The organism is Paludisphaera borealis (assembly GCF_001956985.1).
GTDB lineage: Bacteria > Planctomycetota > Planctomycetia > Isosphaerales > Isosphaeraceae > Paludisphaera > Paludisphaera borealis.
In genome coordinates this window covers 2,994,105-3,109,447 of record NZ_CP019082.1, presented here as the reverse complement: position 1 = coordinate 3,109,447, position 115,343 = coordinate 2,994,105, and the positions used below count along the sequence as shown (strand labels likewise).

Sequence of the window (115,343 nt, the reverse complement as noted above, 5' to 3'; positions counted from 1 at the left end):
ATAGCCGCACAAGTCGGTCGCGAACCTCCCACCACGTCTGAACGGCGCATGCGGTACTTGGCGAGCAGGGGGGCGTCTCCCCTGCCTTCGCCTGCGGTTTCGTGAACGGGGAGCCTCCGCTCCCCGTTCTTATTTCACGATCTCGGTCGTCGAGCATCGCGCCAAGACGCAGGGCGCTTCGCACTCGCCGCCCTCCCAGGCGTCGCGTCAAGTCGTCGATAGCCACGACGCCTGTGGGATCGGAATCGAAGCCGCCACGTGCCATGCGCTTGGTACGCGATTTGCTGGTGATTCATCGCCGCGTCCCGGAAGTCGACACCAGCAACGGTGCTGGAGCCCGGGCTCCCACCACTTCCGCGGGCACACCATCCTCGGGGTTATTTTCCATGCGCGTCTGGCCTGGCCGACCTTTCCCACTTGGAGCGACCTGGGACGGAGCCGGAGTGAATTTCAGTCTGTTCGCGGAGAACGCGACTCGGGTCGAACTCTGCTTGTTCGACGGTCCCGACGACGTGAAGGAGTCGGCGACCTTTCCGTTGCAGGAGCAGACTTCCCGGGTCTGGCACAGCTACTTTCCGGACATCATCCCCGGCCAGCTCTATGGTTACCGGGTGCATGGTCCTTATGAGCCGCAGAACGGACATCGGTTCAATCCGCACAAGATTCTTCTCGATCCCTACGCCAAGGCGATCGGCCGCGACGTGAAGTGGGACGATTCGCTGTTCGGCTACCAGCTCCAGAGTCCCGACGCCGACCTGAGCTTCGACGACCGCGACAGCGCGGCGTTCGCACCTCTGGCCGCCGTGGCTGACACCTCGTTCACCTGGGGCGACGACCGGCCCCCCTTGACTCCCTGGCACAAGACGTTCATCTACGAACTGCACGTCAAGGGGTTCACAAAGCTCATGCCGGAGGTCCCGGAGAAGCTTCGCGGGACGTACGCCGGCATCGCCTCCGAGGCGGCGATCCAGCATCTGCTCAGTCTCGGGGTCACGGCCGTCGAGCTGCTGCCCATCCATTATTATATCGACGATCGATTCCTGATCGATCGCGGCCAGGTGAATTACTGGGGATACAACACGCTGGGCTTCTTCGCGCCCGAACCGAGGTACGCGACGACTCCCGATCCGCAGACGGCGGTGCGCGACTTCAAGATGATGGTGAGGTCGCTGCACGCGGCGGGGATCGAAGTGATTCTCGACGTCGTCTACAACCACACGGCCGAGGGCAATCAACTCGGCCCCACGCTCTCGTTCCGCGGCATCGACGACGTGAGCTATTATCGGCTCGCCCCCGACCCGCGGTATTACATGGATTTCACCGGCTGCGGCAATACGTTCAACATGAGCCATCCGCAGGTTCTGCAATTGATCATGGACAGCCTGCGGTACTGGGTGGTCGACATGCACGTCGACGGCTTTCGGTTCGACCTCGCCAGCACGCTGGCCCGCGAGCTGTACGAGGTCGATCGCCTGGGCGCCTTCTTCGACATCATCCATCAAGACCCGATCCTATCGCAGGTCAAGCTGATCGCCGAACCCTGGGACGTGGGGCCCGGCGGCTATCAGGTCGGCTACTTCCCGGTTCTATGGACCGAGTGGAACGGCAAGTACCGCGACAACGTCCGCCGATTCTGGAAGGGAGACGGCGGCACGGTCTCGGAGTTCGCCTCCCGGCTGGCGGGGTCGAGCGACCTGTATCAGCAGACCGGCCGCGCGCCGTACGCGAGCATAAATTTCATCACCTGCCACGACGGCTTCTCGCTCGAGGACCTCGTCTCCTACAACGAGAAGCACAACGAGGCCAACGGCGAGGAGAACCGCGACGGCGCGGGCAACAACGACAGTTGGAACGGCGGCGTCGAGGGACCGACCGACGATCCCGGAATTCTGGCCCTTCGCAGCCGCCAGAAGCGGAACTTCCTGACCACGCTGATGCTCTCGCAGGGCGTCCCCATGCTACTCGCCGGCGACGAGATCGGCCACACTCAGCACGGTAACAACAACACCTACTGTCAGGACAACGAACTGACCTGGCTCAACTGGGAACTGAACGACGCGCAGCGCGACTTCCTCGGATTCACCCAGACCCTCTCCCAACTCTGGCGTGAACATCCCGTCTTTCAGCGTCGCAAGTTCTTCCAGGGTCGGGCCCTTCGAGGCTCTGACATCAAGGACATCTCGTTCCTGGAGCCGACGGGAACCGAGATGACCGACGACGACTGGAACCGCGGCTACGTCAAGTGCCTGGGCGTGCGACTGGCCGGCGACATCATCGACGACGTCGACGAGCGCGGCGAGCCGATCGTCGACGACACCGCGCTGATCTTACTCAACGCCCATCACGAAGCCATCCCGTTCACCTTGCCCGAGACCAAGCCCGATCAAATCTGGGAGCGTTCGATCGACACTTACGACGACGTACAGGAAACGGTCGCTTGCAAGGGGGGCGCGGTGTACAATCTGCGCGATCGATCGATGGTTGTTTTCCTGACGAGAGATACGACGGAGACTCAGCCGCTTGTCTCGCGATCGCAAGCCGAGGCGCTGCGCCGCGAGGCGAGGAAGCCGTCGCCGCCGGTGCCGTCGTCGCAGCGGACGCCGTCCCGCGAAGTCTGATGGCCTTCGCGCTGGCGCGTTCTACGATTCGATTCGCCCGCGACCGGACGACCCAAATGAATTGGGAGTAAAAATATGGAAACGCCAGCAGGCGCCCCCGCCTCGGCGGCCGCGCCGAGCATGACGCTCGACGAGTCCGCGAACCGCGACGCTCAGGTCGGCTACGTCAAGGAATTGCTCACCGCCGCGCTCGACGAGATCGGCCGGCGGCGGGTCGTGCCCACGGCCACTTATCGCTTCCAGTTCCACGCCGGTTTCAAGTTCCGCGACGCGCAGGCCGTTGTCCCTTACCTCGCGAAGCTGGGGATCACCGAATGTTACGCCTCACCCTATCTGAAAGCCGCGCCCGGGAGCACCCACGGCTACGACATCACCGATCATAGCCAGCTCAATCCCGAGATCGGGACCGAGGCCGAGCACGCCGAACTTCTGGAGACCCTGCGCGCGCACGGCCTCGGCCTGATCCTCGACGTGGTGCCCAACCACATGGGGATACTCGGCAACGAGAATCCCTGGTGGAACGACGTGCTGGAAAACGGCCAGGCGTCGATCTTCGCCGGGCGGTTTGACATCGACTGGGCTGCTCCGACCCGTCCCGAGAATCGAGGACGCGTGCTGCTGCCGTTCCTCGGCGGCCTCTACGGCGAGGTTCTCGAACAGGGTGAGCTGCGGCTCGGTCAGGACGCCGGCGCATTCCATATCCAGTATCATGAGCATCGGTTTCCGCTCGATCCCCACAGCTATCAGGCGATTCTCGAGCCCGCGATCGAGCCGATCACCTCGGCTCTCGGCGTCGACGATCCCGGCGCGCTGGAGTTCCAGAGCATCCTCACGGCCTCGCGCAACTTGCCGGCTCACAATGAGACTGATCCGGCCCGAGTCGCCGAGCGGAACCGCGAGAAGGAGATCGTCAAGCGACGGCTCTCGGCCCTCCTGAACGAGCAGCCGGCGATCGCCGAGGCCGTATCGGCGGTCCTCGAAACGCTCAACGGCGCGCCCGGCGATCCGCGCAGCTTCGACGCGCTCGACGCGCTGCTTGAAGCGCAGCCGTACCGACTCGCTTACTGGCGTGTAGCCTCTGACGAGATCAACTACCGGCGGTTCTTCGACATCAACGCCCTGGTCGCCCTCCGCGCCGACCGTTACGAAGTCGTCCGCGCGACCCATCAGTTCGTGCTCGAGATCGTGGCGAGCCACGGCGCGATCGGCCTGCGGATCGACCATCCCGATGGTCTGCTCGACCCGCTCACCTATCTCCAGCGGCTTCAGGAGACGTTCGTCCTGCTTACCGCCCGGCGCCGACACGAAGAGGGCCCGAGCCCCGAGAGTCCGCCGTGGGCCGAGGTCGAGCCGCTGCTTCGCGAGCTGACGGCCGCGTCGGCGCCGGGGCCCGGATGGCCCCCTTGGTTGTATGTGGTCGTCGAGAAGATCCTCGGCTTCGACGAGTCGCTCCCCGAAGACTGGCCGACGCACGGAACGTCCGGCTACGACGCGCTCAACCGGATCAACGGCCTCTTCGTCGATACGTCGAACGCCAGCCGGTTCACGCGACAGTACCACGAGCTGATCGGCGACGACACGACCTACAAGGACCTCGTCTACGCCAAGAAGGAACTCATCATGGAGGCTTCGCTCTCCAGCGAGCTTCACGTGCTGGCGTACCATCTTGAACGGATCGCGCTGCGCGATCGCCGGGCCCGCGATTTCACTCACAACGCGCTGCGGACCGCGCTGCGCGAGGTGATCGCGGCGTTCCCGGTCTATCGCAGCTACATCACGCGGACTCATGTCGGCGAACGCGACCGCGAGCTGGTGGGACGCGCTGTCCGCACGGCCATCCGGCGCAATCCGCTCATCAGCCGCTCGGTCTTCGAATTCCAGCGTCGGGTGCTGCTCGACCGGTCGGAAACTCCTGAGGTCTTGACGGAGAACGAACCTGAACAGGTCGATTTCGCCGGCAAGTTTCAGCAGGTCACCGCGCCGGTCACGGCCAAGGGGATCGAGGATACGACGTTTTATATCTACAATCGCCTGACCTCGCTCAACGAGGTCGGGGGCGAACCCGACCGCTTTGGCGCATCGCCGGCCTCGCTCCACAAATGGAACGCGTGGCGGGCTCGTCGCTTTCCGTACGCGCTCTCCGCCCTGTCGACGCACGACACCAAGCGGAGCGAAGACGTCCGCGCTCGGATCAACGTGCTTTCGGAGATCCCCGACGCCTGGTTCGACGCCTTCGTGAGGTGGTCGGAGCTGAACATCCGCCATCGCGCCCAGGTCGACGACGCGGGCGTCCCCGAGCACAACGAGGAGTACCTGCTCTATCAAACACTACTGGGCGCCTGGCCCACCGACGAAATGGACGCCGCCGCGTTCGACGACTTCCGCGACCGCATTCGGGCGTACATGGCCAAGGCGATCCATGAGGCGAAGGTTCACACGAGCTGGCAGAACCCGAACGAGGAGTACGACGCGGCCGTCGACAAGTTCATCGTCGCGATCCTAGACCGATCGAAGAACGCCGCGTTTTTCAAGGACTTCCTCCCGTTCCAGCGGATGATCAGTCGCCACGGCCGGATCAACGGACTCGCGCAGACCCTGCTGAAGCTCACCATGCCCGGCGTGCCCGACACGTATCAAGGAACCGAGATCTGGGACTTCAGCCTCGTCGATCCGGACAACCGGCGCCCCGTCGACTACGCCCGAAGGGCCGAGATGCTCGACGAACTTTCCCGCCGCCACGACGCCGCGGGCGACGATCGCGCCGGGCTGGCCCGCGAGCTTTCGGCCGGGCCCGCCGACGGCCGAGCCAAGCTCTACGTCAACTGGCGCGCCCTTCACGCCCGCAAGCGGTCGCCCGAGTTGTTCGCGATCGGTGAATATCGCGCCCTGGCGGCCGTCGGTCGTTGCGAGGCCTCGCTGTTCGCGTTCCATCGCAGCCACGGCTCGGAGTCGGCGATCATCGCCGCGCCTCGGCTGAGCACCCGCCTCGCCTTCGACGGCGACCTCCCCGTGGGGCCAGAGGTCTGGGGCGATTCGACTCTGCAACTGCCAGGAATCGAACCGGGAATTCGATATCAGGATGCGTTTACGGGATCGATCGTCACAAGCTCCGTCCGCGATGGGACGACCGTGCTGGCCGCCGGTGAAGTCTTCGCCCACTTCCCGGTCGCGTTGCTGGTGGAGACCTGACTCGGCCCTTGTATAATCGGCGGACTCCTGTCGCCGCGAGTCCATCCGAGATCGAGGTACGCGCTGATGATCCAGATTCCGCCCGGCGTCCGCCGCTCGTTGATTCTCGCCCTGGCCGTGCTTTCGCCCGCACTCTCGGCGGTTGCGAACGAGCCCGGACGACGCCCCAATATTCTGTTCATCTTCTCGGACGATCATGCGTATCAGGCGGTAAGCGCTTACAGCGATCCTCGCGCGCTGTTGAACACGCCGAACATCGATCGGCTGGCGAAGGAAGGGGTACGGTTCGACCGCTGCCTCGTTCCGAACTCGATCTGCGGGCCGAGCCGGGCCTCGGTGCTCACTGGCCAGTACAGCCACATCAACGGCTTCTACAACAACACCAACAGCCGGTTCGACGGCGGCCGGACGACGTTCCCGAAGCTGCTGAAGGGGGCGGGATACCAGACGGCCGTCGTCGGCAAATGGCATCTCGGATCGGACCCGACGGGCTTCGACTACTGGTGCATCCTGCCGGGGCAGGGGATCTACTACGATCCGCCGATGATCGAGCAGGGCAAGACCGCCCGCCGCGACGGTTACGTCACCGACGTCATCACCGACGTCTCGCTTGACTGGCTGAAGAACCGCGACCGCTCGAAGCCGTTCTTGCTGATGTGTCAGCACAAGGCGCCGCATCGCCGGTGGTCGCCCGCCGTGCGGCATCTGGGGCATGACCGCGACCGTCGCTATCCCGAGCCGCCGACGTTGTTCGACGACTATTCGGGCCGCGGACTCGCGGAGCGCGACCAGGACATGACGATCGCCCAGACGATGAACGACGACGATCTCAAGCTCGTCGATAGCCCCGAGCGGCTCACGCCCGACGAGCGCAAAGCTTGGGATGCGTACTACAAGCCGCGCAACGAGGCGTTTCGCAAGGCCGACCTCAAGGGCGCCGACCTGATTCGATGGAAGTACAACCGATATCTGCATGACTATCTGGGGTGCGTCAAGGGCGTCGACGAGAGCGTCGGACGGATGTTGAAATACCTTGACGACGAGGGCCTGGCCGACGACACGATTGTGGTCTATGCCTCCGATCAGGGGTTCTACCTGGGCGAACACGGGTGGTTCGACAAGCGCTGGATCTTCGAGGAATCGCTCAAGACGCCGTTCCTGGTGCGCTGGCCGGGGGTCGTCGCGGCGGGCCGCGTCGACGCGCATCTCGTCTCGATCATCGACCTCGCGCCGACTCTCCTCGAAGCCGCCGGGGTCGCCGCGCCCGCCGACGTCCAGGGGAAAAGCCTTGTCCCGATCCTCCGAGGCGAGGCCCCGACCGACTGGCGGAAGAGCTTCTATTACGAGTATTTCGAGTACCCCGAGCCGCATCACGTGCGCCCCCATCACGGGGTCGTCACCGACCGCTACAAGCTGGTAAGATTCTCGACGCCCGACCTCGACGCCTGGGAGCTGTTCGACCTTCAGAACGATCCGCGCGAGCTGCGCAACGTCTACGACGACCCCGCGAACTCCGGCGTCGTGACGGAGCTGAAGCGGGAGCTGGAACGACTTCGACGTGATCTCAAGGTCCCGGCGCAGCCTCCCCGCGCCGCGTTCGGCGACAGGCCGCTCGACGCGGCGACCAAGAAGCCGTGAAATCGACGCCGCGAGGTCTCATTCGCTTCGACGACGCGCACGAAGCGCCGGGTGGATGTCGTAGTCCTCGATCGCCGCGGTTCCCATGCCGGGGTCGTCGGGGCGGCTGGGGGCGGGGCTCGGCTTCAGGACGACGGCCGAGTGTCCGGCGATGCGCCAGGGTTGGCCGGATTCGAGCGGGGGGATGCCCGAACCGCCGTACCGGGGATGTTCGCTGAACCAGAGCACCGACCAGTCCATGCCGGGCGGCGGGGCGAGGAGCGGCTCGGTGTTGGCGGTCGGGTACAGGTCGCGGCCGAGGTTGATCACGATCAGCCGACTGTCGTCCGCGTCGCCGAAATATCGCAGCACGAACGCTTCGGGACCTATCACCGCGCCCTGGATGGACTCGGACTTCTGGGCGCGGAAGATCGGATCGTCGCGTCGTAGTTGGAGGAGGTCTTGGATGAGCAGGAATTCCGGAACGCGTCGGTAATCGGCGGGTTCTTCCAGCTTCGTCGCCAAGAAGGTCGACTCGGCGCCCGGATCGGCCAGGTAGTCGAGAAGCTCGGGATGGGTCGTGCTCCGGAACCCCGCAAGCTCCTCGCGACGCCCCTCGCAGACGGCCTTCGCTAGCTCGTCGTGGTGGTCGCTGAAGTAGAGAAACGGCCGGCGGGAGCCGAGTTCCTGCCCCTGGAAGAGCAGGGGGGTCTGCGGCGACAACAGGCAGAGGCCCATGAGCGCCCGGTATCGACCTGGACTGGTGAGGTTTATGAGCCGTAGCCCTCGCGCCGAGTTGGCTACCTGGTCATGGTTTTCGAGATAGACCAGGAAGTGCGCCGCAGGGACGCCGAACGTTGGGGTGCCCCGCCGCTTCTGCTGCCATTTCACCGTCTGGCCCTGGAACAAGAAGCCCCACTTCACGGCCGAGATCAGCTCTTGGGGCGTGCCGAGGTAGTCGCCGTAGTACGCTTCGGCTCGGCCCGTGAGCGCGACCCGGGAGGCGTGATGGAAATCGTCGTTCCAGAGGCAGTCGAGGCCGAAGCCCCCCACGCTCTCGGGGCGGATCTGCCGCACGTTCTGCGGCTCGTTCTCGGCGAAGATCAGGATCGACCTCGCGCCGGCCGCCTCGCGAGCCCGCCGGCTAATCGCGGTGATGATATGATCGGACGATGAATCGTGGATCGCTTGCGTCGCGTCGAGTCTCAGGCCGTCGAAATGGAATTCGTCGATCCAATAGCCGGCGTTGGCGATGAAGAACGCGCGCGTCGGCGTCGAGCCGGGGCCGTCGAAATTCAAGGCGTCGCCCCAACCGCTGGCTCGATCGACGTGGAGATAATCGTCGGAAAAGGCCCTGTGATAGCAGCCGTCCGGGCCGAAGTGGTTGTAGACCACGTCGAGGATCACCCCCAGGCCCAGCGCGTGGGCTCGGTCGACGAACCGCCGCGCGTCGTCCGGCTCGCCGTAAAAATGGTAGGGGGCGAACAGGTCGACCCCGTCGTACCCCCAGCCGAACGCTCCGGCGAACTCGGCCACCGGCATGAGTTCGATCGTCGTGACGCCCAGCTCGCGCAACCTGGGCAGTCGCTCGATCGCGGCGGTCCACGTCCCCTCGCGCGTGAACGAGCCGACGTGCATTTCGTAGAGCACCTGGCCCGTGAGGGTCAGTCCTTTCCAGCTCGCGTCGGTCCAGGCGAACGACGAGGGATCGACGACCTGCGACGGTCCGTGCGGCCCTTCAGGTTGGAACCGTGACGCCGGGTCAGGGAAACGGTTCTCGCCGTCCAGCCGGTAGCGATACCGCGAGCCGACGCCCGCGATCCGACTGAAGCCGGAAAAATAGCCGTCGGCTTCCGGGCTCAGCTCGAAGGTTTGCTTCGGCTCGACGATCACCTCGACTCGCCGCCGCAACGGCGCCCAGACCCGAAAGTGGACGCCGCCCCCGGGCTGAACCTCGGCTCCGACCGGCAGCCGCCGGGAAAAGCCGTGGTGGTCGGATGATCGATCAGGCGTCGTCGATCTGTCTCTGGAACTCATGACGGGCGACTCTCGAACGTCTTGATAGTCGGGCTGGATCGTGACGCCGGGGCGGCGCCCATCACTGTGCAAGTCTCGTTCCAGGGCGGCCGCTTGGCAAGAGCGCGGGCCTGGTGCGAGAATCGGGGTGGGAACCGTTCTCATCTCGCGCGGCGTTCGTCAGGGGCACGGGTCTTCGATGCATTGGAGGTCGCCATGTGTCGTTTCACCATGCGGGCCGTTCTGGTCGTCGGGTCGATGATTCTGGCCTCTGGATGTGGCGGTCCCGCGTTCGTTCAGGTCGAGACCGTGATCCGATCGGATGGATCATGCGACCGTCTGATCTGGCAGCCGAAGGGAGAGATGCTCCCCGACGACGCCCTCGCGCCGGCCTGGAACGCGCGCTGGAAAGGCGTGTCGGACGTCCTCATCCCCCCGGCGTTCTCGGCGGGAAATCAGCAGCCCGGCGACCGTGCGTATTTCCACGCGCACGGCGGTTTTCGCAGCCCGGCCGACATCCCCGCGCACTTCCTCAAGCGCGAGGCGTCGTATCCCGACGTCGGGGCCAGCGAACTGAGCCGATCGTACGAACGGAAGGATCTGGGGTTCGTCGTCGAGCATCGCTGGCGCGAGACGATCACGAACATCGTCACCCGCGAGAGCTTCCTCAAGGCGCGCGGCGAGTTTCTGGAGGTCGGCATCCCGATGCTCTGCGAGGGGATTGAACAGGTCTACGGCGATCGTTACGACGTCGCCAAAGTCGTCGCCGACGTCCGGACTCGAGGCCGTCGGTTCCTCGACGACGCGACCCTCGCCTATTACGAGATGCTGGCGAAGCACGAGGCCGAGCCCGAAAAAGAGCGCGAGATGAAGGTTCGGTTCGCGGGGGTCCTTCAGCGCCTGGGCGTCGATCTGTTCGATGAGAAGGGGAGTCTGGTCGAAAGTGACGAGGGGATGCGGCGGATCAAGGCGTTCGCGCGCGGCGTGATCAGCCAGAACTTCAAGCGTCGCGACGGCCAGCCGCTTTCCGAAGACGAGGTGCAAGCAATTCTCGAGAGCGCCTGGTCGCCTCCGCACTACGACGCCTGGGCGACGTTCACGAAGGCCCATGAAAAGGAAATCAAAACCAAGCTCGGGCCGCTCCTCTTGCGGATGACCGGTCTGTATGGTTTCCCGGGAATTTTCGCGCCGCCGGGCCCTGTATTCGCATTCACGGTCCGTCTCCCCGGCAAGATCGTCGAAGCCGAGACCAACGGCGCGATCGCCGACTCCGGCCAGGTCCGCTGGGACTTCGACGGCGCCCGGATCTTCCCAGACGGGTACGAGATGAAGGCCGTCAGCGTCGACTTCGACGAAGAGACGCAGCGCCGTTTGCTCGGTCGGGTCGTGATCGCCGATCTCGCGTCGGCCCGAGCGTATCGCGAGCTGGTGGGAGAAGAAGGAACCCTGCTCGACCTCGTCCGCCGGGCGTGTCGCGAAGGCGATATTCGGATCATCCGCGAAGCCCGGGGCGATGACGAACTGAAACGGGCGGAGCTAGCCGAGCTCAAGCAGTTCCTTCAGCTCGCTCCCTGAATCATCCGGTCGCGTCGCGATCGTCGTTTGCGCACCGGCCCATCGATCAACGCCGACAGGCGCCTCGGACTTCGGATGTCCGCGGCGCCTGGGCTCCCACCATGGCTCTTTCTATCCAGATCTCTGGAGATCACAAAGCGTCGATTCTTCTTAGGTGCAATCCACATCGAGTTTGAGAGCCGATCGGAGTCATCGACTCGGCTTCAGGCGTCGCGGCGACGACGACGAGCCACGGCCAGTCCGATGACCGAGGCGGCACCGCCCATCAACAAGGCCGAGGGTTCGGGAACGCTGTGGATGCTGTGGTTGTCCGACTCGAAGCCGGTGGCGTTCGAGTTGCTGAAGACGATCGTGTCGAAGGTCGTGCCGGCCGTGCCGAAGAAATTGACGTATGCGTAAGGCTCGCCCGTGTTGCGGTCCGCGGGCGGGTTCGGATTACCGAAGTAACCGGCGCTGAAAGCAGGAAGATCGGCACTCGTGTAGGTGCCCAGGAGAGTCCCGCCGACGCCGCCGCTGTAAAGCTGGAGCTTGTTCTGGGAGTCCACCGCCGACCACCACAGGCCGAAATAATCGGCGGGTCCGTTCAGGCTCAGGACCATCGAGCCGCCAGGTCCTCCGGCCTGTGAGCCAACCGAGATGTACTGGGTGCCGTTGGCGCCGCCGTACTGATCAGCAGAGAGGATGATAGACGAGTCGGCGGTCGCGGTGTAGGTTCCGATCGACGTCACCAAAGGCGCGTTGAGCACCCCGGTAGCCTGTGAGTTAAACGTCTCAGTGATAATGTTGGCCTGCTGCGACGACTGAACGCCGGCGGCTTCGATCGTCACGTCGATGCCGGCGAACGCCGACTGCGAACTCAGGACGGTTCCGGCGACGATGGCGGCGACGCGCAAGACGGGGGCGAAGTGCAATTTCATCTAAGAGATCCCCTATGTTGGTGCATGACTGACGAACATGAGTGGTCTGCTCACTGCACCAACTTGTATAGCTTGAGCCCCGATCTTGTGAGTCGCCGTGGCACGGTTTCATCCAAACGTGGGAGCATGTGTCGCGGAGGCATCGGCGGCGTCGCCAGGACTCCCCGTGATGGGGCGATCGCGATGATCCAGAGCCACGAACGGCGTCGTGACCAAAAGCCGTGTCCCAACCAGACTGGATCGTCGTAAGCTCGACTTCTCGGGTTTCGGGAGCGTGACGTGAACTTTGTCGCGAGGATGGGGACGCGATATGCCGCGATGGAGCGATGACGATGAGGGCGGGTGGGACCCGGCTGACGAGGTCGAGGAGGCTCCTGGTGACGACGAGGACGTCACGACGCCCTGCCCGTACTGCCGACGGCCGATCTACGATGATTCGGAACGGTGCCCCGCGTGCGCGGCATTCCTGTCCAGGGAGGACGAGCCGTATCGGAAGCCGTGGTGGCTGCTCGTCGGCGTGGCGGTCTGCCTGTACGCCGTCTATCGCTGGGTCGTCCGGTTCTGAGCGCGCCGACGCGGGAAGCGCGGACTCAGTGACCGGTCCGGCAGGCGCGGAAGAGGGGCCAGAGCGAGACCGAGGCGGCGGGCTCGGCGGGGGGCTCGCCAGCGGGATGCGAGGTCGACCAGGCGTCCCACGCGGCGATCGTCTCGGGTGGTAGGAAGGATTCGACCGCCAGTCGACGGTCGCGACGGACCATCCAGGTCAGGTGCCGAATGACCACCGCCGGATCGAGGCCGCGGATCGCCGACGCTTCGTCGATGTTGAACCCACGGTCGAGCAGCCGCCAGGTCCACTCCTCGGTCGAGACGTGCTCCGAAGCCGGCGCTTGCGTGGGCGCGACAGTTGGCGTCGGCGTCGGCGCGGGAGCCGGCCGGGGCGGCGGTTCCGGAGGCGCGATCGTGGCGGCGGCCGGGGGGGCTTCGGACTTTTCGAGGTCGCGCGGGGCGACGGTCACGGACCGGGGATTGGTCGTGATCGGCGACGTGACCGGATGGCCGGCGATCGCCTCCAGCAGGGGGGCGCCGTAGCGTTCGATGCGGGCGCGGCCGAGCCCCTTGACGTCGGCGAGATCGGCGGGCGAGGTCGGCCGCTGGCGGACCAGGGCCTCCATCGTTTGATTCGAGAAGATGCAATAGGCGGGCTGCTTCAGCTCGCGGGCCCACTGCTGACGAAGCGACTTGAGGCGCTCCCAGAGCGGATCGCCGGCGAGATCGTCGGTTTCGGACGCGCTGCTCGGCGTGGACGTATCGCGGCGACGGAGCTTATGCGCGACCTCGGCCGGAAGTCCTAGGACGAGGCCGGGCGCTTCGCGGTCGCGGAGCCATTCCCAGCCTGCTTCGCTGAGCGCGATCACCGGCTTGAAGCGGTCGACGGCCTGGCTCTCGATCAGACCGACGGCGCTCAGCGCTTCGACGACGTCGGCGATCTCCTTGTGGGTGAGGCCGCTGTGTTTGAGGATGCCGAAAGTGCTCAGTTGGTGGAGGCCGCCGCGCGTCATCCGCTCGGAGTCGGAGCCGGCGAGCATCTGGGCGACGGTCGTCTTGCCGAACCGTCCTTTCGCCCGGGCGACGCCCGAGAGGATCTTCTGGATCACCTCGCGGCTCTCTTGCGTGTCGATGGGCGTTGCGGACGACCGGGAGGACGAGCCATCGAGGTCGGCGTTGCAGTTGTCGCAGCCGTCGCAACGTTCCGACAGGCTGGCCTTCTCGCCGAAGTAGCTGAGGATCAGCGATCGCCGGCAGATGGTGCTGAGCGCGTACTGGGTCATCCGGTCGAGCTTGTCGTACTCGTGCCGCTTTCGCTTTTCGAGCTTCGTAAAGTCGATTTCGACGTTGCGGGCCTTGCGGGCCCGGTCGACGACGCGGATCGCCGTGCCGCGGAACGGCGGGATGTAGTCGATCGGCAGCTCGGCGACCAGCGACTTGATCGCCCGGTTCAATGCGGTTCGATCCAGGCCCAGGGCGGTGGCGATCTCGTCGGGCCGGAAGTAGCAGGGCTCTCCCACGCGACCTCGGCTCATCGCCTCCAGGCCCGCGAGGACGGCCCGGCGCACATGCGCCTGGGGGCCGAGCTGATCGGCCAGGCCGGCGAGATTCTCTTCGGAATCGACGTTGAACCGGACGATCGCCATGTTCTCGCGCGGGGCGAACTTTTCGATCGCGCCGCTGGCGTCGAGGATCTTGAGGATCGCGCCCACGGCCGACTCGTTGAGGTTGACGCCCGACTCCTCGCGGATCTCGGCGTGGGTCATCTGGATCGGGTCGTCGTCGCGGCGGCGGAGGAATTCATAGACCTGGTGGACCGCCGAGATCGGCGGATACTCATTGTCGATGAACATTTCCTGAAGCCGCCGATCACCGGCCGAGAACAGCAGCACGCAGGTCGAAGGCAGGCCGTCGCGGCCCGCGCGGCCGGCCTCCTGGTAGTAGGCCTCAAGGGTGCCGGGCATGTTGAAGTGGACGACCGAGCGGATGTCGGCCTTGTCCACGCCCATGCCGAAGGCGTTGGTGGCGACGACGACGTCGGCGTCGCCGTGCATGAACGATTCCTGCGAGCTGTTCCTCGCCTCGCGTTCGAGGCCCGCGTGGTAGACGACCACCTCGCGGCGCAACTGCTTGGCGACGTAGTCGGCCACCATCTCGCAGCGGGCGCGGCTTGACGCGTAGATGACCGAGGGTCCTGGATTGCGTTCGAGGACCCGGCGCAGCTCTTCGAGCTTCGCCTCGTCGCGCGCGGTCTTGGCGACGGCGTATCGCAGGTTGGGACGGTCGAACCCGGTGATGAAGAACCCGGGGTCGCGGAGGTCGAGCTGGGCGGCGATGTCGCGGCGGACGTTGTCGGTGGCGGTGGCCGTCAAGGCGATGCAAGGGGGTGAACCGAGCTGGCGGCGGGCCTCGCCCAGCCGCGCGTAGTCGGGCCGGAAATCGTGCCCCCACTGGCTGATGCAATGCGCCTCGTCGATGGCCATGAGCGCGGGCTGGAGCCGGGCCATCATGGACGTGAATCGCGAACTGCGGAACCGCTCGGGCGCGACGTACACCAGGTCGTAGATCCCGGCCTCGATCTCGGCCATGCGCTGCCGCTGTTCGCCAAGGTCGAGCGTGCTGTTGAGCAGCGTGGCGTGGATGCCGCGCTGGTTGAGCGCGTCGACCTGATCCTTCATCAGGGCGATGAGCGGGCTGACGACCAGGGTCACGCCGGGCGACACCACGGCCGGCAGTTGATAGCAGAGGCTCTTGCCTCCTCCGGTGGGCATGACGCAGAGGACGTCGCGACCGCCCAAGACCTGCTCGATCACCTCGCGCTGGCCGGGCCGGAATTGCTGGAGCCCGAAGCGCTCATGGAGGGCTGCCTCAAGACCGACCGGGTCGTTGACGAGACTCATGGACAAGGCACCCCGCCGCGCTGGCCCGCTGGAAACACACCTGCCTCCATTATACGGATGAACCCCTCCACGCGGCAGGCCCTTGCCGGGAAGCCACTCGAGGTCGCCGCGACGCCGCGTCTCGGATCATGCGAAAACATTGGAGATGGGCCGAAACTTCATGGTCTTTTTAATTGACAAGTGCATTTTGAGCTAGTAGCCTGTGAAATGTCGTTGCTCGTCCACGACAGGCTGGGTAACGCATCGGCTATGGCAGCCCTGCTCGGACCCCTGGAGTCCGATCGGGGCTTTTTGTTTTTTTACCAGACTTCGATTGCAGGCGGACGCGGACGGTCGATTTTGGGCACAATCTTTGCTGAAGGCTGATACGCCTTCCAATGGGTTTTCCGAAGAACGAGCCGGTCTTCCTCTCATGTCGCGGATTCAAGTGGTTTTCCGTCTGGATTTATGACAATGACCTTCGACAGCAAAGCTCTCGCCCTCAATGTTGCCAAGACAAAGATGGAAATCTTGCTTTTTCGCGAAGCAAGGAGGTGCAGCGATGCTTGTGTCACGCCGCCGAATCGACCCCTTTTCGCAAACTGTTGACCCCACTCGCTACTTCGCTTCGCACTGAGGCAAGGCCGCTCACATCACTTTCGACGCATGTCGAGTTCTGCTCAATAGCCAGGACCTGCTGCATCGAGATTATGCAAACGATGGTTCATTCTCCTCCCCGAAACGTCGAATGAACGATTTCCCATCGAATTTCTGAACACAAGGTCGTTTTCTCTTTCGACCGACTCTCACCGAATCTCGTGATTCATGGCTTGGTCGGGAAGTCTCTTCCCCACATGGGATGTGAACCACGGCATGACGAGTTCGGCTTCCCCAGAGAGCCCTGGACGAGACTCAGCAACGCGGGTCAAGCTTATGAATCCTACTTCGATCGTTCGCACGGACGTCGCCGCAACGCGATCCGTCCTACAGCGCCTGGATCAGCTCGAGGCCCAGATGTGGGACCGGGCTCGAATGAACCTGGTGCTTCTCTACAACGGCAGCCGGATTGCCGGAACCACGTCGCAGGCCGTCGCGCCTGCCGCCCTCGTCGGCCCACTCGCCGTGGCGAATCCGGAAATCTGATCGTGGATGGTCCCGGTCGAGCGTCCTTGCACGCACCCTCTACAATGAGTGAATAAGTGACGTTTCGGCTTTGTAAAGATGACTGTTGCCGACCTTTCCGATGGGGCGGACCGCGCCCGAAAGGCGTAAGCAATAAGCGACCCGCTGCGCGAACGGAAGCGGTCTGGCCAGCTTTCTAGCCAGATCGCGCGTCGTGAACGGCTCCGAGTCGGGCAAGCCGGCCGGAAGTAGTTCCCAGAGATCGTCCGGTTCGTTCAGTCGCAGCGTCTCCAGGATGCAATCGAGTCGACGATCGACTACGCGGTAGCCCGGTCGTCGCCGCCGCGTCACCCGCACTTCCTCGATCGACACCCCCAGCAATTCGACGCTCAGGTTCTTGTCTGGCAGGAACGAGGCGACGCCGACGAGATCGTCGAAGACGTCGACCAGCGAGCCGCGCTTCGGGCTCTGACGGATCGACCGCTCCGGGCCGTCCACGCGGTCGCAGCGGACCAGCTTTCTGCGCACCACGACCGGTTTGACGACGCAGACCCGATGGTCTGGTAAAAGCTTGCGCAGCTTGGACTTGAGAGCGCCGAGGGGGCCTGATTGGACCTCGATAAGCGTCCCGCCTTCGTCCACGGCGTCAATGCGGTAGCCGGCCACCGCGACTTCGCAACGACCTCCGCGGCCGAGGCCGTAGTGGTCCTTAAGCCCTCGATGCAGGCTGGTTTCCATCGTTTGATCATCCTTGATCCAATTCCGGCGCGTCAGGCGGGGCCGAGCGGTTCGACGCCCAGGTCGCGAATCGTGAGCAGGCTGTGGAATTCAAGGCCCCGAGCAGCGAAGTTCTCGGCCGCGCCTTCAAGTCGATCGAGCACGGCGATCACGACGGCCACCTTGCAGCCAAGCGCCTCGACGGCGTCGACGGCCAAGAGCGAGGAGCCTCCGGTCGTGGCCACGTCGTCAACGACGGCGACGGTCGAACCGGGTTCCAGGGGGCCTTCGACCAGGTTGCCCGTCCCGTGTCCTTTCGTCTGCTTCCGGACCAGGAATCCGCGAAGCTCGCCGCGCCCGTGCTCCGGCGCTAGGGCCAGGGCGGCACCGACGATCGGGTCGGCTCCCATCGTCAGGCCGCCGACCGCCACGACGTCGCGATGAGCTGCGAGCAGTCCCAACACGCCTTGGCCGATCAGCCGCGCCCCTTCCGCTCCAAGCGTGACCTTGCGTCCGTCGATGTAATAGTGCGAGCTTCGGCCGCTCGCCAGTGTGAACTGGCCAAGCCGCAGGGCGTCGCGCTGGAGCAGACGGATCAGCCGTCCCTTATGGTCGGCGCTTAATGCTTCGGACATTCCCGTAGACCCTTTCGATCGCCGCCGCGCCGTCGAGCTAGGCCTCGCGCATCCGGCCCCGAAGTCCCGATCGCCGGCCGAGCGGCTCGATTCTCTTTCACTGGCTCACAGGCTAACACTCCGCGAATTCGCTTCCAAGAGTGCAATCCGCATGACCAACGCTGACTGGCACGGGGGTGGTCGGAAATCGGTCACGACGATTTATGAATTCGTCCATGGCGTTGTGGTTGTAGAGATTCGACAGTTTATGGAATACGTTGTGTAATATGGGGTTCGGGAATGCGTTTAGGGTTTCCTGAGGGCTTGGCTCTTTCTTTTTGTGGACGGATTTCTACAATGAAATCGTCCAAGCCGTTTCTCTACCGGAGTCTCTTTATGAAGCCGCTCGATTCTCTTTTGCGTACACACGAGGTCGCGGAGCGGCTCCAGGTCAGCGTAAGCACGGTGAAGCGTTGGGTCGATTCGGGAACACTCCAGGCTGTGAGGACCCAAGGGGGGCATCGGCAGGTCGCCATTTCCGAGGTGGATCGAATGGCCCGACGGCTGGCTCGCGGCGGCGAGGCCGGCGTTCGAGCTGTGTCGTCGAGAGTTGACGAGCGGTCGTGCGAATTGCTTGTGAAGTTGTTACGTCAGGGCGAAAGTCGAGCAGCTCAGGATTTGGTGAAGACTTTGAGTCTCCAGGGGTGTCCTGCTGAGACGTTGGCCGACGACTTGGTCCGACCCGTCATGGAGCAGATCGGCCACGGCTGGCTGATCGGGGCTATCGATGTCTTTGAGGAGCACCAAGCTTCTCAATCCATGGCCGGTGCGTTGCACGAACTGATCGCGGTGCAGGCGGGGCGGCCGGCGTCGGGGCCGCTGGCCATCGGAGCGACACCTGAAGGCGATCCCTATGTGCTCTCGTGCTTGCTGGCGGAGCTTCTGCTGCGCGAGCAGGGCTGGCAGGTCCGGAACCTGGGCGCCAATCTTCCCCTGCGATCGCTGGCGAACGCGGCGATCGCGTATCGGCCGAAGATCGTCTATCTCTCCATCAACTTCGTCATGGATGAAACGCTCTTCGCCCGCGACTTCGTCCGTTTTCACGAAGCTGCGGTCGCCGTGGGCGCGGCGGTGATCGTAGGCGGGCGGGCACTCGGCGCCGTTTTGCGGTCGAAGCTGCCCTACGCCGCCTACGCCGAGCGGATGGCCCACCTCCTCGAGTTTGCTCGAAGCCATTGGTCGGAAGCGGCTTTGGAACGGACGCGAGACGAGGCCTGAGTGCTCGACTTGCACGACTTTGAGGAGGCTTTGAAATGCACACCCGTAGTCGATCGATCGATGTCGTCAGCCTCGCTAGCGCGGACACGGTTGTACTGACCGAGCACGATGAGCGCGCGCTCTTGCAAGAGCTAACGACTTGCAAGCTGAAGCTGGCTGCCGCCCTGGCTTCGATTCAAGGCTTCGATGCCCCTGCCGCCGCCGCCGACCCCCAAGCCCAGGCCCAGTTCATCGCGCGGGCCTATGCCGGGAACGGTCGGAACGAGGCGAGGCTGGGGGCCGTGCATCATCGCTATGCGGAGCTGCGCGACACGTTGGCAATGGCCAACGTGCGGCTGGTCGCCCACGTCGCAAAACAGTTCCGCGATCGCGGCATCCCCTATGCCGACCTGGTCCAGGAAGGGTTCTGCGGGTTGCTCGCGGCCATCGACCGCTTCGACATGACGCACCAGACGAAGCTTGCGACCTACGCGACCTGGTGGATTCGCCAGTCGATGCAGAGCGCCGTGGCTTCCGGCGCTTATCCCGTACGATTGACCCCCAGGCACCTGCGGCAGCTCGCGCAGAGTCAGGAACAACTCGACCTTCCTCGCGGAGCCGGCGACACTGTCGCCGAACCGCCGAACAGCAGCGATACGCTCCAACGCATCCATTCGGCGACTCGCCCGACGGTCTCTTTGGACGCCTCGTTCGACCACGATTCAACCTTCAATTTGATGCAGATCCTCGGCACCGCCGACTCTGGCGCTGATCAAACCGACGACGAGGGAATCAGGAAGCTGATGGACGGCCTTCGCCCTCGCGAGCAGCAGGTTCTCTCACTTCGCTTCGGGCTAGGGGGCGGAGAGCGACTCTCCCTCAGTCAGGTCGGCAGAATCCTGGAAGTGTCCAAGGAACGCGTCCGCCAGATCCAGGAGTCCGCCCTGAAGAAACTGCGCGAACTGGTCGAGAAAGAGAATCTGGTGGAAGGCTGGAGTCGGGGTCTCTAAGCTCCGCCGAGGCGACGCGACGATTCGTTCTTGAAGTCGGCTCCCCCGCCTGCCGATCTTCGTAAGGAAGGCGGCGATAGAATTCGAGCCGTTCTCGAACGGGTTCTCCTGCGTTTTCTTGGGGCTCATGTCAAAGGCCGATTACCGACCGCGACGGAATCAGGACCCGGTGGGGCCGTTTCTGCACTATCTCATGGCGGAGTGCGGATCGTCGCCGCACACGCTGGCGGCGTATCGATCGGACCTGATGAGGTTCCTTGGCTGGCGCAAGACCCATGCGCCGGGGCCTCTCGGCGACATCCAGATCGGGGTGTTGAGCGGATTCGTCGACGAACTGGTTTCGTCCGGCCTCGCGCCGAGCAGCGTGGCGCGGCACCTGGCGAGCTTGTCGACGTTCTTCCGCTACCTCGTGCTCGAAGGCAAGCTGACCGACAACACGGCCAAGCTGCTGGTCGCGCCCGCGCTGTGGGACCGGTTGCCGGTCGTGCTTGGCCCTACCGCCGTCGAGCGGCTTCTGAGCGCGCCAAGCGAGAGCACGAGGCTGGGGCGTCGCGATCGCGCGGCGCTGGAGACGCTCTATGCGACCGGGTGCCGGGCGTCGGAAGTGGTCGGCCTGCGGCCGGGCGACGTCGATCTGCGGGGCGGCCTGGCGCGCTGCGTCGGCAAGGGGAACAAGGAGCGATGGGTGCCGATCGGGTCGCGGGCCCAGCAGGCTCTCGCGACGTACCTTCAATCCGATCGACCGGCCATGATCGCCCGCCATCCCGACACATCGACCGTCTTCGTCACGAGGGGGGGCCGTCCGTTGTCGCGAATCGGTCTGTGGCGGATCGTCAAGCAGCATGCGCTCGCCGCCGGCCTGCACGGCGACGTGAGCCCGCACACCTTGCGGCACAGCTTCGCCACGCATCTTCTGGCCGGGGGCGCCGACCTTCGCGCGGTTCAGGAGATGCTCGGGCATACGTCGATCGCCACGACGCAGATTTACACGCGCGTGGAACTGAGTCGGCTGCGCGAGGTCCACGCCCGGTTTCATCCCAGGTCGCTTCCCGAGCCCCCCGCGTCTTCTTGACGGTCGGTTTCGCCGAAGCGCTCGACGAGCTTGCCCCGGACGACCGAGCGATATCCCATCGGGTCGACCCCCTTGGGGCTGGCGACGCCGATCCCCTGGCACTCCTGCACGGGCATGAGCCGGACGATCTTGCGGTCCTGGTCGGCCAGGAGCGCGACGCGGGTGTCGCCGAGCTGCGCAGTGTCGTCCCAGTGGCAACGGTAGGCGGAGCCGTCGGGCAGGTAGAGCATGACTTCGGGCATCCCGGCGTCCCGAAGGGCCATCCAGACCTGCGTGATAAGATCGGTCATTCGGTGAGCTTCGGGGGTTCGAGTTGCGAGGAAGGGTCGTTGACGACGCGGTTCTCGACCGTCGCGAGCCTTCGGAGATTGCGGAGGCGGACGCGATAGGCTTCCTCGACGGAGGCGGACACGGGATTACCGCTCGACCTGGCGAGACCGAGCCACTTTTCCAGGGCCAGTTTGGCTTCCCGAGAATCGGACTGGGCGGGCTGTTCCATGCCGAGGCGGCATCGGATCTCGCCCCGGGCCAGCAAGGTCTCGGCCCGAAAGCCGAAATAATACTGCCTTTGAAAGTCGGCGACGGAGCGGGCGCAGAGATCCAGGTCGGAGACGGCCTCGTCGGCGAGGTCCAGGGCTTGTCGGCGATCGCGGTCGCAGTCCAAGACGATCAGGTCCTTGGCGCGAAGCGTCGCCACCCGCGACCGTTGCAGCCGCCAGGTGGAAAGTTCGGCTGGGAGGACGTCGCTGTTCTGCTTCTGAGAGAGTGCCAGCAGTTCGGTGAGTCGCCTGTGCGCAGTCTCGTAGTCTTTCTTGTACTCGGCGACCGTCGCCAGGCCTTGGATCGTCTCCTTGGACGTCGGATCGGCCTCCAACGCGTTGCGGAGGGCGTGGTCCACCAGTTCGAAGATGTGGTGGATCGTCTTTTCCATGGACTGTCCGTCCGCGGGGGCCGGCTCGCCGTCGGGCGGACGCGTGACGTTGACGAGTTCCCGGGTCTTCTCCAGGCTGTTCGTGCCGAACCAGCGGAGATGCTCGATGAATGGGGGATGTTCGTGGGCCCACGACTTCAACTCAGCCTCGGCGTCGGGCAAGGCCATGGCGTGCCCGTACGAGACGAGCGCCGGATCTTCGGGGAGCCGGTTCGCATGGGAGAAGGCGATGCCCAGGTAGACGCGGGGAAGAGGCGCCCTGGGATACTCTTCGACGAGCTTCAAGAGCAACTCGACGGCGCGGTGGTAGTCGCGCCGGTCGACGGCGTCGACGGCCTGCTGAAACTCGGGACGCTGCTTCAAGGCCGGCTGGAACCAGCGGGAGGCCTGCTGCGCGAGCAACTGCACGAGCAACGGCGAGAGCAGCCCGAGAACGCCAAGGTAAAACGCGTTGGCGATCAGCACGCGACGATTGCGGGCCGCCCAGTCGAACCACTGCTCGGTCCGCGATGGATTCTCGGCGTGGCGGAGAGGCCGGCGCTGGAGGAAGTCCTCCAGGTCCTCGGCGAGCATCTTGCCGCTGGCGTAGCGATCTTTGGGATCAAGGCGTAGGCATTTCTTGACGATGGCTTCGAGGGCGTAGGGGACGCGGGCGTTGTGGCGGCGGACGTCGGTCGACAGGGTGGCGCGGCGGTCGAGCAAGTCGCGCATGGCGCGGCCGGGGGGCAATGCGGCGTTGGGCAGCTCGGGGGGCTGGCCCGTGAGCAGCTCGTGAAGCACCAGGCCGAGCGAGTAGACGTCGGCGAGCGCCCCGACGTCGCCCCACAGCTCGGGAACGAGAAACGCCTCGATCTGCTCGGGGGCCATGTACGGGAGCGTGCCGCCGAGGGTCGCCGCCGCCTCTTGGGGCGAATGCGGAGACTGCGCCAGGTTGAAGTCCAGCAGTTGCGGGCCGTGCTGGAGGGTGAGCAAGACGTTGCCCGGCTTGACGTCGCGGTGGTAGGTGTGGCGGCCGTGGGCGTAGTCGAGGGCGCTGGCCAGGATCAGGCCGATCCACGCCACCCCCTGGGCGTACGAACCGAGGACCGGAAACCCTCGCCAGCCGTCGCCGGACGGCCCGGCGAGATCGTCCTTCGAGACCTCGAACAAGTCGCGGTCGATCCCCTGAGCCAGCGCGTCCCACAGGTCGCGGGCGGAGCGAGGCTGACGGCCCCCTTCGCGGATGCGGCGGATCACGTCGTCCAGCGGCAATCCCGGTCGCAACGGCATGGAGAGGCCGCGCAGCCCGTTGTCCGGCTGGAAGACGACGGCGTTGACCGGGACGATGTGCGGGTGATCGAGAGCGCCCTGGGTCTCGGCCTCTTGCCCGCGGTCGACAGAGACCTTGAGAACGACCCGCTTGCCGCCGAGCGAGAGGTCGTTGGCGACGAACACCCGCGAGTATCCCCCCTTACCGATTTGGGCCCCGAGGGCGAACTCTTCGAAGTGCTCGCCGGCCTCGGGGAATCGAGGCTTCGGCGCGGGGAGACCGGCGGCCTTGCTGAGCAGGTGATGGTACTGGAGCTGGGACGCGAGCGAATCCTTCCAGTCGGGGTAACGATTGCAGAACGAGTCGACGTCGACGACGTCGCCGTGTTCCTCCCGGAGACAATACTCCTCGTAAATCAGGCTGAGCATCCGGCTGTCCGCCTGGTGCAGCTGCGGGAACGCGTCGAGATAGCTGGCGACCGCCGGGGTCTCGCCGCGTTCGAAACGACGTCGCAGATCGGACTTGATCAGGCCGCTGAGGCAATCCAACGCCAGCTCGTCGTCGAGCGGTTCCCGGCGCGTTCGATCGGCCCAGTAACGCTTCAGGTCGATGTCGCCCTGACGTTGAAACTGCTGTTCGTACAGGCGGACCGCCTGATCGACCCGATTGTTCCCCTCGTCGGGCGGGTCGCTGCGAAGAGGAACCGTCATGTTCAGCTTCCCGATCCGATCACGGAATCGTGGAGGTCTTTCAAGAACCGTTGCACTTTCCGAATGTTCCAGCCGGTCTGATCGGCGATGGCGCCGTTGTCGTGACCTTCCCGGCGCAGCCGGATGATGGCTTTCTCGGTCTCGCTCTGGCGATCGAGCAGTAGCTCCTCGGTCTCGTTCGCCTGCGCGAGTTGGCTGGCCGTGGGCTCGTCGGATGCGATCTGGACCGGCGCCGCGTCGGCTTCGACGCCGAACATGGGACGCTCACGCGTCACGTCCCGCTTCAAGGTGTGGCGGCGACGGTGCTCGTCGATCACCTTCTGCTCCGCCACGTGAATCAGAAACGCGATCAAATGTTCGACTGTCGGAAAGTTGAGTTGGTTCAGATTCGCGGCCAGGCTCTTCATCACGTCGCTCGCGAAATCCGTGGAATCGTAGAGCGACCTCATCGATCGGTCGAGTTTGCGTCGCACGACCCGACGCACCTTGGGATAACATTCCCGAAACAGCGTCTCCCAAGCCGTTTCATCGCCCTCTTGCGCTTTCTCCAACGCCCTCGTGAGATCGTCGCCGATCTCACGATCCGACAGCGTCATCATGGCCTGTTCCCTCCCGCTTCAGCGTGGGGAAATGTCGGGTGGTCGCCTAAGAGAGGATCACCTTTGATGGGTTTCGACCTGCCTGACGCTCCCATCGCTTTCCGGGATATTGTATCGGGGAAGGCGGCTGACGAAAACAACATCCACTCTAAATTGATGGGAGGTTTCTGCCGAGATCCTCTTTCTTGTTAGTTTGGGGTGTCTGTGCTGTGTTTGACGACGGTTTTCCCCGGTCTGGCGCAGAGCATCTCCGTTCCCGATGCAGGGGTCGTCCTTTTATGACGACGCGCGTCCCGGGTGTCGCTAATTATAAGGTTGCGGGTTGTGTCTATATATGGCGTATTATGTCCACGGCGGCTGTGGTCGGCGGGAGTCAGACGGTAAGGTCGGGCGTCGATCCGACGGGCACGCTGACGTCGGGTCCCGTGTACGGGTTCTCCGGCGAAGTGGGCGGGACGGGAACAGTGACCGGCGCGACGGGATTGATGTAGGTGGGGGGCGGAGTGGACGGGACAGTGACCGGCGCGACGGGATTGATGAAGGTTCCGGGCAGGGCGAGGGTGGGCATGGATTCCAGGGCGGGGCGGAAAGCTCGGCGCGTACGCATAGCGTACCTCCTTTGAAAAAGGTGTGAAGGAATGAGAATGAAGAAACGGTCAGGTATGTGAGATCAGTGTAGAACGTCGATACGTAAGTGCGCCTGCTCCCGGGGAAGCTCGGGAGTTGGGGAAGGCTGGACGGGTCCCTTCGCGGCCTGGAATCAGGGCCGGGGGAGGTCGAGCTTCGCGATCGAACTGGTGTTTCTATGTCGGCGGATGCGGATGCGGACGATCAATTCATCGAAGTCGCGGCGACGGATCGCCGAATCTTACTCGGGAGGCGGGAGGAATCCGGGTCGATGCGATTAGTTGAGTGAGGCGCTCATGGTGCGAACGACGGCGTTCGCCTTTAGCTCGGTGTTCGACAGCGTCTCATCCACCGGATACTGCTCGGCCGGCAGGAACGCGAGACAGGCGGAACGATAGAGCGGGCAACTGCGATGCTGAGCAAAGACGTCGGTCTCGAACTGGGCGGCCAGGTCCAGGCGGACGGCTCGCCTCGCAACGATATAACGCCCCAAGGGCGAAAGCCGAGCGTCACGGTCGCAGAGGACTCCGCGGACCGGACGCCCGTTCCGAATCAACCGCTCGGCGTGATCGATCTCGCGCCTCAGCTCGCGTTCCAGTTGCCGAACGATCCCGCGAACGCGCTTCCGATAGGCGTCGGCGGCCGCCGGGCTGGCAAGATCGCTCCAGGCGTCGACGACGCCCGAGTCGAAGGATTGAGCTGCGACGAACAGTTCCGGGTCCATCGGGACCTCGGGGTGATCCCTGTGGACTTGCGACAGCACCAGGGCCGCGGCCGTCCACACTCGCGCCGTCGAGCATCCGTCGTTCCAATTCATGCCGCGGGCGCGGTATGCGTGTCGAATCCGCTTCGCCAGACCGTCTATCTCTCGTTGCGAGGTCAGGGCCACTTTCAATCCTCGGCTCTAGGTCTTGCGTTTGCGGCGGGTCGGTTCGGTCGGCTTGTCGCCTTGTTCTCGCCGTCAGACTCAGGAACCGGATTCCAGACGGCGACGCGTCAAGAAATCTGGAAAAAAATGAAGAGATTCGGTCATTGGTGCACGCATTGATGCGTGCGCGTGGCTGATGGGGTGCTCCGAGGTGCGGGTGCCGCTGGCGGCTGTTTCCTTGAACCCCGAACCAAAGGCCTTTGCTTGCGGCGCGGGGGGTATGGTATCGATGAGCGTGGGGATCGGCGTCGACGACCCGGTTCGCCCTTCTTGATTCCTTTGGGGCGACCGTCGTTGATTGGCGCCGCAATCGCCTGCAAGAGATGTGCGGGCGCGGATTTTCTGCACGAGATGAGCACGAGAGCCGGCTCTCCGGGTCACCTCCCATGGACGACTTCCGTTTGGAATCCGATTGGAGCGAGATCAAGGACGGTCTCTCGCGACGCGTCCGTGAGGTCCGGGTCGAGCTTTACGGCGAGCATGGGGGCCCGCTTCTGGCCGCCGCGCTCGAGATGCCGTTCCGGACCTGGATGAGCTACGAAATGGGCGTGAGCATGCCCGCGCAGTCGATCCTGCGTTTCATCGAGGTCACGCGAACCAACCCGCACTGGCTGCTCACCGGAGAGGGGCAGAGGTTCCTGTCGCGTCGAGATTCGGCGTCGTGACGTTCCGGCCCGAATCCCTCGACGGTCGTTCGAGAAGTTGCAGCGGCCTCCCCGGCCAGAGGTCGGTCCAGGTCTGGACTTCTCCCCATGGCCACGCGACCTCCAGGACGTCGACGCGCGCCGCTCCGCCGATCCCCAGGAAGATTCGCGACGGCGAGCACGAGAGGTAGCTGCCGCCGCTGGCGACGTCCTGGACCAGAACTCGGTCGCCGATCGTGGCCCGCACGCGCGCTCCGACGGCTGGCCGGCCGTGCCGATTGATCAGATCAAGCCGCACGACGCCGCCGGACTTCGAGCGGTTGAGGAGTAGGGCGGCCGGAGCGTCGAGCGAGGTGGCGACGAGATCGAGCCGGCCGTCGTCGTCGAGGTCGCCCACGGCCAGTCCGCGTCCCAGGATCGGTCGCGAGAACCAGCCCCCCGCACTATGCGACGCGTCTTCGAAGCCTCCCTGACGGCCGTGGAGCACGATCGACCTCATGGCGAACGGGACGCCGAGCCGTTCGCGGTCGAGGACGTGGCCGTTGACCTGAACGATGTCCGAGCGGCCGTCGGCGTCGAAGTCGGCGACCACCGCCCCGAAGCCCAGCGCGCGCCGGGTGGCCGCCGCGACTCCCAGCCGGTTGCCCTCGTCACGGTAGAGGCCCGGATGGTCCGGCTGAGCCCGAAACACGACGGTCGAGCGCTCAAAGAAATTCGTGACCAGCAGATCGAGCCGGCCGTCGCCGTCAAGGTCGCCGAGGGCCGTCCCCATCCCCGCCAGCGCCTTGCCGTCGTCGTCGCGAGCCACGCCGGCGGCTTCACCGACTTCGTCGAACCGGAGGCCGCCGCGATTGGCCAGCAGCCAGCAACGGCCGCCATCGTTGGCGACGTAGACGTCGGGCATCCGGTCCCCGGTCAATTCGCCGATCAGGACGCCGAGCCCGCGCTCTTCGCGGCGAGGGATGCCGGCGGCTCGTGAGACGTCGGTGAAGCGGCCGGCGCCGTCGTTGCGATAGAGGCGGTCGGACTGGGGGTCGAAATCCTCGGGGCCGCAATAGTCGCGCTTGCCGTCTGGCGCGGCGCAATAAGGGGCTGCGTCGGGGTCGTAGTTCACATACCTCGCGACGTAAAGATCCAGATCGCCGTCGTCGTCGAGGTCGGCCCAGGCGGCGCCGGTGCTCCAGGCCGAGGAGGTCAGGCCGGCCCGGACTGTGACGTCCTCGAAGCGGCATCCACCGAGGTTGCGGTAAAGCCGTTGATCGCGCCAGCCGGTGACGAACAGATCGGTGCGGCCGTCGCCGTCGAAATCGCCTGCGGCGGCCCCCATGGCGTAATTGGGACCGGGGGCACCGCAGGTCGCCGTCCAATCCTCGAAGCGGAGCCCTCCCCGGTTCCGGAAGAATCGGCACGGCGGGTCGTCGACGACGGTTCCGGGCGTCGCTCCGATCGGTCCGCCGTTGCAGAAATAGAGGTCCGGCAGGCCGTCGCCGTCAGCGTCGAAGAGGGCGACGCCGCCCCCCATGATCTCGGGAAGATCGTGGCGGCCGCGCGAACCGGCGTCGAACTGGAAGGCGACGCCCGAAGCGGCCGCGACGTCCTCGAAGGAGAGCGACTGGGCGACGCAAGAGGACCAAGAGAGCGCCGCGACGGCGGCCGAGACGAGACGGCGGAGCGGCTTCGTGTGCGCGCGAGTCACGGATCACCCTCGGAGGAGGCCCCAGCCGGAGCCGTATGACGCAAACGGGCGTGAAGGGCCCGCGTGTGGCTTCGGGAGTTCCTAGCGCCGGGGGGCGGTTTCGGCTTGTCCGCGCGGGCCGGTTCGTCTTTCGCCTCGCGTCAACCGGCCGGCGGACGGCGGTCCGGGTCCTTCTTCGGGACGTCGGGCGTTCCAGAGGAAGACCTCGCCGCTGTGGCTGCACGACGCCAGGGTGTACCCGTCGGGCGAGAAGGTCACGGAGTTGATTCGCGCGTGATGCCCGTCGAGAATGAGGACGACCTGGTTCGTCTCCTGGTCGCAGAGCCGGATCTTGCCGTCATCGCAGCCCGTGGCGACCGTCTGGCCGTCGGTCGAGAAGGCGATCGAGCGGACGGCGTCGGGATGGCCGATGATGTCGTCCAGGGGATTGCGGTTGGTCGTATCCCACGAGGCGATGAGGCGGGGTTGGCCGCTGGTGGCGAGGCGATGTCCCGATGGCGAATACGCGAGCGCCATGAGCGCGCCGTTCGTCTGACTGGTGGCGATGCGGTCGCCGGAGTCCATGTCCCAGATCTTGATCTCGGCGTCGCACGACGCGGAAGCCAGTTGCCTGGGATTCGTGGGTGAGTAGGCCAGCGCGGTGATCATCTTTCGATGGGCGTTCTTGATCTTGTGCAGCGGCTCCCGGCTGGCCGCGTCCCATACGTGGATCTCGGGATCGAGCCCGGAGGCGGCGAGCAGCGACCCGTTGGACGAATACGCCACGCATCGAAGCTGGCTCTGTTTGGGTTCGCGAAGCACCTGGGAGAGCTTGAGCGTCGCGGCGGCGGGCTTGGAAGAGTCGCGCGAGAGCGACCAGAGCTTCACCGCGCCGTCGAGGCCCACGCTGGCGAGTTCATCGCTGACCGGCGAGAACGCGAGGCCGGCGACGGTCGCCGAATGCGCGGCGACGGCCGCCAGTTCGTCGCCCGTGGCGACGTCCCAGAGCTTGATCATCAGGTCGTCGGCGCCCGACGCCAGGATTTTTCCGTCCCGCGAGAAGGCGACCGCCCAAGCTTCCTTCGAGTGCCCCGCGAGCTTACGCCACGGATGCGGCGCCTTGGCCATCCGCCAGACGCGGATCAACGGATCGTGAAAGGTCATGAACAAGAATTGGCCGTCGGGACTGAAGATCAGGCGCTTGGCGCCTGGGAGCTTGCCGAGCGACTGAGGATCATCGGAGGCCGCCTCGAGGTTCCAGAGCGAAACCGGTTCCTCGTCGCCGCCGACCGCGAGCCGATCGCCCCGTCGAGAGAGCGCGATCGCCGCCGACCCACGAGTCGGCAGCACGCGCCGGGCCGAGGGGGATCGCAGGCTGTGGACCGCCAGCGTCGTGTCGCCCTCGGAGACGACCAGGCTCTTGTCGCCGTTGCAGAAACCGAGGAATTTCGGCGGGCCGTCGGGGGTGTTCAGTTCGGCGGTCACTCGCCTTGACGCGAGGTCCCAGACCACGATGGAGCGGTCTTCGCATCCGGCGGCGATTCGCGTCCGATCGCTGGAGAACGCCAGCGCGACGGGACGGGTCGACTTCGGGGCCGAAAAGACGTCGCCGCGATTCGCGTCGAGGTCGATCACGACGACGGTCCCGCTCTCGGTTCCCAGCGCCAGGAGGTTCGCTCCGGGCGCGAAGCGTTGGCTCGTCACGCCTTGGCGCGTGGCCGCGGCGTCCTCGCTCCATTCTTGATCGGCGAACTTGTAGAACCGGGTCTCCCAGGTCGACTCGGGGGCCGGCCGGCATCGCAGCGCGAGCAGTTTCCCGTCGAGCGAGAAGGCGAGCTCCGCCGTATCCTCGAGGCGATCGCGGAAGGTCCATGGGCTGCTGGGCTTCGATTCGTCCCAGATCGACAGCGTGGACGTCTTGTCCTCGCCGAGGCTCACGGCGGCGATCGCGACGGCCTTTCCCGTCGCGTCGGACGCCAGGGCGACCTCGCGGATCGGGTAGCGGCCGCCTTCGACCATGTAAGGCGTCGAAGCCTGCGAGGGGACGTCCCAGAGGAACACCCGCCCGTTGCGGTCGCCGGACGCGACGGTTCGACCGTCGCCCGAGACCGTCGCGCAGTCGACGGCCCCCCTGCGGCCCGGCCCTCCGCTCAGCAAGAACTCCGAGCGATGAATCAGGGAGTCGACATAGCCGAACTCGAATCCCGTATTCTCGGGGAGGTTCTGCTTGAGGACGTCGAAGATCTCGATCGCGACCTCGGGCTCGTTCCGTTGCTCATGGTCGTAGGCGCGGCTCAATTGCGCGTCGTAGCGTTGCCGCTTGGCCTCCTTGTCGTCGCGGTCGGCCTTCGCCTTGGCCTGGCGACTCATCCACCCATGGGAATAGATGTTCTCCATTTGCTTTTGGAGTTCGCCGCGCGTCTCGTGAAGGTAGATGCTGTAGCCTCCCGCGACGACCAGCAGCGTCAACAGGAGCAGGAAGCTGAGGCCCAGAAAACCCGCGGCGAGCGGCTCGCGGCGGGCCCACTGGGCGGCCCGGCGCAGCCGCGGGGTGCGCCGCGCCCGGATGGCCTCGCGATTCTGGAACCGCCGCAGATCCTCGGCGAGTTCCTCGGCGTCGTCGTACCTTTGGCCGGGGCTGCGGGCCAGGCATTTCAGGCAGATCGTCTCGATGTCGATGGGCAGGCCGTGGCGGAGTCGCGACGGCGGCACGACCTCGCCCTCCATCACCTGGCAGAGGGTTTCCATCGGCGTCAGGCCGCGGAACGGCGGGGCGCCGGTGAGCATCTCGTAGAGCATGACGCCGATCGCGTAGACGTCGGTGCCCGGACCGACCTCCTTGCCGCCGGAAACCTGTTCCGGGGCCATGTACGGGGGAGTGCCCAGGAGCATGCCGTTCTGGGACAGGCCCGCGTCGGAGAGCAGGAACTTGGCCAGCCCGAAGTCGGTGATCTTGGGGATCCCGTCGGTGGTCATCAAGATGTTGCTGGGGTTGAGATCGCGATGGACGATCCCCCGTTCGTGGGCGACGTGGATGGCGCGGGCCAGCGTTTCGGTGAGCCGGGCCGCCCACCGGATCGGCTGGGGCATCGACCGCAACATCCGGGTCAGGTTGCCGCCGCTGACGAACTCCATCTCCAGATACGGCATCCCCTCGTGCTCGCCGATGTCGAAGATCTTCACGATGTTGGGATGGTCGAGCGTCGCGGTGGCCTCGGCCTCCTTTCGCAGCCGCCCCCGCTCGTGCCGGTCGGCGTGCTCTCCGGTCAGAATCATCTTGAGGGCGACGATCCGGTTGAGGTTCGTCTGGCGGGCCTTGTAGACGATCCCCATCCCGCCTCGGCCGATCTCCTCAAGGATCTGATACTTGCCGATCCGCGTCATCGGAGTGTGGCCGTCGCGGTCGAGGGCGCCCTCCGCGCCCGAGGACTCCGAGAGCGTCACCATCTCCGAGACGAGCAGGTTCTGGATGGAAATTCGCCGCTCGGCGTCGGGGATTAGCAGGGAGATGCGATGCTCCCATTCATCGACCGAGGGCTTCTCGCCTAGCTCGCTTCGGGTCGCCACCTCAGCGAGGATGAGTTCCAGCACGGCGTTGTGGTCGCCGGCGAGGTTTGGATTGCCCGCGAGGAGGTCCTCGACACGGGCCGGCTCTCCCGAGCGGAGCCTTCCCTTCAGCTCCACGCACGCGTCGCGGTAGCCAGCCGAGTGTCCGTCTGGTCGTGAGATCGTATTCATCGACGCATCGAATCCCGGTAGTTCGGCGACCAGGGGCGAATGAGGCCGAGGCGCATGCAGTAGTGTAGCAGCAGCAGGCCGGTTTCGACAGCCAAACCCAAAACCCGCCCGCCGCACGACGACGAACGAATTCGTGTGGGGCGGTTAGGCTTCGGGCGGTCGCAACCGTCAGATGGATTCGGGTTCGTCGTTCGCATCCTCGAACGGCTCGGGGCGGGCGTCGACCACGTTGGTCTCCTCGGCGGGAGCGTCGAGTCCGGGGTCGAACCAGCGGTAGGTCGCCGGGATCACGAGCAGCTTCAGTCCCGTGCTGGTGATGAGGCCGCCGATGACCACCGTGGCCAGCGGGCGCTGGACGTCGGCTCCCGAGCCGACCGAGAACGCCATCGGGATGAATCCCAGGCTGGCGACGAGCGCGGTCATGAGCACCGGGCGAAGTCGGTTCATGGCGGCGTCTGAGACGGCCTCGCGGACCGGCATGCCGGCCTCGACGCGCTGGCGGATCGCGGCGACGACCACCAGGCCGTCGAGCACGGCGACGCCCGAGAGAGCGATGAACCCGACCCCCGCCGAGATGCTCAGGTTCATGTCGCGCAGCCAGAGGGCCAAGATGCCTCCCATCGCGCCCAGCGGGACCGACAGGAAGATCAGCATGCCCAGCTTCACCGAGTGGAAGGTGCTGTAGAGCAGGAGGAAGATGAGCACGAGGGCGACCGGGACGACGATCGTCAGTCGCCTGGTCGCGGACTGAAGATTCTCGAACGTCCCTCCCCATTCCAGGTAGTAGCCCTTGGGCATGTCGACCTGTTGCTTGACCCGCTGTTCGGCCTCGGCCACGAACGTCGCGAGGTCGCGGCCGCGGACGTTCGCCTGCACCATCGCACGCCGCTGGCGGTCCTTCCGCCAGACCTCGTAGGCGCCGTCTTCGAGCTTGAAGTCCACCAGCTCCGAGATCGGGATCATGCGGCCCGTGGGGTCGGCGATCTTGAGGCGGCGGATCTCGTCGACGTCGTCGCGCGCGGTCGGGTCGAACCGGACCTGAAGGTCGAACGTCCGCTGGCCCTCGATCACTTGACCAACGATCTTGCCGCCAAGCGCCGAGACGACGTCGAGGATGTCGGACGCGTTGATGCCATGGCGCGAGATCCGCTCGCGGTCGATCTGCACCCGCAGGAACGGCAGGCCGCTGAGCACCTGCGCCCGGACGTCGGCCGCGCCGGGGACCGCTTCGACCGCGGCGGCGACGGCGTTGACCTTCTCCTGGAGCACTTCCAGGTCCTCGCCGTAGACGCCGATGCCGATGTCCGCGCGGACGCCGGCGAGCATCTCGTTGAATCGCAGGTCGATCGGCTGGGCGAAGTTGAAGAAGGCGCCCGGAAGCTCGCGACGGAAGACGGCCTCCATCCGTTGGATCAGCTCGCTTTTCGATTCCTCGTGTTTCGTCTCGAACAGCGCCAGGATCGGGTGGAGCGGCTTCATCGCCAGGTCCAGGAGCGTATCCTTCTCCTTCTTCAAGAAGATGAACACGTCCGTCTGGTTGACGCCTGCTGGGTCGATGCCGATCTCGGGACGGCCGGTCTTGCTGACGACCGACTCGATCACCTCGGGAAACGCTTCCAGGAGGGCCTTTTCGAGCCGCGTGGTGTCTTCAATGCTTTCGGTGAGCGAGGCGCTGGGAGGGCGCGCCACGACGACGACCAGATCGCCCTCGTCGAGCTTGGGGATGAACTCGCCCCCCAGGCTCAGGGCGACGGGCATGGTCACCGCGAACATCGCCAGCGAGACCAGGACCACCGCGATCGGATGTTGGATGGCGCCCTTCAGGAACGGCTTGTAGATCCACTTGGCGAGCCGGATCGGCGGGGTCTCGTTCTCCGCCGCGCCGGGCTTGAGGATGAAGGAGGCCAGCACGGGGGTCGCGGTCAGGCTGAGCAACAGCGAGCCGGTCAGCGCGAAGACGACGGTCAGGGCCATAGGCCGGAACATCTTGCCCTCGACCCCCTCGAGCGCCAGCAGCGGCAGGTGGACGATGGTGATGATCGCCACGCCGAAGACGACCGGCTTACGGACTTCGAGCGCCGCCTCGCGGACCACGTCGACCGCGCTGCGGCGTTTGTCGGCGTGCGCCAGGTGGCCGACGCAGTTTTCCATCATGATGACGCTGGAATCGACGATCAGACCGAAGTCGATCGCGCCCAGGCTCATCAGACTGCCGGCGATCCCGTAGTAGACCATCAAACTGCCGGCGAAGAGCATCGACAGGGGGATCGTGAGTGCGACGACCAGGCCCGCTTTCAGGTTGCCCAGGAGCGCGAGCAGGACGGCCACGACGAGGATGCCCCCCTCGGCCAGGTTCGACGCCACGGTCGTGATCGTCCGGGTGATGAGCACGGCGCGGTCGTAATAGGGTTCGACCACGATCCCCTCGGGGAGCCTCGGTCGGATTTCGTCGAGCTTTGCCTTGAGCCGCTCGACGACGGCGCGCGAGTTCTCGCCGGCGAGCATCATGGCCGTCGCGGTGACGGCCTCGCCCTTGCCGTCGCGGGTGACGGCCCCGTTGCGGATCAAGGGGGAGAACCGGACCTCGGCGACGTCGCGGATGTACACGGGCGTGCCGGTCGGCGTGGTGTCGAGGACGATCTCGGAGAGGTCCTCCAGACTGCTGACCAGGCCGACGGCCCGGATCACGCGCTGCTCTCCCAGACGTTCGATGTAGCCGCCGCCGGCGTTGCTGTTGTTGAGCCGGATGGCCTGGAAGACCCGGTTGACCGAGACCCCTCGGGCCACCAGCCGTTCCGGGTCGAGCCGCACCTCGTAGGTTTTCAGCTCGCCGCCGAACGCGTTGACCTCGACCACGCCGGGGACGCTCTTGAGCGGCCGCGCGACGTCCCAATCGAGGATCGTCCGCAATTCCATCAATGTCTTGGGACGGGGCGAGTCGGGGGCGTTCTTGACCTCGAACTGGAGGATTTCGCCGAGACCCGTGGCGATCGGCCCCATCTCGGGCTGGCCGAACTCCGCCGGGATCGACGACCGGACGACGGCGAGCCGTTCGCCGACCTGCTGGCGCGCCCAGTAAATGTCGGTCCCCTCGTCGAAGACGATCGTCACGCCCGACAGGCCGAACTGCGAGAACGACCGCACCTCCTGGATTCGGGGGATGCCGTTCATCGCGTTCTCAACCGGGATCGTGATGAACTGCTCCACCTCCTCAGGCCCCAGCGCCGGGGCGCTGGTCAAGGCCATCACCTGGACGTTGGTGATGTCGGGCACCGCGTCGATCGGCAGCCGGACGAGCGAGTACGCGCCGGCGACGACGAGGCCGACGAGCATGAGCAGGATCAGCGGTCGGTTTCGAAGCGACCAATCGATGAGGCGGTCGAACATGGCGAAATCAACCGGGGTTCGGGGAGAATTGAGGGGCGGAAAGCGGGGCCGTCGCGAGCGCGGTCGCGATCACGACGGCGAGTCGGACGACGCCATCCGAATCAACTCGGCCTTGAGTTTGAACGCTCCGTGCGTTACGACGTCCTCGCCGGGGTTGAGCCCGGAGAACACCGCCGCGCGGGCCTCGCCGGGGCCGCGCGTCTTGACGTCGCGCAGCTCGAACTCCTCCGGGCCGATGCGCACGAAGGCGATCCAGCGGTCGTCGTCGGAGAGCAGGGCGTTGCTCGGCACCGAGGGCACCTTGTGGTCGGAGTGGACGGCCACGGTGACGTCGATGTACATGCCCGGCTTGAGCAGGTGCTCGGGGTTCTCGGCGCGGGCCAACATAGTGACCGTCTGCGTCTTCTCGATCACCATGTCGCCGGAGTAGAGAACCTTGGCCTCGAACTCCTGCTCGGGGTAGGCGTCCGAGGTGAATCGGACGTCGACGTGGCGGTCGTTTCGGAGGTGGACGAGGTTGCTTGGGTTGATGTTCGCCTCGATCCAGACGTGATCCAGGTTCGCCAGCGTGAAGATCCGGTTCGCGATTTCGACGGCGACGCCGGGCACGACCAGTTCGCGGTCGAGGATCGTGCCGGCGAACGGCGCTTTCAGCTTGTAGAGGCTGGCGGGCACCTTCGACGAGGGTCTCCGAACCTGGGTCGGAGCGGCGGCCAGCGCGGCGGCGGTCTGCGCCTGGAGTCCGGCCGATTCGGCGGCGGCCGGAACCGGCTGCATGAGGCCCTTGGGGAGGTAGTCGTCGTCGTCGGGGTCGACGCCCAGCACCTGGAGCTTCTCGCGGGCGACGAGCACCGCGGTCTCGGCCTGCCGCAACGCCTGCTGGGCGCGGATGTTCGCCAGTCCGGTCTCATAGCCCGTCTGGTCCAGGAGCGTCTGATAGGCGGCCAGGTCCGAGTCGAACCGGGCCTTCGTCTCCTCAAGCTGCTGGCCCCGGATGATCTCCTGGTCGAACAGGTCGCTCTTCCGCCCCAGATTCGCCTTCGCCAGGCGATGCGCGGTGTAAGCGGTCAGCAAGAGTCCGCGATTGATCCCCACCGGCTTGTCGGCGAACTTCTGGTGGATCTGCTCGGGGGTGTCCTCGGCCTTGAGCCGCTCGATCAGCTCATTGGTGTTGCGGAGGATCATCTCCTGCCAGCGGGCCTGCGCCAGCGCCACGTCGTACGCCTGGAGGTTCGTGAGCAGGTCGAGGCGGGCCTGGCCGACCAGCGAACTCTCGATCGTGGCCAGCACGTCGCCGGCCTTGACGTCCTGACCGATCCGCACCGAGACGCTGTGGACGATCCCCGGGGCGCGCGGGGTGATGAACGCGAACCGGGTCTCGTCCGGCGCGATCCGGCCGGGGACGCGGACCAGGATCGTCTCGGGCTCGAGTCGCACGGGCTCGACCTCGACGCCGATGACCTTCTGCTGCTCGGCCGTGATCCGGACGATCCGGTCGGCCGCCGCGCTGCGCTTCACAGGCGCCGGCCCGGTCTCGGGAATCGAGGCCGGCGACCCGGACGAGGGAAGCCTGCCGATCCACACCCAAGCCGCCGCGAGCCCGATCGCAGTCGCCAATCCGCCGATCAACCAACGGTTGCTGGAAAGAATACGAATTCGTACATGTGGTGGCATTTTACCTCGATGCGGAGCGTTGAAATCCGCGGAGTCCACGGAAGTTCGCGCCGTAGTGAGCGAATCCAACGAGGCGGCGCGAGCGATGGAATTGTTCGACCAGACACGTTGTTGGTCAAGTCGCGAGGTTCGCGGCCGCTATCGGCGGCGAGGTTGAGTGGGAGGTCGACGCAGTGGGAGTCGATTCGTCCCGACGGCTGATCCAGCTCGGCTCCGAGGCCGTGCGCCGTCCGTTGTTCCAGCAGGCAAACCGCCTGATCATCATATTGATAATATCCTTGAATTCAATGAGTGACGTCCAGCCGAAACCCGGCTTCTGAGAAGGATTTAATTTGGTGCTTTAATTAGTTTTAAGATAGGAAGGCCGGTTTCGTCGTCGTCCGCGCGCCGTGCCGCGAGGCGAAGCTGCACTGGTCAACAAGGGGGGTTATGCCGTAGATAGTTCGATTCGCGACCCGCGCGCAACGAGCGGGAGCAGTCCGCGAGGTCGCGGAATGCGGATGCCCCCAGCTTGATTCAGAGACTCGAAGAGGACCCGGCGATGAGCGTTCAGCGGCACGAGACGCGCGCGGAAGACGGTGAAACCGGGCTCTGGTCGCGCCTGTTGGCGAGTCTCGGCTTGAACCGGCCGGAACTGCGGGCCTGGGCGATGTACGACTGGGCCAACTCGGCGATGGTCTGCACGATCATCACGGCCGTCTTCCCGATCTATTATTCGACCGTGGCGTGCAAGGGCCTCGAACCCAGTGTCGCGTCGGGGCGGCTGGCGGTGGCGACGACCATCGGCATGATCCTGATCGCGGTCGTCTCGCCGATCCTCGGCGCTTACGCCGATCACACGGCGCGGAAGAAGAAGCTGCTGGGGATATTCCTGGCGATCGGCCTGACGGCGGTCGCGGCGATGTACTTCATCCACACCGGCGACTGGCTGCTTGCCTCGGTCTTGTTCATCCTCGCCAATATCGGCGCCAACGGCAGCTTCGTGTTCTACGACGCCCTGCTGCCGCACATCGCGCGGCCCGACGAGATCGACCGGGTCTCGACGGCCGGCTATGCGCTGGGGTACGTCGGCGGCGGCTTGCTACTCGCGCTGAACCTGGCCTGGATCCTGAACCCGCAATGGTTCGGGCTCCCGTCCGGCAAGGGGCTGACCGACGCTCAGACCACGCTCCCGACTCGACTGGCCTTCGTGTCGGTCGCCGTCTGGTGGTTCATATTCTCGATCCCGCTGTTCCGTCGGGTCTCCGAGCCGACCCTTGGCGCCGACGCCGACCGCTGGGCCGATCTGCATCCGCAGCGGGCCACGATGCTCCGACTCAAGGAGACGGGTCGCGACCTCCGGCGGTGTCGGCAGGGGTTCTTGATGCTCCTGGCGTTCCTGATCTACAACGACGGCATCGGCACGATCATCCGCATGGCGACGGTCTACGGCGCTGAGCTGAAAATCAAGCCGACGGCCATGATCGCCTCGATTCTGATCGTCCAGTTCGTCGGCATCCCGTTCTCGTTCCTCTTCGGCGCGCTGGCGGGAAAGCTGGGGGTGAAGCGGTCGATCATGCTCGGGCTGGGCGTCTACACGCTGATCTGCATCGTCGGTTATTTCATGAAGACGGAACGCGACTTCTTGATCCTGGCCGTGCTCGTGGGGACGGTGCAGGGGGGGACGCAGGGGCTTTCGCGGTCGCTGTTCGCGAGCTTGATCCCACGCAGCAAGTCGGGCGAGTTCTTCGGCTTCTTCGCGGTCGTGGAGAAGTTCGCGGGGATCTTCGGCCCGGCCATGTTCGCGGTCATCAACATGCTGTCGGGGTCGAGCCGTGGAGCGATCCTCGGCGTCATCGGCTTCTTCGCCGTGGGAGGGCTGTTGCTCGCCCTGGTCGACGTCGAGGAAGGCCAGCGCGAGGCGAGGGCCGAGGATCTCGACGCCCTCACGCTGGGGACCGATGCTCGGGTCGCGACCAGTCTCGGATCGTGATGTACCACGAGGTGCCCATGTAGAAGGCCGGGTAGATCAACGAGACCAGGGCCAGGGTCGTCGTCCCGGCGTCGATCGTACCTTGCGCCGAGGTCGGCAGCCGCCAGGCCAGCCAGGCGACCAGAACGCCCCAGACGCTCCCCGTGATCGTCGCGAACCGGTTCAACCGCCCGGGTTGCGACGGATACAGGTGCTTGACGGGCACGAACGTGAGGAAGGCCAGCAGCAGCACCACGCCGAGCGCGCCCCATTGGGGGATCGTCAGGGCGTAGAGATACAGCGCGACGATGTTCCAGAGCGAGGGGAAGCCCAGGAAGTAGCCGTCGTGCGTCTTCACGTCCACCTGGCAGAAACCGTAGGCGCTCGCCAGCAAGGGGGCGATCAGCCAGGCTTCATAGCCGGCGGGTATTAGCCCGGCCCGCCAGATCAGCATCAAGGGCAAGAACGTGTAGGTGAGGAAGTCGGTGATGTCGTCGAGCCGGCGGCCGTCGAAGCTGGGCACCGCCTCCTTGATCCGCACGGCGCGGGCGAAGGTGCCGTCGGTGGCGTCGACGATCGTGGCCGTGAACATCAGCAGGAACGACCAGCGGAAGGCGTCGAGCCCCCCCTCGACCAGGAGCGCGAGGATCACCGCCGCGATCGCCAGGCCCGACGCCGTGTACGTGTGGACGCACCAGCCGAGGGCGCGGCGCAGGGGGCTCGGCGGCGCGAGCTCGCGCGATTCGGGCGCGGGGCGAGGCTTCCGGCGCTTGAGGACTTCGACCATGGTGTGGGTTCCTTGACTCGTTCAGGAGGACTCGCCGGGCGCGAGCTGGCCTATCATACCCGACGCCGAGCCGGAGAAGTCGAGTTCGGTCTCGACCGGGATCTCGGCGGCGTGTTCGGGCAAGACGCCGGCCCGCAGCCGACCGACCGAGAGAAAATACAAGGCCCCGACGCCGAGCAGAACGGCCGTCGCCAGGACCGCCGCGTACCGGCCTACCGGGTCGTCGCCGTAGACCTGGGGGCGAGGCCAGCTCATATTGACGATCAGCCCGACGCCCCAGAGCACGGCCGCAATGTTCACGGGCAAAGCCAGCCGTCCCAGGCTGAACCGTTTGTCGGGCGTGGGGGCGTCGTCGTCGCTCGCTCCGAACCGGTCGGGCCAGGCTCGCAGCCGCACGATCAAGAGCGGCAGCGTGACCATAAGATAAGCCAGGTTCGCCCAGACGAGGGCGACCGAGCACAGGGTTTCAATGATCCGCGGCGCGTTGACGTTGGCGAGCAGGATCGCGGCGGCGAACAGTCCCGTGACGACGGCCGGCGCGATCGGCGTGCGGGTCTCGCCGGTCACCCGGGCGAGGGCCTCGGCGAACGGCAGGCTGTTGTCGCGCGCCATCGCGAAGATCAACCGCACCGTCCCCGCGTGAACGGCCAGGGCGCAGACGGTGACGGCGAAGACCACTTCGATCAGGAACAACGTCCCGAGCCACGGCCCCAGGACGGTTTTGACGATGTACGGCAGACCGCCGGAAACCTGCCCGAGCGCCGGGTCGGCCGGATTGACGACGGCCGTCAGGCCCGACGCGATCAACAGCCCTCCCGCGAGCCCCGCCGCGGCGAGCGCCGTGAGGATCGCCTTGGGGGCGCGGCGGCGAGGGTCGGCGGTCTCCTCGGCCAGGGTTCCCGCCGTGTCGAAGCCGTAAAGGACGTACGACGCCATCACCGCGGCGGCCAGGAACGGGCCGAAATAGCCCCCTGGCGCGCCTTCGCCGCGCCCCTGGACGTCGAGCAGGATCTCCGGCCCGCGCCGCGCCCGCAGGGCCAGCAGCACGATCAAGAGAACCACGCCGGCCAGCTCGGCGCAGACGCCGACGTTGTTGATCCGGGCCATGAGCCGGACCCCCACGGCGTTGATGACCGTCGTAAAGACGATCAGGGTGCAGCCGAGCAAGACGGCGTTCTTGGCCTGGTCGACGGCGGCGGTCCCGTCGCCGAACCACTGGAACGACGGCGAGATCTGGGGCAACGTGTTCTGGAGGGCCAGGGCCACCGACGCCAGCGACAGGATCGAGCACGCCAGGTAGACCCAGCCGGTCAGCCATCCGACCAGCGGCGAGCCGACTTTCTTCGACCATTGGTAGACGCCGCCCGAGAGCGGGTACGACGCGGCCAGCTCGGCGAAGCAGAGCGCCACGGTGAACTGGCCGACGAAGACCAGGGGCCAGGTCCAGAAGAACGCCGGCCCCCCCGCCGCGTATCCCAGGTAGAACATCTGGAAGACGCCGGTGAGGATCGAGATGTACGAGAATCCGGCCGCGAACGACGAGAAGCTTCCCAGCGATCGGTCGAGCTCTTGCTTGTACCCGAAACTCGCCAGGTCTCGGACGTCGTTGTTCGCGGTGCCCGGCATGCCCTCGCAATCCTCCCAAAGCGGCGAGCCCCCCCGTTGCAAAGGGTCGAGGGGGCGCGCCGCGCAATTCGCACTTGCCGACGTGTGGGTTGGTTGACGACGAAAAGCTCGGCTCAGCCGCGGCGGGTGGCGAGGTAGATGCCCCACTTCTGGTCGCCGGCCGCGCAGAACCGCTCCTTCATGGCCCAGCGGTCGACCAGGTAGTTGAGATCCTTCTCGCTGAAGACCGTGAGGAATTCCTGACGATGCTCGCGGAGCCGCTTGGACTCGCGTTCGAGGATGTCGACGAACGTCGCGGTGGCGTCGTCCACGATCACGTCGACGAACCCGGCCGCTTCGAGCACCTTTCCGTACTGCTGGGGCTCTATGACGCTGTAGCCGGTGTTGCGGATGTACTCTTCGAACTCCGGCGAGGCCGGCGTCTTGCCTCGGGCGTAGTCGGTGATGATCAGCTTGCCGCCGTCGTTGAGCAGGCTGTACAGCTTGGCGAAGAGCGCCGCCTTGTCGGGAATGTGCATGAAGGCGTCGCGGCTCCAGATCAGATCGAACTTCTCGGGGAAGTCGGTCTTGAGCACGTCGCCGAGGATGAAGTCGACCTTGTCGGACATGCCGGCGGTCTTGGCGCGGTCGTGTCCGACGGCCACCATCTCCTCGGCCAGGTCGATGCCGGTCACCTTGGCGTCGAACCGCTTGACCAGGTCGAACGCTGCGCCGCCGATCCCGCTGCCGACGTCGAGCACCCGCATGCCGGGCTTGATCCACCCTTCGAGGCGTGAGAACAGGTTCTCGGTCGTCTCGACGCCGCCGGTGCTGATGTAGTTGTCGCCGAAGATCTTCTCGTATCGCAGGATCGAATCACGGCTGTACTGGCCGTTGTTGTCGAACTTCTGCTGCGCGTCCGCGGCGGCTTGCGTGGCCTTCATGGTGTATCCAAGCTGAGAATGCGAGTGGGAAATCTCGACTTCCGGGGACTCCCGCGCGCGGGCCGACTCCGGAAAGCAAAATTCAAATCAACATTGTGAGGGAACCGCCGGAAGCTTGTAAAGGGAACATCAAGAAGATCCCCCGGCTCTCCGGGAAGGGGTGACGGATGCTCAGCGCCCCCGCGTTTGCGTCCGGGCCACGGGGTGCGGCAAGGTCTTTCGAACGACTGGAGCCCGAACGATCGGAGCTCGGACGACGGGCGTTCGCGTGATCGGCGATCGGCCGACCGTCGTCACGGGCTTCGGGGCCGCCAGGCTGAAGTTGGTTGTATAGGACGAGCCTGGCACGTTGTCGCCCACGCCCGAGAGCAGGTTGCCCGACGTGTCGGCGACGCCTCGGTTCAGCGTATAGCTGGCGAGGCCGTTGACGACGAGCCGGGCCGTTCCCGCCGAGCCGAGTCCCCTGGCGAACGTGAGCGTCACGGCGTACCGCGAGGCGTCGTAGGTCGCCGACGCGATCGCGACGTACGAGTCGTCGCGCGTGCCGAAGCGTCCGTCGCGACCGAGCTTGTACACGTAATAGCCGTAGTTGCCGAGGTCGACGGCCCGCGCCGGGTCGAGCGGCTTGCTGAAGCCGAGCACCATCCCCGCCACGCCCCCAGGGCCGTAAAAAAGCTGCTGGCTGGTCACATGGGGAGGGACCGTGTCGACCGGCCCGGGGGCGGGCGACGCAGCCGTGACGATGTTCAGAATCGCGACGCTCGGGCCGCCGAGCGTCGCCCCGCCGGCCGGGTTGGAGAGGACCAGGCCCACGGTCCGCGTTCCCGCGGCCTGGGCGGCGGCAAGGATCGGCACCGAGAAGGTGGCCTTCGTCTGGCCGGGGAGGAAGCTCGCCGTGCCGGCGGTCGTCGTGTAGTCGACCCCCGCGACGCCCGTGCCGTCGACCGTCGCGAACGAGACGGAGCTGGCGGTGCTCAGGTCGGCCCCGCTCCGATTGATCGTCACGACGATCGAGCCGGAGGTGGAATAGGTCGAGTAGGTCGACGCGCCGAAGGCGAGCGTCGGCGGCAGGTTGTTGTTGATCGTGACCGTGGCCGTCGAGGGCGAGCCGAGCGTCACGCCCACCGAGGGCTGGCTGAGAGTCAGGCTGATGTTCGACGTCGTGGTGGTCCGCGACGGGTTGGGCAGGAGGTCGATCCGGATCGTCTTGTGAAACTCGCCCGGCTGGAACGTCAAGGTGCCCGAGGCGCTCACGTGGTCGACGCCGGCGGTCGCGGACGGGGCCGAGCCGGGGGCGGTGGCGTAGTTCACCGAGACGATCGCGTTGGGATTGTCGACGCGCTGGACGTCGATCAAGACCGCGCCGGCCAGGGCGGTCGTCGTGTAGACGTCGGAGGAAAGTTGGATGCTGACCGGGACGGCCGAGACGGAGTTCGAGAATTCCGACGTGTCGGCGGAGGCGACGTTGGTTGCGGTCGCGGCAATCCAGGCGTTGGGCGATATGGCGGCCGTCGAGGCGGCGTCGATCGCCGCGAAGCCGGTCGCGTCGGTCGTCACGAGGGCGGTCCCCACGAGGGTCTGGCCCTGGCCGAAGCCCGACAGGTCGCGGATCGGACTGCTGAAGAACTGGATCAAGAAGGTCGCGCTCGGGGTGCTGACGAGCGTCCCCTGGATCTTCGCGCCCGAGCCGGTGAGCGCGGCGGTCAGGGTGGGATGGGCTTGAAGGTTGTTCGGGCCGGGCGTTCCGGCGGGCGCGTTGGGCGTGGCGCCCGAGGGGGTGTCGCCGGGGACGTAGAGGTCGATTCCGATCTTGCCGTTCTGGAAGATGCTGTTCGAGAGGACGGCGTCGCCGACGCCCGATACGATCTGCACGCCAGCTATGAAGTTGAAGGCGATGATGTTGCCGGCGGTCGGATCGACGCCGCCGATGATGTTGCCCGACGCGGAGCCGCTGACGATGACGCCGTGGACCTCGTTGCCGATCGGCAGCTTGCCGGTGATGTCGGCGCCGATGATGTTGCCTTCGACCAGGTCGCCGGTCGTCCCGACCCCGTGGAGCCGGACGCCCCAGTGGTTGCCCGAGATCAGGTTCAGGGCCGAGGGCGTGGTTCCGCCGATCGTATTGCCCCCGGCGTCGAGCACGAGCACGCCTTCGTGCGCGTTGGGGATCGCGGCCGTGCCGGTGACGTCGGTGCCGACGAAGTTGCCCTGGACCAGCGTACGGATCGTCGACAGGCTCGAGAGCGAGATCCCGATCAGGTTGCCCGATATCACCTGGCCCCCCTTGGCGTCGCCGAGGATCCGGTCGTCGCTCGAATCCTGGATCAAAACGCCTTCTTGCGCATTGCCGAGGTCGACCTTGCCGGTGATATCCGTGCCGATCAGGTTGTTCTGGATCAAGATGCCGCTGGCGAGCGGTCCATAGACGCCGACGCCGCGGAGGTTGCCCGAGATCACGTTGCCCGCGCCGATCGTGTTCTGGGGCGCGTACACCGCCACGCCCTCGCCGAAATTCCCCTTCACCGCCAGACCATCGGCCGTCAGTCCGATCAGGTTGCCCGTGAGCGTGTTGCCGGTCGCCGTGATCCCCATCAGCCGGACCCCCGCGCCGCCGTTCGAGGAGATCGTGTTGTTTCTGATAGAGTTCGTGGTCGCGTTCTCGATCCGGACGCCGTCGTAACCGTTGCCGGGGTTGCCCGTCCCGAACAAATAGCCGCCCCCGGGTGCCAGGCCGATGATGTTGGACGCGATGATCGTCTCCGTGACGGTCGCCCCCGAGACGTGGACGCCGTTGCCCGCGTTGGCCGAGATGACGTTGGCCGCTTTCGCGCTTGTGCCGCCGATGAGGACGCTCGAAGCGAGGACCAGAACGCCGTCGGACGACAGGCCTCCCGCGTAGCCGTTGCCGTTCAACGAATACCGGCCGTCGGCCAGGCTCATCACGCCGATCTGGTTCCCCGAGACCACGCCCCCCGTCGCGGGGACGTTGAGGACGATCCCCTCCAGGCCGTTCGCCGTGATCACGTTGCTGTCCTGGGGATTCTCGCCGCCGATGGTCGTATTGGCGGCCCAGGCCAAGATCCCGACGCCCGAGTTCGACCCGTTGTAGGTCCAGACGTTATTGGGTGCCGGCAGGGGATTGCCGGTGCTCGCCGCGTCGACCGGATAGACCGGGTAATCACCGATGAAGTTGCCCTGGATCAAGGTTCCCTTCACCGGATTGCCCTGAGGATCGAGCTGGTCGACCTGAACGCCGGTATGGAAGCCCGTGATCGCCATCCCCCGGATCGCCACCTGAGAGGCGTCGACCTCCACCCCGATCTTCGACGGGTTGACGATGAGCGAGCCATCAAGGACGACCCGCACCTTGGCGTCCTGGCCGTCGCGCGCAACCAGCGTGTTGGCCGTCGATTGGATGACGTGGATCGTAGGCGGATTCGATATGAGGTCGACGGGATACCGATAGCCCACCCCGGCGTGAGCCTGCGAGAACCCGTCGATGATCAGCGGCCGGGTGATCGGCGGCAGGGGGGATTGCAGCTGGATCGTCCAGACCTGGGTGGTCGGGTTGAAGCCCGGGGCGGGCGAATTCAGCAGCGGGGCGGTCGAGGCGGGGAGGGCGAAGGCGATGTCGTTCGCCCCGGTGCTCTGGTTGGCCTGGTTGATCGCGTACCGCAACGTCCCCGGCGCATTCGAATCCACCGCGTCGGTGACGTAGAAGGTCGCAAGCAAGCGGCGGGCTTCGAGCCCGTCGAAGGCGAGCCGGCGTTTTCGATTCCTCTGCGACCCGTCCCGGTCCGGCGTTCGAAGGTGTATTGGCGACACGATCTGGCCCGTCCTCTCACCAGCAAGCGCTTCGGTAGCGCGGCCACGGATTCCACCCTGTCCCAAGCCTACAACATCAACGGAGCGAACGAGATCCTGGCGAGGGCCCGCTCACGGCCGCTTGATCGCCCGAATCCGGATTCTCGTTACGGTGCTGAGCCGTTGCGCCGAGATTCTCATGGAATTGGAACGCTCGGTGCGACACCTTTAAGTTGGAGCGATCAACGCCAGCGGGCGGCTGGCGGCGCGGACCACTTCGAGGCACACCCATGAGCTGGCTGTCGCGTTCTCATCCTTTGGCCCTGATGGGCCTGCTCGGTTTGTTCGTACCGGTCTCCCACGAGGCGGTCGTGAGAATCCAGAGGCGGATGGCGACCGTCAGGCCGCGGCCCGACGTCGCGGAGCTTCGTTACGGGCCGTTCGATCGCAACGTCATGGACGTCTGGACGCCCCCCAGAGAGAAGCTCGGCGGCCGGCCCGCTCCGGTGGTGATCTTCTTCCACGGCGGCGGGTTCCTCGGCGGCGACAAGTCGAGCGTCCCGGCGTGGCTGGTCCGGCGGTGTCTGGCGGAGGGGATCGCCGTGGCCTCGGCCAACTACCGGCTCTCGCGGCAGTCGCCCTATCCCGGTCCGATGCTCGACGGCGCCCGCGCCGTGCAGTTCTTGCGGCATAAGGCCGATGCGCTCGGGATCGACCCGGACCGGATCGCCGCGTGCGGCAACTCGGCGGGGGCGGGGATCGCGCTCTGGGTCGGCTTTCAGGGCGACATGGCCGACCCCTCGGACCCCGACCCGGTCGGGAGGGAGTCGACGCGCCTGGTCTGCATCGGCGGCGTCGGCGCCCAGACGTCGTACGACCCCCGATTCATCAAGCGATGGATCGGCGGACGGGCTCATGAGCACGCGGCGATCCGTCCCTTCTTCGGCCTCAAGCCCGACGCCGACCTCGACGGCCCCAGTTGCGGCTCGCTGTTCGAGGACGCCTCGCCGTTGCACCACGTGTCGGTCGACGACCCGCCGGTGTTCCTCTACTACTCCGAACCGAAGGGGCCGCTGCCGAGCGACGCGCGCCCGGGGGAGGGCATCCACCATCCCAACTTCGGGATCGCCCTCAAGGAGCGGCTCGACCCCTTGCAGATTGAATGCATCCTCCGCCACGAGGACGACTATCGGGACACCCCGAACCCCGAGGACGGCATGCCTCGCGACTTCGTCGCCTTTTTTCAACGCCATTTGTTGAAATGACTGTCGGTGGCGCGGGGGGGGGGTAGGCGTCACGGCGAGCAGCGATCGGTTCGATCAGCCCTCGCCATCGGCGCCGTCCACCGCCTGGTCGTAGAGTGCTTTCGGGCAGTCGGCGGTGAACTTGATGTGCAGGATCAACCAGCCGCGCTTGGGGTGAAGCCGCATCGCGACGACGCGACCCTCCACGGTCGCCGTCTCGACCGCCGCGAGTCCGAGCCGGATGACCGCCCCGCGCGGGGGGATCTTGGCGAGGATCACCGCCGCGCCGCGGACGCTGAGATCCACGAGGTGGGCCGCGACGGCGACTTCGGCCCCGTCTTGAGTCCAGGTCAGGGTCGCTTCGGCGTCCCTGGCGGGTTCGCGCGTCCAGAATCGGCGTTCGAGCACGGGGCTGCCGATCTGCGGCGCGTCACCTCGAAAAGAACGTCGCGGGTTGCTCGTCATGGCACTTCTCGATAAGGTCGCCGACTACGGGACTCGAAGACGTCCAAGTCTCTCCATTTCAACTCTAGGTCACGGATAGCGGACCGTCTCAGCCTGCTTCCCCTTGTCTCCTTGCAAGATCCGGACCGAGGCGGCCGCGATCGACGAACCGTCGAGCCGAGGAATCGGATGGTTCGGGCGGCGAGGTGGCGGCCGAGGCGTCGATCGGTTCCAATGGCGACGTCGGGTCGATTCTTCGCGAACGAGAAGGGCGGGGCGCGCGGATGTTGAGGTTTGCGTTTCGGAATTTGTGGACGAGGCCGGTGCGCACGGTGCTCGGCCTGGTCGGGCTCTCGATCCCCATCGTCGGCGTCCTGGGCCTGATCAGTCTGTCGGCCGGCATGCGGAACCTGCTCGGCGAGACCCTGGGGCAGGTCCAGGGGATGCTGGTGCTGCGCGAAGACGCCCCCGCGCCGATCTTCAGCCACCTCCGGGCCGACCTTGAAGAGAAGATCCGCCAGGTGCCGGGGGTCCGGCTCGTCGCGGCCGAGGTCTGGGAGGCCGCCCCGCCGATCGAGGGGACCAGCCTGTTCCGCAACCTCACCAAGCTCGAAAACTGGACGTCGAAGACCAAGCGGATGCAGAGCATCCTCGACGCCGCCGCGGTTCTCGGCCAGGACATCGAGACCCACCTTCGGTCGCGCACCGGCGTCTACTCCAAGTCGATCAAGCAGGGCCGGTTCCTGACCCTTGACGACCGCGACCAGCCGCGCGTGGTGATCAGCCGCAAGACCGCAGGGCGTCACCTTGACGCGGCCGGCAAGCCCAAGCAGGTGGGGGACTCGCTCCGGATCGGCGAGATGGAGTTCCAGATCGTCGGGATTTACGACACCGGCTCGATGCTGTTCGACGACATCCTGGTCATGGACATCGGCATCGCCCGCAAGCTGCTGGGACTGGCTCCGGGGCAGGTTTCGTGTTTCTACGTCGAAGCCGAGCGGCCGGACCAGATGGACCAGGTCGCCCGCGCCATTGAGGCCGCGGTGCCGGGGGTCGACGCCCTCAACATGCGGGAATTCCAGGCGAACTTCGGCTCGATCATGACCGAGATCAACAACGGTCTGATGCTGGTGGTCAGCCTGGCGCTCCTGGTGGGGGTGGTCGGGATCGTGAACACGATGCTGATGAGCACGATGGAGCGGTTCGCCGAGTTCGGCGTTCTGCGGACCAACGGATGGTCGCGCAAGGACGTCCTGAAGCTGATCACGGCCGAAAGTGCCTTCCTGGGGCTAGCGGCCGGCGTGCTCGGCTGTTTGATCACGCTGGCCGCGGCGGCGGTGGCGAACCACTTCCTGACCGGCGGGCTGCACCTCGCGGCTTCGCCCAAGCAGATCGCGATCGGCCTCGGGCTGTCGGTGGTCATGGGGACGATCGGCGGCCTCTACCCCGCCTGGAAAGCCTCGCGACTCGCCCCCATGGAGGCGATCCGGGCGGGCGCGCGATGACGTTGGGATCGCGGACGGATTTCCTCGTTTCTTCGGCTCAGTTGGAGCTGGGAGCGGGGGGGAAGCTCGGCATCACGCTTGCGGGAATCCAGCGGGCGGGCGGGTCCCAGCCAGGTTCGAGGTCGAGGTGCGAGTTCACGTACAGGTTGTACGATTTGCCGAAGAAGAGGTCGCTGGGGTAGGTCGCCGCGGGGCGGGAGGTCTCGGCGTCGAAGACGCCCGCGTGGACGAAGCACTCGGTGACCAGCTCCGAGCACCACCAGCGGGGGCGGTCGCCGTTGGGCTTGCCCACGAAATACGTCCGGAACGGCCCCCGGACCCGCAGCGGCGTCACCTGCACGAGCCATCGGGCCACGGCGAACGGCTTGCGATCCTGCCGCATCGCGAACTCAGTCAGCCGCGCCGACTGCTCCGGCGTCAGCGGAGTCCGCCGTCTGCGAATCCAGACCGAGTCGCCCACTGCCACGTGCTTCGACATGTGCTCATGAGGGACCATGATGTTGACGTCCATCTTCTTGAACGGACCGGCTTCGATCAGGCCGAGGGTGCCGTCGGGCTTGGCGAAGATCAGTCCCGAATGATGGATCCCCTTGGCTCCGGCGATCGTGTGGCCCATCCGGAACCAGAGGCGCTGGTCGGTCGCCAGGAAGATGTCGCCGGGCTGGGGCGAGTACGGGGTGAACGGCCCCCGGGCGTCGCTCTGGAAACTGTATTCCGGCAGGCCGAGGTAGGCGTCGGTCGAGGGGACGCCGGCGGCCGTCCAGGCCCCGACGACCGCCAAAATCGCTAAACTCATCCGTGAGTTTCCTTATGTGTGGGAGTGCGTCCGACACAATGATCGTCCTCCCGGGCTCGCGGCTTGAATCGGAGGCGGCCCGAAGGCTCAGGATTCGCCTCGGACGGGCGCGGCCGGCTCAGGCTCGACCTTGTTGGGGAGTTCCCGGCCTTGCTCGAAGGCCGTGAAGCTGGCGACCATGGTTTCGGCGATGTTCCCGAGCGCCTCGCGGGTGAAAAACGCCTGGTGCCCGGTGATGAGAACGTTGGGGAACGTCAGCAGTCGCGCGAGCACGTCGTCCTGGATCACGCGGTCGGAGAAGTCCTCGAAGAAGAAGTTCTCTTCCTCCTCGTAAACGTCGAGGCCCAGGTAGCCCAGGCGGCCGGACTTGAGGGCGTCGATCACTGCGGCGGTGTCGATCACCTCGCCCCGGCTGGTGTTCACGAGCATCGCCCCCGGCTTCATCGTCGCGAGGGCATCGGCGTTGATCAGCCGGTCGGTCTCGGGGGTCAACGGGCAGTGCAGGGTGACGACGTCCGACGCCGCGAGCAGCTCGTCGAGGCCGACGTACGAGACGCCGAGAGCCGTACACCCCGGGTTGACGTATTTATCGAAGGCCAGGACGCGGCAGCCGAAGCCGTCGAGGATCTTGGCGACGATCGCTCCGATCTTCCCGGTCCCGACCACGCCCGCCGTCTTGCCGTGGAGGTCGAAGCCGAGCAGGCCGTCGAGCGCGAAGTTCCCCTCGCGGACCCGGTTGAAGGCCCGATGAATATGACGGTTGAGGGCGAGGATCAGGCCGACGGCGTACTCGGCCACGGCGTGCGGCGAGTACGCCGGCACCCGCGCGACGGTCAGCCCCAGTCGCTTCGCGGCGCGCAGGTCCACCTGGTTGACCCCCGCGCAACGGCACGCCACGAGCCTCGTCCCTCCCTCGGCGAGCGCCTCCAGCGTCGCCTCGTCGGCCTCGTCGTTGACGAAAATGCAGACGGCCGGAAACCCCCGCGCCAGGCCGCTGGTGTCCCGCGTCTGCCGCGCTTCGAAGAACCGAAGCTCGTGCCCCGACCCCTGGGCCGCGGCCTCAAGGAACGTCCGGTCGTACGACTTGGTGCTGAATACGGCGATCCGCATCGAACGTCCTCCCACCGTGAATGGAACCCCGGTGCATGCGCCTCGGCCACGACGGCCAAGGAAGGATCGGGGGCGGCTTGTATTTCAGAGGTCTTTCGATCGTCGATTTGAGAAATTAAAAAGGATTAATTCACTAAAGATTTGAGTTTGATTGTTGATTTTGCCTTGGTGGCGGATCATCATTATGAATCGAAACAACAAGCTTGTGCGTCTCAATCGATTCATCGCCCAGGCTTTCGACGACCGCCGACTCGCGATTTCTTTCTCCGTCGGTTCCAGCGGGGACGCGGTCGCGGGGGGGATTCATCCTGGCTTCGTCTCCCGTTTTCAGGAGAATCCGGCATGATCCATTCATTCTGGCGGCCTCGCCGCGTGGCTGAGAGGCCCGAACCGAATCTCGTGAGACAGCGCCGGCGAGTGGTTGGCGACATTCAGCTTCCAGGTGCCTGAGCATGTCTGCAACCCTCGCCGGTGCTTTACTCTTATCAAACAATGGGCATGGCTCGCTGGTCGTGGAGCCCGGTTAGGAGGTCGCGCCTCCGTCGTCGGCGAGGCGTTTTTTCAGGTCGTCGAAGGTCGAGGCCGCGGCGCGGTCGAAGACGAACTGGGCGGGGAGGCCGACGATCCGGCTGGCGCCCAATCCGAGCAGGGCCCGCTGGCAGGCGGTGAGCTTCTTGGCTGCGACCAGCGCGGTGACTCGCCAACCGGGGAGCCCCCGGTCGTCCCAGACTTCGCCCCGGACGAGGTGCCGGGCGCCTTGCTCGCGGAGGTAGTCGGCGACCTTCGCCGCCGTCTCCGGACCTGGCTCGGCCGGACCGCCGACCACTTCCAGGTGCAGCAGCCCTTCCGACCGTCGCACGCCGTCGAGGGCGTCGAGCAACAGGGCCAAGGGGCCGGTCTCCCCCTCGTCGGCCAGCGACGCCAGGCTCGGCGCGTGGCCGATTAGGCAGGCCGCCGAGTCGAGCACGATCCCACCGGCGATTTCCCGCAGCCGGTTGTCCTTGAGCGTGACGCCCGAGCTGGTCAAGTCGACGATCACGTCGGCGATGCCCAGGCTCGGGTGAAGCTCCAGGGCGCCTTCGGAATTGATCAACTGATAATAATAAATGCCCCACTTGCGGAAGTACTGGCGGACGAGCGCGGGGTACTTGGTCGAGACGCGGAACGTCTTGCCGGCCGACTTGAACTCGCTGGTCAGGTCGACCAGGTCGAGGACGTGGCCGACGTCGACCCAGCTCTCGGGAACCGCCACCACCAGGCGGCAGCCGCCGTAGCCGAGGTCAGGGTCGACCACTACCGCCTGCTGCGCCTCGAAGGCGTGCTCGGCGTAGACGTCCATCCCCGTGACCCCCAGGTGGCAGCGGCCTTCCTGGACCTGGAGCACGATGTCGGTCGGCCGCATGAAGACGACGTGGAACCGGGGCTGGCCCGAGATCGTCGCCTCGTACTGGCGGTCGCTGACGCGCCGGACCTTGTAGCCGGCGGTCTTGAGGATCTCGATGATCCCCTCGTAGAGATGCCCCTTCGAGGGCATCGCCAGGCGGATCGGATCAACACGTTGCGTGCCGTTCATAGGGCGTCTCCTCGGACCACCGAAAGCCGGCTCCGCAGTTGTTCGACTAGTTCTCCGCCGCTGACCGACCGGACGTCGCCGTGCTCGAGGTTCCACACCTCGATCGTCGGTTCGACGACCACCAGATGCTCCAGGCCCAGTTCCTGGGCGTAGCGGACCGCCTCGTCGAACCCGAGGTCCGACAATACGATCGGCAGGTCGACGCGGTCGCGGAGGAACGTGGCCAGGGCGGCGGCGTCGCGGTCGACCCCCGGAGCGCCGGCGGTCGTCACCAGATAGCCGCGGGAAGGGGGGGCGGCGTCGGCTTCGGTACGGGACGCCCCGAGGGCCTGGTAGAGGCGTTCGAGCCCGAAGGCGAACCCCGCTCCTCGGTCGTCGCGGTCGCTCCCCAGGACGCGGGCGAGGCCGTCGTACCGGCCGCCGCCGCAGACTTCCAGGGGGCCGTCGGGCGTGGGCACGGAGACCTCGAAGATCATCTGGGTATAGAAGCCGATCCCGCGCCCGAAGCCCAGGTCGAGCTCGACCCGGCCGAGGTCGACTCCGTGCTGTTCGAGCAGGACGGTCAGCTCGCGGATCGCGGCGACCGAGGCGGGGGCCAGGGCGGCGTAGTCGCGATCGAGCCGGGCCAGAACTTCGGCCGCCGGACCGCGCAGGTCGGCCAGGGTGCGGACCTGTTCGCGGACGTTCTGGAGGGCGTCGTGGAGCGAGTGGCCCAGCTCCCACTTCCGCCTCAGCCGGCCGATGATCTCGGCGCCCGAGCGGCGGCCGGCGACGTCCGGCACCAGGTGCCGGAATAGGCGGTCGACGGCCGGTTCGTCGGCCGTGTCGGTCGTCGGGGAGGCTTCGCGGCCGTCGTCGGCCGGCCCCGAGCCCAGCCAGGCGGCGAGCCGGTCGAGGGCCGATTCCAGGGACCGCACGTCCTGGCCCTCGCTGGCGGCCTCGCTGAGCGATTCGATCAGGGCCGAGGTCGCCGCGACGGGTAGGCCCGACCGGCCCAGCAGCTCCAGGATCAGACCGACGTGGCCGATCCGGATCGACGGCCGCTCGACCCCGAGCGCCCGCAGCGACCAGTCGGCCAGCCAGATCACCTCGGCGTCGGCCGCGGGGCCGCCGGCGCCGATCAGCTCGACGCCGACCTGGGTGAACTCGCGGTCGTGGATCCGGCCAGGAGGCAGGAACCGGAAGACCGGGCCCGCCATGCTCGCCCGCCAGGGGAGCGAAGCCGGCTCGCCGGATTCGACGTAAGCTCTTACAATTCCGGCGGTTAGCTCGGGGCGAAGGCTGATTCCGGCCGTCCCCGCGCCCGACACCTCGAACAGCTTGGCGACGATCCCCGCGCCGCTCTTGCGCTCGTGCAGGTCCGACAGCTCCAGCACCGGCGTCCGGACCGGCCGATAGCCGGCGCGGGCGAACTGGTCGAGCAGCCGTCGTTCCAGCGTGGCCAGCCGGGCGTAGTCGCGTTGCAGCCAGTCCCGCGTCCCGCGCACGAGTCCGACGTGCTGTTCCGCCGCACTCGCGAGAGACCGGGCCTCGTCCGCCGATCGGCTCGCAGTCATGAGCGCAAGTCCTCTTGTTCGAGAATCTGAAGGGCGCCCTGGACCGAGTCTTCGAGGACCGACCAGGCCAGCCCCTTATCTTCGTGGCGGGTGGCGAGGTAGCGGATGTTGAAGACCTGGGCGGCGACCTCGTTGGGGCCGACGATGATCGCCAGCTTGTGCCCGTGTTTCGACCCGTATCCCATCTGCTTGCCGATCTGTGCGGGTTCGGGGTAGATCTCAACCCCGATGCCAGCCTTGCGAAGCTGGGCGGCCATCCGGAAGCCGACGGCCGGGTCGGTGCCGGGGAAGTTAGCGATCAGCACCGGGGCCGTCGCCGTCGTCCCGCCCAGGCAGCCGGCCTCGCCCATCAGGGCCATCAGCCGGTCGAGCCCGATCGACGCCCCGACGCCGGGAAGCCGGCGCGAGATGAACAGGCTCGCCAGGTTGTCGTACCGCCCCCCCGAGGCGATGCTGCCGAACTTCTCCCAGCCGTCGACCGTGGTTTCGTAGACGATCCCCGTGTAGTAGTCGAGCCCCCGGGCCAGCCCCAAGTCGATCGCCAGGCGATCCGAGGAGACCCCGCCAGCGTCAAGCAGGTCGAAAACCGTGCGAAGGTTGGCGATCCCCTCGGCGGCCTTCGGGTGCGTTCCCAGCCGGTTCTCGGCTGCGTTGAGGACTTCGGCCCCGCCGCGACCGGTCTCGGCGAAGTCGAGAATCCGGGCGGCCTGGTCGTTGCTAAGGCCCGAATTCCCCTCGACGTCTGACCGTTGCAGTTCGGCGGCCACGCCGTCGCGGCCGATCTTGGCGAGCTTGTCGAGCGACCGCAGCACCGCGCCCGTCTTGCCCGCGAGGTCGAGGGATTCGAGCAAGCCGTCGAGGATCTTGCGGTTGTTGAGCGTGATCGTGAACGGCGGGACCTTGGCGGCCTTCAGGGACTCGTGGATGATCTGGGCCGTCTCGGCGTCGGCCAGGGCGCTCTCGGTGCCGATCGTGTCGAAGTCGCACTGGACGAACTCGCGAAACCGACCCTTGGCCGGCCGCTCGCCTCGGAACACCGACCCGATCGCGTACCGCTTGAACGGGATGCCAACCTCTTCGATGTGCTTGGCGACGAACCGGGCCAGGGGGACGGTGAGGTCGAACCGCAAGGCCAGCTCGCCGGGCGTCCCCCCCTTGTTCGTGACCTCGAAGATCTGCCGCAAGACCTCGTCCGACCCGGCGCCCTTGCCAGTCAAGACTTCCATCCGCTCGATATGCGGCGTCTCGATCGGCAGGAAGCCGTACGAGGAGAAGGTATGCCGGAACGTCGCCAGGATGCGCTCGCGGGGGATCATCTCGGCGGGGAGCAGGTCTCGCAGCCCGCTGGCCACCCGGGGGTCGATCATCGGTGTCATGCCTTAAGGGTTGACGTCGAAGGGGTTGGAGTTTTGAACGGTAAAGCGTAGCAGAAACCGCCGACCGCCGGCAACCGCGCGAGCGAGCCCCCGCATCCCCCGCGCCTCATCGTCGGCCTTTCCGCTTTGCTCGGCATTTCCCGGACGACGCGCCCCCTCCCGTCGATTGGGTTCGTTCGCGCCGTTCTCAGCCCTCGTCTCCTCGAACACCGTACCGGTGGGTGGCTGTGGCAGTATGCCACAGAGGCGGGGGCCGGGGCGTCCATCCTGGGGCGTCGCTTCGCTCCTCCCCAGCCACCCGAGGCATTTCCCGGACGACGCGTCCCCAGCCGTCGATTGGGTTCGTTCGCGCCGTTTTCCGCCCGCGTGTCCTCGAACAGCGTGCCGGAACACGGCCGGGGAAATGGGTTCGATCGGCCGAGAAATTCGGGATTCGATGGTTCGGCGGGAAGCTCGCGATTGGGTTCGTTCGCGCCCCGCAGGTAGTCCTGTTGTGAGTCGTAAAGCCTTTGCTGATTTGTAGATCAGAGGATATCGGCGATTTGGCTTCGTTCGCGCTGAAAGCTCGGCTTTCGAGCTTGGACGCGATCCTCGGTCGTCTCCGGGGATTGGGTTCGTTCGCGCGCCTTTCTGGGGGGATCACGCGAAGGCGAGGCTCCGGCCAGTCCTGGAGAGATTGGGTTCGTTTGCGCGTTTTTTCTGGAACGACCTTGGTTGGTGCTGGCCTGTTACCGCGACCGAATTGTTAAAGAGCGCAGGGGAGCCCACGGAGGGAGAGTTCCCTATCCTGAGTTTACTACCCGTTACCCATATCGTTGGAGGAATGCGCGGGCGTCCGCGTTCAAACGCGCTTCCAGGCGTCGATGGGGACGTCGGTCGCGCCGTTGGCGGCGAGGTCGGCGAGGACGCGGCCGATGAGGCAGGAGAATTTGAAGCCGTGGCCGCTGCATGGGCTGGCGATCAGGACGTCGGAGCGGGCGGGGTGAAAGTCGACGAGGAACCGCTCGCCGGGGGCGATGGTGTAGAGGCAGACTTCGGTGAGGCCGATATCGGCCGAGCCGAGCGCGGGGATGTGGGCGCGGAGGAAATCGCGGACGAGATCTCGGTAGGCTTCGCCGACCTCGGGGTCGGGGTTGTCGGGATCGGCATCCGGGCCGCCGTGACGCGCGACCTTGACGCCCAGGCCCTGGAAGTCGGGCATGCCGTAGAACGCCTGGTCGGGGCTCTCGCCCATGTAGATGAAGACGGGGAACCGAGCAATCTCGAACGGCGCGCGGTCGCCGGGCCGAAAGTAGAGCACCTGCTGCCGCGTCGGCCGGACGGGTAACGCCAGGTCCGGCAGGAGCCGGCCGACCCATGATCCAGCGGCGACGATCAGCCGCTCGGCCTCGATCGTCAGGTCGTCGGTGACCACGACCGGGCGGGAGCCGTCGAGATCGATGCGCCGGACCGGCGTTTCGGGGAGGACTCGCGTCTTCGGCGAGAGCCGGCTGGCCAGCTCGATCTGGGTCGCGACGGCTTTCGACGCGGTGAGCATGCCGGCGTCGGGTTCGAAGACGACGTCGTAATCGGCGGGGAGACCGAAAGCCGGGTTGGCCTCGTTCCAGAGCTTTCCCGACATCCTGCGATGGGGGACGTCGAGCGCCTGGAGGTTTTCGGCCACCTGCTCGACGTATGATACGCTCGACGGATTGAACGAGACGCCGCCGGTCCGGATGAAGAGGGGCAGGGCGGCGTCGGCTTCAAGCTCGCGCCAGGCGCGGTAGGCCAGGGGCATGAGCCGGGCGTAATCGGGATCGGCGTACGAATGGCGGATGATCCGGGCCGCGCCGTGCGAGCTGCCGCGCGCGTGACCGAGCGCGAACTGCTCGACCAGCCAGACCTCTTCGCCGCGCCGGGCGAGGTGGTAAGCCGCCGCCGCGCCCATCGCGCCCGCGCCAATGATCACGTTCTTGACCGCGAGGTTCTGCATTCGGTTCACCTGAACCTGGAGTGGAGACTCGTAAGCCCGCGAGATGATATCCGGGCGGCCTGCCGAATCGGTCAAGCTTTGAGAGGGCAAAGCGGGGCCGAAGCATAACCTGGAGTCCGGGCCGAGTCGTCTGGGGAATGGAGGTTATTCGCATCCAACCCGCTCGGGAAATGCCTCTTCAACTTGAAAAACGGCTTCTCCAGCAGATGCCAACTGAGCCAAGCGACGGCCAGCGTGGACGACGCGGCGAGTGTGACGTAGAGGAGCCGTCCCACGGCCGTCGATCCCGACCAGGCGACCAGTCGGGGAAGCAGCGATGAACCTTCGGCGAGAAGGATGAAAATGGAGTTGTAAACGTAAAGGCCATAACTGTAGCGGCCGAGGGATCGCAGCGGGGCGAGGTTGCAGGCGATTGCGAGAGGGCTTGAGGCGGGTGCCGCCACGACCAGGGCGAGGAACGCGGCGAAGCAGACGGCGAGCGCGAGATAGCCGACCGTCTGGATCACCGGGTCATGGAACGCCAGTCCGAACCGCCAGCCGACCAGGGCCGACAGGGCAGTCGCGCCGAGCAGTAGAGTCGTCCTGGCATGCGGAGCCAAGACTCCCAACCCTCGCGGCCCCCGGGCAGCCAGGGCGACGAGGCCGCCCATCGCCAGCGCGTCCATCCGGCAAACCGTCAGGCAGTACGCGGCGAGGACCGCGCCCTGACTGACGAGCCAGACGCGCGCAACCAGCGCGAGGAGGGTCATCCCCAAGCAGACTCGGACTGCCGTCTTGCGGTCGCACAGGAACACGACCGCCGGCCAGAATATGTAAAAATGCTCTTCGACGGCCAGAGTCCAGAAGTGGCTGAGCGGGAACCACTCCCCGCGCAACGCGACGAGGATGTTCGTGCCATACGACCAGAGCCAAATGTAGGCGTCTTCGACGCCGTCGAAGCCTCCAGTCGTCGTCGCGATCAGCGGCAGGCCGGCGAAGACCCCGATCAGGACTCCGTAGTAGAGGGGGAAAATCCGCAGCGCCCTCCGCGCATAGAAATTCCGGAATCGATGCGGCGAACCCTTGGCGTCGCAGAGGATGCCCGTGATGAGGAAGCCGGAGAGAACGAAGAAGAGATCAACCCCGCACCAGCCTACGGAGGTCGCCTTGAAGAACAGCCGGGCGGCGAGGCCCTGGCCGGTCATCCCCATGGTGAAGTGGTAACTCAAGACGAGCAAGATCGCCAGGCCGCGTACCCCGTCGAGCACCGAGAGGTGCCCGGAGATGCGACAAGAAGAGGCGGGTGGAGGAGCGGTTTGACGCTCAGGCGGCCTGGAGTTTACCTGTTGTACAGTCACGGCGCCATCCTTGCACGCGTTCTGCGATCGCCGGCAGCTAAGGGAGTCTAGCGACCCGGGCTTGGGCTGTCCATCCTGCCTCCGTGGATGAACAGCCCTGGCGGAAACCATCCCTCATCATAGGTCGGACTTGCGACTCGGGATGCCAGGGAACGGGCGTCCGAGCCGCGCGAGTGGCGGGGTGTTGGGTTTTGGTCGGCCTTGAAGCAGCCAGCCGTTGGCCGGCGACCGCTTGATCGTGGAAGGTTTCCCGGCGGCGATTGGGCCCTGGGCCGTGATCGGCGAAGCCGCAAGGCTCGTCGACAGGGCGGCTTGTGGAGTGACGGAGGAGGCCGGAGCGCCGAACACCTGAAGGTCGTAAAGCGAGTAGTTGCCGGTGGCGTTCGTCTTGGTGCAATAGATCCGGATGTAGCGGCCCGAGCCCGACAGGCCGGATTGATCGTCGAGCCCCGGGGCGCTCCGGCCGGTCACGGCGCGGATGGTAGTCCAGTTCACGCCGTCGTCGCTGAGCTGGATCTGGTAGTCGACCGCGTAGGCTTTCTCCCAGTTGAGCCGGACGTCGTCGATGTTGCACCGGGCGCCGAGGTCGACGGCGATCCAGCCGGTCTGGGTGTTCTGCATCCACTGGCCGCTCGACCAGCGCGTGGTCGAATTGGAATCGACGGCGCGGGAGGCCTCAAAGCCTGGGCCTTCGAGTGTTGACGACGTCGCCGACTTCCCCGCCGCCAGGTCGGTGAGTGGCGTTCCGTAGACCTTGACGTCGTAGAGCGAGTAGTTGCCGGTGGCGTTGGTCTGGGTGCAGTAGATCCGCACGAAGCGGCCGACGCCCGAGAGGTCGTCGAACGTCACGATCCCCTTCTGCGCATTGTCGGTGATCGTCTTCAGCGTGGTCCAGTCGGTCCCATTCGTGCTCGCCTGGATCTGGTAGTCGACCGCGTAGGCGGTCTCCCAGTTGAGTTGGACGCCGCTGAGATTGTAGAGGGCGCCGAGGTCGACGGCGAACCAGCCGGTCTGCGTGTTCTGCATCCACTGGCCGCTCGACCAGCGCGTGGTGGAGTTGGAGTCGACGGCGTTGGCGGGGAGATAGGCCGCGCTCTCGACGGTCGAGCTGGTCGCGGGCTTGCCGGCCGCGAGGTTGCTCAGACGCGTGCCGTAGACGTTGAGGTCGTAGAGCGAGTAGTTGTCGGTGGCGTTGGTCTGGGTGCAGTAGATCCGCACGTAGCGGCCGACGCCGGAGAGGCCCGCCTCGTCGTCGATTCCGGGCGCCGAGCGACCGGTCACGGCGCGGAGGGTGGTCCACGAGACGAGGTCGGGGCTGACCTGGATCTCGTAGTTCACCGCGTAGGCTTTCTCCCAGTTCATGTAAACGTCGGCGATGTTGTAGAGGTCGCCGAGGTCGACGGTGATCCAGCCGGTGCCGGTGTTTTGCATCCACTGGCCGCTCGACCATCGGGTGGTCGAGTTGCCGTCGACGGCCGCCTGGGGGTTGAAGGCCGTGTTTTCGATGGTCGACGAGAAGACGGGACTCTTGAGGGCGAGGTCGGTCGCGGTCGAGACCACGATGCCGTTCACCTCGGCCCCTCCATGAACCGACGCGAAACTGATCAGGATCGTTCCCGAGGCGTCGGCCCGGATGATGAAGTCGCGGGCGACGGCCTTGTTCATGCCGCCGGCCTGGGCGAAGACGTCGAAGTTGTTCAGGGCCGTCGCGCCGTTGATCGACACGTTGAACAGCCGCTGGCCGGCGCCCGAGACCGACAGCTCGGCGAAGTCGAGGCGGACGTCGTACGCCCCGCCCGCCACGAGGCCGCCGATCGTGTACGAGAAATCGCCCTGGCGGGCCGACTGGTACACCTGCTGGGGAGCCGGGGAGTCGACGCCGCCGACATCGACGGCCGAGGCGGTTGTGTAGGTCGTCCCGCCGCTGAAATAGGCGTCGGAACGGTACGACCCGCTCGCGCCGCCGCCGGCGTCGATGGCGACCGGGCCGGCGGCGGTCTGGAGGGGCTGAAGCACCCGCGCGACGGCCGCGGCGGGGTTCAACACTCCACCGGTGCTCGACCACGCGCCGACGGACTGCGCGTGGGGCGTCACGGTCTGGTCGAGGACGTCGATCACATTCCGGGCGGTTCGTCCGGCGGGCATCAGGTTGGACACGACCCCGGCGACCCCCGAGGCGTAGCCCGCCGAGTACGACGTGGCGCCTTCCGGTCCAGCGTAGGCGCCGAGGTCGACATGGATCGGCCCCCAGTTCGAGATGGAGGTGAGATTGCCCAGGGCGTCGACCGCGGCGGCGACCAGCACGTTGGTCGGCGTGGGCCGATAGGCGCTGTAGGCCGGATCGTCGGCGTAGGGGGGGAAGACCGGGATGAAGTCGATGTTCGACGTCCCGTTGCCCGGCGCGGTGACGACGACGGCGCCCTTGGTCTCGGCGTACTGGATCGCCTGCACGAGCGATTCGCCGTTGTAGGGCGAGGACGGGTCGTCGAGGCTCGGGTTGTAGTACGTGTTGACGCTCAGATTGATGACCGAAGCGCCGTGGTCGGCGGCGTAGAACACCCCCCGGATGAGCGCGTCCTTGTCGATGTTGAGACCCGAGGAGGTGTCGCGGATCGGCATGATCTTGACGTCGACCGGGGTGGAGCCCGCGGCGGCCGAGGCGTCCTTGATCCCCTGGACGATCATGCCGGCGACGACCGAGCCGTGGCCGTGCTGGAGGCTCGTGTCCTGCACCGTCTGGGACCCGCCCGTGGTGTACGCGACCTTGTTGTAGGCGTCGTATCCCGAGTTCAGATCCAGATAAGGGAGGACCGTTTGATCGGTGAGGTCCACACCGGAATCGACGAGCGCGATCAGCGTGGTCAGGAGTGTGCGATCTTCCAACGCGTGGAAGTCGTGAATCCGATTCCGCCGTCTTCGCGCTCGCGGCATGGTGAGCCCAACCTTGCGTCTGGGGTGTTGCTTCCGTTCGTTCGACCACGCTCCCGCATGCATCTGAAAGGAATATAGCAGCCGTTTTCCGTCGTTGAGAATTCGAAGGGACTTGAGTCCCAGACCGGAGCGTATAAGCCGTCCGGCTCGGAAAATCGGCCGAGGCGGCAGATCCCGAAATGAGCGCCCGCAGCGGGTGCTTTGTTGACAACGCTTGGTTGCATTCTTAAAGTGAAGATGCAACCCACCTCGCCATCCCTGGGTCACCTCGTGTCTGATTCTTTTAGAATTGAAAAAGCTTGGATGAAAGCCGCGGGCCTTGCGCTGGGGCGTTCGGGGCCGCCGTTTCCAGCGAGCTGAATAAGACGCGATAGAAGGCGTTACAACCGCGTGCGGAGCGCAACCCAGAGAGAATTCCTGCGATGAGAAGCATCGAGCTTTACAATCGCGTGGTCGGCTGGTTCGATCAGGCGGCGATCACCCAACTCTTCTTGTGCGGCGTCGCCGTGATCGTGATCGCGGCGCTGTTGCTCTCGATCGGCCGGCTCCGCCCCTTGGCGCATACGCTGGGCCTGCTCGGCGTGCTCGCGCTCATGTTCGCGCTGTTCTTGATCCACGAGCAGAGGGTCGTCGAGCGCGTAGACGAGTACGTCACGATCAAGCACTGGCGGTATTCCGAGACGGCCCGGTTCCAGGCGCGGGTGGCGCTTCTGGGCCTTCCGGCCGCCGCCGTCTTCGTGATGCTGCAGGTGCTCTGGACGACGCAGCGGCGGCGGCGACGGACCCTCCCCGGCCACCTCAAGGACGGCCGAATCAGCCTCGTGCACGGCGACTACGACGCGGCGATGGCGGCCTACAACGAGGCCGTCAAGATCGCGCCGTACCTTGGCGAAGCCTATCTTCAGCGCGGCTGCGTTTACGAGGCCAAGGGCGAGAACGCCGCCGCCTTGACCGATTACGACCACGCGTTGCGCTGCGACCCCCAGCTCGCCGGCGCCTACCTGCGCCGCGGCCGACTCCGGACCGAGCTGGGCGAACTCGACGCGGCCGCCGACGACTTCGATCATTTTATGAACATACGTCCCAACGACGTCGAGGGTTACCTCAATCGCGGGATCTGCTTTGCCAGAAAAGGCGATTCCGTCAACGCGATCGCCGACTTTCAGCGCGTTCTCAAGCTGACCAACCACTCCGATTTCGCGGACCCCGCGCGGCTCCATCTCGACCAGTTGCTAGGCCGCGAACCGACGCTCGCATCCACTTCGCCCCCTCCGACCGAAGGCAACGGCGCGACCCATCCCGCGCTCGAGGCCGCGCCCCAGCCGCAGCACAACGAACCGCAATAACGCGGCGGGCGCGGACGGGGCCGTCGGCCTGGGAGGGGGAAGAATCAGGTCGGGGCGATGATGCCTTTTTTGATGATGATGTTGCCGTAGAGGGCCCCTTCGCCGGTCGCGACCACGCCGAAGGTAGTCTTGGCGCGATCGTAGAAGGCGAACCGCTCGACCTGTTCGAGCGCGATGTGCCGCCCCTCGGCGCTGTCGAGGATGCGTTGGTATTCCGCCCAGATCGGCGCGGGCTCGCCGGGCTTGTCGATCCGGCGCATCACGGCGGCGGGTTTCTCGACGAAGCTGTCGAGCGGGAACAGTTGCAAGATCGCCTCCAGGATCACCGCCACGCCGTGGCCGTCGGCCCGGACGAGTCGCTTCGCGTTGCTGACGGCCGGGAAGTTGGCGTCGGCGATCACCAGTTCGTCGCCGTGCCCCATCTGGGCGATCATCAGCAGCAGTTCCGGTGACAGAATGTTCGGGATTTTCTTGAGCATGAACTTCGTCCTGGCTGGAACGAGGGAGGAGGATCATCGAACCGATTCAAGATAAACCTATTCCAGCCGGAACGCACTCACTTGCCGATGCAGAACCGCCGGAAGATGCGGTCGAGAACGTCGTCGGTGACGATCGCGCCGGTGACCTTGCCCAGCTCGTCGAGGCCGAGACGGAGATCGAGGGCCACCAGCTCATCGCCGCCGCCGTCGAGGATCGTGGCCGAGGCGTCGCGGAGCGCGGCGGCGGCTTGAATCAGGCTGTCCCGGCAGCGGGCCGAGGTCGTCGTGGCGAGGTCGCCCTCGCGGTGCTGGCCTCGGATCGCGCGCGCGACGGCCGAACGCAGCGCCGCGATTCCATCGCCCGCCGCGGCGCTCGTCGCCAGCCAGTCGCCGTCACCCGGCGGGGAGCCTAGATCGCTCTTGTTCCAGACCCGCAGAAGCCGGTCGTCGTCGGCCTGGATCGTGGCGATGGGCTCGTCGAGGTCGGCCGAGGCGCACAAGAGGACGAGGTCGGCGCGGTCGGTCTCGTCGGCCCGGAGCTTCTGGGCCTGGGCGGTGACGGCGTCGTCGGGCGTCTCGACTCCGGCGGTGTCGACCAGCTCGACCACAAGGCCGTCGCAGTCGCAGAGTCCGTTCAGATAATCGCGGGTGGTGCCGGCCCGGGCCGAGACGATGGCGTGCTCGCCCCGCATGAGCGCGTTGAACAACCGACTCTTACCCGCATTGGGAGGGCCGGCGAGGACGACCCGAGGATGCCCGGCCGAACGGTCGCGGCTTCCCAGCCGGCCGGCGAGGAGGTCGAGCGTTTTGGCCCCGTCGTCCAGCTCGTCGGCCAGCTCGGCGCGGGCGAGGGGATCGACGTCGGCCTCATCGACGAAGTCGAGGTTGGCTTCCAGGTGGGCGAGGAGGTCGAGCAGGCGATCGCGCAGGGCTGTGATCGGCGTCGAAAGGCCGCCAGCAAGCTGTTCGAGGGCGGCGTCGAGCTGCCCCTGATTGCGGGCGTCGATCACCCCGAGAACGGCCTCGGCCCGCGTCAGGTCGATCCGGCCTGATAGGAAGGCTCGCAGCGTGAACTCGCCCGGCTGAGCGTGCCGCGCGCCGCGGTCGAGGCAGTGTCCGAGCAGCAAAGCGAGCAGCGGCGGCGAGCCCGGCGCGTGGATCTCGGCCAGCTCTTGACCGGTGTACGTTCGAGGCCCCGGCCAGAGCGCGACGCTGGCCGGAAGCGGCGGGCGCAGGCCGGGAAGTCGGTAAACCCCGGCGACGACCTGGGGCGACCGTCGGGGCGGCCCGGGGTTTTCAGGCTTGAACCCGCCGAGAGCGATCCGCCAGGCGGCCGGTCCGGACAACCGGACGAGCCCGCGCAGGCCCGCGCCCGGAGGGCTGGCCGTCGCGGCGATCGTGTCTTCGGGATCAAACGCCGAAAGCACGGTCGCCGCGCTCCCTTCCTATTTGGTCAGCTCATTTCCGTCCCGGGCGGGCGCGGGGCTTGCCTCGATCGCGGTCGCGGCGGTCGTTGGCGCCGTTGGGGCGGTCCTTGCTCTTGGAGCCGGCGCCGCCGTCGCGGTCGTCGACCATCTTGCGGTAGGTCGGGTCCTTGCGGGCCTCGTCGAGAATCCGGGTCCAGAACTTCGCGATGCCGCTGGGGGGCTTGGGCGTCGCCGGAGCAGACCCGTTGGAACCCTCGTCACCCTTGTCCGGGGCCGGCGGGGCTTCATGGGTGATCTTGGGCAGCAGCAGACGCTCGCCGATCGACCATAGGCTGCTGGTGATGAAGTACAATCCCAGGCCGGCGGGCACCTTGTAGAACATCACGGCCATGAAGACCATCATGTACTTCATGGTCTTCTGCTGCATCTCGGCTTCGGGGGTCGTCGCCGGGGGCGAGAACAACTTGGTCTGCACGAGCATCACCGCGACCACGATGATCGGCAGCAGGTTGAACCACCAGCCAAGGAACGTGATCTCGAACGGGAATTTGAAGAGCATGTCGGGCGCGGCGAGGTTGTTGATCCACAAGAACGGCGCGTGCCGGAGCGAGATCGACGTGTTGAGCGCCTGCCAGAGGCCGACGAAGATCGGGAGCTGGATCAAGGCGGGCAAGCAGCCGCTGACAGGGTTCACCCCGTGCTTCTTGTAAAGCGCGAAGGTCTCCTTGGTCAGGCGTTCCTTGTCTTCCTTGTACTTCTCCTGGATCTCCTTGAGGTACGGCTGAAGCTGCTGGCTGCGCTGGGCCATCAGGGCCTGCTTGCGTCCCAGCGGGAACATCATCATCTTGACCATCAAGGTCAGGAGGATGATGGCGACGCCGGCGTTGCCGCGACTGCCGCCGAAGAACTTGCCGACGACCTCGGTGATCTTGTACGTGAACGACAGGGTCGGCGTGATCAGGACCCGGGCGATCCAGGGGGCGGCGGGAATCCAGCTCTTGCGGTACGAAGCCAGGTCTTCTGCGCCGTAGGGCGCGAGGGCCTCGGACGTCTTGGGGCCGGCGAACACATTGAAGGTGTGCGTGTGGGCCAGGTTGGGACCGACGACGACCGGCTTCGAGGTGATCCGCACGCCCACGTCCGACTTGTGGAGCGCCGGATCGCGGTGGAGTAGGACCGCCTTCGTCTCGCGTTCGAGCCGCTCTTCCTGGGTCTTGGGCGTGGGGACCGGGGCGGCCAGGATGGCGAAGTACTGGTTCTCGATGCCGGTGAACCGCAGCGGCAGGGACGTACTCGTGGCCTTGGCGGGGTCCTTGGCGACGACGTCGGCCGAGTACGTCTCCAGGCCGCTCGCCCCCTTGTCGGTCGTGCCGAAGAAGACGTCGCGGAAGGTGGTCGTGTACCAGTCGCCCTCGATCAGGATTCCGTGGGGGCCGAACAGGTTGTAGACGAACGAGCGTTCCTTGTCGGGGCTCTCGAAGCGCAGCTCGACCTCGAAGCCGTCGGCGGCCTGCCAGAGCCGGAACGTCTTGGTCACGACGACGCCGTTGTCGGCGACGGTCTTGAAGACGACCGCTTGCCCCTCGACGGCGGGCTTGCCGGCCTCGGCGTCGCGCTTCAGCGGCCGGACGGCGCGGCCCTCGTTGTCACGAACGACTTCCCAGAGCTGGGCGTCGAGCAGGTCTTCCGACGGCGGCGCGGCCGGGGCGTCGGCCTCGTTTTCAGCCTTCTCGCGGTCCGCCAGGGGCAAGGGCGCCCCCTGGCCGAACGAGTCGGGAGGGCTGAGGGTCAGGGCCAGCGAGGGGGGCCAGGCCGTGTCGCGGCGGATCAACGCCAGCGGCTTGTGGGGGTTCTTCCGCGCCTCGAAATCGGCGTCGAACTGCGACGAGAAGACCGAATCGACTCCCGCGCCTTTCTGTTCGAGCTGGACTTCGAGGTGGTAGCCGGTCGGCGACTTGTCGGCGAGCGAGCCCATCACGAGCTCGCCGGGGGGGACCAGCGCCACCTTCGGCTTGTCGGCGTCGGCCTTTTTTTCGGGGGCGAGTTGATCCTTCGCCTTGGCGACACCTTGAGCTTCGTCGGGTTTGGGCCGTTCGGCCTTCTTCTCGTCGAATGCTTTCTTGGCCGCGTCCTCGGCCGCCTTGGCGACGTTGGCGGGGGCCTTCTTCGTGGCTGAGGCCAGCCCGAGAGCCTGGAGGAGGTATTGGCCCCCCACGAGCCAGCCGAACGTCACCACGGCGAAAAGAGCGAAGCGTCTCTCATTACTCATGAACCGAATCCCTGGAGCCGTTGGCAAGGCGAGTCGAATGCGACGGGGACGGACCAGCCTGCTTCGGACCGCAAGGGCGAGCCCGGATCATTGCAGCAAGGATGCCCGAAAATCGATCACTCGATTGTCGCGATGGACCGCCGGCTTGGCAAGGCGCAGTCTCTTGCGCGCCGGCGGGAGATAGGCCGGCGGACTACCGTCCCTGGCGCAGTCGGTCGCCGAGGAAGGGCTCGAGTTCGGCGACTGCGTAGATTTTCTGGATGGTCTTCTCGAAGTCGTAAGCGACGCGGCGATAGGTGATCCGCGGCGACTGTCCGGGCCCGGGGCCGGGTCCGTTGGCGGCATTGGAATCCGCCTCGCCGCCGTTCGGGCGCCCATCGTCGAGGATCACGTAGCAGGCGCGCGGGTCGCCGTCGCGGGGCTGGCCGACCGAGCCGACGTTGATCAGGAGCTTGCCTTCCCCCAGCGTGTATTCGTTGTCGATCTCTTCGGGGGCGAAGAACTGGAAGCTCTCGGTGAACACGCCCGGCACGTGGGTGTGGCCCTGGAAGCAGTATTGATCGACGAGCTGGAACAGCCGGTCCATCTTGCGGTGGTTGTAGATGTCCTCGGGGAAGATGTACTCGCTCAGCGGGTTGCGCGGCGACCCGTGGACGAACAGGAACGGCGGCTGGCGGTGCGACCGGGGGAGGTCGCCGAGAAATTCCCATCGCCGCTCGTTGTTCGAGCGGTCGACGGCGTTCTCAAGCTGGCCGCGGGTCCAGAAGATGGCGCGTTCGGCTCCGATGTTGAAGCCGTCGGGATCGAACATGGCCCCCTGGTCGTGGTTGCCGAGCAGGGTGACCTGGCAGTTGTCGATCACCCGGTCGATGCACTCGCGCGGGTTAGGGCCGTAGCCGATGATGTCGCCCAGGCAGTAGATCTCTTTGATCCCCTGGGCTTCAATATCGCTCAGGACCGTCTCGAGGGCTTCGAGGTTGCCATGAATATCACTGATTAAGGCGCGGCGCACCGAGGACGATCCTCCGGATAGAGGAGGGGATTTGGATACATGCAAGATCCACACGTCCGATCCCGGCCGGAGCTGCGAGGTCGAGAGGACGCCGGGTCCGTCTGTGATTGGAATCTATTATAAAGATAGAGGGAAGAGCGCTTGCCGGTCAAGTCCACCAATTGATGGAATCAAGTTGCGGAGCCTTCCTGTTTCAAGGACGCGACGTCTCCGCCTCCAGCAACTGGAAACGCACCCCGATACTAGGATATTACCTCGCAAAGGCCGATTCGTGATTCAGGGCTCGTGAAGTTTTTCTCAGACGGGGTAGGATCGTCGGGGTCGCACAGGCGCGCGCCACTCTCCATAGATTGAGTCGAAACCTGGGCGACGGCGGCGTCGGCGGCGCGCTCGATTTCGCGCACGACCCCGAAACTCTTGGAATTCCATGAATTTCTTAGCACTCGACACATCGGGCGATCGATCGGCGGCCGGCGTTGGAACGGCGGCGGGGCTGGCCTGGGAGGCGGCGACCGACGCTTCGCGCAAGCATGGTCGCGATCTCGCCCCCATGATTCGCGATCTCCTTCTCTCGGCCGGTCTCAAGCCCGTCGACTTGACGACGATCGCCGTGGGGCTGGGCCCCGGCTCGTACACCGGTTTACGGATCGGTCTGACGGCGGCCCGGATGCTGGCGTACGCCGCCGGGGCGCGGATCTTGGCCTTCGACAGTCTGGAAGGGTTCGCCCAGAACGCGCCCGACGACGCCTTGAAGGTCTGGGCCGTCGCCGACGCCCAGCGCGGCGACGTGTACTGCGCCGCGTTCGAGCGGACCGAGGCCGGGGGGGCGCTCACGGCCGTCGCGCCGAGCCGGATCGAGCCCTTCGGCCGCTGGGCCGAGGGGCTGGAGGCGGGGACGCTCGTGCTGGGGCCGGCGCTGAACGCGGAGGCGATCCGATCGGCCTTGCCGAGCCGGGTCGTCGCCGGCGACTCGGCCCTCAACCAGCCGTCGGGCCGTCGGCTCGTGGAACTGGCCCGGCGGATCGCGGCGAGCGGGGCGGAATTCGACCTCTTCAGCCTGGAGCCGAACTACATCCGCCGCAGCGCCGCGGAGGATCTCTGGGACGCCCGCGCCGGCCGGCCGTGACGCCGATTCCCCGAAGTTGCTCCGGAGCCGGACGCACCGTATACTGCTACCTCGTCGCGTCTGACGGAGCGTTTTTTTCGCGTTTCAAGAGGGGTGTAGCTTGTCGTCGTCCGCCATGCCGAGAGCCGGTCGGTCCGGGTTCACCTTGATCGAGTTGCTGGTCGTGATCGCGATCATCGCCGTCTTGATCGCGCTGCTGCTTCCCGCCGTGCAATCCGCTCGCGAGGCCGCGCGTCGCGCCCAGTGCACGAACAACATGAAGCAGCTTGCGCTGGGGGCCTTGAATTACGAGTCGGCCCAACAGACGCTGCCGCCGGGCGGCTTCACGCGTTCCGGAGCCCTGCCGGGGTCGAAATGGAACTTCAGCCCGTTCGTCCACATGCTGCCGCTCCTTGAGCAACAGAACGTCTTCAACGCGGTCAATTTCAGCCCCGGTGTGTTCGACGCCCAGAACGTGACGATCGCGGCGATCGGAGTTTCGACGCTCAACTGCCCGAGCGACGGCTCGATCTACGACACGACGCCCCTCGATCCGACTCGCTACACGAACCTGCCCCCCGGCGACTGGCGGGAGGCCAAGAGCAGCTACGGCGGGGTCGTCGGTGCCTGGTGCCTGCTGCTCCACGTCGACAACGCGACCTTCGCGCTCCGCCTCGCCAACATGAACGGCGCGATCTATGCACACAGCTCGACCCGGCTGGGCGCGATCACCGACGGCACGAGCAACACGATGCTGTTCGCCGAGCACAACCATTCGCTGTTCGATCAGGCCGGACGGGCGCAGTATCACGGCTGGAGTTCGGGTTACTGGACCGACACGCTGCTGGGCGCCTACTACCCGGTCAACGGCACGCACCGATTCTTCAGCATCAACGATCCCAGCGCGCGCGACTACATCGCGTTCAACCTGAGCAGCAACCATCCGGGCGGCGCGAACATCGGCCTGGCCGACGGCAGCGTCCGGTTCCTGAAGGACTCGGTCGACTGCTGGTCGATCGACCCGACGACCAAGACGGCCCAGGGCCTCAGCTTCAACTCCGACGGCACCGGCCGGGTGCTGATCGCGCCCGGATCGAGGCTCGGAGTACTCCAGGCCCTCAGCACGCGGAACTTCGGCGAGGTCGTCTCGGCCGACTCTTACTGACGACGGCGGCTCATGTCCGATTCCGACCAGACGCGCACCAAGGCGGCTTACAGCCTCCAGTGGAACCGGTTCCGGATCATCCGCGACGCCGAGGACCGGGCCACGTTCGCGAACCGGACGGGGTTCGGCGACGCCGACCTGGCCGGCAAGTTTGTGCTCGACGGCGGCTGCGGCATGGGGCGTTATTTGCGAGTCGCCGCCGGCCGAGGCGCCCGGCTGATCGTCGGAATCGACCTCAGCCAGGCCGTCGACGCCGCCCGCGAGCTGACCGCCGGTCTTGCCGAAGTCGCGATCGCACGGGGCGACTTGCTGCGGCCGCCGTTCGCGGCCGGAAGCTTCGACCTGATCTACTCGATCGGCGTCATCGACCACACGCCCGACCCCCGGTCGGCGTTTCTGGAACTCGCCCGCCTGTTGAAGCCCGGCGGCCGGATCGCGATCTGGATCTACGAGCGGGAAAGCCCGATCGTGGAACGGATCATGAACGCCCAGCGGGCGATCTCGACCCGCCTGCCGCTGGGCGTGTTGCTGGCGCTCTGCCGGCTGTCGGCCCCGATCGGGCTCTGGAAGCGCCGGCTCATGGCGAGCCGACGGCGGCCCGTCGAGCGGTTCGGCGTCGCGTTGCACGCCCTCACGATCGGGGTCTCGATGCACCCCGACGCCGAGGTCCGGGTCTGCGACACGCTCGACTGGTACGCGCCCAAATATCTGTCGCGGCACACGGTCGACGAGGTCGCCGGCTGGTTCGCCGAGGCGGGGCTCCGCGACGTGGTCGACCTCAGCCGCAGCCAGGCGTTTCACCATGAAGGGCAGGGCAACGGGGTCAACCTCTCGGGTCGAAGACCTGATGCGGCCGAGGCCGTCGGCGACGAGCCGTCGCGGCCCGGCTTGACCGCGTGAGACCCCGATTCTTAAGATAAAAATTCCAGCCTTACGAACGCGCGACGTCGGTCGTGCGTACTGGTCGTATCCATCATCGCGGCTCCGCGCTTCGTCGTCGTGGCGTCCGTCCTTGTCTCGGTTGTCTTAACCGGAGTAATGTCATCATGTTGCGGTGGGTCATTCTGGCGGTCGTGGTGGTCGTCCTGACCGTGGCCGCGACCTTGGTCGGCAGCCTCGTGCCGGCTTCCGGCACGAAATCGTATCTTCCGGTCGCCCCGGTGAAGACGGGACCCGCCCCGAAGGCGAAAATCGATGGCGAACTCACCCACGAGTTCGGCTCGATGCCGCAGGAGTCGGAAGGCAAGCACTCCTGGACGATCAAGAACGACGGCGAGGGGGACCTCGAGCTCTGGAAGGGGACGTCCACGTGCATGTGCACGTTCGCCAAGTTCAAGGATGGCGAGAAGGCGGTCCTCAAGCCCGGCGAGTCGACCGACATCGACGTGGTGTGGAAGACCAACCACACCAACGGCGACTTCCGGAAGGGAGCGAACATCGAGACCAACGACCCGAACCTCGCCTCCATTCCGCTGTTCGTTCACGGTAAGGTCAACCCGCCGATCGTGCTCATGCCGGGCGAGGCGGTCGACATGCACGCGGTCGACAGCCAGAATCCCAAGACGGTCTTCGTGGCCCTGTATTCGCCCGACCGTCCCGAGACGAAGATCACCGACATCAAGACCTCGAAGCCCGGCCTCCTGATCGCCGAGGCGACGTCGATGTCCGAGGAAGACCTCAAGCTGGGGAAGATCAAGGCGGGGCACAAGGTTCACATCAAGGTCAAGCAGGGCTTCCCGATCGGCACGATGCGGGAAGAGGTCGTGATCCACACCGACCATCCCCTGCGTCCCGAGATCAAGATCACCGTCGTCGGCTCGGTCTCCGGCCCCATCAGCGTTCTGCCGGAACGGCTGCGGATGGTGAACGTCAAGACGTCGGAAGGGGCCACGGGCGAAATCACCCTGCTGGTTCGCGGCGGCAAGTCGGTGAACTTCGAGGTCGCACGCAAGCCGGACAAGCTCAACGTCTCGATTGAGCCCAACGACTCGGCCGACCGCAAGGGCCGGTATCGCGTCAAGGTGGACGTTCCGCAGGGGACCGCTCCCGGCTACATCGACGAGGAAATCATCATCAAGACCGATTTCCCGGACGTCGGCGAGCTGAAGATCCCGGTGAACATCCTCATCAGCGCGGGCTGACGCATCGCCTGTTGCGAGCCGCCCGGGAGCGTGAGTTCCCGGCGGCCTCGGCCCGTCGAGATTGATCTTATCGGACCTGGCGCGGATGAGTACACTTCCAGCCGCCGTTAACGACGCGGGTCCGCGCCCGCGCTTCGTGTTCTCGACGGAGTCGAGGATCGGCGAACGGGGCCGCGACGAGTTCGCGGACGCTTGCAGGCTGGGCTTGAACTGAAGGGAACGACGATGCCCCGATTGCCTTTCCGGCCGCTGGGCGCGGTCGCAACCGCGATTGCGCTCTTGACTTACGTCGGGTGTTCCTCGTCTTCGAGCAAGGACGACAAGGGGACGTCGTCGGCGACTCCGGGCGGTGCGAAGTCGCCCGCCGCCGACGCCTCGAAGGCCGAGCCGGCCGGCGGCAGGTCGAGCACTCTGTTCGCCCAGTGGCCCAAGCCGGCGGCGGTGCTGGTCGTCTCGGGCGAGATGGACGGCTATCTCGAACCCTGTGGATGCACCCAGGGGCAGCTCGGCGGCCTGATCCGGCGGTACGACTTCATCGAGCGGCTGCGGGCCCAGAACTGGCCGTACGCCCTGATCGACCTCGGCAGCCTGATCAAGGACCCGGCGGCGGCGCGGGGAGGCTTCGAGCAGGCCAAGATCAAGTTCAGCATCGCGCTCAAGGCGCTGAGCACGTTCAAGTACAACGCCGTCGCCTTGAGCGCCGACGACTTGAAGGTCGGAGTCGGCGAGGCGATGGCCCAGTTCCTCAACAACCTGACCGAGCCGACCAAGATTTTGGCGGCGAACGTCGTGCCGGGCCCGGGCTTCGAGACGATCATCCAGCCGAGCACGATCGTCGCGGCCGGCACGGTCAAGCTGGGCGTCACGGCGGTCATCGATCCCGAAAACATCGCCAAGCTGAGCGATCCGGACAAGGACGAATTACTGCCGACCGTCAAGCGGGCCGACGACGTGCTGCCGTCGATCCTCGCCGAGCTGGAAGGCAAGAGCGACTACCAGGTCTTGATGGTTCAGGGCTCGCCCGACGAGGCCAAGCGGCTGGCCTCCGCGTATCCGGGCTTCGACATCGTCGTGAGCACGTCGGCGATCGACGACCCCGAGCAAGACCCCCAGATGCTCAACAACGGCAAGACGATGCTGGTCAACGTCGGCCGACGCGGCAAGTACGTGGGGGCGGTCGGTTTCTTCAACGACGGCGCCAAGACGCGGTACTACCGCGTCAGCCTCAACGAACGGTACGACGGGCCGGCGACCGAGGTCAAGAAGGTGATCGAGGACGAATACCGGAGCATGCTCAAGGAGATCGGCACGGTCGAGAACTTCCCCCGCCACGATTACGTCAACGGCGCGCCGGGCGCGACGTTCGCGGGAGCCGAGTCGTGCAAGACCTGCCATCCCAACACGTTCCTGAAGTGGTCGAGCACCAAGCACGCCCTGGCGTTCGAGTCGCTCTTGCGCGACCCCAAGCCGAACACGATCTACGACGCCGAGTGCGTCACCTGCCACACGACGGGGTTCGAGTACACCTCGGGCTGGCGTTCCGAGGCCGCGACGCCGCTGCTGAAGGGCAACCAGTGCGAGAACTGCCACGGCCCGGCGTCGAAGCACGTCGCCGAGCCCGACGACCTGTCGTTCCGCAAGGCCATCGCCCTGACCGCCCAGCAGGTCGACAAGAACCGGACCTGCTACCGTTGCCACGACGACGACAACTCGCCCAAGTTCGACTTCGCCACCTACTGGGGCAAGGTCATCCACAAGGGGCTCGACACCTACACCGACCCCAAGGTCCACCAGGGCGCGGCCCCGAAGGCTGGCAAACCATGACCCAGACCCAGACCGCCGCCGCGCCGACGCGGCTCGAGCGCATGGCCGCGACGTACCGCGAGGATCACCAGAACCCGATCAACCACTTCCTCCACGTCGGGGTCGGTTGGCCGATCGCGGCGATCGCCGTGATCGTCGCGCCGTTCCGCCCGCTGCTCGGGCTGGAGCTGTTCATCCTGTCGTACGTCGTCATGTGGACCGGGCATTTCGTCTTCGAGCGCAACCTACCCACCGTCTTCAAGCACCCGACCACGCCGTTCGTCATGGCCTGGACGGTGATCTGCCAGATCGCGGCGTTCTTCGGCCGGCTGATCCACGGTCGACGTTCGAGCTGACTTGACCGGTTGGTGCATGCGCTCGGGCTGTCATGGAAGTTCCGGTTCGTGGTTTGCCGTAGGGGCACCCCTTGTGGGTGCCCGGTTCGTCTTACGCCGACCGCTCACGCTCGGCGATCGGGCACCCACAATGGGCGCCCCTACCGGACCTGGTCGTGACGCCTCCAAGAAGCCCCCATCTTCATGACGCCGGGTGTCCCCACGGCGTCATGATGGTTTGTATCCGGCCCGTATCCGGCTTCCAGCTTCTCCACGTTATGCTTCGCCCGTCGAGGCCTGGTCCTCGGCCCGGGCGAGGGCGAGTTTGCGGTTGCACCAGGGGATCGCCAGCGTGATGCCAGGGCCAAGGGGGACGACGTACTGTCCCCAGGGGCGAGGCGCGAAGCAGACCATCCCAATCACGGCCGCCAGCCAGAGCCAGCAGGCGACCGAGAAGCGGATCGCCAGGGCGCGCTCGCGTGGGCGGCTCGTGCTTGCGATGCCGAAGTACGTGCCGATCAGCCCGCCCATGCAGCCGATGACGCTCCCCGCGATCCCGCCAGCCATGCCCGCGTCCATCAGCGACCTCCGGAATAGCATTCCTCGATCACGCCACGACGTCGTGGACGATGTTGCCGTGAACGTCGGTGAGGCGGAAGTCGCGGCCGGCGTAGTGGAAGGTGAACTTCTCGTGGTCGAAGCCGAGCAGGTGGAGGATCGTCGCGTGCAGGTCGTGGACGTGGACTTTCTTCTCGACGGCCTGGAAGCCTAGCTCGTCGGTCGCGCCGTGGACGTAGCCCCCCTTGACGCCGCCGCCGGCCATCCAGGTGGTGAATCCGTAGTGGTTGTGATCGCGGCCGTTCATCTTGCCCGCGTTGGCCCCGGGGGTCGGCAACTCGACGGTCGGGGTGCGGCCGAACTCGCCTCCCCAGACGACGAGCGTGTCGTCGAGCATCCCGCGCTGCTTGAGGTCGAACAGGAAGCCGGCGATCGCCTGATCGCACTGGCGGCCCAGCTCGCGGTGGCCGGTCTCGATGTCGTCGTGGTGGTCCCAGGGCTGCCCGGCGCCGTGCCAGAGCTGGACGAACCGGACGCCGCGCTCGAGCAGCCGGCGGGTCGCCAGAAGCTGCCGCGCGTGGACGCCGGGGCCGTAGAGGGCGCGGATGTAGGCGGGCTCCTGGCTGACGTCGAACGCCTCGGCGGCTTCGGACTGCATCCGGTAGGCCAGCTCGAACGACTGGATGCGGGCTTCCAGGTCGGCCTCGTGCTTGCGATCGTCGAGGTGGACCTGGTTGAGTTCGGCCAGCAGGTCGAGCTGCGCCCGCTGATGGCCCTGGTCGACGCCGTGGTTGCGGATGTGGGCGATCAGCTTCTCGACGTCGGTCTGCTTGCTGTCGAGGTGGGTCCCCTGGTAGATCCCCGGCAGGAAGGCCGACTGCCAGTTCTGGGACTCGGCGATCGGGAAGCCGTCGGGGCACATGACGAGGAAGCCGGGGAGGTTCTGGTTCTCGGTCCCCAGGCCGTAGAGGACCCACGACCCGAGGCTGGGCCGGGCCTGGCGGGACTCGCCGCAGTTCATGAGCATCAGCGACGGCTCATGGTTGGGGACGTCGGCGTGCATCGACCGAATCACGCAGATGTCGTCGATCATCGCGCCGGTCTTCTCGAAGATCTCGCTGACCTCGACGCCGCTCTGGCCGTACTTGCGGAACTTGTACGGCGACTGGAACGCCGCGCCGGTCTTGCGCTCGGTGGGGAGGTTGCTGGGGACCGGCTTGCCGTGGTGCTTGGCGAGCATCGGCTTGGGGTCGAACGTGTCGACGTGCGACGGCCCGCCGTTCATGAACAGGTGGACGACCCGCTTCGCCCGGGCCTTCAGCGGCGGCCCCTTGGGCAAGAGCGGATTGGCCGACGTGGCGGCGATCTGGACGGCCTTCGCCTGGTCGGCGGCCCGCGCCGGACGGCCGAGGCCGCCGGTCTCGGCGAGCATCGTACCCAGGGCGAGCGCGCCGAAGCCGGTCCCCGAGCGGCAGAGCAGCTCGCGCCGGGTGACCACCAGATCTTCGAGTCGAGCAGGTTCGTGCGACATCGGAAACACCCCCGGGCGCGGTCGATCGAGTGATCGGTCAATCAGTCAATGAACAGGAACTCGTTGGTGAGCATCAGCACCTGGGCGAGCTGGGCCAGGGGCGACATCCCCGCCGCGGCCGGTCCGCCGGCCCGCTGGAGGAACTCTTGCGCCCGGCCGCGCTCGCGGTCGTCGGGCTGACGGCCGAGCACCTGTCGGTAAACGCGGGTCACGACGGCGGTCGTATCGGCCGGCGGTTGGGCCGCCTGGGCTTCACGCTCCAGGTCCGTCGCCAGCCGCTTGGCCTGGTCCTGCACGAACGGGCTGTTCATCAGGAAGAGGGCCTGCTGCGGGACCGTCGTCACGAACCGCTTGGGGCTGGTGGCGTCGGGGACCGCGAAGTCGAAGGTCCGGTAGACGCCGTCGAGGTTCTGGCGGTCGATGAAGCCGTAGACCGTCCGCCTCGGCGGGAACGGCGCTTCGTTGAGAATGACCGCCGGTCCCCCCTGGGTCGTGTCGAGGCTGCCCGCGACCGCCAGCATCGAATCGCGGAGCGACTCAAAGTCGAGCCGCTGGCGGTTGAACCGCCAAGCCAGGCGGTTCTGGGCGTCCTTCACGACGTAGTCAGGGCGGAGCGTGCTCTGCTGCTGGTACACGCTCGAAAGCATGATCCGGCGATGCAGCGACTTGATCGACCAGCCTTCGGCCAGGAAGCCGGCGGCAAGATCATCGAGCAGTTCGGGGTGCGTCGGCGGATCGCTCCGGACGCCGAAATCACTGGGGGAGTCGACCAACCCCTGACCGAAATGCCACCGCCAGACGCGATTCACGATCACCCGCGCGGTGAGCGGCGCGGCCTTGCCGACGATCGCCTCGGCCAGTTCGAGCCGGCCGCTCCCCTTCTGGAACGGCTTCCGATCGGCGCCGGTCAAGACCTGGAGGAACTGCCGCGGCACCGGCTTGCCGGGGCGTCCCGGGTTGCCTCGGACGAAGACGTGCGGGTCCATCGGCTTGGGGGCGTCGTTCATGACCATGGCGCGGCAGACCTTGGCGGCCGCTGCTCGCTCCAACTCTTGAACCGCGTTCGTCAGGCTGGCGAACGCCTCCGTTTGCTTGATGTCGAGCAAGAACTGGTCGTCGTCCTCGCCCGACAACGCGAACAAGCCCTTGTCGCCGTGGAACGCGGCGCGAAGCGACTCCCATTCGGGCTCGGCGAGCGGAGCCTTCTTCTTCGCTTGCTCGAACGACGCTCGACAGCGCTCTTCGAGCCGGGTGAGCAGCGTGACGTAGCAGTCGGCGAGTCGATCCATGTCGGCCGGTTTCGCGTCGCGGATCGCGGCGAGGAGCAGCGGATGCACGGTCTCCGGCTTGGCCTGGCTCCGTTTCTCCAGCTCGGCGACGACTTCGCCGGACTTGGCGGCGAACGACTCCTTCGGAAGGGCCTGGAAAAGCAGCCAAGGACCGAGCACCGGATGATTCTGGGCGTCCGTCGCTTTCAGTCGCTTCCTCCAAAGGAACGCGACCTCGCGGATTCGCTCCGGCCGTAGGTCGTCCTTCGCCGCGCGCGGCTGCAACCCCGCCGAGCGGCCGTCGAATTTGAGATCGTAAGCGGCGTGGAGGTATTTCGACGCCCTGGCTTCCAGATCGTCGTCGACTTCGGCGCGGCGGGCGGCCTTGTACTCGTCGCGGGCCTTGCGGGCCTGTACCAGCTTTTGCTCCAGATCCTTGACCTCGGGCGAGCCGTCGTCGGTCCTCCCCTTCACGCGCGGCAGCTCGTTGGGCTCGACCGAGCTGGCGAACACGCCGTAGAGCGAATAATAGTCGTCGGTCGGGATCGGGTCGAACTTGTGGTCGTGACAACGGGCGCAGGCGATCGTCAGGCCGAGCAGGCCGCGGCCGACGAGGTCGATGCGATCGTCGATGATCTCGTTCCGGTCTTGCAGGAACCGCCGGCCGACGGTGAGGAAGCCCATCGCGGCCAGCGGCTGAGGGTCGTCGCCCAGGGGAAGCTGGTCGGCGGCGAGCTGCTGGACGATGAACGTGTTGAACGGCAAGTCGGCGTTGAAGGCGTCGATCACGTAATCGCGATAGGTGAACGCGAACGGATACCGGCGGTCCTCGGTGAAGACGTAGCCCTTGGTGTCGGCGTAGCGGGCGACGTCCAGCCAGTGCCTTCCCCACCGCTCGCCATAGAGCGGAGAGGCCAGCAGCCGATCGACGAGCCGGGCGAAGGCGTCGGGGGCGTGGTCGGCTTCGAAGGCTTCGATCTCGGCGGCGGTCGGCGGCACGCCCAGCAGGTCGAAGGTCGCGCGGCGGATCAACGTCCGGTGATCGGCGGAAGGGGACGGCGTCATGCCTTCCTGCTCAAGCTTCGCCAGAATCCGGGCGTCGATCGGCGTCTTCACCCAGCCCTGGTCCTTGACCGTCGGCGTGGGAGTCCGCCGAAGCGGTTGGAACGCCCAGTGCGTCTTGGCCGGGTCGTCGGCGGTCGCGACCGGGGCCGATTCGCCCCACGCCGCGCCCGACTCGACCCATTTCTGGATCGCCTGGATCGCGGCGTCCGGCAGCTTCTTGTCCGGAGGCATCTTCAGGTCGTCGCCTTCGTGGTACAGGACGGCCTTGACCAGCGGCGACTCGCCGGGCTTGCCAGGCGTCACGGCCGGTCCCAGATCGCCCCCCTTCAAGAGGGCCTCGCGGCTGTCGACCCGCAATCCCGACTGCTGCTTCTTGGGGCCGTGGCATTTCTGGCACGACTCCACCAGGATCGGCCGGATCGACGTCTCGAAAAACGCGACCTCCTCGGGCGAGGGCTTGGGCGCGTCGGCGGCCCGCGATGGCGCGGCGACCGTCGCGGCGACGATCAAGGCGATCGCGCCGGTCGTGAACCGATCCCGCTTACGAGGCAAGACTACGTCGTCGTTTGTCATGATCACCTGATCCGTTGCTCGGCTGGACGTTGGGAGACCGCCGGTCGTTTCAGTATGTTACGGCTGGGGAGGGTCCGCTGTTGGCGGGGCTGGTGGATCGGCGAGGCTCGCGCCAGGGGCGGACGAGGCAAGACCCCGGCGATCGTCCCCTAAGGTAAGGTTCGCGCCGGGCCGAACGCTCCGGACTATTCACTATTCTACCAGGAAGCGTCAAGTCTTTCCTCTCGTCCCTCCGAGGCGTCTCCGAAAAATCTAGTTGATTGCTTCAGGCATTCCAATAAAATAGTGGACTGACTGGTCAGTCCAAGGTTAGGATTTCTTCATGAGTTCCGCATCCGAGAAGAAGATGAAACGGTGCTGCTCGCACGAAGAGGTTGAGTCGAGGAAGGAGGAGATCCTCCGGACCGCGACGGAACTCTTTGCCGAGCATGGCTTTTCGGATGCGATCACGCAGGCCCTGGCGGACCGGATGCAGGTTGGCAAGGGGACGATCTACCGCCATTTTCCGAGCAAGCGCGAGCTTTTTCTGGCCGCCGTGGATCGGGTGATGCGGAAGATGCGCGATCAGGTGATGGCGAACATCGCCGGGGTGGACGAGGGGCTGGAGCAGATGGCCCGCGGCATCATGGCGTTCTTGACGTTCTTTTCGGAGCATCCGGAGTACGTCGAAATGCTGATCCAGGAACGAGCGCAGTTCAAGGACCGCACCCGTCCCACGTACATCGAGCACCGCGACGTGAACGTCAAGCGGTGGAAGGCGCTTTACGCCCGGTTGATCGCCGAGGGCCGGATTCGGGACGTGCCGGTCGAGCGGATCAGCGACGTGGTGGGCAACGTGATTTACGGTACGATGTTCACGAATTACTTCGCCGGCCAGGCCAAGCCGGTCGCCGAGCAGGCGAGGGATATTCTGGACGTCATCTTTCACGGCATCCTCACCGATTCGGAGCGGTCGCGACGCCAGCCGGGCGACGTGCTCCAGCGCGTCCTGGAAGGATCGATCACGGGCCGCCCGTCATGCGACGGCTCCGCGACCAAGCCGGCCGCGGTTTCCGCCCCGCTTCCCCCCCCCGAGTCGACCGCCACCCACACCGTGAACGCTTAGCTCAGCTTAATTGTGGAGGTTCGAGGCCCATGGATCGTCGCGTGTTCGCCGCCTTGGCGTTGCTCGCCTGTACGACCGTTGCGGGATGCGGCGGCGCCGCCAATTCGTCGACCCAGATCGTGAAGCCGCCCGACGTGGTCCTCTACGCTCGGCCGGTCACGCGATCCGTGACCGACCACGAGGAGTTTCCCGGCCGCACCGAGGCGATCATGTCGGTGCAGGTGACTTCACGGGTCTCCGGCTATCTGAACCAGGTCTATTTCCAGGACGGACAACAGGTTGAGAAGGGGGCCGTCCTCTTCCAGATCGACCCTCGGCCGTTCCAGGCCGACCTCGACCGGGCGAAGGCCGCCAACCTTCAGGCCGAGGCCCACGCCAAGCGGCTGAACAACGAGTTCCAGCGGGCCAAGGTCCTCTACGACCGGGGGATGTCGATCAGCCGCGAGGAATACGACCGCTACAGCTTCGACAACGCCGAGGCGGCCGCGTCCGTGGGGACGGCCAAGGCCAACTTCGACCTGGCCGACCTGAACCTTGAATTCACCCGGGTCGTCGCGCCGATCGGCGGACGCCTGGGCCGGCGGCTCGTCGACCCTGGCAACCTGGTCAAGGCCGACGACACCCCCCTGGTCACCATCGTCAGCCAGGACCCGATCTACGTCTACTTCGACGTCCACGAGCAGGCGATGCTCAAGATCCGGCGGATGATCAACGAGGGGCGGGTCAAAGCCAAGAGCGAGCACGAGGTGCCGATCGAGCTTTGCCTGTCGGACGAGCGCGACTTCCAGCACCGCGGGATGGTCGACTTCACCGACAACCGCGTCGACCTGAGCACTGGCACCCTCCGGTTCCGGGCCCGGCTCGACAATCCCAAGGGGATGTTCACCCCGGGCCTCTTCGTTCGGGTCAAGCTGCCGATCGGCGATCCGCACCCCGCGCTCATGGTCCGCGAGGAGGCCGTGACGTCGGACCAGGGGCAGAAGAAGGTGTTCGTGGTCCGGCGGTCGCTCAAGGACGGTCAGCCGGCGTTCTTCGAGGACAAGACGGGCAAGCCGATCCTCGACCGCGACGGCAAGCCGATCCCCAAATTCGCCCACACGACGGTCAACGTGGGGACGCTCGGCGTGCTCATCGACGGTTACCGGGAAGTGAGCGAGGGCGTCAAGCCCGACGACCTCGTGGTGGTAAGCGGCTTGCAGAAGCTCCGCAAGGACGCGCCGGTCACCGCCCGCGAGTTCAACTCCGACAGCGACGCCCTGCCCGAGCCCAAAACCGCCGCCTCCGGCACGCCGCGGACGACCGTCGGCGAGCCGCCCCAGCCTCCCAAGGACGGCCGGGCCGATACGTCGGCCGCCGATCTGAAGAGTCGCGGCTCGAACGCCCCCCACGCCGCATCGACTCCGTCGCCGTCAGAGGCCGGCGGAGCCGGGGGCGACCGCGAGCGGAGATCGCAGGCCCACTGACCGCGCACCGACGTCCACGCCGAGAGTCTCAATCGTGTTCACACGATTCTTCATCGACCGTCCGATCTTCGCCTCGGTGATCTCCATCGTGATCACCTTGGCGGGCGCGTTGTCGTTGTACAGCCTGCCGATCGCCATGTTTCCGCTGATCGCGCCCCCCACGGTCATGGTCTCGTGCCAGTACCCGGGGGCCAGCGCGCAGGTCGTCGCCGACACCGTGGCCGCTCCCATCGAGCAGCAGGTGAACGGCGTCGAGAACATGATGTACATGTCGTCGCAGTCTACCAACGACGGCAACTACACGCTCACGGTCACGTTCAAGCAGGGGATCGATCTGAACCTGGCGCAGGTGCTGGTTCAGAACCGGGTCTCGCTGGCGGTTCCGCTTTTGCCCGACGTCATCAAGGCGACGGGCGTGATGACCAAGAAGCGGTCGCCCGACATCCTCCTGTCGGTCGCGCTCTACTCGACGGACGGCCGGTACGACCAGCTCTACCTGAGCAACTTCGCCCTGATGCGCGTCCGCGAAGAGATGGCCCGGCTGCCCGGCGTCAGCGAAGTGACGATGATGGGCCAGCGCGATTACAGCATGCGGATCTGGCTCGACCCTCAGAAGCTGGCGATTCGCAGCCTCAACGCCGGCGATGTGACGGCGGCCTTGCGAGCACAGAACCTCCAGGTGGCCGCCGGCCAGGTCGGCCAGTCGCCGACGATCCCCGGCCAGCGGACCCAGTTTACGATCAGCACTCGGGGAAGGCTCGACGAGATCGCGGAGTTCGGCGACGTCATCGTCAAGAAGACGCCCGACGGTCGGATCATCCGCATCCGCGACCTGGGGACGGTCGAACTCGGCGCGAAGAACCAGGACATCAGCAGCGAGGTCGACGGCAAGCCGGTCGCCAACCTCGCCATCTTCCAACTCCCCGACGCCAACGCGCTCGACACCGCCGACCTGGTCCGCGCCAAGATCGAGGAACTTAAGAGGGACTTCCCCGAAGGCATCGACTACATGATCCGCTACGACACGACGCCGTTCATCCGCGAGTCGATCAAGGAGGTGTTCAAGACCCTCCTCGATTCGGTCGTGCTGGTGGCGCTCGTGGTCCTCTTGTTCCTCCAGAACTGGCGGTCGGCGCTGATCCCGCTGGTGGCGGTGCCGGTGGGGATCGTGGGGACGTTCGCCGTCATGCTGGGCATGGGCTTCAGCCTCAACAACCTGACGCTGTTCGGGCTGGTGCTGGCGATCGGGATCGTGGTCGACGACGCCATCGTGGTCGTCGAGTCGGTCGAGCACCACATCGAGCACGGGCTCAACCCAAGGGCGGCGACCATCCAGGCGATGAGCGAGGTCTCGGCGCCGGTGATCGCGGTGGGCCTGGTGCTGTCGGCGGTGTTCATCCCGTGCGCGTTCATGACGGGGATCACCGGCCAGTTCTTCCGCCAGTTCGCGCTCACCATCGCGTCGTCCACGGTGCTCTCGACGATCAACTCGCTGACCCTGAGCCCAGCCCTGGCGGCCCTGCTGTTGCGTCCTCGCGAGAAAGGCGTGCACCAGGCGTTGCCCCGGGTGGCGATCGCCGGCATGGGGGCCTGGCTGGGCTACTCGCGGCTGGCCCCGAAGCTGCTCCCGTACCTGACGCCCGAGGAGGGGGGGACGACGACTCACGCGGCGGTCGCGAACATGGTCTTCGATCTCGGGCGGGCGATCGGGGCGACGCCCGAATTGACCGCCGGCGTGCTCGGGGCGGCGATCGGCGGAATCGCGCTCTGGGCCGGGGCGAAGTATGTGAACCTTGCGCTGGATGGTTTCTTCGGCCTCTTCAATCGCGGTTTCACGGCCACCGCCACCGCGTATTCGAGATTGGTCGGGGGGATGCTTCGGGTGTTCGTCCTGGTTCTGATCGTCTACGTCGGGCTCTTGTTCCTGACCTACGAGCGGTTCGTCGGCACGCCGCGCGGGTTCATCCCGTCGCAGGACATGGGGTACATGCTGGTCAACGTCCAGCTCCCCGATTCGGCGTCGCTGGAGCGGACCAAGGCGGTGATCCGGAAGATCGGCGACATCTCCGGCAAGGAGAACGGGGTCGCCGCGACGGTGGGGATCGCCGGCCAGTCACTGCTCTTGAACGCCTTCGGATCGAATTTCGGCACGATGTTCCTGACGCTCAAGGAGTTCCACGAGCGAACCACCGACGACCTCTATTACGAGGTCATCATGAACAAGCTCCGGGGCAAGCTCGGGGCGGCGATCCCCGAGGCGAACATCTCTCTATTCGGACCTCCTCCGTTGCGTGGGGTCGGTCGGGCCGGCGGCTGGATGCTCATGATCGAGGACCGGGGCGACGCCGGGCCGGTTGCGTTGCAGCGGCAGGTCGAGAATCTGGTCGCCGCTTCCAACGTGACGCCCGGCAATCCCGGAATCAACGCCGACGGCGAGCGGATTGCCGCCGAGGCGGTGAAGCCCGAGGACCACCCGCCGCCCCGCCCGGACGAGAGCCTATCCGAGCGGCTGGCGTCGGCGCTGCGAGGCGTCTTCGCCGGCCAGGGGAAGGGGGGGCCGGTCGTCGACGGACTGGCCTCGGTCTTCCGGGCCAACGTCCCCCAGATCTTCCTCGACGTCGACCGCGACGCCTGCATCGTCAAGGGGCTCGCGCTTCGCGACGTCTTCCAGACGCTTCAGGCCTACCTCGGCTCGCTGTACGTCAACGACTTCAACCTGTTCGGCCGGACCTGGCAGGTCGTCGTCCAGGCGATGCCCCAGTATCGCGATCAGAAGGAAGACATCAACCGCCTCCAGGTGCGCAACAGGCAGGGGACGATGGTTCCCCTGGGCGCGGTGGCGACGGTCAACGAGATCAACGGCCCCCTGGTTCTGACCCGGTACAACATGTACCCCGCGGCCTCGATCAACGGCAGTGCGTTTCCGGGCGTCAGCTCGGGCACCGCGATCGCCGCCATGGAGAAGCTCGCCGCTCACGAGCTGCCTCCGACCATGAGCTTCGAGTGGACCGAGCTGGCCTACCTCGAACAGCAGGCCGGGAATACGGCGCTCTACGTCTTCGGGTTCTCGATCGTCATGGTCTTCCTGGTGCTCGCGGCGCAGTTCGAGAGCTGGTCGATGCCGCTGGCGGTGATCCTGTCGGTCCCGTTGTGCATGCTCAGCGCGGTGGTCGGCGTGCGGAACAGCGCGATGCTGGGCGTTCGCAACGCCAACTCGGACATCAACATTTTCACCCAGATCGGCCTGGTCGTGCTCGTCGGGCTGGCGAGCAAGAACGCGATCTTGATCGTCCAGTTCGCCAAGCTGATCCACAACCAGGGCAAGCCGATCCGCGAGGCGACGCTCGACGCCTGCCGGCTGCGGCTGCGGCCGATCATCATGACCTCGCTGGCGTTCATCCTCGGCGTCGTCCCGTTGCTCTACGCCCGCGGGGCGGGGGCCGAGATGCGGAAGTCGCTGGGTGTAGCCGTCTTCAGCGGCATGATCGGCGTCACGCTGTTCGGCCTCATGCTCACGCCGGTCTTCTTCTACGTCATCGACACGATGAGCGAGTCGCGGCTGTTCTCTTCGCGCTGGCTGCGCTGGACGTCGCGGGCCGCGCTCGATGTTTTGACGCTACGTTTCCTATGGCGTACCACCTGGAAATTGATGAAGGCCGGCGCCCAATCCGCCGGCCGCTCGCCTCGTACGATCTCCAAGCCTGACCCCAGGGACGAGGAGTGAGGGTTCCGTGTTCTCTCGATTCTTCATCGACCGTCCGATCTTCGCCGCAGTGCTGTCCATCATTATCACGCTGGCCGGCGGGATCACGCTGTTCACCCTGCCCTTGGCCCAGTACCCCGACATCACCCCGCCCACGGTCGAGGTGTCGGCCTATTATCCCGGGGCTAATGCGCAGGTCGTCGCCGACACTGTGGCCGCTCCCATCGAGCAGCAGGTGAACGGCGTCGAGAACATGATGTACATGTCGTCGCAATGCACCAACGACGGCAACTACACGCTCACGGTCACATTCAAGCCGGGCGTCGACCTGAACATGGCGCAGGTGCTGGTGCAGAACCGCGAGTCGCTGGCCGAGCCGATCCTCCCCGACCTGGTCAAGCGGCGGGGCGTTTCGGTCAAGAAGAAGTCGCCCAGCATCTTGATGATCATCAACGTCTTCTCGCCCGACGCCAGCCGCGACAACCTCTACCTCAGCAACTACGCCACGATCCAGCTTCGCGACGAGCTGGCCCGGCTCGACGGCATCGGCGACATCACCTACATCGGTCAGCGCAACTACAGCATGCGGGTCTGGCTCGACCCCCAGAAGATGACGTTCCGCAATCTGACCTCTTCCGACGTCATCAGCGCGATCGAGCAGCAGAACATCCAGGTCGCCGCCGGCCAGCTGGGCCAGCCGCCGATCGATAACGGCCAGGCGTTCCAGTTCACGATCACGACGCTGGGACGGCTCAGCGATTCCGAGCAGTTCGCCGACATGGTCCTCAAGGCCGACGCCGCCGGCGGCATCGTCCGGCTCCGCGACGTCGCGCGGGTCGAGCTGGGAGCGCAAGGGTACGACCAGGCCTGCACGCTCGACGGCCGCCCCAGCGTGGCCCTCTCGGTCTACCAGCGGCCGGGCTCGAACGCCCTTGAGACCGCCAACTCCGTCCGCGCCAAGATGGAGGAGCTCAAGGAGCGGTTCCCCGAGGGGCTCGACTACGCGATCGTCTACGACACCACGCCGTTCATCGTCGAGTCGGTCAACGAGGTCTTCAAGACGCTCCGCGACGCCGTCATCCTGGTGGCCGTCGTCGTCCTCCTGTTCCTCCAGAACTGGCGGTCGGCGTTGATCCCGTTGATCGCCGTGCCCGTGGCCGTGGTGGGGACGTTCGCCGTCATGGCCGCGCTCGGCTTCAGCCTCAACAACCTGACGCTGTTCGGGCTGGTGCTGGCGATCGGGATCGTGGTCGACGACGCCATCGTGGTCGTCGAGGCGGTCGAGCATCACATTGAGCACGGGCGGTCTCCACGCGAGGCCACGATCAAGGCCATGGAGCAGGTCTCGGCGCCGGTGATCGCGGTGGGCCTGGTGCTGTCGGCGGTGTTCATCCCGTGCGCGTTCATCACGGGGATCACCGGCCAGTTCTTCCGCCAGTTCGCCCTCACGATCGCGACCTCGACGGTGATCTCGGCGTTCAACTCGCTGACGCTCAGCCCGGCCCTGGCGGCCCTCTTGCTCAAGCCCCGTCAGAAGGGGGTTTACCAGGCGCTGCCCCGGCTGGCGTTCGTCGCGATGGGGTGCTGGGCGGCCCTGACCTTCCTCGCCCCTCACGTGACCGAGTGGACCGCCGCGAACTTGCACGTCCAGCTTCCGAGTTACCTGACTCACGACCGCCTCGGCTCGATCGCCGCCGCGATCGTCGGCTGCCTCGTGGGATGGATTCTCAGCGTGCCGCTGAATCGCCTGATGGGCTGGACGTTCTTCCAGTTCAACAAGGGGTTCGACGCCGCGACGGGTCTCTACACGCGGATCGTCGGCGGCCTGCTGCGCGTCAGCCTGCTGGTGCTGGTGCTTTACGGCGGTTTGCTCGGGGTCACCTACTGGGGCTTCACGCGGACGCCGACCGGCTTCATCCCCTCGCAAGACAAGGGATACCTGCTGGTCAACATTCAGCTTCCCGATTCGTCGTCGCTCGAGCGCACGCAGCGGGCGATGAAGCAGGCCGAGGCGGCCGCCCTCAAGCAGCCGGGCGTCACTCATACGTTGGCGATCGCCGGGCAGTCGATCCTGATGAACGCCAACGCGCCCAACTTCGGCGCGATGTACGTCATGCTCGACGAGTTCCACACCCGCGCCCACGAAGGCCTCGGCGGTCCGGTGATCGCCGCGAGCCTCCAGCACGCGCTCCAGGAAGAGATCCAGGAGGGGCTGGTCAACGTCTTCGAGGCGCCCCCCGTCGACGGTCTCGGGACGGCCGGCGGGTTCAAGATCGTGATCGAGGACCGGGGCGACCTCGGGGCCGAGGAACTCGAAACGGTCGCCAACCGCGTGGTCGCCGCCGGTTCGGCCTCGCCCGTGCTCCAGGGGTTGTTCACCAGCTTCCGGGCCAACACGCCGTGGCTGTACCTCGACATCGACCGCGAGAAGACCCAGCTTCTGGGCGTCTCGATCTCCGAGCTGTTCAACACGCTTCAGGTCTACCTCGGTTCGCTGTACGTCAACGACTTCAACCGGTTCGGCCGGACCTGGCAGGTGAACGTCCAGGGCGAGGCCGATTTCCGCAAGCAGATCGCCGACCTCTCCGGGCTCCGCGTCCGCAGCGAGCAAGGCGCCATGGTCCCGCTCGGAACCCTGGCGAAGATCCACGACGTCAGCGGCCCCGTGATGATCATCCGCTACAACCTCTACCCGGCGGCGACGATCAACCTTAACTCCGCGCCCGGAGTGAGCTCGGGCCAGGCCCTCGACGCCATGCAGAAAGTGGTGAGCGACGAGCTTCCCCAGGCGATGCGGTCCGACTGGACCGAGCTGGCGCTCTTGCAGCTTCAGACCGGCAACACGGCGATGCTCGCCTTCGGGCTCGCCGTGGTGCTGGTCTTCCTGGTGCTCGCTGCGCAGTTCGAGAGCTGGGCGTTGCCGATGGCGGTCATCCTGGTCGTGCCGATGTGCTTGCTCTGCTCGACCGTCGGCGTCAACATCGCCAGCATGGACATCAACATCTTCACCCAGGTCGGCTTCATCGTGCTGGTGGGCCTGGCTTGCAAGAACGCGATTCTGATCGTCGAGTTCGCCAAGTCGCGCCGCGAGTACGGGGCGACGTCCTATGATGCGACGATCGACGCCTGCGAGCTGCGGCTGCGGCCGATCATCATGACGTCGCTGGCGTTCATCCTCGGCGTGGTCCCATTGATCCTCTCCAGCGGCGCCGGCGCCGAGATGCGGAAGACGCTCGGCGTCGCCGTCTTCAGCGGCATGCTCGGCGTGACCCTCTTCGGAATCTTCCTGACCCCGGTCTTCTACTATGTCATTCAGCGGGTAAGCGACCTCCGGACCAATTCGCGCCGGGATCGAATCGAGCTGGAAGACGAGACCGAGGACGGCCATGGCCACGGCCACGCGTTCAGGACGCACGTCACCGACACCGAGTCGGCCGACGACCACGGCAACGACCGCTCCCACGCCGAACACGTCCACGCCGCCCACACCAACGGCAACGGCGACGGCGCGCGACGCGACGGCCACGAACGCGATGAAGACTTGATCTCCGCCGGCACGCCTCCTCACGACTGATCGGCGTCCCTGGCGACTCTTTGAAGCAGTGAACCTCATGACCGAACCGCCCCCGGCGCCTTCCCACGATTTGCACATCGTCCTGGTCGAACCGGAGATCGCCGCGAACACCGGCGCGATCGGCCGGACCTGCGTCGCCGTGGGAGCGACGCTATGGTTGGTCCGGCCGCTCGGCTTCCACATCGACGACCGCAGCGTGAAGCGGGCGGGGCTCGACTACTGGGAGCATCTCCGCTACCACGTCGTCGACGAACTGGACGAGGTGATCCGCCGCCTTGGGCCCGACCGCCTCTGGTGGTTCAGCACCAAGGCGGCCCGGATTTACACCGAGGCTCCGTTCCGTCCCGGCGACGCCCTGGTCTTCGGTTCCGAAAGCCGCGGACTCCCCCGCAAGTGGATCGACGGCGACCCCGAGCGAGCCCTGAGAATCCCGATGCGGCCCGAGGCGCGGAGTCTTAACCTGGCCAACGCCGCGGCCGTCGGCTTGTACGAGGCGTTTCGACGAATCGGCGGCTGAGCCGAACGGCCCGGAAAACGAGGAAAGTCGACGATCTCGGCCACCCGTCTTGTATGAGACGGAGGAAATCCGCATAATGGTCGGATGCGCGGTCGCAAGGACCGCATTTTTTGATGGGCGAGGCGGTGGTCGGCGCACTTGAGAACGCGCCGCCGCACGGTCGCCGGCGCGGATGCGTCGGCGCAAGCCCTGGTGTGTTTCAGTTTTACGGGACCTCGCCAGCGCGGGCCCGGTCAAGGCGAGCGACGATGGCCGATGCACTCAAGTTACGGGTCGAGACGCGAGACCCTGCCAAGAACAAAGGGACGGGGACCCGCGTCTCCCGGCGGCTCCGAAAAGCGGGTCGCGTTCCGGGCGTGATTTACGGGCACAAGCAAGACGTGGTGCCGATCACCCTGTCGAACACCGACGTCGATGCGATGATCAAGGCGGCCAACCACCTGGCCGAGCTCGATCTGGGCGGCAAGACCGAGACGGTCTTGATCCGCGACGTGCAGTGGGACCACCTCGGCAAGGCGATCCTTCACGTCGACTTCGCCCGAGTCAACATTGAAGAATTGATCGAGACCGAAGTGAATCTCGATTACCGCGGTACGGCCGAGGGCGTCGCCGACGGCGGCGTTCTCGAGCAGATCGTCCACAACCTGACGGTCAAGTGCCCCGCCGGCGCGATCCCCAGCACGCTCAAGGTGGACGTCACCGGTCTGAAGGTCGATCAGGGGCTTCACGTTCGCGACCTGGTCTTGCCCCCGGGTGTGGTCGTCGACGCCGATCCCGACATCCTCTTGGTCCACGTCGTGCTCAGGACCTCCGGGGACGAGGCGACGGAGGCCGGCGCCGAGTCGGGCTCGCAGCCGGAAGTCATCAAGCCGGAGCGCAAGGAAAAAGACAAGGCCGACTAATCAGGCCGAATCGGCCGGCCCGCCCTGAGCGCCGGCTGTTCGTTTGCGGGAGCGCCGGCGTTGGCGACCTTGAAACTCGTGGTGGGGCTGGGCAATCCCGGCCCCAAATACCACGGCACGCGGCATAACATCGGCTTCGACCTGGTGGATCGGCTCGTTCCTCCGGGAGGGCCAATCCCGGTTTCGCGCAAGTTCGAAGGTCTGCTCGCCGAGATTGAGATCGACTACCGCCGCGTCTTGGTGCTCAAGCCCGAGACGTTCATGAACCTGAGCGGCAGGTCGGTCGGCCAGGCCGTCCGGTTCTACAAGCTGGACCCGTCCGACGTCCTGGTGGTGTGCGACGATCTGAACCTCCCGGTCGGCAAGATCCGAATTCGGCGGGGAGGCTCGGATGGAGGCCAGAAGGGACTGCGCGACATCAGCGCCCAACTTGGAACCGATCAGTACCCCAGGCTTCGCATCGGCATCGGCGAGCCTCCCGAAGGGCAGGCCGTCGACTACGTGCTGGGCCGCTTCCGCGGGCCGGAACGAGCCCAGATCGACGACGCCCTGATCCTGGCCTCGCAGGCCGTCGCCGTGTGGGCCGCCCAGGACGTTCACGCGGCCATGAACCGATTCAACGGGCCATCCGCCCTGTAAACAGCTTTCACGATCCGATCACGAACCCAACGGAGGAGTCGACTCTTGCCCCTCAACACCTATGAAGCCATGTTCCTTCTCGACAGCACCAAGGCCGCGGCCGCCTGGGACGACACCGTCAAGCAGGTTCACGACATCCTCGCCAAGCACGACTCCGAGATCGTCGCCAGCCGGCAGTGGGACGAGCGTCGCCTGGCCTATCCCATCGAGGGCCACAAGAAGGGGACGTACCTCCTGACCTACTTCCGGACCGACGGCTCGAAGCTCCACGACATCGTCGCCGACTGCCACCTGAGCGACGTCATCCTCCGCGAGCTGATCCTCAAGGTTCACCCCAAGCTCGAAGAGAACCTGGTCAACCAGGCCATGAGCTCGAACCCCAACGTCGACAGCGAAAACGGCTCGGAAGACGAACTCGACGAGCGTCCCCGCCGCCGCCGCCGCGACGACTGACCACGAGCCGTTCGGCGCCGTCCGCTCAATCCGTTCAATCGATCCCGCCGCTTTCCGCATCGCCTGAAAGACCTTGTAATCTAGGGAACAACCGTTTACCTTTATGGTAGTTTTTTCGGGCGCGGAAACCGGGCTTGAAATCGAAGGGGGAGCGAGACGATGCCGGACTTGAATCGGGTGCAACTGATGGGTCGTCTCACGTTCGACCCCGAACTGCGGCGCATCCCCAGCGGAACGGCCGTGACGGAGTTGCGGATGGCGGTCAATCGGTCGTGGCAGGGCCGCGACGGCGACCGCCGCGAGGAAGTCCTTTACATCGACGTCACGGCCTGGGACCGCCAGGCCGAGACCTGCTGTCAGATCCTTCGCAAGGGGAGCCTGATCTTCGTCGAGGGCTCGCTCAAGATGGATCAGTGGGACGACAAGACGACCGGCGAGAAGCGCTCGAAGATGCGTGTTCAGGCCGATCGCGTCCAGTTCCTCGACAGCCGGCGCGACGGCGGCGGCGGTGGATCCGGCGGCGGCATGGGCGACGACGAGTACGGCGCTCCGCCGATGCAAGAGCCCGCCCCGAGGCGAGCGGCCCCTCAGCGCGCGGCCGAGTCCCGAGGCCAGGCCAGGGACGACTTCCCCAGGGCGTCGGCCCCCAGCCGAGCGGCCGTCGAGCCCGATCACGGCAACGACGACGACATCCCGTTCTGATCTCCCCCGCGAAACCGGGGGCGAGGACCCAAAATCGGTCGGGCGCACAAACGTCCCGCTTGGAGAATTCGGCCCGATCGGTTCCAATCGATGCCTTGATCGTCACGACGGCGACCGCGCCGGCTCGGTCGACGTTCTGACTCAGTAAAGAAATAACCCGGCGGTGGGCCGGGTGTTCGATGTCCACGACTACCTCGAGCGTTCAGCTCGGCTTTTTCAGGTTCGTTCTTGGCTTGGCGCGGCTTTTTGAGGATGGGGTGGGAAGCGAACGCACCTCACGCCCGGCGCTGGCCTTCACGATCGAAAGTGATTATTGACATGGCGAAGACGACCCAACCCAAAACCTCCAAAGCCAAGTCCGGAACCTCGGGTAAAGCCGGCTCGGGCGCCGGACAGTCGGCCAAGGGCAAGATCGCGCCGGTGGGGCCTCCCCGCCAGCCCGGCGTCGAACGCCGCCGCGACCACCCGCTTCGCGCCAAGAACGGCCAGTTGAGCGTGCTCTTGACGCACGACGTCCCCCACGTCGGCCGTCCGGGAGAACTCGTCAAGGTCAAGCCCGGCTTCGCGCGGAACTACCTGCTGCCCCAGGGGCTGGCCACGTTCGCGACGCCCCACAACCTGCGGATCGTCGAGAAGCACCGCCAGCGGCTCCGCGAGCTTGAAGAGGCCCGCCGCGCCGACCTGCTCAACCTGGCCGCCCAGATCGCCCAGCGGTCGCTGACCATCGAAGCCAACGCCAACGAGGAAGGGCATCTCTACGGCTCGGTCAACGCCGACCAGATCGCCGCCACCCTCCACGGCGAAGGTTTCCCGATCACGACCGAGAACATTCGCATCGAAGGTCCGCTCAAGGATCTGGGCCTCTACAACATCAAGGTCCACCTGGGTCAGGACATCGACACCGAGGTCAAGCTCTGGGTTGTGCCGACGCACACCGACGAAGCCCCGGTCTGACCGACCCGCGGCTTTCGTTCGACGTCTCCGCGATCGATCCATCGAGGCGCCAGGGTTCCAGTCTCGGAACCCTGGCGCCTCGGATCGTTGACGGACGCGCCCCGCGTCGCCCCCCCCCCCGCAAAGTCGCGCCGTCCGACGCGACCCACTCCACGGCGGCCGATCGTTCCGATTTTCTGCGATGCCGAGGATCGGAGAAGCCGATACAATCGTACAGTCGGGTGGGCTCCGCACGACGCGTACGTCCTTCGCCCGAAACGATTCCTCGGCTTTTGTGGAGCGCTTTCGCTCATGTCGTCCGGACAGGGATACGGAAACGGAACACCCAGGGATGGCAACGGCGGTAACGGCTCGCACGGCAAGTCCGACGGGTCTGGCGGCTTGGGAGATCGTCTGCCGCCGCAGAACCTCGACGCCGAGCGCGGCGTGTTGGGCGCGATTTTGCTCGACAACGACGTGCTCCACGACGTGATCGCGATCCTGTCGATCGACGACTTCTATCGCGATGCGCATCAGGTCGTCTATCGCGCCGTCCGTGACATGTACGACGAGGGCAAGGCGGTCGACGCGGTGACGCTGGCCGACGAGCTGGTCCTTCGCGGTCAGTACAAGCAGATCGGCGGCGACGACCTGCTGGCCGAGATCGCCAACTGCGTCCCCCACGCCGCCAACGCCCGCTACCACGCCGACATCGTCCGCCAGAAGTCGGTCAGCCGGCAGTTGATCCAGACGTCGACCGACCTGATCCGCGACGGCTACTCGAACCTTTTCACGTCGCAGCAGCTCCTCGAAACGGCCGAGCAGAAGATCTTCGCCATCCGCGAAGACCAGATCAAGGGCGAGCTTCACGAGCTGAAGATCGTCCTCGAACAGGCCATGACGCGGATCTCGACGCGGGCGGAAGAGAAGCACCCGGTCTCCGGCGTCTCGTCGGGCTTCATCGACCTGGACGACGTGACCAACGGCTTCCATTCCGACCAGCTCATCATCCTGGCGGCCCGGCCTAGTATGGGTAAGACCGCGCTGGCGCTGAACATCTGCGACCACGCGGCGATCAACACGAAGGTCTCGACGCTCCTGGTCAGCCTCGAAATGGGCCGGCTCGAGATCGGCGAGCGGCTCCTCTGCGCCCGGTCGCGGGTCGACGGTCACAAGCTGCGGACCGGCCGCGGGCTCGACTATCGCGAGCTGAACAAGCTCGGCAAGGCGTTCGGCGAGATGCAGTCGTCGCCGATCTTCATCGACGACACGCCCGCTCGCAACATGCTCGAAATCATGGCCATGGCGCGGCGGCTGAAGCTCCGCCAGGACATCGGCCTGATCGTCATCGACTACATCCAGCTCATCGACGCCGAGGAGCAACGCGACAGCCGCCAGGAGCAGATCGCCAAGATCAGCCGACGCCTCAAGACCCTGGCCCGCGAATTGCGCATCCCGGTCATCGCGCTGTCTCAGCTCAACCGAGCCGTCGAGAACCGTGAAGACCGCCGCCCGCGCATGGCCGACCTTCGCGAGTCGGGCGCCATCGAGCAGGACGCCGACATCGTGCTGCTGCTCCACCGCCCCGAATACTACGACCCCAACGACCAGCCGGGCATCGCCGAGGTGATCGTCGCCAAGAACCGAAGCGGCCCCACCGGCACGGTCAAGATGACGTTCGTCAAGAACCTCACGCGGTTCGAGAACGTCGCCTCCATCGCCGAGCCGATCGACGAAGGCCGGCCGTTCTGAGCCGACGAAGTCGTCGTGCGCCGTGGCGTCCCGGAGCCTTGTCGTGGAGCAAATCCTCGACCGGCGTTCGGTCGCCCTTCGGCGGCCAGGAGTCGTCGCGATCGAGCCGTTTCGGGCGGAGCAGTGGCTCCTCAAAGACGTAAAAGGTGCGCGCCGCGCGGAACCGCGTGAACGGCACCGCGGCCGAGGTCGCCCACTCGCACGAGGCTTTCGGGGACGGCCTGGATCGCTTCGTAAGCCCTCGATCGAGGCTGCCAGGTAGGCGAATTCGTCGCTGCCCCCCCGATCAATCGCCGGCGGGTCACAGACGACGTGGCCGCTGGACATGAACGCGATCGGATCGAAGAACAGCACCCAAAGAGTCGTCACCGTCGCGACGAACAGTCCCCGCGCGGCCAACGGCCGATCGGCCGGCACATCGCCGATCGCACGGCGTCCCACTTCGAGATCCGAACCGCTCTCGACACCAGGCTGGTCTTCGCTCGGCCGCGCCGGCTCCAACCGCGCGGCTCTCTCGCTCACGCCACACCGAGCCACCTCCTCTTCCATCCTCGGGCAGGGCGAGAGCCGCGTGACGCGCGATCCGCTCGCGGGACCGCAGAGAGGCGATCGATCGGGTCTGGGGGGGGGACGTTGCGGGCATGCATCGGTCTGCCGTCGTCGTGTGTGGGAGACTCAACGAAATGATTCGTTTGAGCATCATCGCGTTGATCTTCATGAATCAACGCAGACGGCGATGTTTCAGGCGGTATGTTGGGCCTCTGTGTGCTGGGCACCAAGCACGCTCCTGGCTCTTCCAGTAACTAAGTCTCAAAGAAAAGAAGGTGAATGGATGATCAAATCATTGATTTGTGCCGTTCGAGTTCAATCGGTGAAGGTGCTCTTGGCTGCGAGCCTCGTCGCCGGCACGTCGCTGCTTTCCGGGACCGCCAAGGCAGACTTCACCAACCTTAGCACGGGCGCCAGCCTGACCGGCAACATCGACAACAACTGGACCGTCGTTTTCCCGGGGCAGACCAACAATCAGCTCGAGACCATAGCTCCGGGCTTTCCGTCGCCTCCGTGGTTGTCCGACGCCCCCAGCGACGCCTCGCACTGGCTCGTTCCCGTTCAGTACGGTCAGTACAACGCTCCTCCGTCGAGCGGGAGTCCGATCGACTATGTCTACACCACGAGCTTCACGTTGAACGCCGACCAGCTCGCCTCGGCGTCGTTGAGCGGCCAATGGGCGTCGGACAATAACACCGTCTCGATCAAATTGAACGGTGGTGCAAGCCTTGGCTCCAACAGTGCCGCGAATTCGTACACGACGTGGAGCAGCCTGACGACCACCACGACGGGCTTCGTCCTCGGCCTCAACACCTTGGAGTTCCACGTCGCCAACCTGCCTAGCGGGGGCAACAATCCGACCGGCTTCCGGTTCGAGGGTGGCGTCACCTCCGCCGCGGTGCCCGAACCCGCCTCGCTCGTCATGAGCGCTGTGAGCACGCTGATGCTCGGCGGCCTCTCCTGGAAGCGCCGGCTCGCCCGCCGCGCCGTCTGATCAACCAGGTCCGATGAATAACGTCCCAAGGGCCGTTCGCCAAGGCGAGCGGCCTTTTTTGTTGCGCGTTTCGCCTTGGCTTTCCGACCCGGTCGGGGCAGAATCATGAGGACCGTCCGAGACCGTTTTCCGAAGATCGAAGTGTGTGACCGAGGGCAGTGGATGATGGCCGACCCCATTTCGTATGACGATTTCGCCAAGCTCGAACTCCGGGTGGCCAAGGTGCTGGAGGCGCGGCCTCATCCCAACGCCGACAAGCTGTTGCTGCTTCAGGTCGACCTCGGCGACGAGCAGAAGCAGATCGTGGCCGGCGTCCGCCAGCATTACACGCCCGAGCAGCTCGTCGGCAAGAACATCGTGATCGTCAACAACCTGGCGCCGGCCATGCTCCGGGGCGAGACCTCCAACGGCATGCTGCTGGCGGCCACCTCCGGCGAGAAGGTGATCCTGCTCACCGTCGACGATCCCGAGTGCGTCGTGGGCGCCCGGATCAAGTAACTTTCCGGACGTCGCGGTCGGCGAACCACGAGGCGCACGTCCCTTGAGAAGAGACCTCGGCGATTTCCAGACGCCGCCGGAGCTCGCGGCCGCCCTGGTCCGAAGGATGGGGCCGATCGGCTCTCGCTGGCCGCGCGTGCTCGAACCGACGTGCGGCCGCGGGGCGTTTCTCGAAGCCGTGCTGTCGGCCCCCGACCCGCCGAGGGAAGTCGTGGGGGTCGAGATCCAGGCATCGCACGGAGCCGAAGCCCGCGCGCGACTCGCCGACCGTCCGGCGATTCATCGAGCGTCGATCCTTCACGCCGACCTCTTCGAACTCGACCTCCGCGTCGATCTGCCCTGGATCGAGCACGGGCCGTTGCTGGTCGTGGGCAATCCCCCCTGGATCACCAGCGCCGAGCTGGGAAGGCTCGGCAGCGACAACCTGCCGCCGAAGCGCAACGTCAAGGGCCTCTCCGGGCTCGACGCCCGCACCGGCGCGGCGAACTTCGACCTCGGCGAAGCCGTCTGGCTCAAGCTGATCGACGAGCTGGCCGACCAGACCCCGACGATCGCGCTCTTGTGCAAGACCTCGGTCGCCCGCGCGGTGCTCCAGCACCTCCATCGGACCGGGCGGCGCGTGGCCGACGCCGAGCTGATCGAGATCGACGCCCGGCGGTGGTTCAGCGCCTCTGTCGGCGCCTGCTTCCTGAAGCTCTCCCTAGGGGTCGGCGAAACGACGGGCCGGGTCGCCGTCTTCGACGCGATCGAAGCGACTCGACCGCGACGGACGATGGGCTCGCTCCAGAGCGTCTTCGCATCGGATCTCGACGCCCTGGAGGCCCTCGATTTCGCCTTCGGGCGCTCGCTCCTCTGCTGGCGGCAGGGGGTCAAGCACGACGCGGCCCCTGTCATGGAGCTGATCGGAACCGCTGACGGGACGTTCCGGAACGGGCTGGGGGAGGAACCGCTCGTCGAGCCGTCGTTCCTCTATCCGCTCGTCAAAGGCGCCGATCTCATCCACCCGGCTCGCGAGCGGCCGCGACGCGCCTTGATCGTCACCCAGGAGAAGCTCGGCGCGGAGACCCGCGACCTCGCCGACCGCGCGCCCCGGCTCTGGGCCTACCTGCAAGCCCGCGCGGCCTGGTTCGACAAGCGGCGGTCGTCGATCTATAAGGCGGCTCCGCCGTTCGCCCTGTTCGGAATCGGTCCTTACACGTTCGCCCCGTACAAGGCGGCCGTCGCGGGCCTGCACCGGCCGTCTCGGTTTCGGGCGGTCGGACCGGTCGACGGCAGGCCGACGGTTTTCGACGACACCTGCTATATTTTGCCTTGCCAGTCGGCCCTCGAAGCGGCCGTACTGACGGCGGCGTGCAACGACCCGATCACGCGAGAGGTCCTCCGCGCCCTGACGTTCGCCGACGCCAAGCGACCGGTGACGAAGGCCGTGCTCCAGACGATCGACCTCGGCGGCGTCCTCGAACGCACCGACGCCTCGGCCCTCGTCGACCGCGTCGACGAGGTACTCCGCGACGACCTCGGCCTTGAGGGCGAAACAGGCGACGCGATCAAAGCGGAGGTCGAGCGGCTGATCTCGTTGCTTTCGCTGGCCGACGGCGGGAAACTAGGGCGAACCGCGTCCCCGGATCGCCCGGCCTGACTTCAAGAGGAGCCGCGATGGCCTTCGCCACGATCAACTACCACAGCCATTCCCTGCAAAAGGCGTCGTCGTTCAACATCGTGTTTCCAGACGATCCGGCGGTTCCCCGCCCCTGGTCGGTGTTCTACCTGCTGCACGGGCTGTCGGACGACCACACGATCTGGACGCGCCGGACGAGCATCGAACGGTACGTCGAGGGTCTGCCGCTGGTGGTGGTGATGCCCAACGGCGACCGGGGCTGGTATACAAACGCCATCGATGGGTATAAGTATGAAGACGACATCGTTAAGGATGTCGTCGGCCTGGTCGACCGGACGTTCCCTGTCAAGGCCGAGCGAGCCGGCCGGGCGATTGGCGGGCTCTCGATGGGGGGCTTCGGCGCGGTCAAGCTCGGGCTCAAGCACCATGAGACGTTCGCCAGCGTCAACTCTCACTCCGGGGCTATCGGCTTCCTTCGCGGCGACTTGAAGAAGAACAAGGAGCTGAGCCCTGAGTTCCCGCGAATCTTCGGCGAGAAACCGGCCGGCGGCCCGGAAGACCCGTTCGCGATCGTCGAGCAGATCGACCACGGCCGGATTCCGGCGATGCGGATCGACTGCGGCGTCGACGACTTCCTGATCGAACAGAATCGCGACTTCCACAAATTCCTCGAAGAACGCCACGTCGCGCACGAGTACCAGGAATTCCCCGGCAACCACAACTGGGCGTACTGGGACGAGCACGTTCAGCAAGCGATCGCGTTCCACGTCCGCAACCTGAAGCTCAAGTCTTGAGGTTCACTTCGGATTCGATCTTCTCGCCGGCCAGGAAGCGGGCGACGTCGGTCAGGCGGCCGGTCTGTTCAAAGACCTCGATCTGGCGGGTCGCTCCGTCGGGGCGTTCGGCCATCACCCGCACGTAGTCGAGCCAGCGCCCACATCCGAGCTTCTCGGCGGTCTCTCTCAGGCCGACGATCATCCGCTGGATCTCGTCGCGCACCGACTCGTTTCGGCCTGACGCCGGGTCGACGAGCACGGCGTCGAGGCCGTGGCGCGCCGCCCGCCAGCGATTTTGACGGATCATCAGCCGGCCGAACTCGTCGAGCTCGGCTGGTTCGTATTCCGTATCTTCGGCCGTGTGGTGGACCAGGCACTGGATGAACGCGGTGAGGCCCTGGACGGAGGGCAGGTCGGTGGGCATGTCGCAGATCCGCACCTCGACAGTGCCGTGTCGGTCGCTGGGCCGCACGTCCCACCACAGCTCCTTGGTCGTCTTGATGCAGCCGACCGCCGCCAGCCGCTCGGCCAACTTGACGAACGACGCCCAGTCGCGGAGGAACGGGGGCTGGCCGCCAGTGGGAGCGGTGCCCATCACGTCGAGCCGATACGAGTACAGCCCCGTCGGGCGTCCGCACCAGAACGGGCTGTTGGCCGAGAGGGCCAGGAGCGTCGGAAGGTAATGGGCGACACGGGTGCAGGTTCGCGCCGCGGTGTCGCCGTCTTTGACCCCGACATGGACGTGCAGCCCGAACGTCATCTGGCGAAGAAGGGTGTCTTTGAATTGATCGGCGAGCTCGTGGTAGCGGACGTCAGGCGAGATCGGCTGGTCCAGCCAGTGGGCGAACGGATGCGCGCCCCCCCAGGCGAGCCGCGCGCCGTTCCGAGCCGCCCGCTCGGCGGTCACCGCGAGCTTGCCGGCGAGGTCGCGACCGACCTCGTCGACGTTGCGGCAGATCCCCGTGTTCACCTCCACGCAGCAGAGGTAAAGCTCGCGCTTGATCGACTCTCGCAACTCGTCGGGAATCTCGCTCAGGATCTCGTTCGCTACGGGCGCGAGGTCGAACGACTCCTGGTCGACGAGCTGAAGCTCCAGCTCCACTCCAAGCGTCGGCCAGGTGCTGCCCCGGAACGGCTCAACGGTCATCGGTGGTTCCTCGGTGCGCGGTGAGGTGCGAGGCCGCCCAACTCCGGGCGAAGTGCGAATGACTTCAATGCAAATTCGGTGCCGGGTCGCGGACCCACCGCGAACCGTGATGCGGCGAGTCGCTGAGCCCGCGGGCCGTCACTCATTGAGGATTCGATCCATCAACCTTCGGAAAACTCGCCGTCGCTACGGATCGAACCGGACATGGGCAGACGACGCAGTACAAGTTGTATTTCGTCAACATGTTGCGGCTCATCGGCAAAACGAGTTCCGGTGGTGGGGCAGGGCGCTGTACGGTGTTCACAGCACCCCAACTGGCAAGATCCGACCAGCCGGTGGGTGATTTTGTTAGAGGACATCTGGACACGTGTCCGGTGCCAGGCACAATGGTGACGTCAGCGATTGCGGTTCATCCATACACCGCCCGTGCCGGGTTCGGAGGCCCAGAACGTGCTACGCGAACTGTCCGTACAGAACCTGGCGACGATCGAGGACATCCAGATTGAGTTGGAAGCGGGCTTCTGCGCCTGGAGCGGCGAGACCGGGGCGGGGAAGAGCCTCTTGCTGACGGCTCTCGGCCTGGTGCTCGGCGGCAAGGCCTCGGCCGACCTCGTGCGCGCCGGCAAGCCCGAGGCGCGGGCGTCGGCCGTCTTCGAGATCGAGCACGAGGCGCTCCAGGTCGAGATCGAGGAGCTATTGGGCGCGGCGCTCGAGGACGGCGCGGTCATCATCAACCGGCGAGTCTCGGCCCAGGGGCGGAGCACCGCCCAGGTCAACGGCATGCCGGTCACGATCGCCACCCTTCAGAAGCTCGGCGACCGGCTCATCGACGTCCACGGCCAGTACGAGAACCGGGCGCTCGTCGATCCCGATCGCCAGCGCGCGCTCCTCGACGCCTTCGGCGGCCTGGACCCGCTGGCCCTGGCCTATGCGACGGCCCGCCGGGCTCATGACGATCTGAGGCGAACCCGTCAGGCCCTCATCGACGCCTCCCAGGCGCGCCAACGCGAGCGGACCCTGCTCGAATTCGAGCGTGACGAGCTGGCCGCCGCCGACCCCAAGGCCGGCGAGTACGACGAGCTGGTCCACGAGTCGCACATTCTGGGCAACGCCGGTGCCCTCCGCGCGGCAGCGACCGAGGGCCACGACCTGCTGTATGAGGCCGACAATTCGGCTCAAGAGATCCTCAAGCGCGTGGCCCGAACGCTCGAACCCCTCGCCCGCAACATCCCCGAGCTGGCCGACGCCGCCTCGACCCTCGACCGGCTCGCCGGCGAGACCCGCGAGGTCGCCTACGCGCTCCGCGACCTCGGGCGCAACTGGGACGACGATCCCGAGCGTCTGGAAGACCTCGAAACCCGCCTGGCGCTCTATCGTAAGCTGGCCAATCGGTTTCACTGCCTGCCGGACGAGCTGGCCGCGCGGAAGGCCGAGATCGACGCCAAGCTCGCGGCGATCGACCGCGACGAGACCGACCTGAAAGCCCTCGATGGCCCGCTCGCGGACGCCTGGGCAGGCGTCAAGCGCTCCGCCGCCGCGCTGTCGGAAGGGCGCCGCAAGACGGCCAAGGATTTCGGCAAAGCCATCCAGTCGCGGCTCAAGCCGCTGGGCATGGAGCGCGCCAAGCTGAGCGTCGAGATCGAGACCCGCGACCTCGGCGACGATCCCACTTCCGCGACGCCACCGGAATCGGGCGCCGACAAGATCGAGATGGTCTTCCTGGCCAATCCCGGCGAGGTCCCGCAGCCGCTCCGCAAGATCGCGTCGGGGGGCGAACTGTCGCGGGTGACGCTCGCCGCCAAGTCGGTGCTCGCCGCCGTCGATCGGGTTCCGACCCTGGTTTTCGACGAGATTGACACCGGCGTCGGCGGCCGGCTGGGCGCGGCCCTCGGCAAGACGCTCGCCGAGCTGGCGCGGCATCACCAGGTCGTCTGCGTGACCCACCTGCCGCAGATGGCCAGCTACGCCCGCAAGCAGTGGGTCATCCGCAAGCAGACCGATCGCGGACGCACCCGCACGACCATCGCCCCGCTCGAAGAACCAGAACGCGTCGCCGAGCTCGCCGCCATGCTCCGCGGCGACTCCGCCGCCGAGGGAACCCGCCGCGAAGCCCTCGCCATGCTCCGCGAGGCGCAGGCGGCCTGTTGAATTCTTGCCCTTCGCGCGATCCGGGTTTCGGGATATCTAGGGCGATTCCGGGTAGGTGGAACGAGTCGCAACGTCACGGAAGGCGGACGACGATGGCAATCTCGGCATCGGGTTCTCTGGTGGATGCGGATGCGCCCGCTCAGGCCGGGCGGAAACAATCGAGCCGAGACGCCCACGCGGCCGCCAAGGCGTTTCTCCAGACCGGCGACCTGCGCCGGGCTGAGGACGCCTACTGCTCGATTCTCGTGCGCGATCCCGAAGACGCCCAGGCGTGGTATCTGCTGGCCTGGGTCTGCCAGTCGAGCAAGCGGCTTGACGAGGCGGTCGACCACTACCGGCAGTCGCTGCGGTTCGATTCCGACAATCCGCCCGCCTGGAACAACCTCGCCGCGGCGCTCCAGCAGCTCGACCAGCCCGAGGAGGCCGAGCGCTGCTGCCGCGAGGCCCTGCGGATCGAGCCCGCCTACGCCGACGCCCACAACAATCTGGGCAACACGCTCCACAACCGGGGCCGTTACTCCGAGGCCTTGGCCTGCTACGAGCGGGCGCTGGAGCTTGAGCCGAACCGCGACGACATCCACCACAATTTGGGCAACACGCACCGGGCCGAAGGGCGGCTGGCCGAATCGCTGGCGTGCTACGAAAGCGCGCTGCGGCTGTCTCCCGAGCACGCCCGGGTGAACTTCAGCCGGGCCATGCTGTACCTGCAATCGGGCGACTTGCGCCGGGGGTTCGCCGAGGTCCGCTGGCAGTACAAGTGCGAGGGGGCGATCGAGCCGTTCTTCTCGGGGCCGTGCTGGGACGGCTCGCCGCTCGACGGCCGGACGATCCTGCTGCACGATCACCAGGGCATGGGCGACATGCTCCAGTTCATCCGCTACGCGCCGAAGGTCGCCGCGCGGGGCGGCCGGGTGGTGGTGGCCTGTTCGAGACCGCTGGCCCGGATTCTCAAGACCTGCTCCGGCGTGGCCGACACGTTCTTCCGGTTCAACGAGACGCCCGCCTACGACTCGCAGCGCGTCTTGATGAGTCTGCCGGACCTGTTCGGCACGACGCTCGACACGATCCCCGCCACCGTCCCGTACCTCGCGGCCGACCCGGCCGACGTCGCGCGTCGGGGCGAGGAACTCGGCGGCGATAGCGGCTTCAAGATCGGCATCGCCTGGCAGGGGAATCCGGGCCACAACAAGGATCGCGAGCGGTCGTTCCCGCTCGATTTGTATGAAGGTCTGTCGCGGGTCCCCGGCGTGCGGCTCTACAGCCTTCAGAAGGGGGTTGGGGCCGAGCAGCTCGGCGGCCTGAACGGGCGGTTCGACGTGACCGACCTGGGCTCGGGGACGTCGGACTTCCTCGACACGGCGGCGTTGATCGCGAATCTCGACCTGGTGATCGCCCCCGACACGGCGCTCGCCCATCTGGCGGGGGCGTTGGGCGCGCCGGTGTGGGTCGCCTTGCCGTACGCTCCCGACTGGCGGTGGATGCTCGGTCGCGAGGACAGCCCGTGGTATCCGTCGATGAGGCTGTTCCGCCAGCCGAAGTGGGGCGATTGGAGCACGGTCTTCGAGCGGATGCGCGAAGCGGCGTCGGAGCGGCCGGCGGCGGCCTGGCCATCGTCGGGTCGGGGCGCTTGATGTCGTCGGGCAACGTGTTGGCGCGGGGAGGCTCCCGCCATACGATGAAGAGTGAACTGGCCGCTGGATGAGGGCGTTTGCCATCTCCGCGGCTCGAGCCTCTCGATGGGGAGGCCGTACTCGATCATCCGGCAAGGGAATCCTCGGACGGACAAGCGTCGACGGCTCCCTTCCGCGTCCCGGACCCTTACAAGGACCGCCCCGTGCGACTACACCCGCTTGGCTCGTCCGGCTCCCCCCCTCGACTCGCCGCGATTCTCTCGACCGCCGCCCTCGTCGGGCTTGCCTGGCAGACCGTCGCACCGGCGCAGACGACTTCCGCCTCCGCGCCGGCTCCGGCCGCGGCCCCCGAAAAAGCCGCCAAGCCCGCGCCGGCGCCCGGCCCGGTGGATACGTCGCCGCTGGGGCGTTACGTCGCCCGCGAGGGGCTCGTGCTCTACCTGGAGTTCGCCGGACTCGACGTTCACGCCGACGCCTGGAAGAAGACGGCGGCGTACCGGATGCTGACGTCGACCCCGCTGGGCCCCATGCTCGAAGACGTCGCGGGACAGGTTTTCGATCGGATTCTGGAATCCGCGCCCAATCGCAAGCTCACCGGCGCCGAGCTGGTCACGATCCTCACTCAGATCACCCGCCGTGGTTGGGTGCTGGCCCTGAACAGCGACTCCAAGGCGGCGCGGCAGCTTCGCGGCACGCTGGTCTTGCGGGGGGCGGCCGTCAAGGAGAACAAGCCGTTGTTCGCTCGGCTGATGGGCTCGTTCATGGGGGCGGAAGCCAAGCCGAAGATCGAGCGCAAGGGGGGGCGGGTGATGGTGGTCATCCCGCCCGACGCCGGCGCCCCGGCCGATTCGGGCTGGGTCTGGTGGCCCGAGAAGGACGACCTGGTCGTCGGCTTCTTCCAGACGAGCGACACGGTCGTCCCGTCGATCCTCGACGGCAAGATTCCGAGCGCCGTCGAGCATCCTCTCGTCGTGGAACTGAAGAAGAAGGACGGCGGATTCACGCCGGTTCTGACGGCCTTCATCGATCCCGCGGGCTGCCCGCCAGGTGGAGCCAACCCGCTGATTCAGCAGATCGCCAAGCTCGACTCCCAGGCGAAGGTCAAGCGGATCGACTACCGCTGGGGGTTCGAGGACGAGAGCCTGATGGGCGTCGCCCGGCTGGTCGCGCCGAAGCCGCGCCAGGGCGCTCTGGCGTTTTTCGACAAGCCGGCGGCCGATCCCAAGAAGATCCTTCCCGTCCCCGACGGCGTCGAGTATTTCGCCAGCCTCTCCCTGAAGCCGGAGCAGATCAACGAGCTGTTCTCGGACTCGCTCGGAGGAGGGCCGGCGAAGGCGAAGCTGGATGATTTCATCGAGAGCCTTCGGAGCCACAGCCGCACCGATCTCCAGAAGGATTTCCTGGGACAACTGGGCCCCCGGATGATGGTCTACATGGCGCCTGGCGGCGCGTCGGCCGTCGTCGACGAGGCTCCCGCCGCGGCTCGGCCGGGCGCCGCGCCCGCGCCGAGGGAGGGCGACGCCGGGGCCGGCGGCATGGACCCGTCGGCGCTCCTCAAGCAGTTCAGCTCGCGCCTCCCCAAGCCGGTGCTCGTTGCCGAGGTGACCGATCCCGTCCGGTTCGGCAAGGCGCTCGACGCCGTGATGGTCGAGGTCAACCGCGCCCTCAAGGCTCAGGCCTCCGAACAAGCCGCCGAGGCCGCGAAGGCCGTGGCCGCCGCCGAAGCCGCCCGCGGGCCTGGTGCCGCCCCCCCGCCTGAACGCAAGGGACGGCGACGCGACAACGAGCCCCCCGCCCCCGAGTTCCGCATGATCCCCGGCGCGACGGCGGAATCGACGAAAATTTACATGTTCGTCGTCCCCACCTCGTCGCCGACGAAGATGTTCCCCCCCGGCGTCAAGCCGACGATCCGTCTCGAAGGCAAGCACGTCGCGTTCTCGACCTCCCCCGAGGCGGCGCGGGTGGCGATCGAATCGCTGCACCGCAAGTCGTGGGCGCCGGCGCCCGACCTTGAGCGGAGTCTGAGCAAGATCTCGGAGAACACGATCTTGCTCCTCTACGGCGACTCCCGGGAGACGACTCCCACCATCCTGGCGAGCCTCCCCGGGACGTTGCAGACGATCGTCAACACGGCGATCGCCGCCGGCGCGAAAGCCGACAACGGGATGCAGATGCAGACCGGCCTCGGCGGTCCTGGAGGCCCCGGCGGTCCTGGAGGCCCCGGCAGCCAGGGATCGAACTCCCAGGCGGCCATGATGAGCATGATGCGCGGCCCCGGCGGTCCTGGAGGTCCTGGAGGACGGCCGGGCGGACCTGGCTTCCCCGGTTCGCCGGGGTTCGGCGGGAATTCTCAGCAAGCTCCTGGGGCGACCGAAGCCAGCATGATCCAGATCAAGGTCGATCCAGCGAAGCTCCCCAAGGCCGACGACCTCAAGGCGCTTATGTTCCCCTGGACGTTCGCGGTCATCGCGGACGATGAATCGGTGCAATTCGTCACCCGAGGAGCGTTCCCCGACCTGGCCGTCGGCACCGCCTCGACCGGAGTCGCCTCGGCGATTTTGATGCCGGCCGTGGTCGCGGCTCGCAATGCCGCAAGACTCGCCCAGGCGGCCAAGGAAGCGAAAGCCGCCGAAGCCGCAGGAAATCAGCCGGGCGCCCCGCCGGGCGGCCAGCCTGGCTTCGGCGGTCCAGGACGCCCTCAACCCGGTCAGCCTGGAGGCGGGTCGCCGGGGCCAGGAAGGCGCGGCCGCAGCGGCGGCTGACGCCGCCGCGCGATCGGTCTCGACTCGTCTCGACCGGGACGTCGTCCGCGGCGCGCGGCCCGTGGAGCGACTCGGCCTTCGTTGGTACATCCGCAACCCGCAACTCTCTTCGAAATCGGAGAACCTGCTGATGGAAATCGTCCACGAAGTGACCGCCCGCCTGGAAAACAAGCCCGGAAGGCTCGCCAAGATCTGCTCGTCGCTGGCCCAGGAGAAAGTCGACATCCGCGCGGTCTCCGTCATGGAGACCGACGGGCCGAGCGTGCTCCGGTTCGTGACCTCGGACCTTGAGGCGACCAAGAGAGTGTTGACCGCGCTCGGGACCGAATACAAGATCACCGAAGTGATCGCCGCGCAGCTCGACAACCGCACCGGCGCTTTGGCCGGCGCGCTAGAAAGGCTGGCGGAGGAGCATATTAATGTTGATTATGCTTACGTCTCGACCGCGTCGAGCCAGGGCAAGGCGGTGGGCATCCTGCACACGACGAATCCCAAGCGGGCCTTGCAGATCCTGAGCGAGTCGACGGCCGCGCCGAGCGCGGAGAAGGGGAGCGGCCGCCGGCCGCTGCACGCCCGCTGAAGCCGACGTCTCGTTCCGCGACGTTCTTTCTGGGGGGCGCGGGTTCGGCTCGAACCCGCGCCGCCCGTCCGATTTCGGTCCTCCGAATCTCGTCCTTTTACAGATTGTCGACTTGATCGTGGCCAAGAAGAAGAAGATCCGGATCGAGCTGAACAAGAACCGCCAGAAGCGGACGCGGGCCAACGACTTCACGCGCGCGTTCGAGAACAAAGCGCCCGCCTCGTCGGAGTCGGTCTCCGGCGAGCGGGTGCGCCCGAAGGGGGAGATGTCGCGGCATCGGACGATCATGACCGACGTCGCCGGGGCGCCTGGCTCGTCGGTCTCGGCCGACGCGTCCTCCGGCAACGCCTCCAACCGCCGGGCGATCGACGAATCGACCTGCCTGACGGGCCGGGTGATCCGCATTCACGGCTTGATCTGCATCGTTCAGACCGACGACGGCAAGACGTTCCCTTGCCACGTCCGTCGTGTGCTCAAGAGCATGGCGATCGACGGCCGCAACGTCGTCACGGTCGGCGACCGGGTCTGGTTCCGGCCGGCGGGCAGCGGCGGCGACGAAGGCTTCATCGAGAAGGTGGAGGGCCGGCAGGGCGTCATCACGCGCGGGTATCGCGGCCGACAGCACGTCCTGGCCGCCAACGTCGACACGGTGTTCATCGTCTCGGCCCTCGCCGAGCCCGGCCTTAAGGTCAGTCTCATCGACCGCTACCTCGCGGCGGCCGAGATCGGCGGCGTCCGCCCCGTCATCGTGCTCAACAAGGCCGATCTCGTGGACGTATCGCTGTATCAGTGGGTCGTCGGCCTTTACACCCAGCTCGGCTACGAGACCATCCTCACCTCCGCCGCCGACGGCCGGGGCCTCGATCAGTTGCGGACGCTTTTGGCCCAGGGGGTCACCGCGATCTCCGGCCAGAGCGGCGTCGGCAAGAGCTCGCTGCTCAACGTGGTCCAGCCCGGTCTCAACCTCAAGGTCCGCGAAGTCTCCGACTGGACCACCAAGGGGAAGCACACCACCACGACCGCCGAGCTGATCCGTCTCGAACAGGGGGGCTACGTGGTCGACACCCCCGGCCTCCGGCAATTCGAACTCTGGGGCGTCGTCCCCGGCGAGATCGAGGGCCACTTCATCGAGTTTCGCCCGTACATCCCGCTTTGCCGGTTCCCGGACTGCTCCCACACCCACGAGACCCGTTGCGCCGTCAAGGAAGCGGTCTACTGGGGGCAGATCCATCCGGGACGCTATGACAGCTACCTGAAGCTTTACCATCAGCGGCCCATCGAAGGCTCGTGATTCCTCCGCCCCGCCGGCTCGGCCCGGACGAAATCTCTCGGATCGCGCGGCGCTTCCCGCGCGGAAACCGCGACTAGATCCCTGGAAGACCATCGGACCGGCTTCGAGCCGGCCGGGGCTCTTGCCTGTCGCCTCCTGCACTAGCGCGCCCTCCGTCTCAGACGAAGTGCGCGCCAAGCTGGATCGTCGCGGCCGTTCATCGATTGCGATCGTGAAGAATCGGTCAACCTTCCGAAGAATCGCGTCTCTCAGACGAAGTCTAGGATGTCGGAACCGTCTCCTTCGCCGACGGTTCGGTTGGTTCATGGATGCGGCAAGCAACCCAAGTTTCGAACACCTGGGCCGCGGAACGACTCTGCGCCCATCGAAAACGGGAGACTCGGAAATCATGCAAGGATCGATCACGTTCAGGATGGACCGTTTCGACGATTCCGGCAGCACGGAGGCGGCCGGGCGGATTCGGAGCGGCGGGGTCAGGCTCTCGCTGATGAGCCGCGAGGCCCTGGCGGTCGTGGTCGGCGTTCTGGTCGTCGGCGTTCTGGTCGTCGCCCTGACCGATGGCGAGCCGGGCGTCCCCGGCGCGCAGGCGATCGAGTCGGCCCACGACGACTTGCTCGAGTCGCTGGTCGTCGCGTCCGATCAGCAAACGTTGATTTCATGTGGGCGGGACGACACCGTTCGGTTCTGGGACCTCCGATCCGGCCCGTCGTCCTGGGGCCGCGAGATCGAGCGGCTGCCGCACGGCTCGCACCCGTTCGCGCTGGCTCCCAGCCCGGACCGCCGCTTTCTGGCGGTGGGAGGGTTGAACGACCTCGCCGTCTGGGAGCGCGGCGAGCGAGCCTGGACCCTCGTGTACACGAAGCAAGGGGGCGACTATCGCGGCCTCGCCTTCGCCGCCGACTCCCGGACGCTGGCGATCGGCACGCCCGAGGGGGCGGTCCGGATCGTCGATGCGCCGTCGATGCGGGAAATCGCCACGCTCCAGGGGTTCCAGGACCGGATTCACTCCGTGGCGTTTTCGGCCGACGGCGAGACCCTGGGGGCGGTCAACTTCACCGGCGAATTCAAGCTCTGGAACTGGAAGACCGGCCGCGAGTTGACGTCGCTCGCCGCGAAGATCGGGCCGGTCCACTGCTTCGCGTTCACGGCCGACGGCCGCTCGGTGGCCGTCTCTCCCTGGGGATTCGGCAGCGGCGGTCCGACGCTCTGGGACCTTCAGACCGGCGCGCTGCGACGACGGTTCCTCGGCCAGCCCGACGGCGTCAACCGCCTCGTGCTCTCGCCCGACGGCCGGTTCCTGGCGACGGCCACCATGAACCAGACCGTCAAGGTCTGGAACGTCGAGACGGGGGCCGTCGAAGCGGTCCTTGACGAGAAGCTCGGCTGGGTGAAGACGTTGGCCTTCACGGAGGACGGCGCGCGGATCGCCTACGGAGGCCGCGACGGCTCGATCCATTTCTGGAACTTCGCCGAGGCGCGGGGCGACGACCGGCCGACCACGATCCAAGCCGATCCAGCGGTCGAACGGACGGCGCGGAGTTCGGTACCCGCTCCCGAAGGCCTCGACGACGGCGGCCTGAAATCCGTTCAAATCGCCTGGTCTTCCGCGTCCGGCCTTGGTAAACCCCATCGGGTTTCGTCCCGGTCTCGGAGCGGTTCCCCGGTTTCCAAGTTTTTCTCGGAAGATTTCGCGGCGCGATCCGAAAGGATCGGTGACTGATCACACGGAGCCTGATTTTATGAGCCGTACCGCCGAATCGAGCGCAGCCGTCGGCCGATTGCTCGACCTGGCGAGCGCGGGCGACGGCGCGGCCCTTGGGATTTTGCTTCAGCGTTACCACAACTACCTCGCCTTGCTCGCCCGGGTGCAGATCGGGCGGAGGATTCAGGGGAAGGTCGACGTCCTCGACATCGTCCAGGACGTCTCGCTGGAAGTGCATCGCAAGATCAGCATGTTCCGTGGCTCGTCGGAGGGCGAATTTCTCGCCTGGCTGCGGCAGATTTTGAGCGGCATCCTGGCGAACCAGGTCCGCCGTTACTTCGGAACCAAGCGACGCGACGTTCGGCTCGAACGCGACCTCTGGGAAGACCTCGACCGCTCGTCCCGATCGCTGGGAGGACAACTGGTCGCCGCCCAGAGTTCGCCCAGCGCCCAGGCCTCGCGACGCGAACAAGCCGTCCTCCTGGCCGACGCGATCGGCGGCCTTCCCAACGACTACCGGGACGTCATCATCTTCCGCCAGCTTGAGGGACTGAGCTTTCCCCAGGTGGCGGAGCGGATGGGACGGACCGAGGACAGCGTGAAGAATCTGTGGGCCAGAGCTTTGGCCCGGCTTCGGCGTTCTCTGGAGGTGCTCGATGGACCTTGAACGGTCGCCTTCGGCGAGTCGGCGCCTCTACGAGAGCGGCGGCTCGACCACGACCGAATCGTCGGCCTTCGACCCGTGTCCCGGACAACAGGACGAGCCCGCCTCCGACCATCGCCTGATCGCGGCTCTCGAAGACTACGTGGCGGCCTGCGATCGCGGCGCGCGGCCGAACCGCTCGTCGTTTTTGCGCGCGCACGAGGCGATCGCGGCCGAGCTGGCCGAATGCCTCGAAGGGCTCGACTGCCTTCAGGGGGCCGGCGCCTGGTTTCAGGGCGAGGACCTCGCGGCGACCGGCCTGCACGGCGAGGCGGGGGACCACCCGGAGCTTCCCGACCGCCTGGGCGATTACCGGATCATCCGCGAGCTGGGACGCGGCGGCATGGGCGTCGTCTACGAGGCCGAACAGATCTCCCTGGGCCGGCGGGTGGCGCTCAAGCTGTTGCCGTTCACGGCGGCGATGGACCCGAGGCAGGTGCAGCGGTTCCAGGTCGAGGTCCAGGCGGCGGCGCACCTGCATCATCCGCACATCGTACCGATCTACGCCGTCGGCTGCGAATCGGGCGCCCATTACTACGCGATGCAGTACATCGCGGGCCGATCGCTGGCCGCGGTGATCACCGATCTCAAACAGGCGCGCGAAACCCGTCCCGACTGGATGCACTCCTGGGACTGGCCCGAATCCGGCTCGGTGGAGCTGACGCCGGCCCGCCTGTCAAAGGACCAGCGGCGCGGATCGCCGTTCTTCCGGGGCGTCGCCCGGCTCGGCGTCCAGGCGGCCGACGCACTCGAGCACGCGCACAGCCTGGGCGTGGTCCACCGCGACGTCAAGCCCGCCAATCTGCTGCTCGACGACCGCGGCGAGATCTGGATCGCCGACTTCGGCCTGGCGCGGCTCCAGGGCGACTCGGGTTTGACCGTCACCGGCGATCTGGTCGGCACGCTCCGGTACATGAGCCCCGAGCAGGCGTTGGCGTGCCGGGGTATCGTCGACCACCGCACCGACGTCTACTCGCTCGGCGTGACCCTCTACGAGCTGCTGGCCTTGCGGCCCGCGTTTCCAGGCGGCGACATGCCGATGCTGGTGCACCAGATTACCAACGAGGAGCCCACGCCCCCCTCGCGCCACGAGCCGCTCCTGCCGCGCGACCTGGAAACGATCGTCCTGAAGGCGATGGCCAAGGAGGCGGGCAACCGCTATGCGACGGCTCACGAGATGGCCGAGGACCTCAGGCGGTTTCTCGACGATCAGCCGATCCTCGCCCGCCGCCCCTCGCCCCTGGAACGCGCCTGGCGGTGGACCCGGCGGCATCGCACGATCGCCGCGTCGCTCGGGGCCTTCCTTGTATTGGCGACCGTCTGCCTATCGATGAGCACCTTCGTGATCTGGAAGGCGTTGTCGAGGATCCGAGCCGAGTCGGATGCGCGCGGCGTCGAGCTGCGGCGGGCCCAGGACAACTTGATCATGGCGCACCGCGCGCTGGACCTTTACCTCAACTCGGCCGAAGCGTGGTTCCCCCGCGAGCCGGGAGAGGATCGTCAGGACCGTTACCTGATCCGGATGGCCCTGCAATTTTACGAGCAGATCGCCTCCCGCAACGACGCCGATCCGCTCGTCATCCACCGGACGTTCGCCGCCTACAACCGGATCGGCGACATCCGGCTCACGCTCGGCGACATCGTCGACGCCGAGGAGGCGTATCGCAAGGCGATGCAGGTCATGGTCTGGCTGCTCGCCCAGACGCCCGACGACGACCAGAACCTGTATCAGCTCGCCGGCGTCCTGGAGAAGTACGGCAACCTGCTGCGCCGCCAGGCCGTCTACGAGCCCGGCGAGTGGGCCGTCGACCAATCGCTCCAGCTCTTTCGGAAGATCGTCGCTCGCAAGCCGCACGAAATCCGCTATCAATTCGCCTTGGCCCACGCGCTCAACCAGAAGGCGAGCTTCGAGGGGGACACCGGCCGGATCGAGCGGGCGCGGGCCGACGCGCAAGAGGCCCTCGACCTCCTCACCACCATCGAGGCGAATCACGAGTCCGAGCAGCTCCCGTTCCTCGACTTCAAGAACGAGCAGGCCTCCACTCACACGGGGCTGGGAACCTGGCTTCACCTCGGGGGCAAGACAGCCGACGCGGAGCAGGCTTATCGCAAGGGGCTGACGCTGGTCGAGGAGGTCCAGACCGTCGAGCCGGGATTGCCGGCCGGGCTGGAGTCGCTGGCGCTCTGCCACGCGCGGCTGGGCGAACTTCAGCTCGACGCCAAGCGGCACGACGAGGCGAAGACCTCGCTGGAGCTGGCGATCGCCACCCTGAAACGGTTGGCGACCGACTACCCGCGCGTGCCGCGCTACAAGCGGGAACTCGGTCGGCTGCACGAGGTGCTCAGTCGGCTCTACTGGCAGACCGACCGCCCCGAAGACTCCGACGCCGCCCTCAAGACGGCCGGCGAATACGACGCCAAGCGCGCCGCGTTCGAGCAAATCCGACTCAACAACGTCGCCTGGTATCTCGTCACGGCGTCTGACGAATCGGCTCGCAACCCGGCCCAGGCTCTCAAGTACGCTGAAAAGGCCGTCACCGGAGAAGCGTCACAAGACGCGGCCTGCTGGAACACGCTGGGGGTCGCCCGGTATCGCAACGGCGACTGGAGCGGGGCCAAGGCGGCGTTCGAACGGTCGCTGAAGCTTGGCGACGACAACGCCTTCGACGGCTTCTTCATGGCGATGACGCTCTGGCGGCTGGGCACGCCCGCCGAAGCCCGCTCCTGGTTCCGCCGCGCCGAGGCGTGCCGGCTCCGCGACGGTCCCAACGACCTCGACCTGCTGCGGTTCCTCGCCGAGGCTCGATCCGTGATCGGCGAATCGCCGACGACCACCGCCGACGTCGCCCCGGTCGCGCCGGCGACGATCGCCGAGGCG

The 115,343-nt window shown here is 66.3% G+C and carries 78 protein-coding genes (2 of these 78 cut by a window edge); 43 read left to right on the top strand and 35 right to left on the bottom strand.

Annotated features, from left to right (window positions below; genetic code table 11):
* From BSF38_RS12005 to BSF38_RS11990, 4 genes are all read left to right on the top strand, one after another.
* A protein-coding gene (locus BSF38_RS12005) for a hypothetical protein (protein ID WP_145952086.1) crosses the window boundary here: on the top strand, positions 1-41 show its 3' portion. Its footprint begins 2,002 nt before the window's first position; the window shows 41 of its 2,043 coding nt (coding positions 2,003-2,043); its start codon lies off the left edge, out of view; its stop codon occupies positions 39-41.
* Between the two features lie 345 nt (positions 42-386).
* On the top strand, positions 387-2,618 hold the full coding sequence (gene glgX, locus BSF38_RS12000) for a glycogen debranching protein GlgX (protein ID WP_076345887.1): 2,232 nt from the start codon (positions 387-389) through the stop codon (positions 2,616-2,618).
* 75 nt (positions 2,619-2,693) lie between these two features.
* Positions 2,694-5,807, top strand: a complete 3,114-nt coding sequence (gene treY, locus BSF38_RS11995) for a malto-oligosyltrehalose synthase (RefSeq protein ID WP_210405714.1) — start codon at positions 2,694-2,696, stop codon at positions 5,805-5,807.
* Positions 5,808-5,873: 66 nt separating this feature from the next.
* Positions 5,874-7,445, top strand: a complete 1,572-nt coding sequence (locus BSF38_RS11990; protein WP_076345885.1) for a sulfatase family protein — start codon at positions 5,874-5,876, stop codon at positions 7,443-7,445.
* Between the two features lie 18 nt (positions 7,446-7,463).
* On the opposite strand, the gene treZ is transcribed toward BSF38_RS11990, so the two are convergent.
* Positions 7,464-9,461, bottom strand: coding sequence for a malto-oligosyltrehalose trehalohydrolase (gene treZ / locus BSF38_RS11985; protein WP_083713861.1), 1,998 nt, complete (start codon positions 9,459-9,461; stop codon positions 7,464-7,466).
* Between the two features lie 195 nt (positions 9,462-9,656).
* Here treZ and BSF38_RS11980 point away from each other — a divergent pair, with 195 nt between their 5' ends.
* Positions 9,657-11,015 (top strand): hypothetical protein, encoded by a 1,359-nt coding sequence (locus tag BSF38_RS11980; RefSeq protein WP_145952085.1) that lies wholly within the window; start codon positions 9,657-9,659, stop codon positions 11,013-11,015.
* Between the two features lie 203 nt (positions 11,016-11,218).
* On the opposite strand, the gene BSF38_RS11975 is transcribed toward BSF38_RS11980, so the two are convergent.
* A complete protein-coding gene (locus BSF38_RS11975) occupies positions 11,219-11,932 on the bottom strand; it encodes an Npun_F0296 family exosortase-dependent surface protein (RefSeq protein WP_076345879.1) in 714 nt (237 codons plus the stop codon).
* A 310-nt stretch (positions 11,933-12,242) separates the two neighbouring features.
* Here BSF38_RS11975 and BSF38_RS11970 point away from each other — a divergent pair, with 310 nt between their 5' ends.
* On the top strand, positions 12,243-12,497 hold the full coding sequence (locus BSF38_RS11970) for a hypothetical protein (protein ID WP_076345877.1): 255 nt from the start codon (positions 12,243-12,245) through the stop codon (positions 12,495-12,497).
* 25 nt (positions 12,498-12,522) lie between these two features.
* Here the strand turns inward: BSF38_RS11970 and BSF38_RS11965 are convergent, their stop codons facing one another.
* From BSF38_RS11965 to pyrE, 3 genes are all read right to left on the bottom strand, one after another.
* Entirely contained in the window at positions 12,523-15,378 is a 2,856-nt protein-coding gene (locus BSF38_RS11965) for an ATP-dependent DNA helicase RecQ (RefSeq protein WP_076345875.1), read from the bottom strand.
* Between the two features lie 1,161 nt (positions 15,379-16,539).
* Positions 16,540-17,217, bottom strand: coding sequence for a DUF8091 domain-containing protein (locus BSF38_RS11955; protein WP_076345871.1), 678 nt, complete (start codon positions 17,215-17,217; stop codon positions 16,540-16,542).
* A 32-nt stretch (positions 17,218-17,249) separates the two neighbouring features.
* A complete protein-coding gene (gene pyrE, locus BSF38_RS11950) occupies positions 17,250-17,831 on the bottom strand; it encodes an orotate phosphoribosyltransferase (protein WP_076345869.1) in 582 nt (193 codons plus the stop codon).
* Positions 17,832-18,167: 336 nt separating this feature from the next.
* Here pyrE and BSF38_RS11945 point away from each other — a divergent pair, with 336 nt between their 5' ends.
* The 3 genes from BSF38_RS11945 to BSF38_RS11935 all read left to right on the top strand — a co-directional run bounded on the left by BSF38_RS11945 (position 18,168) and on the right by BSF38_RS11935 (position 21,149).
* Positions 18,168-19,088 (top strand): excisionase family DNA-binding protein, encoded by a 921-nt coding sequence (locus BSF38_RS11945; protein ID WP_076345867.1) that lies wholly within the window; start codon positions 18,168-18,170, stop codon positions 19,086-19,088.
* Between the two features lie 35 nt (positions 19,089-19,123).
* Positions 19,124-20,077, top strand: a complete 954-nt coding sequence (locus tag BSF38_RS11940; RefSeq protein WP_076345865.1) for a sigma-70 family RNA polymerase sigma factor — start codon at positions 19,124-19,126, stop codon at positions 20,075-20,077.
* 127 nt (positions 20,078-20,204) lie between these two features.
* Positions 20,205-21,149, top strand: coding sequence for a site-specific tyrosine recombinase (locus BSF38_RS11935; protein ID WP_076345863.1), 945 nt, complete (start codon positions 20,205-20,207; stop codon positions 21,147-21,149).
* On the opposite strand, the gene BSF38_RS11930 is transcribed toward BSF38_RS11935, so the two are convergent.
* The 5 genes from BSF38_RS11930 to BSF38_RS11910 form a co-directional block, all read right to left on the bottom strand.
* Positions 21,110-21,439, bottom strand: coding sequence for a hypothetical protein (locus BSF38_RS11930; protein WP_076345861.1), 330 nt, complete (start codon positions 21,437-21,439; stop codon positions 21,110-21,112). The genes BSF38_RS11935 and BSF38_RS11930 overlap by 40 nt on opposite strands.
* Positions 21,436-24,039, bottom strand: a complete 2,604-nt coding sequence (locus BSF38_RS11925) for a serine/threonine-protein kinase (protein WP_076345859.1) — start codon at positions 24,037-24,039, stop codon at positions 21,436-21,438. Before BSF38_RS11925 ends, BSF38_RS11930 begins: the two co-directional genes overlap by 4 nt.
* A 2-nt stretch (positions 24,040-24,041) precedes the next feature.
* Positions 24,042-24,638, bottom strand: coding sequence for an RNA polymerase sigma factor (locus tag BSF38_RS11920; protein WP_076345857.1), 597 nt, complete (start codon positions 24,636-24,638; stop codon positions 24,042-24,044).
* Positions 24,639-25,011: 373 nt separating this feature from the next.
* Positions 25,012-25,245 (bottom strand): hypothetical protein, encoded by a 234-nt coding sequence (locus BSF38_RS11915; protein WP_145952084.1) that lies wholly within the window; start codon positions 25,243-25,245, stop codon positions 25,012-25,014.
* Between the two features lie 297 nt (positions 25,246-25,542).
* Positions 25,543-26,082, bottom strand: a complete 540-nt coding sequence (locus BSF38_RS11910) for a hypothetical protein (RefSeq protein WP_076345853.1) — start codon at positions 26,080-26,082, stop codon at positions 25,543-25,545.
* 497 nt (positions 26,083-26,579) lie between these two features.
* Here BSF38_RS11910 and BSF38_RS11905 point away from each other — a divergent pair, with 497 nt between their 5' ends.
* Positions 26,580-26,858: a hypothetical protein gene (locus BSF38_RS11905; RefSeq protein WP_076345851.1), complete on the top strand. Its 279-nt coding sequence runs from the start codon at positions 26,580-26,582 to the stop codon at positions 26,856-26,858.
* On the opposite strand, the gene BSF38_RS11900 is transcribed toward BSF38_RS11905, so the two are convergent.
* From BSF38_RS11900 to BSF38_RS11885, 4 genes are all read right to left on the bottom strand, one after another.
* Positions 26,809-28,533 (bottom strand): CRTAC1 family protein, encoded by a 1,725-nt coding sequence (locus BSF38_RS11900; RefSeq protein ID WP_076345849.1) that lies wholly within the window; start codon positions 28,531-28,533, stop codon positions 26,809-26,811. The genes BSF38_RS11905 and BSF38_RS11900 overlap by 50 nt on opposite strands.
* 81 nt (positions 28,534-28,614) lie before the next feature.
* Positions 28,615-32,250 (bottom strand): WD40 repeat domain-containing serine/threonine protein kinase, encoded by a 3,636-nt coding sequence (locus BSF38_RS11895; protein WP_076345847.1) that lies wholly within the window; start codon positions 32,248-32,250, stop codon positions 28,615-28,617.
* A gap of 168 nt (positions 32,251-32,418) precedes the next feature.
* On the bottom strand, positions 32,419-35,637 hold the full coding sequence (locus BSF38_RS11890; protein WP_076345845.1) for an efflux RND transporter permease subunit: 3,219 nt from the start codon (positions 35,635-35,637) through the stop codon (positions 32,419-32,421).
* Positions 35,638-35,706: 69 nt separating this feature from the next.
* The gene (locus BSF38_RS11885) at positions 35,707-37,254 is read right to left on the bottom strand and encodes an efflux RND transporter periplasmic adaptor subunit (RefSeq protein ID WP_168189366.1); all 1,548 of its coding nucleotides are present in this window, start codon (positions 37,252-37,254) and stop codon (positions 35,707-35,709) included.
* A gap of 598 nt (positions 37,255-37,852) precedes the next feature.
* On the opposite strand from BSF38_RS11885, the gene BSF38_RS11880 reads away from it, so the two are divergent.
* A complete protein-coding gene (locus tag BSF38_RS11880; RefSeq protein WP_076345841.1) occupies positions 37,853-39,283 on the top strand; it encodes an MFS transporter in 1,431 nt (476 codons plus the stop codon).
* On the opposite strand, the gene BSF38_RS11875 is transcribed toward BSF38_RS11880, so the two are convergent.
* The 4 genes from BSF38_RS11875 to BSF38_RS11860 all read right to left on the bottom strand — a co-directional run bounded on the left by BSF38_RS11875 (position 39,237) and on the right by BSF38_RS11860 (position 46,423).
* Positions 39,237-40,049, bottom strand: coding sequence for a CDP-alcohol phosphatidyltransferase family protein (locus BSF38_RS11875; protein WP_083712888.1), 813 nt, complete (start codon positions 40,047-40,049; stop codon positions 39,237-39,239). The two genes, BSF38_RS11880 and BSF38_RS11875, sit on opposite strands and share 47 nt — an antisense overlap.
* A gap of 21 nt (positions 40,050-40,070) precedes the next feature.
* A complete protein-coding gene (locus BSF38_RS11870; protein ID WP_076345839.1) occupies positions 40,071-41,675 on the bottom strand; it encodes an amino acid permease in 1,605 nt (534 codons plus the stop codon).
* Between the two features lie 113 nt (positions 41,676-41,788).
* Entirely contained in the window at positions 41,789-42,598 is an 810-nt protein-coding gene (locus BSF38_RS11865; RefSeq protein WP_076345837.1) for a methyltransferase domain-containing protein, read from the bottom strand.
* A gap of 171 nt (positions 42,599-42,769) precedes the next feature.
* Entirely contained in the window at positions 42,770-46,423 is a 3,654-nt protein-coding gene (locus BSF38_RS11860; RefSeq protein WP_145952083.1) for a beta strand repeat-containing protein, read from the bottom strand.
* Between the two features lie 269 nt (positions 46,424-46,692).
* On the opposite strand from BSF38_RS11860, the gene BSF38_RS11855 reads away from it, so the two are divergent.
* Positions 46,693-47,667 (top strand): alpha/beta hydrolase, encoded by a 975-nt coding sequence (locus tag BSF38_RS11855; protein WP_076345833.1) that lies wholly within the window; start codon positions 46,693-46,695, stop codon positions 47,665-47,667.
* A 54-nt stretch (positions 47,668-47,721) separates the two neighbouring features.
* On the opposite strand, the gene BSF38_RS11850 is transcribed toward BSF38_RS11855, so the two are convergent.
* On the bottom strand, positions 47,722-48,111 hold the full coding sequence (locus tag BSF38_RS11850; RefSeq protein ID WP_076345831.1) for a PilZ domain-containing protein: 390 nt from the start codon (positions 48,109-48,111) through the stop codon (positions 47,722-47,724).
* A gap of 302 nt (positions 48,112-48,413) precedes the next feature.
* Here BSF38_RS11850 and BSF38_RS11845 point away from each other — a divergent pair, with 302 nt between their 5' ends.
* Positions 48,414-49,595, top strand: a complete 1,182-nt coding sequence (locus tag BSF38_RS11845; protein ID WP_237170855.1) for an ABC transporter permease — start codon at positions 48,414-48,416, stop codon at positions 49,593-49,595.
* A gap of 37 nt (positions 49,596-49,632) precedes the next feature.
* On the opposite strand, the gene BSF38_RS11840 is transcribed toward BSF38_RS11845, so the two are convergent.
* The 8 genes from BSF38_RS11840 to BSF38_RS11805 form a co-directional block, all read right to left on the bottom strand.
* Complete coding sequence (locus tag BSF38_RS11840; RefSeq protein ID WP_145952082.1) at positions 49,633-50,391, bottom strand: C40 family peptidase; 759 nt, start codon at positions 50,389-50,391, stop codon at positions 49,633-49,635.
* 87 nt (positions 50,392-50,478) lie between these two features.
* Complete coding sequence (locus BSF38_RS11835) at positions 50,479-51,501, bottom strand: 2-hydroxyacid dehydrogenase (protein ID WP_076345827.1); 1,023 nt, start codon at positions 51,499-51,501, stop codon at positions 50,479-50,481.
* 523 nt (positions 51,502-52,024) lie between these two features.
* A complete protein-coding gene (hisG, locus tag BSF38_RS11830) occupies positions 52,025-53,074 on the bottom strand; it encodes an ATP phosphoribosyltransferase (protein ID WP_076345825.1) in 1,050 nt (349 codons plus the stop codon).
* Positions 53,071-54,630 carry an ATP phosphoribosyltransferase regulatory subunit gene (locus BSF38_RS11825; protein WP_076345823.1) on the bottom strand — a complete coding sequence of 520 codons (1,560 nt, stop codon included), beginning with the start codon at positions 54,628-54,630 and terminating at the stop codon, positions 53,071-53,073. Before BSF38_RS11825 ends, hisG begins: the two co-directional genes overlap by 4 nt.
* Positions 54,627-55,997: a histidine--tRNA ligase gene (hisS, locus tag BSF38_RS11820; protein WP_076345821.1), complete on the bottom strand. Its 1,371-nt coding sequence runs from the start codon at positions 55,995-55,997 to the stop codon at positions 54,627-54,629. Before hisS ends, BSF38_RS11825 begins: the two co-directional genes overlap by 4 nt.
* An 850-nt stretch (positions 55,998-56,847) precedes the next feature.
* Positions 56,848-57,978 carry an N-methyl-L-tryptophan oxidase gene (gene solA / locus BSF38_RS11815; protein WP_076345819.1) on the bottom strand — a complete coding sequence of 377 codons (1,131 nt, stop codon included), beginning with the start codon at positions 57,976-57,978 and terminating at the stop codon, positions 56,848-56,850.
* A gap of 71 nt (positions 57,979-58,049) precedes the next feature.
* Positions 58,050-59,225, bottom strand: a complete 1,176-nt coding sequence (locus BSF38_RS11810; RefSeq protein ID WP_076345817.1) for an acyltransferase family protein — start codon at positions 59,223-59,225, stop codon at positions 58,050-58,052.
* A gap of 207 nt (positions 59,226-59,432) precedes the next feature.
* Positions 59,433-62,246, bottom strand: a complete 2,814-nt coding sequence (locus BSF38_RS11805) for a discoidin domain-containing protein (protein WP_168189365.1) — start codon at positions 62,244-62,246, stop codon at positions 59,433-59,435.
* 422 nt (positions 62,247-62,668) lie between these two features.
* Between BSF38_RS11805 and BSF38_RS11800 the strand changes: the two genes are divergently transcribed.
* Positions 62,669-63,592 carry a tetratricopeptide repeat protein gene (locus BSF38_RS11800; protein WP_076345813.1) on the top strand — a complete coding sequence of 308 codons (924 nt, stop codon included), beginning with the start codon at positions 62,669-62,671 and terminating at the stop codon, positions 63,590-63,592.
* 44 nt (positions 63,593-63,636) lie between these two features.
* Here the strand turns inward: BSF38_RS11800 and BSF38_RS11795 are convergent, their stop codons facing one another.
* The 4 genes from BSF38_RS11795 to BSF38_RS11780 all read right to left on the bottom strand — a co-directional run bounded on the left by BSF38_RS11795 (position 63,637) and on the right by BSF38_RS11780 (position 68,779).
* Entirely contained in the window at positions 63,637-64,071 is a 435-nt protein-coding gene (locus BSF38_RS11795; protein WP_076345811.1) for an RbsD/FucU family protein, read from the bottom strand.
* A 77-nt stretch (positions 64,072-64,148) separates the two neighbouring features.
* Positions 64,149-65,498, bottom strand: coding sequence for a tRNA modification GTPase (locus BSF38_RS11790; RefSeq protein ID WP_076345809.1), 1,350 nt, complete (start codon positions 65,496-65,498; stop codon positions 64,149-64,151).
* Between the two features lie 31 nt (positions 65,499-65,529).
* The gene (locus BSF38_RS11785) at positions 65,530-67,767 is read right to left on the bottom strand and encodes a YidC/Oxa1 family insertase periplasmic-domain containing protein (RefSeq protein ID WP_076345807.1); all 2,238 of its coding nucleotides are present in this window, start codon (positions 67,765-67,767) and stop codon (positions 65,530-65,532) included.
* Between the two features lie 193 nt (positions 67,768-67,960).
* A complete protein-coding gene (locus BSF38_RS11780) occupies positions 67,961-68,779 on the bottom strand; it encodes a metallophosphoesterase family protein (protein ID WP_076345805.1) in 819 nt (272 codons plus the stop codon).
* A 427-nt stretch (positions 68,780-69,206) separates the two neighbouring features.
* On the opposite strand from BSF38_RS11780, the gene tsaB reads away from it, so the two are divergent.
* The 6 genes from tsaB to BSF38_RS11750 all read left to right on the top strand — a co-directional run bounded on the left by tsaB (position 69,207) and on the right by BSF38_RS11750 (position 75,349).
* Entirely contained in the window at positions 69,207-69,905 is a 699-nt protein-coding gene (tsaB, locus tag BSF38_RS11775) for a tRNA (adenosine(37)-N6)-threonylcarbamoyltransferase complex dimerization subunit type 1 TsaB (RefSeq protein ID WP_076345803.1), read from the top strand.
* A 100-nt stretch (positions 69,906-70,005) separates the two neighbouring features.
* The gene (locus BSF38_RS11770) at positions 70,006-71,049 is read left to right on the top strand and encodes a DUF1559 domain-containing protein (protein WP_237170854.1); all 1,044 of its coding nucleotides are present in this window, start codon (positions 70,006-70,008) and stop codon (positions 71,047-71,049) included.
* 12 nt (positions 71,050-71,061) lie between these two features.
* The gene (locus tag BSF38_RS11765) at positions 71,062-71,949 is read left to right on the top strand and encodes a class I SAM-dependent methyltransferase (RefSeq protein ID WP_076345801.1); all 888 of its coding nucleotides are present in this window, start codon (positions 71,062-71,064) and stop codon (positions 71,947-71,949) included.
* A gap of 146 nt (positions 71,950-72,095) precedes the next feature.
* Positions 72,096-73,190 carry a DUF1573 domain-containing protein gene (locus tag BSF38_RS11760; protein WP_076345799.1) on the top strand — a complete coding sequence of 365 codons (1,095 nt, stop codon included), beginning with the start codon at positions 72,096-72,098 and terminating at the stop codon, positions 73,188-73,190.
* Positions 73,191-73,415: 225 nt separating this feature from the next.
* Positions 73,416-75,014, top strand: coding sequence for a multiheme c-type cytochrome (locus tag BSF38_RS11755; RefSeq protein ID WP_076345797.1), 1,599 nt, complete (start codon positions 73,416-73,418; stop codon positions 75,012-75,014).
* Positions 75,011-75,349, top strand: coding sequence for an Mpo1-like protein (locus BSF38_RS11750; RefSeq protein WP_076345795.1), 339 nt, complete (start codon positions 75,011-75,013; stop codon positions 75,347-75,349). Before BSF38_RS11755 ends, BSF38_RS11750 begins: the two co-directional genes overlap by 4 nt.
* A gap of 255 nt (positions 75,350-75,604) precedes the next feature.
* Here the strand turns inward: BSF38_RS11750 and BSF38_RS11745 are convergent, their stop codons facing one another.
* Genes BSF38_RS11745 through BSF38_RS11735 form a run of 3 tightly spaced genes read right to left on the bottom strand, consistent with a single transcriptional unit; the run spans position 75,605 to position 80,323 of the window.
* Positions 75,605-75,907 (bottom strand): hypothetical protein, encoded by a 303-nt coding sequence (locus BSF38_RS11745; protein ID WP_076345793.1) that lies wholly within the window; start codon positions 75,905-75,907, stop codon positions 75,605-75,607.
* Positions 75,908-75,935: 28 nt separating this feature from the next.
* Complete coding sequence (locus BSF38_RS11740) at positions 75,936-77,417, bottom strand: DUF1501 domain-containing protein (RefSeq protein WP_076345791.1); 1,482 nt, start codon at positions 77,415-77,417, stop codon at positions 75,936-75,938.
* A 41-nt stretch (positions 77,418-77,458) separates the two neighbouring features.
* The gene (locus BSF38_RS11735) at positions 77,459-80,323 is read right to left on the bottom strand and encodes a PSD1 and planctomycete cytochrome C domain-containing protein (protein WP_076345789.1); all 2,865 of its coding nucleotides are present in this window, start codon (positions 80,321-80,323) and stop codon (positions 77,459-77,461) included.
* Positions 80,324-80,645: 322 nt separating this feature from the next.
* Between BSF38_RS11735 and BSF38_RS11730 the strand changes: the two genes are divergently transcribed.
* The 15 genes from BSF38_RS11730 to BSF38_RS11660 all read left to right on the top strand — a co-directional run bounded on the left by BSF38_RS11730 (position 80,646) and on the right by BSF38_RS11660 (position 100,519).
* On the top strand, positions 80,646-81,428 hold the full coding sequence (locus BSF38_RS11730) for a TetR/AcrR family transcriptional regulator (RefSeq protein WP_076345787.1): 783 nt from the start codon (positions 80,646-80,648) through the stop codon (positions 81,426-81,428).
* 29 nt (positions 81,429-81,457) lie between these two features.
* Positions 81,458-82,891 (top strand): efflux RND transporter periplasmic adaptor subunit, encoded by a 1,434-nt coding sequence (locus BSF38_RS11725; RefSeq protein WP_076345785.1) that lies wholly within the window; start codon positions 81,458-81,460, stop codon positions 82,889-82,891.
* A gap of 34 nt (positions 82,892-82,925) precedes the next feature.
* On the top strand, positions 82,926-86,615 hold the full coding sequence (locus tag BSF38_RS11720) for an efflux RND transporter permease subunit (protein ID WP_076345783.1): 3,690 nt from the start codon (positions 82,926-82,928) through the stop codon (positions 86,613-86,615).
* A gap of 7 nt (positions 86,616-86,622) precedes the next feature.
* Entirely contained in the window at positions 86,623-90,168 is a 3,546-nt protein-coding gene (locus tag BSF38_RS11715) for an efflux RND transporter permease subunit (RefSeq protein WP_083712884.1), read from the top strand.
* Between the two features lie 37 nt (positions 90,169-90,205).
* Positions 90,206-90,685, top strand: a complete 480-nt coding sequence (locus tag BSF38_RS11710; RefSeq protein ID WP_210405713.1) for a tRNA (cytidine(34)-2'-O)-methyltransferase — start codon at positions 90,206-90,208, stop codon at positions 90,683-90,685.
* A 248-nt stretch (positions 90,686-90,933) separates the two neighbouring features.
* On the top strand, positions 90,934-91,587 hold the full coding sequence (locus BSF38_RS11705; protein WP_076345781.1) for a 50S ribosomal protein L25: 654 nt from the start codon (positions 90,934-90,936) through the stop codon (positions 91,585-91,587).
* Positions 91,588-91,656: 69 nt separating this feature from the next.
* The gene (gene pth, locus BSF38_RS11700; protein ID WP_076350790.1) at positions 91,657-92,226 is read left to right on the top strand and encodes an aminoacyl-tRNA hydrolase; all 570 of its coding nucleotides are present in this window, start codon (positions 91,657-91,659) and stop codon (positions 92,224-92,226) included.
* Positions 92,227-92,271: 45 nt separating this feature from the next.
* Positions 92,272-92,679, top strand: a complete 408-nt coding sequence (gene rpsF / locus BSF38_RS11695) for a 30S ribosomal protein S6 (protein WP_076345779.1) — start codon at positions 92,272-92,274, stop codon at positions 92,677-92,679.
* Positions 92,680-92,838: 159 nt separating this feature from the next.
* Positions 92,839-93,381: a single-stranded DNA-binding protein gene (gene ssb, locus BSF38_RS11690; RefSeq protein WP_076345777.1), complete on the top strand. Its 543-nt coding sequence runs from the start codon at positions 92,839-92,841 to the stop codon at positions 93,379-93,381.
* Between the two features lie 318 nt (positions 93,382-93,699).
* Complete coding sequence (rplI, locus tag BSF38_RS11685; protein ID WP_076345775.1) at positions 93,700-94,335, top strand: 50S ribosomal protein L9; 636 nt, start codon at positions 93,700-93,702, stop codon at positions 94,333-94,335.
* Positions 94,336-94,626: 291 nt separating this feature from the next.
* Positions 94,627-96,066 (top strand): replicative DNA helicase, encoded by a 1,440-nt coding sequence (gene dnaB, locus BSF38_RS11680; RefSeq protein WP_076345773.1) that lies wholly within the window; start codon positions 94,627-94,629, stop codon positions 96,064-96,066.
* Positions 96,067-96,937: 871 nt separating this feature from the next.
* Positions 96,938-97,609: a hypothetical protein gene (locus BSF38_RS11675; RefSeq protein WP_076345771.1), complete on the top strand. Its 672-nt coding sequence runs from the start codon at positions 96,938-96,940 to the stop codon at positions 97,607-97,609.
* A gap of 162 nt (positions 97,610-97,771) precedes the next feature.
* Complete coding sequence (gene metG / locus BSF38_RS11670; protein WP_237170852.1) at positions 97,772-98,107, top strand: methionine--tRNA ligase subunit beta; 336 nt, start codon at positions 97,772-97,774, stop codon at positions 98,105-98,107.
* A 43-nt stretch (positions 98,108-98,150) separates the two neighbouring features.
* Entirely contained in the window at positions 98,151-99,746 is a 1,596-nt protein-coding gene (locus tag BSF38_RS11665; protein WP_076345769.1) for a hypothetical protein, read from the top strand.
* A gap of 17 nt (positions 99,747-99,763) precedes the next feature.
* The gene (locus BSF38_RS11660; RefSeq protein ID WP_076345767.1) at positions 99,764-100,519 is read left to right on the top strand and encodes an alpha/beta hydrolase; all 756 of its coding nucleotides are present in this window, start codon (positions 99,764-99,766) and stop codon (positions 100,517-100,519) included.
* Here BSF38_RS11660 and BSF38_RS11655 read toward each other — a convergent pair.
* Positions 100,509-101,648, bottom strand: a complete 1,140-nt coding sequence (locus tag BSF38_RS11655) for a carboxylate-amine ligase (RefSeq protein ID WP_076345765.1) — start codon at positions 101,646-101,648, stop codon at positions 100,509-100,511. The genes BSF38_RS11660 and BSF38_RS11655 overlap by 11 nt on opposite strands.
* Positions 101,649-102,098: 450 nt before the next feature.
* On the opposite strand from BSF38_RS11655, the gene recN reads away from it, so the two are divergent.
* The 8 genes from recN to BSF38_RS32450 form a co-directional block, all read left to right on the top strand.
* Positions 102,099-103,796 carry a DNA repair protein RecN gene (gene recN, locus BSF38_RS11650; RefSeq protein ID WP_076350786.1) on the top strand — a complete coding sequence of 566 codons (1,698 nt, stop codon included), beginning with the start codon at positions 102,099-102,101 and terminating at the stop codon, positions 103,794-103,796.
* Positions 103,797-103,888: 92 nt separating this feature from the next.
* Positions 103,889-105,427 carry a tetratricopeptide repeat protein gene (locus BSF38_RS11645; RefSeq protein WP_083712883.1) on the top strand — a complete coding sequence of 513 codons (1,539 nt, stop codon included), beginning with the start codon at positions 103,889-103,891 and terminating at the stop codon, positions 105,425-105,427.
* A 203-nt stretch (positions 105,428-105,630) separates the two neighbouring features.
* A complete protein-coding gene (locus BSF38_RS11640) occupies positions 105,631-108,189 on the top strand; it encodes a hypothetical protein (RefSeq protein WP_076345761.1) in 2,559 nt (852 codons plus the stop codon).
* 130 nt (positions 108,190-108,319) lie between these two features.
* The gene (locus BSF38_RS11635) at positions 108,320-108,769 is read left to right on the top strand and encodes an amino acid-binding protein (RefSeq protein WP_076350784.1); all 450 of its coding nucleotides are present in this window, start codon (positions 108,320-108,322) and stop codon (positions 108,767-108,769) included.
* A gap of 118 nt (positions 108,770-108,887) precedes the next feature.
* Positions 108,888-110,060: a ribosome small subunit-dependent GTPase A gene (gene rsgA, locus BSF38_RS11630; protein ID WP_076350782.1), complete on the top strand. Its 1,173-nt coding sequence runs from the start codon at positions 108,888-108,890 to the stop codon at positions 110,058-110,060.
* A 412-nt stretch (positions 110,061-110,472) separates the two neighbouring features.
* The gene (locus tag BSF38_RS11625; RefSeq protein WP_168189364.1) at positions 110,473-111,780 is read left to right on the top strand and encodes a WD40 repeat domain-containing protein; all 1,308 of its coding nucleotides are present in this window, start codon (positions 110,473-110,475) and stop codon (positions 111,778-111,780) included.
* A gap of 19 nt (positions 111,781-111,799) precedes the next feature.
* Entirely contained in the window at positions 111,800-112,429 is a 630-nt protein-coding gene (locus BSF38_RS11620; RefSeq protein ID WP_076345757.1) for a sigma-70 family RNA polymerase sigma factor, read from the top strand.
* Positions 112,419-115,343, top strand: the 5' portion of a protein-coding gene (locus BSF38_RS32450) for a protein kinase domain-containing protein (RefSeq protein ID WP_076345756.1). Its footprint extends 180 nt past the window's final position; the window shows 2,925 of its 3,105 coding nt (coding positions 1-2,925); it begins with the start codon at positions 112,419-112,421; the stop codon falls past the right edge of the window. Before BSF38_RS11620 ends, BSF38_RS32450 begins: the two co-directional genes overlap by 11 nt.

Coding starts and splice junctions, on each gene's coding strand:
- BSF38_RS11755 (WP_076345797.1), top strand. CDS start 73,416: ATGCCCCGATTGCCTTTCCGGCCGCTGGGCGCGGTCGCAACCGCGATT.
- BSF38_RS11925 (WP_076345859.1), bottom strand. CDS start 24,039: ATGACGGTTCCTCTTCGCAGCGACCCGCCCGACGAGGGGAACAATCGG.
- BSF38_RS11840 (WP_145952082.1), bottom strand. CDS start 50,391: ATGAGTTTAGCGATTTTGGCGGTCGTCGGGGCCTGGACGGCCGCCGGC.
- BSF38_RS11620 (WP_076345757.1), top strand. CDS start 111,800: ATGAGCCGTACCGCCGAATCGAGCGCAGCCGTCGGCCGATTGCTCGAC.
- tsaB (WP_076345803.1), top strand. CDS start 69,207: ATGAATTTCTTAGCACTCGACACATCGGGCGATCGATCGGCGGCCGGC.
- glgX (WP_076345887.1), top strand. CDS start 387: ATGCGCGTCTGGCCTGGCCGACCTTTCCCACTTGGAGCGACCTGGGAC.
- BSF38_RS11750 (WP_076345795.1), top strand. CDS start 75,011: ATGACCCAGACCCAGACCGCCGCCGCGCCGACGCGGCTCGAGCGCATG.
- BSF38_RS11745 (WP_076345793.1), bottom strand. CDS start 75,907: ATGGACGCGGGCATGGCTGGCGGGATCGCGGGGAGCGTCATCGGCTGC.
- BSF38_RS11795 (WP_076345811.1), bottom strand. CDS start 64,071: ATGCTCAAGAAAATCCCGAACATTCTGTCACCGGAACTGCTGCTGATG.
- BSF38_RS11955 (WP_076345871.1), bottom strand. CDS start 17,217: ATGGAAACCAGCCTGCATCGAGGGCTTAAGGACCACTACGGCCTCGGC.
- BSF38_RS11915 (WP_145952084.1), bottom strand. CDS start 25,245: ATGCGTACGCGCCGAGCTTTCCGCCCCGCCCTGGAATCCATGCCCACC.
- BSF38_RS11730 (WP_076345787.1), top strand. CDS start 80,646: ATGAGTTCCGCATCCGAGAAGAAGATGAAACGGTGCTGCTCGCACGAA.
- BSF38_RS11895 (WP_076345847.1), bottom strand. CDS start 32,250: ATGAATACGATCTCACGACCAGACGGACACTCGGCTGGCTACCGCGAC.
- BSF38_RS11855 (WP_076345833.1), top strand. CDS start 46,693: ATGAGCTGGCTGTCGCGTTCTCATCCTTTGGCCCTGATGGGCCTGCTC.
- BSF38_RS11870 (WP_076345839.1), bottom strand. CDS start 41,675: ATGCCGGGCACCGCGAACAACGACGTCCGAGACCTGGCGAGTTTCGGG.
- treZ (WP_083713861.1), bottom strand. CDS start 9,461: ATGAGTTCCAGAGACAGATCGACGACGCCTGATCGATCATCCGACCAC.
- BSF38_RS11835 (WP_076345827.1), bottom strand. CDS start 51,501: ATGCGGATCGCCGTATTCAGCACCAAGTCGTACGACCGGACGTTCCTT.
- BSF38_RS11935 (WP_076345863.1), top strand. CDS start 20,205: ATGTCAAAGGCCGATTACCGACCGCGACGGAATCAGGACCCGGTGGGG.
- BSF38_RS11625 (WP_168189364.1), top strand. CDS start 110,473: ATGGACCGTTTCGACGATTCCGGCAGCACGGAGGCGGCCGGGCGGATT.
- BSF38_RS11710 (WP_210405713.1), top strand. CDS start 90,206: ATGACCGAACCGCCCCCGGCGCCTTCCCACGATTTGCACATCGTCCTG.
- BSF38_RS11765 (WP_076345801.1), top strand. CDS start 71,062: ATGTCCGATTCCGACCAGACGCGCACCAAGGCGGCTTACAGCCTCCAG.
- hisG (WP_076345825.1), bottom strand. CDS start 53,074: ATGAACGGCACGCAACGTGTTGATCCGATCCGCCTGGCGATGCCCTCG.
- BSF38_RS11920 (WP_076345857.1), bottom strand. CDS start 24,638: ATGATGACGCTGTCGGATCGTGAGATCGGCGACGATCTCACGAGGGCG.
- BSF38_RS11905 (WP_076345851.1), top strand. CDS start 26,580: ATGGACGACTTCCGTTTGGAATCCGATTGGAGCGAGATCAAGGACGGT.
- BSF38_RS11800 (WP_076345813.1), top strand. CDS start 62,669: ATGAGAAGCATCGAGCTTTACAATCGCGTGGTCGGCTGGTTCGATCAG.
- BSF38_RS11890 (WP_076345845.1), bottom strand. CDS start 35,637: ATGTTCGACCGCCTCATCGATTGGTCGCTTCGAAACCGACCGCTGATC.
- hisS (WP_076345821.1), bottom strand. CDS start 55,997: ATGATCGACCCCCGGGTGGCCAGCGGGCTGCGAGACCTGCTCCCCGCC.
- BSF38_RS11645 (WP_083712883.1), top strand. CDS start 103,889: ATGGCAATCTCGGCATCGGGTTCTCTGGTGGATGCGGATGCGCCCGCT.
- treY (WP_210405714.1), top strand. CDS start 2,694: ATGGAAACGCCAGCAGGCGCCCCCGCCTCGGCGGCCGCGCCGAGCATG.
- BSF38_RS11975 (WP_076345879.1), bottom strand. CDS start 11,932: ATGAAATTGCACTTCGCCCCCGTCTTGCGCGTCGCCGCCATCGTCGCC.
- BSF38_RS11805 (WP_168189365.1), bottom strand. CDS start 62,246: ATGCCGCGAGCGCGAAGACGGCGGAATCGGATTCACGACTTCCACGCG.
- BSF38_RS11945 (WP_076345867.1), top strand. CDS start 18,168: ATGAAATCGTCCAAGCCGTTTCTCTACCGGAGTCTCTTTATGAAGCCG.
- BSF38_RS11635 (WP_076350784.1), top strand. CDS start 108,320: ATGGAAATCGTCCACGAAGTGACCGCCCGCCTGGAAAACAAGCCCGGA.
- BSF38_RS11760 (WP_076345799.1), top strand. CDS start 72,096: ATGTTGCGGTGGGTCATTCTGGCGGTCGTGGTGGTCGTCCTGACCGTG.
- BSF38_RS11980 (WP_145952085.1), top strand. CDS start 9,657: ATGTGTCGTTTCACCATGCGGGCCGTTCTGGTCGTCGGGTCGATGATT.
- BSF38_RS11850 (WP_076345831.1), bottom strand. CDS start 48,111: ATGACGAGCAACCCGCGACGTTCTTTTCGAGGTGACGCGCCGCAGATC.
- BSF38_RS11930 (WP_076345861.1), bottom strand. CDS start 21,439: ATGACCGATCTTATCACGCAGGTCTGGATGGCCCTTCGGGACGCCGGG.
- BSF38_RS11940 (WP_076345865.1), top strand. CDS start 19,124: ATGCACACCCGTAGTCGATCGATCGATGTCGTCAGCCTCGCTAGCGCG.
- BSF38_RS11660 (WP_076345767.1), top strand. CDS start 99,764: ATGGCCTTCGCCACGATCAACTACCACAGCCATTCCCTGCAAAAGGCG.
- BSF38_RS11735 (WP_076345789.1), bottom strand. CDS start 80,323: ATGACAAACGACGACGTAGTCTTGCCTCGTAAGCGGGATCGGTTCACG.
- BSF38_RS11785 (WP_076345807.1), bottom strand. CDS start 67,767: ATGAGTAATGAGAGACGCTTCGCTCTTTTCGCCGTGGTGACGTTCGGC.
- BSF38_RS11865 (WP_076345837.1), bottom strand. CDS start 42,598: ATGAAGGCCACGCAAGCCGCCGCGGACGCGCAGCAGAAGTTCGACAAC.
- BSF38_RS11655 (WP_076345765.1), bottom strand. CDS start 101,648: ATGACCGTTGAGCCGTTCCGGGGCAGCACCTGGCCGACGCTTGGAGTG.
- BSF38_RS11910 (WP_076345853.1), bottom strand. CDS start 26,082: ATGAATTGGAACGACGGATGCTCGACGGCGCGAGTGTGGACGGCCGCG.
- metG (WP_237170852.1), top strand. CDS start 97,772: ATGATGGCCGACCCCATTTCGTATGACGATTTCGCCAAGCTCGAACTC.
- BSF38_RS11990 (WP_076345885.1), top strand. CDS start 5,874: ATGATCCAGATTCCGCCCGGCGTCCGCCGCTCGTTGATTCTCGCCCTG.
- BSF38_RS11970 (WP_076345877.1), top strand. CDS start 12,243: ATGCCGCGATGGAGCGATGACGATGAGGGCGGGTGGGACCCGGCTGAC.
- ssb (WP_076345777.1), top strand. CDS start 92,839: ATGCCGGACTTGAATCGGGTGCAACTGATGGGTCGTCTCACGTTCGAC.
- BSF38_RS11725 (WP_076345785.1), top strand. CDS start 81,458: ATGGATCGTCGCGTGTTCGCCGCCTTGGCGTTGCTCGCCTGTACGACC.
- BSF38_RS11705 (WP_076345781.1), top strand. CDS start 90,934: ATGGCCGATGCACTCAAGTTACGGGTCGAGACGCGAGACCCTGCCAAG.
- dnaB (WP_076345773.1), top strand. CDS start 94,627: ATGTCGTCCGGACAGGGATACGGAAACGGAACACCCAGGGATGGCAAC.
- BSF38_RS11880 (WP_076345841.1), top strand. CDS start 37,853: ATGAGCGTTCAGCGGCACGAGACGCGCGCGGAAGACGGTGAAACCGGG.
- pyrE (WP_076345869.1), bottom strand. CDS start 17,831: ATGTCCGAAGCATTAAGCGCCGACCATAAGGGACGGCTGATCCGTCTG.
- BSF38_RS11825 (WP_076345823.1), bottom strand. CDS start 54,630: ATGACTGCGAGCCGATCGGCGGACGAGGCCCGGTCTCTCGCGAGTGCG.
- BSF38_RS11740 (WP_076345791.1), bottom strand. CDS start 77,417: ATGTCGCACGAACCTGCTCGACTCGAAGATCTGGTGGTCACCCGGCGC.
- BSF38_RS11965 (WP_076345875.1), bottom strand. CDS start 15,378: ATGAGTCTCGTCAACGACCCGGTCGGTCTTGAGGCAGCCCTCCATGAG.
- rplI (WP_076345775.1), top strand. CDS start 93,700: ATGGCGAAGACGACCCAACCCAAAACCTCCAAAGCCAAGTCCGGAACC.
- BSF38_RS11875 (WP_083712888.1), bottom strand. CDS start 40,049: ATGGTCGAAGTCCTCAAGCGCCGGAAGCCTCGCCCCGCGCCCGAATCG.
- solA (WP_076345819.1), bottom strand. CDS start 57,978: ATGCAGAACCTCGCGGTCAAGAACGTGATCATTGGCGCGGGCGCGATG.